Below are 114800 nucleotides of genomic sequence, written 5' to 3' on the forward strand. Positions count from 1 at the left end.
CGCCTCAAGGGTTCGCTGCGCCGGGCTCCCGCCCGCCCTTGACCCGCACAAACACCCACTCTGAATTCAAAAGAGGCGGATTTTATTTGTTGGACATTTGTTCGATGCTTCGCTCGATCGCAAAACGTCGTTCGGCAATCGGCTGCGTCGAACGTATGCGACGCCGAAGGATGAGCGGACTAATGCTCCGTGCGTAAATCTCGCAACACCAGGCCTCTTTGCACCGTATTTCTCCGCCTATCGAGAATGGCGGGAAGGTGGTTTATCGGCCATGGAAACGGCTTTGGAGAGCGGCAAGAGTACTCTTGCGATTACGATGGATATTGAGCGGTTCTATCACCGCGTATCACCGCGATTTCTTCTGCGGCCGTCGTTCTTATCCTCTATCGGCCTTACCTTGACTCGGCAAGAGCGTCAGTTTACCGAGCGACTATTGACTGCGATGGCTACTTGGTACGAGGCAACGCCGGACTTCCAAATCCGCCCCGAGGGCGCCGTTCCGGTCGGGCTGTCTGCGTCAAAGATCATTGCAAATGTGCTTTTAACTGAGTTCGACAGAGCGATCGTCGAGAAGCTTGCTCCCGTCTACTACGGCAGGTATGTCGACGACATATTTCTAGTCTTTAACGCTGATGGGGCTGATCTTGGTGCACAGCGCGTCACCGGAAGAATCGCTACAGCGCTGGCACCGATCGTCAAAGTGAAGAAGAATGACGGAGGTCCGGACTCGCTGACACTGCACCTTCCCTATGCCAAAGACTCGGAGCTCATTTTTGCCGGGTCGAAACAAAAGATCTTTGCTCTTTCGTCCGCGCACGGCGCCGACCTCGTGCATCATATTCGCGATCAGATACGACAACAATCAAGTGAGTATCGCCTGTTACCAGCGGTCCCGTCTTCCGGGATCGCGATGGCCTCGCGAGCGCTGTTGGCCACGCCGAATGCGGCCCTGCAGGCGGACGCGCTGCGTAAAGCTGATGTCGTATCAGTACGCCGGCTCGGGTTCTCGCTGCTCCTTGGTGATATCGAGACCTATGCCGCAGACCTGCGCCCCAGCTCTTGGCGGTCAATTCGCGACGAGTTCTATGGGTTAGTTACTCGGCACATCGTCACCCCGACGGGATTTTTCGAATTCTTCGGCTACATCCCAAGAGTGTTCGGCTTGATGCTTAGCTGTGGCGACATCAAAGAGGCCAAGGATCTGATCACGGAGGTTTCAGCGATCGGTGCTCTGCTCGTGGAGACCACAACGCTTGGTGAGCCAGGCAGGAAGACGGCATTCGAGCTTTGCCTGCAACAGTACGCGTCGGCCATGCTGCAAGCTGGTCTCCAGGCCGCAACCATCAGATCGGTTCGCTTGACCCCAGGTTACCTTGGCGTGTTGAGAAAACTGAAGACCCTCAGTTCAACTTTGAGGGTACCGTCGAGCGTTGAGTCACTTCAGGTCTTGGTAATGCAGGTCCTGCTTGCGGACTGGGGGCGCCGCCCTTACAAGGAGTACTGGTTTCAAGATCAGCACACCGATGAGAAGGGACCGAAGGTCCCACGAGAGATGGAGGTTCGTCGCCAGCTCAGACTTGGGGCAATACGTCGGTTCAGGCTAAATGCAACCGATCTCAAGATTCCGCACTGGCCGGGCTTGGCTTTCCCAACACGGCCACTTCGCATCGATGAGATCGGACTGGTGGCGCCAGCTGTTTTGTCCGACCACAGTCTGTTTCGCAACGTGATAGGTTTTTTGAGGGGCGCAGAGGTTGCATCCAGACAGCGACTGGGATTCGCTCCGAATGAGGATTTGCCGATCTCTTACTTCTTCGCCGGCGGCAGGCCTAGGGACCGCGTGCGTATTGCTGTCACTAGCCGGGAGACTACGCAGGAACAGTGGACTGCCGCGGCGAAGAACAAGCATGATCGCTCCGCGCGCCGCTACGTCGCATTCAATGGCCTTATCAACCGCATACTGAAGGAGCCAATGCGCCCCGACTACATCGTCATGCCGGAGTTGAGCGTTCCGTTGCGATGGGCGCTCCGAGCCGCTCGCAAGCTCGCGACCAACGGCGTATCGTTGCTCACTGGAGTTGAATACCATCGAGATAGAGCGACAAAGAAGCTTAGAAACGACTGCCTCGTGTCGCTTACGACATTCTGGCCAGGTTATGCGAGCAGCGTCGTAACCTTGCAGCCCAAGTTCGAACCGGCTCACGGCGAGCGGCTTGAATTGAAGAAGCTGCTGGGCAAATCAAACATGTTGTATAAGCCAATAGGGCTGCATGCCAAGCCTACTGTATACGGCCATCGAGGCTTCTTCTTCTCCGTGCTGATTTGCAGTGACCTAACCAACATTTCACACAGAACGGAATTGCGTGGAAAGATCGACGCCCTGTTTGCACTCGAATGGAATCCCGACACAAAAACCTTCGCCTCGCTTGTTGAATCCGCAGCCAACGACCTGCACGCCTTCGTGATACAAGCGAACAATCGCAAGTATGGCGACAGTCGTATCAGGTCGCCTGCGAGCCAAGACTATGCGCGCGACGTGGTACAAGTCAAGGGTGGCGTGAGCGACTACTACGTGCTCGGCGAGATTGACTACCATGACCTCCGCGCCGAGCAGCGACGAAGGACCAAGAAGCCTCAGTTTAAGCCGGTACCAATTGGATACGTAATGTCGAAGTACCGTAAGTAGCCGAAGACTACGCGACGGACGATTGGGATGGCAGTTCTCGCGCTTATCATCTGTGGTAGGTCTTCGAACTCGACTGGCGCCGAGGCATAGGCGCGTTGCGCATTGAGCGCGGCGATCCCGCTACACGGCGGGCGTCAGCCCCACGTTAGAGATCAGGGGCAGAAAGGGATAGGCCTTGTCCGGCTACGGTGCATCCGGTTCGGGACAGTCTAATGCAGTCGAAAGGTAGACGAGTCTTCAAGAGCAGTACCTCTTGCTGCGGCCAGCATCTTGTTAGGCCGCGCCCGTACTATGCAGCTTCGGCGTGTCCAAGACGGCCGCCTTGGCTACTGCGCTACCTGCAACTCCTCGACAAGCTGATCCTTGGTTGACTGGTTAAAAGAGTCGCGCCGGAACCTCAGTTGCTCCAGAAGGAATGTGTTGGCAAGTTCGAACGAATCAAGGAGGGTGTACCAGTTCAACACGTAGCGCTTCATCCGAGGGTCATCACTTACTAGCCCCAGTTCGCCTCGAGCAATTTGTCCACGCATGCGGCTCTCTATCTCTGTATCAGCCGCCGATATTTTCCGGCCGATCAGGATCAATTCGAAGTGCATCCTTTCACTTCCGAATTCGGGATGCTTCTTGATTATCGTCGCGTAGTCATCGAGCTGGCGCAGATGCTTGATGTTAAGCGCGATGCCCGGACGCTTGATTTCGATGATCACGCAGCGATAAACCTGCTGGCCGTTGGGAGCGATCGTAGGAATACGACGCGCGAGAAAGAGATCTGTCTGACGTTGCGCACCCGCGATGTCGGCGACCTCGTCATCGACATCCTCCGCGCCGATATTGTTGATCTGCGGGATCTTGTTGCGCAGCTCTCTGGCGATCTTTGTAAATGTATCCTCCTCGGCGCCAAGCGTCTCATAGCCGGGTCCAAACAGCCACGTATTGTTCTCGATGATCTTTTGCAGATCCGGCGTTTCCAGAACATCGCGGTAGTGATCGTTCATAAGCGCCCGAAGCTTCGACGCCGCGGCCTGCCGGCGTTGAAGAATTTCGATAGTCGCAATTATGTTCTCAAGCGTTGTCTGCTTGAGTTGATCGGCGAGCGATTTCACCGACTCTTCGTCCAGATCCAGCACGCTGTTGAGCACGTCAAAGAGCGAGTCGTTCTCGTTGGAGACGGCAAGGCGGTCCAGCAGCCGGATGATGATTTTGCGCTGCTTCTTGCTGGCAGCATTGAATACCGAAGGGTCAGCAACGTAAATGGAAGTGACCAGCTCCTTCGTATTGATTAAGCGCCACGAGCGTTCTTCCGGCGGCAACTCCGCGTACGACGGAAACAAACCCTCCTCAACGTATTTCTCTACCTCCGCCGCTGCCTGTTTGCGGAGAAACCGCTCGTACAAAAACTGCGCCAGTTCACCCACCTGACGCAGAAGCTTTCTCCACTCGGTAGAGTTCGTCGTGTGGGCATCCGGTTGAAGCAAATCCTGAGCAGGTGCAAATGCATCTGCCCAAGAGGAGCTGATATAGATGCTCGTAAAAAAGCCCGCCTTGTTGTTGAGTGCGCTGAGCTGCTTGTAGACGATTCTCCCGAAGGAATCCAGCAGATACGTGTACGACTTTTCGGAGCTAGGCTTCTCGTTCCATCGAATCACCTGTACGTCGAACGCGCAAGAACCGACTGTAAAGCTCTGTTGCGTGATTTCGTGGCTCGGAACAGGAATCGACTGCTTATTTACTTTCAGTCTCTTCGATGGGTGCAATGCAAGAAACCAGCCGAACTCAACTGCGAACTTCGCACGCAATTCAGCCGCGACTGGAAGCTGGCAGGAGAACTCTGACAGTTCTACGAACGTGCCTTTCGCTTGTAGTCGCAGCGCCGGACACTGCGTTTCTTCGGAGACAAAACTGGCCTGGTAGTCCTTGATCGTCAAGGCATCAATGGCAATTCGTGCCTGACCGGTAGCAGACTTTGTGTTCCACGTCGCGAAACGGCAGATGCGATGAAAAGAGAGACGACCACGACCATGCGCACCATGCTGCCCCGCATCCTCGCGCTTGTGCGAGTCGTTGAAGCGGCCAAAAGTCTGCTTCAGCGTTGTCGGGTCAATACCATCGCCGTCATCCAGAACGGAGACAGCGGCCAGTGCGTGGAGGCTGTTGAATCGGACGTCCACCGCCACGACCTCAGCTTTGGCATCGAATCCGTTCCAGACGAGTTCGAACAATGGCTGCCACGGATCGATGCTCTTGAAATGTTTCTTGATGCCCTCGTTGCCGATCTCTGTAGTACCGGAGATGTCAATGTTTGTGGTCATGGTGGCACCCTGCGTATTGTCCTCGCTCCGCGTGCACGAGGTTGACGCAAGCTCGTAGGCCGGGTGGAATTCCACCCGGCCTACGAATTTCTACGTCCCCGGTGTTGGGTCGAAGGTTTCTGAATCGGCTCGTTGGCTGGTTCGTATTGTAGGAGGTTTCGTTAGACAAGTCAGTCACTACGCCGATGGTGCTCCCTGCACGCCCCCCGAGCTAGAAGCCCCGTCGACAAACCCGACGATCACAAAAACGCTTCGGCACTACCTGATGCCGCCGGCCCGCTCGTACTGCCCCATCGTCAGCGCTCGTGCCTTCGCCGTCGGCTTGACTCGAAGCATCTGCCCATCGTCTTTCGCAAAGTAGCCGACCACATATCTTTCGAGGCGCGCGTACTGCACTTCGTCCCCGGGCTCAAGCGGATCAAGCGCCCATCGTCCCTCGGCACGCAATTTCTCTACGTCACCGCGGTTACGGCAATCGAACACTACCCCGCACCCACCCGTTACCCTGCTCCACCGGTCCTGCACCAGATACACCTTTCGATCGGACGCGCTGGCATTTACCCGATCAGCATCGAAGAACAGCAGGCAATGGTGGTGATTGGCGTGATGTTCGCCGCCAGTTTCTGTTTTGCAGATGTAGTCGACCAGCCCATCGAACAGATCGGCATCCTGCCCCATGCGGTTACCAAAGAAGCGCTCGCGGTCATGAATTGCCTGCGCAATATCGACGCGCGCGCGCACTTCCCATACCGGATGGTACGCATGCGGTGTTGCAGCTTGCTGCTTGCTAAACGCACCCCAGGCGTGACGTGGCATGGCGTCTTCCGCAAACGCACTTGACTCGCCGTAAAACAGATCGAGGCGCAACGGTAAAAGACGCTTGTCCGCAGCACGCAACGTTTGAAGCGATGTTGAAATCGACTCGGCCTGAACCCTCAGGTTATCGTGTCTCTCCCATAGGCGCTTTCGCAGATTGCTCAATACCGCTGCAGTCCTGAGTTGGTTCGCGAAGTCGCTAAAAAGGTACTCATCGCGTTGCATCGCCATAGGTGCCGCGCTCACTGCTGTGAGTCGAATCTCACCTAGCGGGTGACGTGCGAAGCAATCAAAGAAAAGCTGCCAGTCTGGGCTATACGCATACCCCGGCCAATACAGGTCCATCCATTGATCACACCGTCGTACAAAGCTCGTATTGGGAGGCGACTGTTCATTGCTTAGCAACCACTCCATGAACGATGTCAGTTCATGAGCAAGCTGTCGGTATTCGCCTGGTTCCCAATGTCGTTGGTTCGAAGGTGCGAGACATTGCATTGCCGTTTTCAGTTTCATGATGATTATCCTTTTGATGGTTATCCTGGACAATTTATGCATGAAGGCAATAATTTTAGATCTTCAATTTCCAAATTGAAGAAAGAGATGTCGCTATGGTGGATGGCGCTATCGCTTGAGCGCATTGTTGTTTTATCTACTAGCGCAACTTTGTAGTGGGGACTATCGCTTTGGCTATGGATAGTCGATAAGAATTCCTAAAATAGCCAATATTTACTTTTTATAGATAATAACTAATGAAAGACTATCCTAATATAGGAGAAGGTAGTGAGCAGCCACCTCACAAGGCAACAAGGCCCCGTGAATTTATCAGAATTAGTCAACAGATTCCCTTGTTTGTTAGCATATCGAAATTTAAGAGTTATCCCGACAAACGGCTCTTTTCCACCACCTTACCGGTGCACGTAGAGACGTCGTAGCCGTTCGTTCGTGTCGCAACATGCCAGATCCGCCAATCCGTATCGAATGAGAGTGGTCCAATGACCACTCCTGCGTGAATATCCCTTTCGAATGTGACGTACTTCAAAAAGCCGCTCTCAAGCTGTCGAGGTACGAAAAGCGGTTAAAGTCTTCTACGAGCGCGCTACAGAGCTCGTCCTTTCGCTCCCATTCAGAGCACGACGCGTCGAGAAAAGCACGACCGACCCGGGCTCGAAAGTTGGACTCGTCCTCGTGATCAAACCGCGTTGTTTCCTTGTATTCCTTCCGATACCCCTGCCGCAGCCAGTCCCAGTTTTCTTCCGACACCCAGGCAGGCTTGTCGTCAGGCTGCGGTGGTTTTGGTTGCTTCACCGGGCCAACTGGGCCAACTGGGCCAACTGAGCCAACTGGACCAACTGGACCGACTGATCCACGCTGCGCGCGCGCGTCGGCGAATTCTTGACTCCCGGTGGCACTCCCGCGGAAGCTCATCGCTGCGCTATCGACATACGGTGGATACTGGATGCGAGCGTCGGCATACGGAACACCCGCATCCGCCACAGGAGACAAACCGAACTGTGCGCCATGGATAAATGGCGACGATGTGCCATTCGACGCCGAGCCGTATGCTGGATAGCCCGGAAAACTTCCAGGGAACCATTGGCCAGGCTTTGTTGCCGCCGGACCGAACGGTAGCCCGCCAGTCACATTGCCTACGCCGCTCGCTCCTACCGGTGCATTACGCAGACACAGGACGCTTGGGCTGTGAGGGCCGGCACCGGTTTGCTTGCTCGACAGCACGCCGACACGCTTTCGCGCCCGCTTGAGCGTTGTGCTCGAAATGCCAGCCGCGACGGCTAGAGATTCAACTTCCGAACACAGCATCGAACCGTTCGCGAGCACGTTCAGAAGGAACTCGGCTGCCCTTCCTAACTCGCCCCCCGGCATTTCCTCAGCATCACCTGCCGCCGATTTGAGGATTTCGTCGGCCGAACCCTCCAACAGTTCAGATGACCAGCCAATGCGCGATGTCTGAATCACTTTTCCGTCGACCTGCACCTCGACCGGTTGAATAAGATATTCAAATCCTCCGTCCGTCGAAGCAATATTCGTCTTTGCCCGCACCAGAACGCCGCGTTGAAGCCCATCTTCAGTCCTACCGCTGACTCTGGCTGCGATCAGGACCATTCTCGGCACGGCGCCGTATGCGAGACCGCCCATCACGCGTTCCAGCGGTGAGCGCCGCGAAGAACCCTTGCTGACATGGGTAAGGCAAAGAACAGCGCAGCCCACAGCCTCGGCAAAACGCACCAACGACTCCAGTGCATCACGCACAACCTGGTTGTTGTTCGTATTACCTGCCACGATCGACGTAACGGGATCGATAACAACGAGTGCGTAGCCACCTTTACCAATCAGCTTTTGCTGTAGCACACCCAGATCACGCTGGCAGTCGAACCTGCGCCCGCGCCCGCTGATCTCGGTTGTATTGTCAATTACCTCAACGTTGCGTAAATCAGCGCCCATCGCAGCCAGCCGCGGTTTGATCGTGTCCGCGACGCCGTCCTCGGTGACATACATCAACACCCGACCGGGTTCAGCACGGCTGCCGTCGGGCCACGTGCCGCCTGACGAAATCGTTGCCGCGTAGTACAGGGCTATCGACGTCTTGCCGGCGCCCGGCGTGCCGGCGAGCAACGACAACTTCTTCTTTGGCAAGAAACCTGGCAGCAGCCATTCCGTATTCTCGGCAACAACCTGGTTCGTGGAAATGATATTGATGTCCGCCGCTTCGGACGGATCTCGACGTGTAAGAAACATGCTTTACCTTCGCCCCTTAGCCATGCCCATTGCCGAAACGGGCAAAATACTGGCGGTTCAGACTGCCAGCTTTCGGCTGCCCACACCGCAGGAACTTGCGTATCGTCTCCTGCTTCGGCTTGAGACGCCCTGCCACGACTGCCTCATGAATTTTTTCGAGCAGCCAATCGTCATGGGGCGTGACCGGACTGCCAGCGTTTTTCCCGGCGGATGCATCGTGACCCGGCGCGACTGAAATGTGGTCGTCGGCATGCGCTACGCGATCGCCGACCATGGCGTCGTACTCCAGCGCGGTAGCGTCATGTTCCTGCGCAACCGGCTTACGGTCGCACGCGACTGCCACGCGAACGGCTGTACGACCCGACGCGACCGATACCAGCAGCCAGCCGATGATGGCAGCGCCTTCGAGCACGACCGTACACGCAACGCCTAGAATCAGTTCGAGACGGCTTTCGGTCGTGCCCAGCCAGGACGCGACCGTCAACGCGACCGGATCAGCGCGCAGAGTCGCGCGTAACGACTCATTGCGATCAACCCGTTCATTGCGCCGGTCTTCTTCGGCTTCGCGACGCTTCGCCTCGTCTGCCTCGGTCTTCAGCGCCGCAAGCTGCGCCGCCAGCGTCATTTTGCGAACCTTAAGGGTCTGGCAGTCGACCGCGCAGCGGCGCACTTCCGCACGTGCCACTTCGGCGCTGACCTTCGCAAAGTCTGGGGCGATCTCGGCGAGCGTGCGGGCTGGCCGCAAGTCCGTGCCGGAGGGGGCGACGAGGGCCGGCGCGCTGGCGACGCGCTTGTCGCCAGCGTGCCGCTGCGACACCACGAAGAACGTAACCTGACCGTACAGCACGACCACCAGGCTGACGCCCCATACCGCGGATGCAAAAGCACGCGACGGCACGTGGAGTGCGCTCCTGCGCATGGGCAACAAATGGACGTACACGACGGCCACGGCGCCAAGTGCGACGTTCATCACTTGCTCCACGAGCGTGCCGCCACGCTGCCAGCCCGCGTACGTTGCGATACCGAGTGACGCCGTGGTGGCCAACGATGCCGCAACCATCGGGAGCATCAGCAACGTGAATGGCTTGCCGCGAGAAACATGAAGCGGCGGAATTCCGATTTCGGGCCGGGCGGCCGAAGGAGGTTGAACCTGGGCGACTGCGTTCATATCGCCCTCCTGTCACGACGCATCGCGCGATTCAGCGCGCGATGCGATCCATGTATCGACCTCGGATTCCAAAAAACCAACCGAGCGTGCCGTAAGCTTGATCTTGCGCGGAAAAGTCGGGTCGCTCGCCATGAGCACGTACAGAGTCGCTCGCGACAGATTGGTACGCTCAATCAGTTGCTTCATGCGAAGGATGCGCAGTGCCTTATCGAGCTGGCGGACTACGGGAGTGGCGTCGACCGACAAACCGCCGTAATGAGGAATGGATTGCCGCGGAACGACATCTTGCACTTGCCTGGTCATGAGTTTCTCCGTCAGTGGTTGCGACGGACGAAGCTGTCTATCCTCGTCCGTCTTGTTCCGGCTAGCGCCGTGAGTGACGGAGAATGCGGGCGGAAGCGCTGTTCCGCGCAAGTGCTTTTTTACAGTTCCTGTTTGCCCTTATCTGGCGCTGGTCTCAGGCGTCTAGGGCGGAAGTATTCCGGTTAGGCGGAACTACGACCTTTTGATCGGTTTAGGAAAAGGGCTCGGTGTCCCCCTCTGTTCGTCGATCTGATTAATGATATTTCGAACCTGCCTGCCGGTTATCCCGAAATGCCGGGACGCAAGCATATTGTAATTTTTTAAGCCGCCGTTATATTTCTTTAGACAGAAGTCATACACCGCTTCGGGGTGAGCGACTTTTCGTCTACCGATGACGCTCTCGTTGCCGCCGGACGGCAACGCAGGCGTCCCCCGTTCTTGAGATGTCACGTCGCCCTCATCTCCCTCATCGCAGCGTGTGTCCGTATCGACATATGCGAGGCCGTTTCGCTCCAAGTACGCGATCGCCTGATCGCGTGGAATCAAGCTATCGATGCAAAGCCTCGCAACTGGGACATGATTGGCGTCAACCAGCACCAATCGACCAAGAACAAGCTCCTCTTGAAGTGCATTTTGATGACGCCTCATCACCGCGGCATGCTCCAACTTGCGCCGTTCGACCGTTGCCTCACTGACCAGAACGGGTTTCCACGCGGGCCGATCGCTCATGGCGCAATAAGCTTCCATAAAAGCCGCCGCGTCGCCTTCCGAAATCGGGTAACGCAGCGGTCGCCGCAAGTCCGGTAATATGAGGCTCAGCACACTGCGGTCCTCGTCAGTCAGGTCAAATCGGAATGTCCTTTCGACGACTTGATCGGGCGCGTATCCAGCCTCGAACAATCCAAGTGTTTTGATCTGAACATCTCCGTCATGCTCTGTAATGAGTTGCTCGAGGCGGCGGCCATCCTCCGAAATCAATACGCTTTGCAAGCACACCCCGGGAGGCAAATCTCCGTTGATTGCAGGCTCGGCCAGCGCATCGTAGAAAGTCACCAGTTTGCCTACGATGCAATCGATACCTTCGAGTCCTTCTTCTCCGGTCGGGCAAACCGTCTTCGCGATTGCCCTACAAAAGTCCCGATAATCGATCAGAAAATCGGATGGAAGTTTGACGGGGACTTGCATTGATGCACCGTTAGGTTGGGTCGTTGACTCAATCCAGTATAACGGGCGCGGATTTCGCGGTCACGCTGCCCAGAACACTCGAAAATCAACTCGGCACGAGTCAGAGCGACTTCAACGAAGACAGCCGCTCAACGCGCAAACGCTTGATGGCAATGGCTTTGGGACGCATCAGCTCTCGAACTCTCGCGCTTGCCGAACGTGAATTTTTTCGTCTGTTTCCGTATATCTGCGAGAGGCTCAAACCCATCACAGTCAGACGTGAACCGCATGCCGTCCTGACACGTACACAAGATCAGCTCAAGGAAAGGCTAATTGCGTACGCTTTCTCGAACAAGGTCCCAATACTGAGTCAGGTTCCCCGCCGGCAGCGGCGACAACGGAAGCACTCCTTGATCTACTGACGACTTAGTCCAATTCAAGAAATTGTAGCGATCCGGAGCACATCAGTCCCGGTCTTTAGCTTGTCTAGGTAGTCGGCCCACTTCTGCATCATTACGACCCTATCATCGATAAACCTCGTCCGGTTGTATGCCGTCCCGAGAGCATCGGAGACCTTGTGCGCAAGCTGATGTTCAATGACTTCACTTGGGAAACGAAGCTGCTCGTGCAGGATCGTGCGCGCCATCGCTCGAAAACCATGGCCCGTAATCTCTGTTTTGGTATCGAAGCCCATCCGCCTCAGCGCCGCGTTGATTGCTGCGCCGCTCATGGGCTTCTTAACGTCCCGTCCCGGAAATACGTATTTGCGTTGCCCAGTGAGCGCTTCCAGTTCGCGCAGGATCGCGACAGCCTGAGTTGCAAGCGGCACTAGGTGCTCGGTTTTCGTCTTGGAGACCGTGTAACGCCACTGTGCCTTTTCGAGGTCGAATTGCGCCCACTCTGCCGTGCGCAATTCACCGGGCCGCACAAAAAACAAAGGGGCCAGGCGCAAAGCACACTGGACAACGAACGTCCCCTGGAAGCCGTCGAAGGCACGTAGAAGACCGGCTACCTCGCGCGGCTCTGTGACAGACGCGAAATGGGTGTGTCGAGCGGCTGGAAGCGCACCACGGAGATCAGCACTGACGTCTCGCTCTGCCCGCCCCGTAGCCACGGCATATCGGAAAACCTGGCCGCAGTTCTGATGGACGCGGTGGGCGGTGTCGAGCGCGCCGCGGGCCTCCACCCGCCGCAAGACCGCGAGCACGTCAGGAGCTTTGATTTCCGCAATCGCACGGCCACCAAGCCATGGAAAGACGTCCTTCTCCAACCGACCCATAATTTTGTCCGCATGGGTAGTTGCCCACCCCGGTGACTGCCGTGCAAACCACTCACGTGCTACTGCTTCAAAACTGTTCGCGGAACGCTCGACTGTTGCCGCTTTCTGCACTTTTCGTTCAATACTCGGATCGACACCATTCGCAAGCAGCTTTCGCGCGGCGTCCCGACGATCACGCGCTTCCTTCAAGCCCACGTCGGGATACACCCCGAGCGACAGACGCTTCTCTTTGCCCCCAAACCTGTATTTCAGACGCCACCATTTACCACCAGCAGCCGAAATCTCTAGGTACATGCCACGCTCGTCGAACAAGCGATAGAGTTTGTCCTTTGGCTTTGCGTTACGAACGCCCACATCAGTCAATGCCATTTCTCACTCCTTGACGGGCACACCACGCGTTGCGCTTAGAAAGGCGCGAAGCTCGGCGCTTTCCGATGGACTAAGGTTCATACGGCGAGCGCCGATTCGAATCGACAGCGCGCCATCACTGTCTATGGAAAAGCGCATTGGAGCATCCAGCCGGGCGGCTTCGTCCCGCAACGTGGCACGCTCCTGCTTCCTCGCTTCGCCCGGATTAGTACCCTCGGCAAGTAAAGCCCGCGCCTCATCTCGCAGCTTCCTTGCTGCTGCAAGCGTAACGGTGGGATAGCTACCGAGCGATAGGCTTTTCTCTTTACCGCCGAAGCGGTACTTGAGTCGCCAGTATTTGCCGCCGCCCGAAGAGACGAACAAATACAAACCACCAGCGTCGAATAGCTTCCTTGGCTTAGCGGCGACGGCCGTGGAATTGATGATAGATTCCGTCAGAGGCATTTGGGGAATAGTGCAGCGGCAAGGTTTGGAGTTGCCCCTGAAGTTTTCCCCGTTGGGGGCAAGATGTCAATGGAAACGCCTAGACATCGCTGGAAATAAAAAACCCCGCGAGCCTTTACGGCTGCGGGGTTTCTAGACTTCCTTGGACATCATTGGATGTATTCTTGGTGGAGAGGAGGAGGATCGAACTCCCGACCTTCGCATTGCGAACGCGACGCTCTCCCAGCTGAGCTACCCCCCCAATGAATTAAAATTCTACCACAGCAAAATCGCCGTCAGGCAAGCCTTCGGACGATTCCGCGCACCGCTCACTTCTGCGGCGACCCAGCCAGAATCCACGCGACAACCATCTTGATATCCGCATCGTTCATCTTTGGATGCGAGGGCATCGGAATCGAACCCCACACGCCCGCGCCGCCGCTCTTCACCTTCTTTTCAAGCTTCGCGCTCGCCTGCGGATCACCCTTGTACTTCTCGGCAACCTGCTGAAACGACGGCCCCACGAGCTTGCGATCGATCGCGTGGCAACCCATGCACGCATTGCTGCGCGCGATCGCCATCGCATTCGCGGATGAAACGGGCTGCTCCGCAGCGGAGACACCGAAAGACGCGGCGAAGATCACCGCGCCAATAATCGAACGTACCATGCTCATTTCACCGTCGAAGCCGGATTGGCATTGCCCGGATGCACGTCCGAATTCTTCACGGGCGCGGGCGACTGCGTGTCCAGCGGACGCGACGTCACGCCCGAATCAGGCACCGTGCCGACCGTCGCTTCGGCGGGAGCCGGTGCGCCCGACGCGGAGACCGCGCTCGCATCCGATGCCGCGGCCGCTTCCAGCGCCTTCGCCTCTTCAGGCTTGATGTACTGGAACACCTTCACGACCTGTTCAACGCCCGGCACGCGCGCGGCGACGTCCGCGCCATGCGCGCCTTCGTCCGGCGTGACGAGTCCCATCAGATACACGACGCTGCGCTCGGACACCACCTTGTAAAAGTTCGCGCGCAAGTCCTTTTCGCCGACCATCGCGGTCTTCACGCGTCCTTCGAGGTATGAGTCGTTCGCGCGCGACGAGATCGAACTCGCGCCCTGAACCGACAGTTCGTTGACGATGCTGCCGACGTTGTTGATCTCGCGCACGACCGCTTCAGCCTTCGCCTTCGACGCGTCGTCCGGCACTTCGCCGGTCAGCAACACGCGCCGATTGAACGCGGTCACGTTGACATGCGCCGTATCGGGCACGTTCTCGTTGATCCGCGACATCGCCTTCACCTGAATCTCGCGGTCTTCGGTCTGCGCACCGAGCGTGCGGCGATCCGTGGCGATCAATGTGCCGCCGGCCGCCGCGCCGACGATCGCGAGCGCGCAGCCCTGCAACGTCAATGCGGCTCCCGACAACATGCTCACCACGAGCGTGGCTTGGGCCAGCGTCGCCTTGACGCGTGTCTTGTTCATCAACTCCGTTCCCCCTTTCAGTTTCAGTCGTCTCCGAGCAGCATCAAATCGATGCCGTCGCACAAACAGTGAATGGTCAGCAGATGGACTTCCTGAATGCGCGCCGTTCGATCGGCCGGCACACAGATGTGGATATCGGTTTCGGCGAGCACCTCGGACATCGCGCCGCCACCCTTGCCCGACAGCGCGATCACGATCATCTCGCGCCCGTGCGCCTCCTGAATCGCGGCGAGCACGTTCACCGAGTTGCCCGACGTGCTGATCGCGAGAAGCACGTCGCCCGATTGGCCAAGCGCGCGGACCTGGTTCGAGAAGATCTGCTCGAACGCATAGTCATTGCCGATGGCCGTGAGTATCGACGTGTCGGCGGTCAGCGCGATCGCCGGCAAGCCCGGGCGCTCGCGCTCGAAGCGGCCGATCAGCTGCGCGGCGAAGCGTTGCGCGTCGGCCGCCGAGCCGCCGTTGCCGCAGACGAGAATCTTGTTGCCGTTGGCGAGCGCGCCAAAGAGCGTGTCGACGGCGGCCGCGATTGGAACCGCCAGCGTGTCGAGTGCTTCGAGTTTGAGTGCCGCGCTGTCGCGGAATTGCTGTTGAATACGTTCGACTGACATCGACTCTCGATCATCGGCCGCGACCGGCGGCGGTATTGGGCTTGAACGCTCAAAGCGTCGGTTGTCGCGCAGTTTACCGCATGCATCATGCGATGAACCGCGCTCAGGCTTCGTCGGCGCGAAACGCATCGGGCAGCCAATGGATGCGGCCCGCATCGAACGCGACGACATCGAAGCGGCACGCAGGCAACGCGCCGCGCCAGGTCGCCAGGAAAGACTGCGCGGCAAGCACGAGGCGCGCGCGCTTTTTCGCATCGACACTTGCGGCGGCATTGGCGTAATGCCTGCTTTTTCTCGCCCGAACCTCGACGAACACGAGCGCGCCGTGTTCATCGAGCATCACGAGATCGATCTCGCCGCCGCGACACGTCACGTTGCGCGCGACGAGGCGCATGCGCTGCCGCTGCAGAAACGCGAGCGCGTGCGTCTCGAAAACATCGCCGAGCGTTTTGGACAAGGCTTCTCCATAAAAGTTGTCGGCGGGCCAATCGAATCGCGCATGGCAAAATGACGTCCTTTCCCTGGACGCCCGCGCTCATGCTTCAGATCTCCGAACTCGCCGCTGGGCAGAACTATCCGACAGGCGCGCTCTATGTCGTCGCGACGCCGATCGGCAATGCGGCGGATATCACCGTGCGCGCGCTTTACGTGCTCGGCCTCGCGGATCGCATCGCCGCCGAAGACACGCGCAACACCTCGCAACTGCTCGCGCGCTACGGCATCTCGAAGCCGTCGATCGCCGTGCACGAGCACAACGAACGCAGCGCCGCCGAACGCGTGATCGAGCATCTCAGAAACGGCGAGCGCATCGCGTGCGTATCCGACGCCGGCACGCCCGGCATTTCCGATCCCGGCGCGCGCCTCGTCGACGCCGTGCGCGAGGCGGGGCTGCCCGTCGTTCCGCTGCCCGGCGCAAGCGCGCTCACGACCGCGTTGAGCGCGGCGGGCGCGTGGGTGAGCGGCTTCTCGTTCATCGGTTTCCTGCCGACGAAGGCGAAACAGCGCGCCACGCAATTGCGCGCGCTCGCGAATCATCCGATGGCGCTGGTGTTCTACGAGGCACCGCATCGCATCGTCGATACGACGCGCGCGCTCGGCGAAGCGTTCGGCGGCGAACGGCAACTCCTGATCGCCCGTGAACTGACGAAGTTACATGAGAGCTTGCATCGCTGCACCCTGGCCGAAGGGCCAACGTGGCTCGAAGCCGATGCGAATCGTCAGCGCGGGGAATTCGTGCTGGTGGTGGAAGGCGCGCCCGAAGCGCAAGACGCCGACGACGCCCACGATGCGCTGCTCGCGACGCTGCTGGAAGAGCTGTCGGTGAAGAGCGCGGCGCGCATCGCGGCGACGTTGACGGGCGCATCGCGCAATGCGCTGTATGAACGCGCGCTCAAGCTTGCCAAGCGCGACGTAAGCGACGCAAGTGACGTAAGCGAAGAAGAATGAAAAACGGGCCGTCGCGAGACGGCCCGTCGGGGTTCTGCAAGGCGCGAGGCGAAATCAGTTCACGCTGTCGTCGGCGAGCGCCTGAGCCTGCTCTTCGCGCGCCACACGCGCTTGCTGCTGCGTGAGACCTTCGATCTTCACCTTCTGCGTGCCCGCGCCGCGCATGCCGAGCACCGCCGCGGCTGCGTACGAGAGGTCGATCACGCGTCCGTGCACATAAGGCCCGCGATCGTTGATCTTCACGACCACAGTCTTGTTGTTGGATTCGTTCGTCACGCGCACCCACGAAGCGAGCGGCAACGTGCGGTGCGCCGCGGTCATGGCGTTCATGTTGAACTTCTCGCCGCTCGCGGTCTTGCGACCATGGAACATGCGGCCGTACCACGAAGCCTTGCCCTTCTGCTCGAAGCTGCCGGCGTTCGGGCCGGTAGTGATCGGCTCGGCGTCAGAGAGCGACTGTGCCGGTTGAGCCGGCTTCTCGGCAGGCAGGGCGGAGAGGTGCGAATCGAACGCGAGCGGCGCCGCCGGGCGGGCATTGCTCGTGCTGAGTGAATTTGTGTTCTGAGGATTGGACGCGACATCGCCCGAACCCGGCGCGGCGCATCCCGCCAGCACGCCAACTGCTAGCAGGCTCCCCACATGTCGAATAAATCGAGCGTTCATAGATATATTTCAACGAAAAAAGGAGCAGCCGCGCTGCGCCAGTCGGCGCGCGCACGCTACTCGAGGCTTTGCCGTGCAAAGCAGAACGCCGTTCGATCAAGCGAACGGTGAACTGTGCTCGGATGCGGCGCACTCGTGCCGCAAACGCCCGGTTATTGTTCACGTCTGGCGCAACCTGTCCCCGGCAGCCTGACCAGACCCCACAAGCCGCCATCGAACGTGGCATCACATTCGTGCGCTGGTGAAACCATGTCAGCGCAGGAACGGCGGCGTAGGCCCCATCCGGCGCGATGGCTGCAAAAGCCATCTGGCAGACGCGCGGCGTCTGGCCGGACAAGACGTGTGCACCTACTGGAGGTGCTTGAATTGCAATTGCGAGGCTTTTGGCCCCCAACAGCGAACTGACGACGATTGTAAAAACGCACTAGCGTTTTCGCCTTCGTCTATTGACGGCATGGTTTGATCCATGCACAAGTAGAGGCATTATACAAAAAAAAAGGGGTTCGGCTCGCCGGACCCCGCGAATCGTCATTGATTTTCGCTATGAGCGTAAGAATTGCCGGTTTTTTGAGCATTTCGAGTGTCCGTTTCGGCGCCGTCGCACAGGTTGTGGCACCGGTACAATGAACGTTTTTACAGCCCTGCGTTCACCGACGTCAGTCATATGAAAGTCATTCTCGTTCCCGTGACGCCCTTTCAGCAGAACTGTTCGATCGTGATCTGCGAAGCGACCCAACGCGCCGCCATCGTGGATCCGGGCGGCGACATCGAACGCATCATCGCGGAAGTCGAGCGACAGGGCGTGGTCGTCGACAAGATTCTTCTGACGCATGGCCATCTCGATCATTGCGGCGGCGCAAAGGCGCTCGCGGACCACTACGCCGTACAAATAGAAGGACCGCATCGGGAAGATGCCTTCTGGATCGATCAGTTGGCCGCGCAGACTCAGCGCTTCGGCTTTTCGGATGCGGAGGCGTTCACGCCGGAACGCTGGCTCGCCGACGGCGACACCGTGCAGTTCGGCAATGAATCGATGGAAGTGTATTTCTGCCCGGGCCACACGCCGGGTCACGTCATATTCTTCAGCCGAGAACACAAGCTTGCGTTCGTCGGCGACGTGCTGTTCGCGGGGTCGATCGGCCGAACCGATTTCCCGCGCGGCAATCACGCCGAACTCATTCGCTCGATCCGCGAAAAGCTCTGGCCGCTCGGCGACGATGTCACCTTCGTGCCTGGCCACGGGCCGACATCGACATTCGGCGAGGAACGGCGCAGCAATCCTTTCGTGCGTGATGACGCGACAGCGGGTACGACAGCGTGAACGCAATTCCCGAAATCTACGTCAGCACCGACGTCGAGGCCGATGGCCCGATTCCCGGACCGCATTCGATGCTGAGCTTCGCGTCCGCGGCCTATACCGCCGACAAGCAGCTCATCGGCACTTTCTCGGCGAATCTCGAAACGCTTGAGGGCGCGACGGCGCATCCGGTTCAGGCGGCCTGGTGGAAAACGCAGCCCGACGCGTGGGCCGCATGCCGCAAGGACCTGCAGAAACCCGAGATCGCGCTGCCGGCTTATGTCGAATGGGTGGAAGCGTTGCCCGGCAAACCTGTGTTCGTCGCGTATCCGGCGGGCTTCGACTTCACTCATATGTTCTGGTACATGATGCGTTTTGCCGAGCGTTGCCCGTTCTCGTGGTCGGCGCTCGACATCAAGACGCTCGCCTTCGCGATGACCGGTCTGCCGTATCGCAAGGCGATCAAGCCGCGTCTGCCCAAACACTGGTTCGACGAGTTGCCGCACACGCACGTCGCGCTCGACGACGCGATCGAGCAAGGCGCACTCTTTTGCAACATGCTCGCGGACCTTCGGATCTCGCAGGCAAAGCTGGCCCAGCTATCGAGCGAATCCGGCGACGAGAGTGAAGGTAAAACCGCGCCATGAGGCCAATGCGTTAGGGAAACTCCCTCAGTGCAGCCGCATTTGCATTGCGTTTCTTTTCCGGCGCCTCTACTATTAGAGTCAATTCGCGACCGAACGGAGGCGCAGTTGACTCTCGATACATTCTCACAAAAAATCTTGCGTCTCCTGCAGCTGGACGCACGTCGCTCCGTTCAGGAAATCTCCGACCAGGTCGGCTTGTCGAGCACGCCGTGCTGGCGTCGCATCAAGGACATGGAGCAATCGGGCGTCATTCAGCGCTATACCGCGCTGCTCGATCGCGAAAAGCTCGGCCTTCATGTCTGCGCGCTCGCGCATATCCATCTGACGCGGCACACCGAAGGCGGCGTCGAGCAGTTCGAGCGCGAGATCGCCACCTGCCCGGAAGTCACCGAGTGCTACAGCACGACCGGCGAATCCGATTACATCCTCAAGATCGTCGCGCCCGATATCAAGGCCTACGACGCGTTTCTCCACGATCGCATCTTCAAGATTCCTGCCGTCGCGCAGGTGCGGACGAGCGTCGTGCTGCGCGAAATCAAGTTCGACACGCAACTGCCGCTCTGACGGGCGCGTTGAGGGCGACGTGTCGGGGCGGTGCTTCGGCGTCGCGGGGGCGCGAATCTCACGCGCTTCGACCTTTGCGTCGGAGCGCATCGAATCGTTCGCCTTGAGTTTCGCGGTCGTGTGCGTTGCGCCTTGCGCGGGCGGCATGACATCGAGGTTCAATGTCTCGACCGAAAGATCGGGTTGCGCAAACGCGTCGCTCACGCTCGGATGCAACGGCTATCGTGTTTGGTCAGCGCGTTCGCTCGCGCCGATCTGCAATGCAATGACCTTCCGGAACCGATACGAGCCTTTCGACGCGAACATGGGCATCGACGATTGTGAGGTCGCCCATTTTTGCCCGTGCGCAGTTCATGGACTTCGCGCACGCCGGCCGCACTGACGAAAAATAGCGCGCAAATCGTCGGCAGTCGTTTGATCGAGCGCTCTATGCCTCCCGACTGAACACCCCTTTTACAATCGAAAAACGGGACAAGCGCAGGCCGCTATCTGCGCCAGAATTCCAAATCCCGCCACGCTGCCGATAATCCTGAGCGCGACAACCGACGTAGAAGCCGCATCCGATCGATGCATGCCACGCGTTTCCAACCCGCGTCGCGAAGCGCACTCCTTCCGCGCGCGGACGATATAACGAGAAAGCCCATCCTTGGAAACGCGCGCGAATATCGCGACTGCCATCGCTCCGACCTTTACCGCGAAATATTCTGAAGGTTGACTGTGCCAGTGCCCGCGCTTCACAACATCTCGGCAACGACAGCGCCCCATCACCCGCAATCCGCCGAGGAAAATAACAATACGCCTTCACAACGGCGATGGTCTTAGTTATGGTCGGCGTCAAGTGCAGCGCTTGCGTGCTTTTTCGCAATGAGCACCATGAATTCCGAACGATAGTCCCGATCGAATGAACGCCATCGGCAATGAGTCTCGGCAGATGGAGCGAAGCCGGCTGTTTAGCGCGATGCTCTCGCAGCGGATTCTGGAACTACATCCGCTTTTCCACACCGCGCCATCGAAAGCGACATGTAATTTATCTCGACCTTCATACTTCGACGTTTTATCGGCCAGCACCTCGCGGCGCATTCGAACATCAAACGTAATTCCCGCAAATCACCGACCAACGCACACGCCCTGCTCGCAAAAAAGCGACCGTGCCACCGTTCACCGGACGTCGGAAATAAAAAAGCCGCGTCGTGAAACGCGGCTCTTTGAACGCATCATTTAGCTCGGACTTACTTGCCGATCAGAAAATTATCCCGATCTTGTCCGGCAATCCACTTTGGCGGCTTCCCGCGGCCCGACCACGTGCTGCCGCTTTCCGGGTCGCGATACTTCGGCGCCACGCCAGAACGGCTACGCGCGGCTTTCGCGCCTTTTGCACCCCGGCCGCCGGCGAGCTCCTGAAGCGTGATGCCATAATCCGCCATTTTCTGCTTGATCTCATTAAGCACTTCGGCGTATTCGCGCGACTTCGCTTCTTCAATCTGACGTTCGAGAGACTCGCGTTGAGCGAGGAGTTCCTTGTATGAAGGCATGGCAATTCCCTAAGTGGTTTGCTGACTTGCGAATCAGTGCGCTCGCTTTCAGTTATCGGTATAGCCTCGGACTGGCACGCAGATTAACACAGTTCTCAATAACGCGGCATGTGCGAATTGCCACCTAATAAAACTTTAGCAATTTTCCTCGTAACATCTGCCGAAAGCTCAGAAGGTTGCGGCCTTCATCGATCCGACGGAAGCATCGGCTCAAACATCGGTTCAAGCATCGGTGATGGCATCGGATGAAAACAAGACAATCGAATCGGCAGGAAAATTTCATCGGATGACAACTTGCTACCGTTTATTTGGCTACACGCCCCGTCGCGGGCTAAATCGGGCCGCAACGATTCGGATTTATCTCGTTCAAATCCTGTCTTGCCGCTCGAAACAATCGATTAGCGCGGCCTTCAAATGCTCCTTCGTCAGTTTTGGGTAATCGAATGTAAAACGATTGCGAGTACCGGCGAGAAGGAAATCGCACCCGTGCCGGTCTATCCCCAATAATCGGAGATTCTCCGGCCGGCCCGGGTAAGCATCGAAATATTTGCACAGCGATGATTCGTCCTCCGCCGAAAGCGGCCGCAGCGAATCGAGTTCTTCGCCGGCGAGCCATCCCATCGCGCCGAATCCGCCGATATACCGCATGCGTTCCAGCGACATCACCCAGAAAGAGAAATCGCCGAGTTCCAGATAACGCGCCGCATTCGGGTGATAGCGCAAATAGCGCCGCGCGAGTTCGCCGCTCTCTTCCGGCGCGGCGGGCGCGAAACTGCCGAGCATCGTGAGGCGCTGGCCTTCCAGCACGCCGCCGTCCGCGGCATGCGCAACCAGAAAGCCGGCGCGCGCATCGGCGTGAAGATTGCGCGTGTGCTCGGCAAGATGGCTGATGAGCAACATCGGCAGATGGCGCGCGGTGGGCGCGAACGGCAGCGCCGTCGGATAGGGAAAGCCGCGCGGCTCGCGCGAATGCGTGGCGAGCGTGCCTTCCGAGACGCGATGCAGCAGATGCAGCGGCGCTTGCGACGGAATGTTCATCCTTGCCTCGTGCAGTCGTGAATGGTCGGACGATGTTAATGCAGCAGGTGCGAGCGCGTCGCCTGGCCGTTCGATAGAATCGAAAACCTTCGCGTGCGATGGCAGCATGTCCGGTTGCCCTCGCATCCCGCGCAACTTCAAAGAACGGTTTTATTCGTGTCCGATTCGACCACTGCCTCCGCCGCCTGCGCCTCCAATCCGACGCTCGCGCTGCATCGCGGCCTCCCGCACGCCACGCGCGTACACGCACGCTACGCGACGATGGCCGTCTTCTTCATCGCGGGCATGATGTACGCGTCGTGGGGCGTGCACGTGCCGACCGTGCGCGACAAGTTCGCACTCAGTCCCGGCATGCTCTCGTTCGCGCTACTCGCGGTCGCGGTCGGCTCGATCTTCGCGATGCTCACGGCCGGATCGTGGATCGCGCGCGCCGGCACGCGCGCCGCATGCATGGCGGGCGGCATCACGATGATGATCTGCGGCGCGCTGATCCTCGTCACACCTTATTTCTGGATGCTGCTCGTCGTGCTCGCGATTTTCGGTTTCGGCATGGCGACGCTCGACGTCGCGATGAACGCCGAGGCCAGTGCCGTCGAGCAAGCCCTGGGGCAGCCGATCATGTCGTCGCTGCACGGCATGTTCAGCATCGGCGGCATGGCGGGCGCGGCCGCGGGCGGCGCGCTGCTCGCGCACGGACTCGCGCCCGCCGCGCATCTGGCGCTGGCTTCCGGCGTGAGCCTCCTCGTCCTGCTCGTGTCGATGCCCGCCGTGCTGCCGCACGTTCCGCATCACGACGAGCACGCTAAGGCGTCGTCGTCGAATCGCTGGCGTTCGGGCGCGCTATGGGCGCTCGGCGGCCTCGCGCTCATCGCGCTGATCGCGGAAGGCGCGATGTACGACTGGGCCACCGTCTATATGCGCGACATCGTCGAGGCCACGCCGTCGGTATCGAGCGCCGCCTATGCCGCGTTCTCGGGCGGCATGGCGGCGGGCCGCTTCGGCGGCGACGCGGTGCGCGCGCGTTTCGGTGCGCCGCAACTGATCTTCGGTAGCGCGGGGCTCGCGTTCATCGGCATGCTGATGGCGCTCGTGTTCCCCAACACCATCGTCACGATGACCGGCTTCACGCTAATGGGCCTCGGCCTCGCGAACATGATGCCGGTGCTGTTCGCCGCGGCGGCGCGCGTGGAAGGCGTCACGCCCGCGGAAGGGCTTGCGCAGGTCGCGGGTCTCGCGTACTTCGGCCTGCTGCTCGGGCCGGTGCTGATCGGCGGCGTCGCGCAGATCAGCAATCTGCCGATCGGCCTATGCGTCGTTGCCGCGTGCTGCCTGATCATCACCGTGATCGGCCCGCGCATTCTCCGGCGCTGGAAGATATGAAAAAGCGCGCGGCCCTTTCGGAACCGCGCGCTTCTCTGGACTTCGGAGAGTCCGAAGGAAATTACATCTTCACGACGTCGAGCAGGGTCTTCTTGCCGCCCTTGTAGTTGTAGAGCGAGATCACGCCGTGCTTCAGGTCGCCCTTCGAATCGAAGGTCGTCTCGCCGATCACGCCCTTGTAGTCCGTGTTCGGCATCGCTGCGACGATCTTCGCCGGATCGGTCGAGTTGGCGCGCTTCATCGCGTCGACGATGATGTACACCGCGTCATACGTGAACGGCGCGTAGATCTGGATCGGCTGGCCGAAACGCTTCTGGAACTTGTCCGCGAACGCCTTGCCGCCGTCCATCTTCTCCAGCGCCATACCCGCTTCCGAGCACACGACGTTGTCGGTCGCATCGCCGGCCAGATCCGACAGCTTTTCAGTACAGACGCCGTCGCCCGCCAGAACCTTCGCGCGCAGGCCGAGCTGCTTGGCTTGCTTGGCGAACGGGCCGCCGGTCGCGTCCATGCCGCCGTACATCACGGCGTCGGGGTTCTCACCCTTGATCTTCGTCAGAATCGCGCGGAAGTCCACGGCCTTGTCGTTGGTCGCGTCGTGCGAGATGACCTTCATGCCGAGCGACTTGGCGGTCTTCTCGAACTCGTTCGCAAGACCCTGGCCGTAAGCGGTCGAGTCGTCCACCACGGCGACGCTCTTCACCTTCAGGTTCTTCGCGGCGTAGTTGGCGAGCGCCGGACCTTGCTGCGCATCGGTCGCGACGACGCGATACGTCGTCTTGAAACCTTGCTGCGTGTAGGTCGGGTTCGTTGCCGACGGGGAAATCTGCACGATGCCCGCGTCGCTATAAATCTTCGACGCCGGGATGGACGTGCCGGAGTTCAAGTGACCGACGACGCCAACGACCTTGTCGTCGACCAGCTTTTGCGCAACTTGCGTCGCGGTGCGCGGGTCGGCCGCGTCGTCTTGCGCGTCGAGTTCGAGCGTGACCTTCTGGCCGTTGATCGTCAGACCCTTCGCGTTGATCTCTTCGACTGCGAGCCGCGCGCCGTTTTCGTTATCCTTGCCCAGGTGAGCAATGCCGCCGGTCAGCGGAGCGACGTGACCGATCTTGACGACCTGGTCGGCTGCTGCGGACGTTGCCAACGTAGCGAAGAGCACGGCTGCGGCGCTGATCGGCAACAGTTTGTGAAGCTTGGTGTTCATGTAAGTCTCCAGTTTCGGTCCCAAAAACAACGTAATCGCCCTGTGCCCCGTCTTTCATCACGATCGCTCAGTCCCGTGGACGACCACGCCGGATGCATCGTCATGCACTTGGCAAGTCCTTCCGGCAGGCCGTTCGTGGCGGCCGCCATCCGCACTGCGCGCAAGTGTAGGGTTGTCAAATTAATTTAGGGAAGTTTTTTAAGATAGTGGTGTCACTACCAATTAGCGGCCAGTTGTGATGCGCTTCCGTTTGTGGTGGTGTTCGCGTGAAGACGCCCTGTACATGCGGGTTTGCGCGAGATCGGCGCGCAAAGGTTTGGCCATGCATCAAGTTCGGCGGGCGCGCGCCGATAATCTCTGCCCGCCGGCAATTAACCTGTTTTTTAAAGCCCGGCTTTTAGCGAATGTTTAGATCGGCGCCTCTAAAAACCCGCCGCGCGTCAAAGCGTGTGCCAGCGGTGCGCGGACCTTCAGGGCGACTGAAAGGGAAAGCTGGCAAACTCACACGCCTGCGTTCTCACCAATACAAGGAGTTTGACGTGACCGTTTCCACGACTTCCCGCTGGATCGACATTCCGGCCGATGGCGACAGCTTCCAGGGCTACCTCGCGCTGCCCAAGACGGGCGCCGGACCCGCCGTGATCATCCTGCAGGAGATCTTCGGCGTGAACGGCCACATTCGCAGCGTCGCCGATCAATACGCCGCCGATGGCTACATCGCTCTCGCGCCCGATGTCTTCTGGCGCACGCAACCGCGCGTCGAACTGGGCTACGAAGGCGCGGATCGCGAAAAGGCGATGGAACTGCTGCAAAAGACGAAGCTCGACGCCGCCGTGGCCGACGTCGGCGCAGCGGCCAAGGCGCTGCGCGCGCTGCCCGAAGTGACGGGCAAGGTTGCCGCGATCGGCTACTGCTTCGGTGGCCGGCTCGCGTATCTCGCGGCGGCTGAAGGTTCGGTGGATGCGGCGGTCGCCTATTACGGCGGCGGCATTCAGAACGCGCTCGACAAGGCCGATCAGGTCAAGGTGCCGATGCAATTCCACTACGGCGAACTCGACGCGCACATTCCCGTCGACGCGGTGGATGCCGTGCGCCAGAAGTTCGCGGGCCGCAAGGATTCAGAACTGTATGTCTACGCGCAAGCCGATCACGGTTTCAACTGCGGCGATCGCGCGTCGTATAACGCGAAGGGGTCGGCGCTCGCGCACGGACGCACGCTGACCTTCCTCGGCGCGCATCTGTAAGAGAAGTCTCTGGCGAGCGCGCCGACGAGCGCGCTTGCTATATCAGCGCGGGCAATCCTTCGACGAGCAGAAAGGCGGCAAGCACGCCCAGCAATGCGCCGAACACGCGCAGTGCGTTGTTCTTGAAGTGCGTCGCGCAGGGAATGGCCCCGAGGAACAGCGCGCCAGCCAGCGCCATCGGGATGATCAGTATGAAGTCGCCGATCGTGAAGTACGTCGTCATGGTGCGTCTCCCTTCGTCCTGCTTCTGGCTTCATGGTCGCCTGCCGAAAAGCTGCATCGACGATTCGAGTATAGGCGGCGCCACCGAAGGCGTCGGCCGAACTTCGTGCGACGCGACACCACGACGATGTACGAAACCCTTACGCGACAAGCGCTTACGCGCGCTTTCTTTTAAGCGAACGCGGAAAAACCCTTAGTTTCGTCTTATTTCAGTCGGCTTTCGATTTCTCATGCATTTCTCATGCAACACCGCGCTCGCGCCGGTCGAGATACACGGCGCCCGCCAGTCCGACGAGCAGCAGCGCGCCGATCAGCCCGGCGACGCCCTTCCATCCGAACGCGGTCCAGAAGTGTCCGCCGTACGATCCGATCAAACTCGATCCGACGTAATACGCGAGCAGATAAAGCGCGGCCGCCTGCCCTTTCGCCTGGCTTGCTAGCCGCCCGACCCAGCCGCTCGCAACCGAGTGGCCCGCGAAGAAGCCGAACGTGAGGCACGCGATTCCCGCGATGATCACCGAGAGCGTGTTCGACAAGGTCAGCGCAATGCCGAACATCATCAGGACGAGACTCGCGATCAGCACGCGGCCGCGCCCGAAGACATCGGCCATTTTGCCGGACCACGGCGACGCAACAACGCCCGTCAGATACACGGTGAAGATCGCCCCGATCTGCGTCTGATTCAGTTGAAACGGCGCGCCCAGCAGCCGATATCCGACGTAGTTATAGAGCGTGACGAAGCTGCCCATCAGCACGAAGCCGATGAGGAACAGAAACGGCAAACCGCGATGCCGCAGATGCCCGGCAAGCGAGCGCCGATGATGCGCGAACCCGACGCCGCGCCTTGGCCTGAAGCGTCGCGACGGCGGCAGCAGCGAACGGAAAGCGAGCGTGGCGAGCAAGCCCAGCAATCCGATTCCGGCAATCGCGACGCGCCAGCCGAAGAGATCCGCGAGAATCCCGCTGATCACACGCCCGGCCATGCCGCCGATGGCCGTCCCGCCGACATATAGGCCCATCGCGAGGCCGAGCCCTTCCGGATGCACTTCCTCCGCAAGATACGCCATCGCGACCGCAGGCACGCCGCCGAGCGCGAAGCCTTCGAGCGCGCGCACGACGAGCAGCGCGTGCCAGTCCGGGAGCACGGCGGCGATCACCGTGAGCACCGACGAAGCAAGCAGCGAAAGCGTCATCAGCCTGTGGCGGCTCCAGCTTTCCGAGGCGAATCCCGCGATGAAAATCGCGATCGCGAGCGCCGCCGTGCTCACCGAAACCGCGAGCGCGCTGACGGCCGGACTGACGCCGAACGCCTTCGTGAACTCGGGAAGCAACGGCTGCACGCAATACAGCAACGAAAAGGTCGCATAACCGGCGAACAGCAACGCAAGCGAAGCGCGCCAGTAAGCACGCGAGCCGCGTTCGAGATACGGCGCGGCGTCGGCGGGCTGGTTTGCACTGGCATCCACGAATGAAGTCTCCGCTGAAAAACCTTCAACGATACGCCGATAACCAGAGTTTTGCCTGATACGACAGACGCATTCCCGCGACGATCTCCAGTAATTACAGCCAGTCGTCTGCGATCGGCAACACAACGAGGCGAATCGCGTCGCGCCGACGCGTCGCGATGCGCTAAAGTAAGAGCACAATCGTTCATGAAAGCCGCGCGTGCCGCGCTTCCCGCAACAAAGACGCGGCGATTGTCTGGTGCACGGGCCGTGAAAAGCTTGGTGCTTGGTGAAACATATGACCGGCGTTTCATTCCCAGCCGGCGCTGAAACGGGGATTCATCATGCAAATCGGTTCGATTGTCCGCTCCGTCCATATTGCCGTGCCTCAGGGCGCGCGCGGCATCGTCATGCGCATTCTCGGCGACATGGCGATGGTCGCCTGGTACGAGGGCGAGCCCGGCGTGACCAAACTGCTCAACACGGAGCCGTTCTTTCTCACAGACCTGATCGATACGGGCGATGTCGTGCGCCCGTCCAACACGGTCGTGCACTGAGAAGCGACGCGCAAGCAACGCGCGTCATTGCGGCACAATGCCGGGATGAACTCAATTCATCCCGATTCCCAGGGCGCGCCCGCCGACGACGCGCCGCCCTTCTCCGGCCTCACGCCCGAGTGCGTGCTCGATGCGCTCGACAGCGTGTTGATGCCCACGGGCGCGCGCACCGACGGCCGCCTGCTGCCGCTCAACAGCTACGAAAACCGCGTCTATCAGGTGGGCGTCGAGGACGGCCCGCCGGTCGTCGCGAAGTTCTATCGGCCGAAACGCTGGTCGAATGCGGCGATCCTCGAAGAGCACGCGTTCGTCGCGAGCCTCGTCGCGTGCGAGATTCCGGCGGTGCCGGCGCGCGTGCTCGAAGGCGCGACGCTGCACGAATTCGACGGCTATCGCTTTTCCATCTTCGAGCGGCGTGGCGGACGCGCGCCCGATCTCGATCGCAGCGACACGCTCGAATGGCTCGGGCGCTTCATCGGACGGATTCACGCCGTGGGCGCGGTCGAGCCATATCGCGAACGGCCGACGCTCGACATCGAAACCTTCGGCTACGAGCCGCGCGAGTTTCTGCTGACGCACGGCTTCATTCCCGCCAACGTGCGCGAAGCGTGGGAAACCGTCGTGACGATGGCGCTCGATGGCGTCGCGCAATGCTTCGAGCGCGCGGGCGACGTGCGGCATTTGCGTCTGCATGGCGACTGCCATCCGAGCAACGTGTTGTGGACCGACGCGGGTCCGCATTTCGTCGATTTCGACGATAGCCGCATGGCCCCGGCGATTCAGGACTTGTGGCTGCTGCTGCCCGCCGGCCGCGCCGATGCATCGCGCGCGCTAACCGATCTGCTCGCCGGATACGAAGATTTCTGCGATTTCGATCCGCGCGAATTGCATCTGGTCGAAGCGCTGCGCACGCTGCGGCTGATTCACTATTCGGCGTGGCTCGCGCGCCGCTGGAACGATCCCGCGTTCCCCGCCGCCTTTCCGTGGTTCAACACGCAACGCTACTGGGAAGACCGCATCCTCGAATTACGCGAACAAGTCGGCGCGATGCAGGAAGGCCCGCTCTGGCCCGTCTGAAATTTTTTGTGACATTCCCGGGCTGTCAGGTAATCGCAAAGCGTTGAAAAGCGCTTTCGGGCGTGTAATGATAACAATTCTCATTTGCTCGCGTTTCACCGATCGCCGCGCACCTGCTCGCGTCTAGCCGATCGGGGCGCGGCTTTGCCTGCCAACGCCCCAATTCTGGAGAGACGCGTGAACGCGCCTGAAACCCTCAATACGCCGCCGTCCGCGACGAGCGGCCCGACGCATTACCGTCCGCACGGGCGCCTTATCGACGATGCCGAGCAGTTTGTCCGCAAAAATCGCTCGCGCCGCTCGACTTTTTTGAAGTGGCTGCGCAAAGTGCATGGCTGGGTCGGTTTATGGGGCGCGCTGCTGGGCTTGCTGTTCGGCACGACGGGTTTTCTGCTGAATCACCGCGCGCCGCCGCTGCGCATCTCGACCGGCGAGCCGCAGGTTTCGCAAATGCAAATGCCGCTGCCCGCCGAAGGCTTCAAAACGCCGCGCGACATGGGCGCGTGGCTGAAGAAGGAACTGAAGATCGAAGGAAATCTCGGACGCGCGCGCAAAGAGCCGGCGCATCCGGTCGGCTGGGGCGACAAGAGCGCGATGCAGCCGGAGCAATGGTCGGTGACGGTGGCATCGCCGGGCGGCAGCGTGATGGCGGAGTATTGGGTCGGCAACAACTTCGTGTCGGTGAAGCGCACCGAAAACACCTTCCTCGCGATGATGACCAACCTGCACAAGGGCGTCGGCCTGAGCGTGGGCTGGGTGCTGCTCATCGATACGTTCGCGGGCAGCATCATCCTGCTGTCGCTCACGGGCGTGCTGCTGTGGACCGAGCTGAACAAGAAGCGCACGGCGGGCGTGGTGATCGTGGCTGCGTCGCTGATTGCGGCGATCGTTTGCGGGTTGATCTGAGCGCCGGGCAATGAACGCCGGGCCGCCGGTCACGCGGCCCGCTTCGCCTTTCCCTTGCGCGGGTTATGCCGCGTCAGCCACAGATAAAGCCCGCTCCCGAGCACGACGATCGTCAGCACGTCGAACGCGGCCCAGAAAATCTTCAGCGGCATCCCTCCGAAATCGCCGAAATGCAGCGGCTGCGAGCCGAGCAGCACTTTCAGATACCACGGCAGTTCGCGTGAATCCGTGAGCGCACCCGTCGATGCATCGACGAGCACGGGCCGCATGATCCGGCTCGTGAGAATGCCGTCGCCACGCATCCACACGGCATAGTGATGCGGGCTTGCAAAGCGCGTCCCCGGAAACGCGACGAACGATGGAATCATGTCCGGCGCGACGCGTTGCGCGGTGTTCACGGCAGCGTCGATGGAAGCGCGCACGACGACCGGCGGCTTTCCCCGATACGGCGCGACCATCTGCGCGAGCTGATCGCTGCGCCACGCGTCGAGCATGAGATCGGCGAGCGTGTTGATCGAGCCCGTCACGCCGACGAGGAGCGCCCACGCGAGCGTCAACATGCCGATGGCGTTATGCCAGTCGAGCCACACGATGCGCCGCTTCTTCTTCAGACGCACACGCCCCAGCCCGACTTTGCGCCAGAACGGCAGATACACGACGACGCCCGACACGATCGCCGCGAGAAACACGACGCCCATCGCGCCGAGAAAGAGCTTGCCGAAAAGTCCGGCGAACATGTCGACGTGCAACTTCAGCAGCACGAACTTGAGCGAGCCTTTGCCCGGCGGCATGCCGAGCGGCCGCGCTGTGCGTGCATCGACGGTCGTGCTGAGCGTATCGTCGGGCGGCGTGTCCGCCTCGGGCGCGGTGACGACGATGGGCTGAAGCGGATCGTCCGGCTCCCAGATCATGTATTGCGGCACGTGGTCGGGATGCTCGTTCAGCGCCGCGCGCAGCACCGCGTCGTAGCTCGCGCGCGCATTCGCCTGCGATGCGGGCAGCGCGGGCGCTTCGATCGCGTCGCCGGTGAGGATGTCCAGCTCGTGGCCGAACACGAGCGGCAAGCCGGTCAGACACAGCAGCAACATGAACGCCGTGCACACGAGGCTCGTCCAGCGATGCACGATCGACCACGCGCGAAACGCGCGCTGGCCCTTGTGACGTTTGTTCGCGGAAGAGCGTGAATCAGGCGATGCTTCGGCGCGAGCGGCTGCGCGCCGGTCATCGCCGGTCAGAAACTTGCCAGGCATTCGATGAAAACGTTGGGCTGAAAGAGGAAAACGGCTTTGCGCCGACTAGACCGCCCGCGCAAATGAGAACGATTATTATATAGATCCGACGTCCGCGCAGACCGCGTCTCGTCAGCTTTTTGTAATAAATTCAGACGCCGCAGGCTTCGCCCTTTCCCGCCACCTCGCGCGCCGCTTTCGCGCCTTCGACCTGCAACAGTTCGGGCAGCGACACGCCGTTCTTCGCCGCCGTCACTTCGGCGAGAATCGACACCGCGATTTCCGGCGGCGTCCTGCTGCCGATATAAATGCCCACCGGCCCATGCAGCCGCGCGAGTTCGGCCTCGCTGAGATCGAACTCCTTCAAGCGCTCGCGCCGCGCCGCGTTGTTGCGCCGCGAACCCAGCGCGCCGACGTAGAACGCGGGCGTTTTCAACGCTTCCATCAGCGCGAGATCGTCGAGCTTGGGATCGTGCGTGAGGGCGATCACCGCGCAGCGCTCGTCGAGTTTCATGTCCATTACCGTGTCGTCCGGCATGGTTCGCACGATCGTCGTGCCCGGCACGTTCCACTCCTCGGTGTATTCCTCGCGCGGATCGCACACGGTCACCTGATAATCCAGCCCAACCGCGATATTGCACAGATAGCGCGACAATTGCCCCGCGCCGATCACCAGCATGCGATAGCGCGGACCGTGAATCGTCAGGAGCCGGTCGTCGTCGAAGAGGACGCCGTCGGTGGCCTGCGCCGGTTCGAGGTGCGCGCGGCCGGTCGCCATGTCGAGCGTGCGCGCGACGAGCCTGCCGCTTTCCACCGCCGCGCACAGTTCGGCGATGCCGCTCGCCATCGTCAAAGGCTCCAGCACGAGTTGAATCGTGCCGCCGCACGGCAAGCCGAAGCGATGCGCCTCTTCCGCGCTGATGCCGTACTTCACCGCTTCCGGCTTCGTCTGCTCGATGCCCCGCTGCCGCACGCGATCGATGAGATCGTCCTCGATGCAGCCGCCCGACACCGAGCCGACGACGTGCCCATCGTCACGCACGGCAAGCATCGCGCCTTCGGGTCTCGGCGACGAGCCCCACGTTTTCACGACCGTCACGAGCAGCACGCGATGTCCCTCTTCGAGCCATCGCGCGCTGTTCTTCAGGACTTCGAGATCCACGCTGTCCATGATTTCTTTCCCTTTTCCTTCGCTTCCTGTGCTTCCTGCCCTTCCCCGCCGCTTTCGTCCCCGGCGGCCACATCCTGCGATTCCTGCCCGCCTTGCAACTGCGCACCGAATCGCTTGAAGAATTCTCCCGCGATCTTACGCGCCGCGCCGTCGACGAGCCGCGAGCCGATTTGCGCGAGCTTGCCGCCCACCTGCGCGTTCGCGGTGTAGCTGAGCTTCGTCGTGTCGGCTTCGTCGCCGGGTTCGAGATTCACGGTCGCGCTGCCCTTGCTGAAGCCGGCCGCGCCGCCCTGTCCTTCGAACACGATCGTGTAAGTATGCGGGGCGTCGATATTCGTGAGTTCCATTCTGCCCTTGAAACGCGCCTTCACCGGACCGACCGCCGCCGTCATCGCGACGTTGTACGCGTTCTCGCCATCGGCGTCGATGCTGTCGCAGCCGGGGATGCAGAGCTTCAGGATCGACGTGTCGTTCAGCGCTTCCCACGCGCGCGCCTGCGGCACGGGCAACGTGTGAGTTTCGGTCAGTTCCATTTCGTGTCTCCTTTGTGCCGTGACAGCGCAGCCAGTTCGGCTCCCACAGCGCCAAGGCTGTCGAGATTATGTGCCGCGAGCATCGCATCGACGTGGGGAAGGATCGCGCGCACGCCTCGCGCGCGCGGCGTGAAATCGGCGAAGCGCAACAGCGGATTGAGCCACACGAGCCGATGCGCGAAGCGCTTGAGCCTTTGCATCTCGGCATCGAGCACATCGATGGCTTCGTGATCGAGGCCGTCGGTGACGAGCAGCACCGTTGCACGACCGGCCAGCACGCGCCGCGCCCAGCGCCGATTGAACTCAGCGAGCGTCGCGCCGATGCGCGTGCCGCCCGACCAGTCCGCCACGCTCTGTCCGAGCGCGGCGATCGCGACATCGGGATCGCGTTCGCGCAAGGCGCGCGTTGCGTTCGTCAGTCGCGTGCCGAACAAGAAAACTTGCAGACGCTCGCGCGATTGCAAAAGCGCGTGGCAGAAGTAGAGCACGGCGCGCGAATAGGCGCTCATCGATCCGGAAATATCGAGCAGCAATACCAGCGGCGGCCGGCGCTCGACCGCCGCGCGATACTTCCACACGGTCCAGTCGCCGCCCGAGCGCACCGCATGACGCGCGCTCGCTTTCAGATCGGCGTGCGTGCCGCGCGAGGCCGCCTTCAGCCTGCGCGTCGGTTCGGTGGCGAGCGGCATGCGGTGCGCGCGAATCTGATGCCGCAGCGTGCGCCATTCGTCGGCACTGAGCGTGTCGAAATCGCGATGGCTCAGGCGTTCCTGCGCGCTGAACGTGATGCGCGCGTGCGCCTCTTCCGGCTTCGATTCCGCCGCCTGCGCTTTCGACGATGCCGCCGCGCGCGTCGCCAACGCATCGGCGAGACGGTTGTTGCGTCTGGGCGGCGGCATGCCGCTCTTCACCTTCGGCAGCAACAGCGCGCGCAGTTTGCCTTCCCAGTCGGGATCGCGCCAGAAAAGATCGAACGCGGCATCGAAGATTTCGCGCTCGTCGCTTGCGTGGACGAGCAGGCACGCGAGCGTCGCGCGCACATCGTCGCGGCGATTCAGATCGACGAAGCGCAGCGCATCGAGCGCATCGACCGCGTGCGCCGGCGACATGCCAAGCCCCGCGCCGCGCAGGAGCCTCACGAAATGCACGACGTTGCGCGCGAACGGTTCCATCGTCATGGCGTGGCCGAGAGACATTGCGCGAGCGTGCCGGCGTCCATGCGCGCGAGATCGTCCTGATATTTGAGCAGCACGCCGAGCGTGTTTTGCACCGATTGCGGATCGAGTTCCGTCACCGACAACGCTGCGAGCGCGCGGCACCAATCGATCGTCTCCGCCACGCCCGGCGCCTTGAACAGATCCAGCGTGCGCAGTTCATGCACGAACGCGACGGCGCGCTGCTGCAACGCCTGCCCCGCTTCCGGCGCGCGCGCCGCGACGATCGCCAGTTCGACATCACGCGCCGGATAGCCGATCCACTGATAAAGACATCGGCGCTTCAACGCATCGTGGACTTCGCGCGTGCGGTTCGACGTCATCACGACGAGCGGCGGCCGCGCGGCGCGCACCGTGCCGTACTCCGGAATCGACACCTGAAAGTCCGACAGCAGTTCGAGCAGGAACGCTTCGAACGGCTCGTCGGCGCGATCGATTTCGTCGATCAGCAACACGCGGCGCGCGTCGGGATTCGCGGGATCGGGCAGCAACGCCTGAAGCAGCGGACGCTTCAGCAGGAACTCGCTGCGATACAGCGAATCGTTCGACGGCGTTTCACCCGACGCCTCCGCGAGGCGCAGCGCCATGATCTGCCGCGGATAGTCCCACTCGTACAGCGCGCTCGCGGTATCGAGTCCTTCGTAGCATTGCAGTCGCAACAACGTCGTGCCGCACATTCCCGCCGCCGCCTTCGCGAGTTCCGTCTTGCCCACGCCCGGCTCGCCTTCGAGAAACAGCGGCCGCTGCATTTTCAACGCGAGAAAGAGCGCCGTCGCGAGTTCGCGATTCGCGAAGTACTGATGCTCGCGCAGACGCGCGAGCGTTTCGTCGATGGATTGCGGCGCGTCGTCCGGCATCGCGAACTAGAACGACATCGCGCGCTCGATCGCGCGGCCCGCGAGCACCGGAATCAGATGCGCCCGATATTCGGCGCTCGCGTGCATGTCGGCGTTCAACTCGCCGGGCGAGATCGTCACGCCGCGCGCCGATGCCACCGAAAAGTCCTTCGACAACGCCGCTTCCAGCTCTGCCGGACGAAACACCGACGACGCCGCGCCCGTCACGCCGACGCGCACGCCGTTCGCGAACTTCGCGACGAACACGCCGACGAGCGCGAAGTGCGAGGCGGGGTTGCGAAACTTCTCGTAGCCCGCGCGCTCGGCCAGCGGAAACTCGACGGCCGTGATGAGTTCGTCGGGTTCGAGCGCGGTCGTGTACATGTCGATGAAAAAATCGTCGGCGGCGATGCGCCTTCTGTCGGTCACGACCGTCGCGTTCAGCGCGAGCGCGGCGCTGGGATAGCACGCCGCGGGATCGTCGTTGGCGAGCGAGCCGCCGATCGTGCCGCGCTCGCGCACTTGCCGGTCGCCGATGCGGCCCGCGAGATCCGCGAGACCGGGCAGCGCGCGCTTCACATCCGCGTTCGACGCGACTTGCGCATGGCACACCGCGCCGCCGATCGTGAGCTTGTCGGCATCGAGCGTGACGCTTTTCATCGACGCGATGCGCGTCACGTCGATCAGCGCCGAGGGCTGCGCGAGACGCAGGCGCATGGTCGGCAAGAGGCTCTGGCCGCCCGCGAGAAACTTGGCGTCGCCGTTCGCGGTAAGCGCCGTGACGGCCGCTTTCGCTTCATCTGCTCTTCGATAGTCGAATGAATACATGGCGCTGGTCTCCTCAAGCGTTACGCATCGCGGTCCACACGCGATGCGGCGTTGCGGGCATCTGCAAGTCCTTCACACCGAGCGGCGCGAGCGCGTCGAGAATCGCGTTGATGACGGCCGGCGGCGAACCGATCGCGCCCGCCTCGCCGCACCCCTTCACGCCGAGCGGATTGTGCGTGCACGGCGTGCCTTTCGCGGTCTCGACGGTGAAGTTCGGCAGATCGATCGCGTGCGGCAGCGCGTAATCCATGAACGAGCCGGAGAGCAACTGGCCGGTGCTGTCGTCGTACACGCAGCGTTCGAGCATCGCCTGGCCGATGCCCTGCCCCAGACCGCCGTGCACTTGCCCTTCGACGATCATCGGATTGATCACGTTGCCGAAGTCGTCGACGGCCGTGAACTTCTGGATGCGCGTTTCGCCGGTATCCTGATCGACTTCCACTTCGCACACATACGCGCCCGACGGATACGTGAAGTTGGTCGGATCGTAGAACGCGTTTTCGTTGAGGCCCGGCTCCATCGTTTCGAGCGGGAAGTTGTGCGGCACATACGCGGCGAGCGACACGTCGACGAACGTCTTCGTGCGATCCGTGCCCGCGACGCGGAACATGCCGTTCTTGAACTCGATGTCCTCCACCGCCGCTTCGAGCAGATGCGCGGCGATCTTCTTCGCCTTCGCTTCGATCTTATCGAGCGCCTTCATGATCGCCGAGCCGCCGACCGAGATCGACCGCGAGCCATACGTGCCCATGCCGAACGGAATGCGCCCGGTATCGCCGTGAATGATTTCGACGTTCTCGATCGAGACGCCGAGCCGGTCCGCGACCACTTGCGCGAACGTCGTCTCGTGGCCTTGGCCGTGACTGTGCGAGCCGGTGAAGACGGTCACGGAGCCGGTCGGATGCACGCGCACTTCGCCTGCTTCGAAGAGACCCGCGCGCGCGCCGAGCGCGCCCGCCACGTTCGACGGCGCGAGCCCGCACGCCTCGACGTAGCACGAATAGCCAATGCCGCGCAGCCTGCCTTTCTGCTTCGATTCCTCGCGGCGCTTCGGGAAACCTTCGACGTCCGCGAGTTCCAGCGCGCGATTCAGGCACGCGTCGTAATCGCCGGTGTCGTATGTGAGACCGACCGGCGTCGCATACGGAAACTCGCGGATGAAATTGCGCCGTCGCAACTCGACAGGATCGATGTTCAACTCGCGCGCCGCCGTCTCGACGAGGCGCTCGACGACATACGTCGCTTCCGGCCGGCCCGCGCCGCGATACGCATCGACAGGCACGGTGTTCGTGAAGACCGCCTTCACTTCGGCGTAGATCGCGGGCGTCGTGTACTGGCCGGCGAGTAACGTCGCGTAGAGCACGGTCGGAATCGACGATGCGAACGTCGACAGATACGCGCCCATGTTCGCCGTCGTATGCACGCGCATGCCGATGAACTTGCCGTCGCGATCGAGCGCCAGTTCGGCTTTGGTCACGTGATCGCGGCCGTGCGCGTCGGACAAAAAGGCTTCCGAGCGCTCGGCCGTCCACTTGATCGGACGCCCGACTTTCTTCGACGCCCACGTCAGCGCGACATCTTCCGGATACAGGAAAATCTTCGAGCCGAAGCCGCCGCCCACATCCGGCGCGATCACGCGCAGCTTCGACTCCGGCAGCGACAGCACGAACGCGGCCATTAACAGTCGCTCGACGTGCGGATTCTGATTCGCGACGTAGACCGTGTAGCTCTCGTCGTGCTTCGAATAGCTCGCGTTGACGGCGCGCGGTTCGATCGCGTTCGGCACGAGGCGCTGGTTGACGATATCGAGCGTCGTCACGTGCGCGGCCTGCGCGAACGCGGCGTCGGTCGCGGCCTTGTCGCCGTGGCCCCAGTTGTAGCAGACGTTGTTCGGCACGCTGTCGTGCACGAGCGGCCGGCCCGCGTCCGACGCGCTCGCCGTATCGACCGTCGCGGGCAACTCGTCGTAATCGACCTCGATGAGTTCGGCCGCGTCCTTCGCCTCCTTCACCGATTCCGCGACGACGAGCGCGACCTGATCGCCCACGTGCAACACCTTGTCGTGCGCGATGACGGGATGCGGCGGTTCGTGCATCGGCGAGCCGTCGGTGCTGTGGATGAGCCAGCCGCACGGCAGTCCGCCGACGTTCTCGCCCGCCATGTCGCGGCCGGTGAAAATGCCGATCACGCCCGGCGACTTCAGCGCCGCCGCGGTATCGATGCGCGCGATCTTCGCGTGCGCGTGCGGCGAACGCAGGAACACGCCGTAGCTTTGCTGCGGCATCACGACGTCGTCGGTGTATTGGCCCGCGCCCGTCAGGAAGCGATAGTCTTCCTTGCGCTTCACGCCAGCGCCGATCAGTTTCTGTTGCTCAGGGGCATTCATCGCGGTCTCCTAGTAAAGGCGCGATTCGTCGTTTCGAAAAAGGATCGGAGTCGGGTCAGGCGCCGGCTTTCATGTCCCGCGCGCCCTGCAAGACCGCTTTGACGATGTTGTGATAGCCCGTGCAGCGACACAGATTGCCGTCGAGCTGTTCGCGCACTTCTTCTTCGGACAGATCGGGCGATTGCGCGGCCAGCGCGCTCGCGCTCATCACCATGCCCGGCGTGCAGAAGCCGCACTGCAGGCCGTGGCATTCCTTGAAGGCCGCCTGCATCGGATGAAGCTGGCCGTCTTTCGCCATGCCTTCGATAGTCGTCACTTCCATGCCGTCCGCCTGCGCGGCGAGGATGTTGCACGACTTGATCGCGCGGCCGTCGAGATGCACGGTGCACGCGCCGCACTGCGCGGTATCGCAGCCGATATGCGTGCCGGTGAGCCTGAGTTGATCGCGGAGAAACTGGACGAGCAGAAGATGCGGTTCGACGGTGGCGGTCACGGATTTCCCATTGACCGTCAGGCTTATGCTGAGCGCCATTTTTCACTGTCTCCTGGGTGAGGACGATCCAGCTTCGCGCCACGCACCTGCCATCTGCCGCCGTGAGCGTTCAGCCGGAATGGGTGTTATGTGATTGTGACAATGAGTAAAACACAAATCGGCGGGCGTCGCTATCGGCGCGAACGTCCGTCCCATATACACGGCATCGCGGCTGCAAAAGCAAAGCGCCGCCTCTCGGGCGGCGCTTCGCGTGAAACAGAAGGCGTTCAGTGCGTCACGGTCTCACGCTTCTTTCGCGCATCGTCGGCCGATGCAACGGCGTGCGGCGCTTTGAGCGGCGCGCGTCCGAGCACCGCGTTGCGGCGCGAATACAGGAAGTAGATCGCGAGGCCGATCACGAGCCACACCACGAACGCGATCCACGTCATTGCCTGAAGATTGAGCATCAGGAACAGGCACGACGCCACCGCGAGAACCGGCACGACGGGCACGCCGGGGCAGCGGAACGCGCGCGGCAATTGCGGATGCGTGCGGCGCAGGATCAGCACGGCGATGGACACCATGGAGAACGCGGCGAGAGTGCCGATGTTGATCAGTTCGGCGAGCACGTTGAGCGGCACGAGCGCGCCGATCAGACCGAAGAAAATGCCGACGAGCCAGGTGGTGAAGAACGGCGTCGAATAACGCGGATGCACCTTCGAAAGCCGCGCGGGCAAAAGGCCGTCGCGCGACATCGCGTAGATGATGCGCGTCTGGCCGTAACTCATCACGAGAATCACGGTGAGCATGCCGAGCACCGCGCCGAGATCGATGAAGCCCGCGACCCAGTTCTGGCCGGCCACCTGCAGCGCGAACGACACCGGATGCGGATTGTTCGCGAATTGCGACGACGGCATGATGCCGGTCACGACCGCCGCGACCGCCACGTAAAGCACCGCGCACACCGCGAGCGACGAGATGATGCCGATCGGCAGATCGCGCTTCGGATTCTTCACTTCCTCCGCCGCCGACGAGACCGAATCGAAGCCGATGAACGCGAAGAACATCACCGCCGCCGCGCCGAACACGCCGGACCAGCCGTTCGGCATGAACGGATGCCAGTTTGCCGGCTTCACATGGAACACGCCCACGGCGACCACGAGCACGACGACCGTCACCTTGATCGCGACCATGATGTTGTTCACGCGCGTCGATTCCTTCACGCCGACCGAGAGCAGCCACGTGATCGCCATCATCACGAGGAACGCGGGCAGGTTGAAGAACGTGACGTGGCCGGGCAGGGCGCCGGGCGCGGCGGACAGCGCGGTCGGCAGCGCAATGCCGAAGCCCGACAACAGCGATTGCAGATAGCCCGACCAGCCGACCGACACGGCGGACGTCGCGAGCCCGTATTCGAGCATCAGATCCCAGCCGATGATCCACGCGGCAAGCTCGCCGAGCGTCGCGTACGAATACGTGTAAATGGAGCCGGCGACGGGAATCGTCGACGAAAATTCCGCGTAGGCGAGAGCGGCGAAGGCGCATGCGATCGCCGCGATGATGAACGAAACCATGAGCGCCGGGCCGGCCTGCACAGCGCCGGTGCCGGTCAGCACGAAGATGCCCGTGCCGACGATCGCGCCGATCCCGAGGAACGTCAGATCGAGGGCGCCGAGCGTCTTTTTGAGCGACGTGCTGTGCGCGCCGGCCAGCATGTCCTCGATGTTTTTCTTGCGGAACAACGACATTACGATGAGTCTCCTTCTCGGCGCGCGCGAGCGGCCCTGCCACGGGAAAAACCCGCCATTTTATCGGAGACTGAAGGATCGCCCATCAATCGGGCTCGCAGCGTAATACTGCGGCGAATTTTGACAACCGGTCGTTTTTATCTTGTACGAGATAAAACCTATCCGGCGATTGCGGGATTCATATCGACGAGACGGTTGCTCATCACGTAGAAAGTCAGCTCCGCATTGTTGGCGAGCTTCATTTTCTCCAACAACCGCGCACGATAAACGCTCACGGTTTTAACCGAGAGCGATAAGGCGTTCGCGATATCCGTCAACCGCTTTCCCGACGCCAGCATGCACAGCGTCTGATACTCCCGGTCGGAGAGTTTCTCGTGCGGCAACCGGTCCGTGTCGAGCGAAACATAAGTCGCGAGCGCTTCGGCCATTTCCGGGCTCACGTATTTGCGGCCGGCGGCGACTTGCTGAAGCGCGCCGATCATCAGCGCGGGGTCCGCCGTTTTCGACAGATAGCCCGACGCGCCCGCCTTCAGCGCTCGCACCGCGTATTGATCTTCGCGATACATCGAGAACATCAGCACCGGCAGACGCGGACTTTCGCGCTTGAGACGCTTCAACACGTCGATGCCGTTGATGTCCGGCAGCGAGATATCGAGCATCGCGACATCGGGCGAACGGCGCGCGGCGAGCGCGAGCGCCTGCATGCCGGTCTCCGCCTCCAGCACTTCGGATGCAACGCCGCGTTCCAGCAGCAATTGCGCGACGCCGCGGCGCACGATGGCGTGATCGTCGGCGAGCAGGATTCTGAGCATCGCGGCGGCCTCAGGCGTTGACCAGGCCGAGCGTGAACAGGCCGGAGCGCGCAGCGGACCACGGAAAACGCGCGCTCACGCAAGTGCCGGCGGGCTTCGCCGCAGCGACGCGCAGCGTGCCGCCAAGCGCCTCACAGCGCGCGCGCATGCCGGAGAGCCCGAAGCGCCCGCTCTTGCGACGCGCCGCCGCGCCGATGCCGACGCCATCGTCCTCCACGAGCAGGATCACGCCGTGTGCGTCGAGCGCGACAGACACGCGTGCGCGCCCGGCGTGCGCATGACGCGCGACATTGCCGAGCGCTTCCTGCATCACGCGAAAGAGCGCGAGCGACATGTCGTGCGACATGCGGTCCAGCCGCGCGTCGTCGGGGCAGGAGAACTCGACGGCGATCGCCGTGCGCGCGCCGAAGCCCGCGATCCAGTCGGCGAGCGTGGCGGCGAAGTTTGCGTCGAACGTCGGCGTCTGCAGCCCTTCGACGATCCGATGACTCGTCTCGCAGACATCCGCGAGCGCCGCGCGCGCCTGATGCAGCGCGTCGCCGAGGGCGGCGGACGCATCGGCGGGCAGCCAGTGTTCGGCACGCGCGAGTGCGATGTTGGCGACGGTGAGCGCCGCGCCGCTCGCATCGTGGAGATCCTGCGCGAGCGCCCGGCGCGCGCGCTCTTCCGTGGCGGCGAGCAGCGCGGCAAGTTCCTGAACGCGGGCGGTGAGACGCTGAATCTGATGATCGCCCTTGAGTTTGGCGTCGATCAGCGCGGAATAGGGCGAGGCAAACGGGGCGCCGGAGCATTCCGGCGCCGGTGACGGAACCGCGCGCAGCCGGGCGCGGCGAATCGGGTTCTCATCGAGCGTGATCGTGGCCGACGGGTTCATTCACTGTCCTCGCTTTGAGCGCAACTGGAGCTACGTCCTCGGGCGGTCTCACGAGCGGCGTAACCGAATTTACACTCTGTAACATCGTTGACGGACGGCGAGGTCACGTGCGCCGTCTCAACGTATGCGCATCATATCTCAAAAATATGATAAATCCGTGTCCTACAAGGCTTCGGCGGACGAAGTTCATGTCGTTTGCCAAGTCCGCTGCGCATAATGCGTAGGAAAAACACCTACTGACGGCCGCCAATTTGTAACAGCGTCGTTCGCGCCGTCATTTCGTCGGGGCGAAAAAAAACCGGAGCGCGAAGCTCCGGTTTCTTTGAACGCGACGTAACACCGGTTTAGCCGACGAACGCCTTCTCCACGACATAGTGGCCAGGATGATTGTTGCTGCCTTCCTGGAAGCCCAATGAGTCGAGCAACTCGCGCGTGTCGCGCAGCATGTGCGGGCTGCCGCAGAGCATCACGCGGTCGTTTTCGACCGAGAACGGCTCGACCGCGAGATCCGCGAACAGCTTCTTCGTCTCGATCAGATCGGTAATGCGGCCGCGGTTCGCGAACTCCTCGCGCGTCACCGTCGGGTAATACACGAGCTTCTCGGACACGATTTCGCCAATATGCTCATGCGCCGGCAAGTGCTCGGTGATGAAGTCCTTGTACGCGAGTTCGTCGACGAAACGGCACGTGTGCGTCAGCACGATCTTCTCGTAGCGGTCGTAGACGTCCGGGTCCTTGATGATCGACATGAACGGGGCCAGGCCCGTGCCGGTCGACAGCAGCCACAGCGTCTTGCCCGGCAGCAGATTGTCGGCCACGAGCGTGCCCGTCGGCTTCTTGCCGATCAGCACGGAATCGCCCACTTTCAGGTGTTGCAGGCGCGAGGTGAGCGGGCCGTCGGGAACCTTGATGCTCAGAAATTCGAGATGCTCTTCGTAGTTCGCGCTCGCGAGGCTGTAGGCGCGCAGGAGCGGCTTGCCGTCGACTTCGAGACCCACCATCGTGAACTGGCCGTTCTCGAAGCGGAACGCGCTGTCGCGGGTGCAGGTGAAACTGAAAAGCGTGTCGGTCCAGTGATGGACGCTCAGAACGGTTTGAGAATTAAGGTTGCTCATGGCTTCTTGAACTGTGCTCTAACTGTGCGAAAGCGGGTGACGCTCTGACGCTCACGGCTGATTGCCGGCCGATGCCACACCGGGGCGGCGTTGAAAACAAAGCGCGCTACAAAGGCGCGACGAGGGCGCTGCGCTGCCCGAACAGGACGATCGAATGTGAAGGTCGCCGATCGATCCGAAACCCGCGATTCGCGGACAGCGTTTTCACGCTGCGCCACGCGTGAACTTCGCGCAAAAACCAGACAGCCCGGCGCAATCGGCTATTTTAACCCGATAGTCGTTTCGCGGTCCGCACGGCGATAAGGCGGCAAAGGCGCGCACGCGCGCCTCGTGGGCGAACGTGCGTGCTGAAGAAATGCGTATTCGGCTGGCTGCACGTCCGGTGGCCGGCATCGGCGGGGCTCGCAATCGCTGCCGAAAAGCCTCCGAGCCCGCATGATAGCAACGGATGCCGCGCCTATCCCGAAATACCCTTCTGGCAAAAGGCTCGGCGCGGTGTCAGATGCGCTGATCCGTCGACGGTTTTTCCCACAAATTGATGCCGCCTTCCTGCGCGTGCTGATCGATTTCCGCGAGTTCTTCCTTCGTGAAATCGAGATTCTTCAACGCGCCGACGTTCTCCGCGACCTGTTCCGCCCGGCTCGCGCCGATCAGCACCGAGGTCACGCGGCCGCCACGCAATGCCCACGCAAGCGCCATCTGCGCGAGGCTCTGGCCGCGCTTCTGCGCGAGTTCGTTGAGTTTGCGCACGTGCGCGAGGTTCGCATCGCTCAGATGCTCCTGCTTGAGCGACCCGCCGCCCGGCTTGTTGACGCGCGCGTCCTGTGGCACGCCGTTCAGATACTTGCTCGTGAGCAGACCTTGCGCGAGCGGCGTGAACGCGATGCTGCCGGCGCCGACATCGTCGAGCGTGTCGAGCAGTTCCTCTTCGATCCAACGGTTCAGCATGTTGTACGACGGCTGATGGATCAGGAGCGGCACCTTGTGCTCGGCGAGCAGCTTAGCCATTTCGCGCGTTTTAGCCGCCGAATACGAGGAGATGCCGACATAGAGCGCCTTGCCCGAATGCACGGCCGTCGCGAGCGCGCCGGCGGTTTCTTCCAGCGGGGTGTCGGCGTCGAAGCGATGCGAATAGAAAATGTCGACGTAATCGAGCCCCATGCGTTTGAGACTCTGATCCAGGCTCGCGAGCACGTATTTGCGCGAGCCGCCGCCCTGGCCGTATGGGCCGGGCCACATGTCCCAGCCGGCTTTGGACGAGATCAGCAACTCGTCGCGATACGGCCGGAAATCGTCCTTGAAAATACGGCCGAAGTTCGCTTCGGCGCTGCCATACGGCGGGCCGTAGTTGTTCGCGAGATCGAAATGGGTAATTCCCAGGTCGAACGCGGTGCGCAGAATTTCGCGTTGCGCGGAGATCGGCGTGGTATCGCCGAAGTTGTGCCACAAACCCAGCGACAACGCAGGCAATTTCAACCCGCTCTTGCCGCAAGTGCGGTATTGCATCTGCGTGTAACGCTCGGACGCTGCTTCGTAGGCCATGACGGATTTCCTCTGCGGATTGCGAATTGAACGGACTGGAACGGACAGCACACGAGCGCGCGGCGAGCGCTTCGCGCGTGCCTGCCAAGGGCGTCAATGGTAAGCCAATCGGGGCTGAGCGCGCACGGCACGCGCCGAAGTCCCGCTATTCGGCATCGGCCGGCTGGCGAGCGAGGGAACGATCGAACGCGATCCCGGACAAAAGCAGATTCCGTTTCAAGGTTCTTTAAGGTTTTCTACCCATGGATTCGATCGACAGACTTCGCCCCGCCTACGACTCCTTCAGCGCGATCGCCGTGACTTACGGCATCGATATTCTGCTGGCGCTCCTGATTCTCGCAGTCGGCTGGTGGATTTCGAACGCCGTCGCGAACGCACTGCGCCGCACGCTCGCCCGCACGAACGTCGACGCCACACTCACGCCCGTGCTCGCGAGCCTCGCGATGTGGGCAATACGCGTCGTCGCCATCGTCGCGGCGCTCGGCAAGTTCGGCATCGCCGCCGCCAGCATCCTGACCGTGCTCGGCGCCGCCGGCCTCGCCATCGGTCTGGCGCTTCAGGGCACGCTGCAAAACATCGCGGCCGGCCTGATGCTGTTGCTGCTGCGGCCGTTTCGCGTGGGCGATTACATCGAAGGCGTCGGGACGACGGCCGGCACGGTCAACGAGATCGGACTCTTTACGACGCGCCTCACCAAGGCCGACGGCATCATCATGTACGTGCCGAACAGCCTGATCTGGGCGAACGCCATCACGAATTACAGCGCGAACGATCGCCGGCGCGTCGTCATCAACTTTCAGGCGCAGCACGGGCTGAAGGTCGAGCATGTGATCGAGGAAATGCGCAAGCTGATGAGCGACGATGCGCGCATCGTGCAGGACGGGCCGTCGGCGCCGTGGGTCGCCGTGACCGATTACACGGACACCGGCGTCAAGTACAACCTCGGCGCATGGACGAGCAGAAGCGATCACCAGTACGTGATGGCCGACCTTCTGCGCAAGATTCAGCCGTACACCCGCGAGCAGGCTCAAGCGGCGCAAGCAGCGTGAGTGGAGTGGACGTGCGCGCGCAGACCCGCTAACCTGACGCGCCTTCCAGATACGAGATCACGATATGACCCGGGCGATTTCCGTTGCGCTGCTTGTCGGCGGCGTCGTGCTGCTCTATTTCGGCGGCCAGTCGTTTCATTCGCTCTCCAACGACGTTGCGCGCTTCTTCACGGGCTCGCCCACGAACAAGACCATCTGGCTGATCGCGGGCGGCATCGTCGCGTCGCTCGCGGGGCTGATCGGCCTCGCGATTCCATCCAGACGCTGAACGTTCAGTCGAGCGGCACTTCTGGCTTCGACGCCGAGCGCGTGCCGGGCAGCGCCACGTTGCTCGCGCCGCGATACGTGAACACGAGCGAGAACTTCACCCGATCGGTGAGGTTCTTGCCCGCCGAATGCAGCGTGTTGCAGTGGAAAAACACGACATCGCCCGGTTCCAGCACGGGCGACACCGCCGTGCGGATCAGCGCGGCGTTCTCGGGCAGATCGGAGCGGAAGAATTTCGCTTCGTCGAAACGATCCGACGTGAACGGCAGTTTGTGCGAGGCCGGCACGAACCACAGCGCGCCGTTTTCCACCGTTTCGTTGCCGAGCGCGACCCACGCGGACACGAGGTCGTCGCGTTCGAACGCCCAGTAGCGCACGTCGCGGTGCCAACCGGTCAGGCTGCCGTAGGCCGGATGCTTCGTCATCATGCAGTTGTGATGCGCGCGCGAAAGATACGGCGTCTCGCCGAAATACAATTCCATCCAGCCACGCACTTCCGGCGATGTCGCGAACTCCGCGTACAGCGGATGCCGCGCATAAGCGTCGAGCAGACGGCGCACGGTGTGTCCGCCGGGCGCGTCTTTCGAATCGGGCGCGCCGGGATATTTCAGATCGGCCTCGAATTCCAGCGGTGCGGCGGCCTCGGCGAGTTGCTGGCGCGCGACCTCGCGCATCGCGTCGCAGCGTTCTTTCGAAACCAGCCCTTTCACGATCACGTAGCCCTTTTCACGCAGCTCGTGCACTTGGTCTTTTTTCGATTTCAGAAGGTTTTGATCAGACATTTCAGTTCTTGCCTCCAACGGCTTTCGATTTTATTCATGCCGTCGACGCTATATCCGGAATTGGGGCGAATACGGCGATTGTAAATCCGAGAGCGCGGGAAGGCCCGTGCGGCAACGCATCGGCCGGTTTTTATCAGCATTCGCTTCATAAACCGGCAGGGAAAACGCGGACTTACCCGGGTAATACGCGTCATGTACATTGGGTTGCATCAATTCGGTGCAACTTCGCCTGTGCGGTTGAATCGAATCGTTGAACTCCATTTTTAAGACGACTATCGTCGAGTTTGCCTCCACGCAATCGACCCTCTCCCGCTGACATGAACCACCGAATCGCTATCGGACTTACTCGCGTCGCCGCGCGAGCCGCGCGTCCCGCGCGCCGCGGCATGATCCGCGCGTTGCGCCATCACTCCACGCGCACGCAACTGCTCGCCGAGCAACTGAAGAACGTGCATCCGGTCGACGGCATCCGGTCGTGGTTCCGCGGTTTCTTCTTCAATCTGCGGGTTCGCGCGGCCTCGCGCCGCGTGTCGTTGCGCGCGCTGTTGCGCCGTCCGGTGCAGTTGCGCGCGCCCGTGCCCAAACCGAAGCCGGACGCGCCGACGAGCCGCCGTCCGCGTCGCGTATCGGCGAGCAGCGCCGGCTGGTACGCATTCGCGACCCGCTGAGCCGCTCGATCGCTCACTTACGCTCAGTCTCGTCGAGCGTCGGATAGTCGGTGTAGCCTTTTTCTCCGCCGCCGTAGAACGTCGCCTCGTCGGGCGAGTTGAGCGGCGCGTTCACCCTGAAGCGCTCGACCAGATCCGGATTCGCAAGATACGCGCGACCGAAAGCCACAGCGTCGGCTTCGCCTTCCTCGATGCGCGCGTTCGCTTCCTCCGCGGTGTACTCGCCGCAGACGATGATCGCGCCATCGTAAGCCTCGCGCAGCGTCCGTCGATAGTCTTCCGAAAGCGGCGCGCCGCCGGCCCAGTCGCCTTCCGCCAGATGCAGATACGCGATGCCGATGCGCTTCAGCTCGCGCGCCAGATGCAGCGATGACGCTTCGCCCTCGTCGTCCTGCAGATCGAATCCGGTGAAGTTCGGCGAAATGCGGATGCCCACGCGATTCGCGCCCATCACGCTCGCCACCGCCTCCAGCACGTCGACCACGAGCCGCACGCGATTCTCGATACTGCCGCCGTAGTCGTCCGTGCGGTGGTTGGTGCCCGTCGCCATGAACTGATGCAGCAGATAGCCGTTGGCCGCGTGCACCTCGATCATGTCGAAGCCGGCACGTTGCGCGCGATGCGCGGCATCGACGAACTGCAGCACGATGCCCGGCAACTCGCTGGCTTCGAGCGCGCGCGGGTCGTCGGCATCGGTCATGCCGTAGGAACCGTCGTCGTGCTTCACGAACACTTGCGTGTTGCGCGCGCGGACCGCGGAAGGCGCGACCGGCGGCGCACCGCCTTCCTGAAGCGATCGATGCGACACGCGCCCGACATGCCACAACTGCGATGCGATACGCCCGTGCCGCGCGTGAACCGCGCCCACGACGGCTTTCCATCCGGCTTCCTGCGGATCGGAATAGATGCCCGGCGTCGCGAAATAACCTTGACCTTGCCGCGAAATTTGCGTCGCCTCGGTCACGATGAGGCCCGCGCCCGCGCGCTGCGCATAGTAATGCGCGTTCATTTCGCTTGGCACGTCGCCGGGCTGAGACGCGCGGTTGCGCGTGAGCGGCGCCATCACGACGCGATTCGGCAGTTCAAGATTGCCGATGGTGACGGGGGAAAGAAGCTTGTCGTACGGCATGGCGGCTCCGTGAATGATCGGTATTACCAACCGATGCAGCCGCAAGAAACGCGCCGCGCGCGGCGAAAAAAAACCGGCAAGCGCGATGCTTGCCGGTTTTTGTCCTGCTCGTTGCGCAGGTGTGACGTTACGCCACGCTGGCGACCGGCTCCGTGCCGGCTGCTTCCGCGAGGATGAGCGCCTTGTCGGTGGATTCCCAGGAGAATTCCGGCTCTTCGCGGCCGAAGTGACCGTATGCCGCCGTCTTTTCGTAGATCGGACGCAGCAGATCGAGCATTTGGATGATGCCCTTCGGACGCAGATCGAAGTGCTCCAGAACGAGCTTGGTGATCTCGGCATCCGACACGCGGCCCGTGCCGAACGTGTTCACCATCACCGAAGTCGGACGCGCGACGCCGATCGCGTACGAAACCTGGATCAGCGCGCGCGATGCGAGACCGGCCGCGACGATGTTCTTCGCGACATAACGGCCGGCGTACGCCGCCGAGCGGTCAACCTTCGACGGGTCCTTGCCCGAAAACGCGCCGCCGCCGTGCGGAGCCGCGCCGCCGTAGGTATCGACGATGATCTTGCGGCCCGTCAGACCGCAGTCGCCCTGAGGACCGCCAATGACGAAACGGCCCGTCGGGTTCACCAGGAACTTGATGTCGCCCTTGATGAGTTCCTTCGGCAGCGTCGGCTTGATGACTTCTTCGATCACCGCTTCGCGCAGTTGCGGCAGGTCGATGTCCGGCGAGTGCTGCGTGGACAGCACGACGGTATCGATGGAGTGCGCGCGGCCGTCGACATAACGCACGGTGACTTGCGACTTCGCATCCGGACGCAGCCAGGGCAAGCGGCCGTCGCGACGCAGATTCGCCTGACGCTCGACGAGACGATGCGACAAGTGGATCGGCAGCGGCATAAGTTCGGGCGTTTCGTCGCACGCGTAGCCGAACATGAGTCCCTGGTCGCCCGCGCCTTGATCGAGATTATCGTCGTGCGCCTTGTTCACGCCTTGCGCGATATCCGGCGATTGCTTGTCGTAAGCGACGAGCACCGCGCAGCCGCGATAGTCGATACCGAAGTCGGTGTTGTCGTAACCGATGCGCTTGATGGTGTCGCGCGCAACCTGGATGTAATCGACGTTGGCGGTGGTCGTGATTTCGCCCGCGAGGACGACGAGACCGGTATTGCACAGCGTTTCCGCCGCGACCCGCGAATATTTATCCTGCGACAGAATGGCGTCGAGGATAGCGTCGGAGACTTGATCGGCGACCTTGTCCGGGTGGCCTTCGGAAACGGATTCGGAAGTAAAGAGATAGTCGTTTGACACGCTTCAGACTCCAATAAAGTACGGTTGAGATTCACGTAGCCGACTTCGTTTGGAGTCTGAAGCGGCGACGCTTTAGCGGATGTCTTTCCAGGTCGGAGTCTTCGAAAGATAAGACGACTCCGACCCGCTTCGCCCCGCAAGTTGTCCATTAACTCGGCGAAGGTTTTATTATACCGGTTTCCTTAGTTTTCACAGAATTGACGCTTTGACTTCCTTGGTTCCGTTTCACTCGTCCGCCCGCCGGAGCGAGTCATGCTAGGTCGCATCGGCGTGGCGCTCGCCATCGGCTTTCTCAAGTTCCTTGCGCTCATTCCGTACGGCGTCACCGCGCGTTTCGGCGACGCTCTCGGCTGGCTGCTCTATCAGATTCCGAGCCGCCGCAAGCGCATCGTCCATACGAACCTGAAGCTGTGCTTCCCGGAGTGGTCCGACGAAAAGCGCGAGGACATCGCACAGCAGCACTTCCGTCACGCGATCCGCAGCTATGTCGAGCGCAGCGTGCAGTGGTTCGGCTCGGCGAAAAAGCTGGAAAAGCTGATCGAACTGGATAGCGCCGTCGATCTCTCGGACCCGGATCTTCCGCCCACGCTCTTTCTCGGCCTGCATTTCGTCGGCATCGAAGCGGGCTCGATCTTCCTGAACTATTCGCTGCACCGGCAATGCGGTTCGCTGTATCAGCCATTTTCGAATCCGCAAATCGAGGAACTCGCGAAAACGCAGCGCGCCCGCTTCGGCGCCGACATGGCGAGCCGCGCCGACAGCGCGCGCGTCGTGCTGCGCTGGCTGCGCGATCGCAAGCCCGTGATGCTCGGCGCGGACATGGACTACGGCATGCGCAACTCCACGTTCGTGCCGTTCTTCGGTATCCCGACGTGCACGCTTACCGCCGTCGGCCGGCTGGCGAAGGCGGGAAAAGCGCAGGTCGTGCCGTTCATCGGCGAGGTTTTGCCGAACTACAAGGGTTATCGGCTGAAGATCTTCGAGCCGTGGGCGAACTACCCGACCGGCGATGACGAAGCCGACGCGCGCCGCATGAACGCGTTTCTGGAAGAGCAGATTCCGCACATGCCGGAGCAATATTATTGGGTGCACAAGCGCTTCAAGACGCGCCCGCCGGGTGAGCCGGGCTTCTATTGACGGTTGAACGGCGCGAAACGCGGCAGCGCGGGTCACATACAATAGCGGCCATGAAACTGAAATTCACAAAAATGCAGGGCGCGGGCAACGACTTCGTCGTGCTCGACGGCTACACGCAGGCGCTCGATTTGTCCGCCGAACAGGTGCGCGCGCTCGCGAACCGCCATTTCGGCGTGGGCGCGGATCAGTTGCTGCTCGTGGAAAAGCCGACGATCGACGGCGTCGACTTCAAATATCGCATCTTCAATTGCGACGGCGGCGAAGTCGAGCACTGCGGCAACGGCGCGCGCTGCTTCGTGAAGTTCGTGCGCGACCGGCGTTTGACGGACGCATCGACGGTACGCGTGCAGGTCCAAAACGGCGTCATCACGCTGACGATGCAGGAAAACGGCGAAGTCGTCGTCGACATGAGCATGCCGGTGTTCGATCCGCCGAAAGTGCCGTTCGACGCCCAAGGGCTCGAAGGCCGGAAGGACGGCAACGACACGCTCTGGCCGCTCGACGTGAACGGCGAAGCACGCTGGATTTCCGTCGTGTCGATGGGCAATCCGCACGCGGTGCAAATCGTCGATGACGTCGAGGCGTATCCGGTTCTGATCGAAGGTCCGCTCGTCGAACGTCACGCGCGCTTTCCGAAGCGCGTCAACGCGGGCTTCATGCAGATCGTCGATCGACATTCGGTGAAACTGCGCGTCTACGAGCGCGGCGCGGGCGAAACGCTCGCGTGCGGCACGGGCGCGTGCGCGGCGGTGGCTGCCGGAATTCGCCGCGGCCGGCTCGATTCCCCCGTTCGCGTCGAGACGCACGGCGGCACGCTCACGATCAGCTGGGACGGCGCGAAGAACGAGACCGCCGCGCTCTTCATGGCCGGACCCGCCGCAACGGTTTTCGAAGGCGAGATCGAGCTCGATCGCCTCGTCTAACGCATATACGTCACCATGAATCCACGCGAAGTAGCCGACTACCTGCTCGAAAATCCCGATTTCTTCGTCGAGCACGCGGAATTGCTCGGCACCATCCGGCTTTCGAATCCGCATGGCAAAGCGGCCGTGTCGTTGCAGGAACGCCAGATGGAAATGCTGCGCGACAAGAACAAGCAGCTTGAACGGCGTCTCGCGGAACTGCTGCGCTACGGCCACGAGAACGACGGCATCTCGACCAAGTTCAATCGCTGGACCGTGCGCGTGATCTCGCAGCGCGATCCGTACGCGTTGCCCGCGACCATCAGCAAGGGTTTGTGCGAAATCTTCGACGTGCCGCATGCCGCGTTGCGCGTGTGGGATATCGACGAAGCGTATCGGCAAGCCGATTTCGCGCGTCAGGTGGGCGAGGAAGTGCGCATTTTCACGAGTAGTCTCGCCGCGCCGTACTGCGGCGTGGATACCGGCTTCGCGGCCGCGCAGTGGCTGGGCGAGGCGAATTCGGCATCGGCGACGGTCGCGCCGAGCGACGGCCCGTCCGACATCGACCGCAAGATCGAATCCGTCTCGCTCATCGCGCTGCGCGATCCGCAAGCCGGGCCGGATGCGCCGAGCTTCGGCCTGCTCGTGATGGGCTCGCCCGATCCGCGCCGCTTCCACGAGGGCATGGCGACGGACTTCCTCACGCAGATCGGCGCGCTCGCGAGCGCCGCGCTGTCTCGCTTGCTGCCCCACTGAACATGAACGCCGCAGACGCCGCCCAGCCGGAAGGCGCGATCGCCGCCTATCTCGCGATGCTCGAACATCAGCGGCATCTCTCGGAACACACGCTGCGCGGTTACACACATGAGTTGAGCGAGTTGCGCGCGCTCGCGAAGGATCGTCCGCTCGAATCGCTGACGCCCGCCGATATTCGTGGCGCGGTCGTGCGTGCGCATGCGGGCGGTCTGTCGTCGCGATCGATTGCGCATCGGTTGTCGGCGTGGCGCGCGTTCTATCGATGGCTCGCCGAGCGCGTCGACATGCCCGCGAATCCGGTCGCGACGGTGCGCGCGCCCAAGCGTGAAAAGACGCTTCCGAAGGCGCTCTCCGTCGATGACGCCGCGAGGCTCATGGACGCGCCGCAAGCCGACACGACCGAAGCGCTGCGCGATCACGCGATCCTCGAACTGTTCTACTCCTCGGGACTGCGGCTCGCGGAACTGGTCGGGCTGGACGTTCGCCACGTCGATACGGGCGAACACAAGTCCGAAGGCTGGATCGATCTGGAAAGCGCCGAAGTCACGGTCCTCGGCAAAGGCAAGCGCATGCGCCGGGTGCCGGTCGGCAGCAAGGCGGTCGCGGCCTTGCGCGCATGGATCGCCGTGCGCGACGAATTCGTCAAGCTCGATCCGCACGCGCTGTTCCTCTCGGTGCGCGGCAACCGCATGGCGCCCGGCGTCGTGCGCGAACGCGTGAAGCGGCTCGCGCTCCTCGCGGGCATTCCGTCGAACGTGCATCCGCACGTGTTGCGGCATTCGTTCGCCACGCATGTCCTGCAATCGAGCGGCGATCTGCGCGCGGTGCAGGAACTGCTCGGCCATGCGAGCATCACGGCCACGCAGGTTTATACATCGCTCGATTTTCAGCATCTCGCCCGCGTCTACGATGCGGCGCACCCGCGCGCAAAGAAGCGCGATTGATCCCGACAGCGCCTCGCGCGCTGCACATATCTCCGCAATGAACACAATCACGCTCAAGCCGGCGAAGGACAAATCGCTCGTCCGCCGCCATCCGTGGATTTACTCGAACGCCATCGCGCGGATCGACGGCAATCCATCGCCAGGCGCGACAGTCGTCGTGCGCGCGGCCGACGGGCGCTTTCTCGCGCGCGCGTCGTACAGCCCGCATTCGCAGATTCGCGCGCGCGTCTGGACGTTCGACGAAAGCGAGCCCATCGATCACGCGTTCTTCAAGCGCCGCGTGCAGCGCGCAGTCGCGCATCGGCGCACGATGGTGAAGGACACCGGCGCGACACGCCTCATTTTCGGCGAAGCGGACGGCTTGCCGGGCCTCATCGTCGATTACTACGTCGCGGATGACGGCGCGCACGCGCAGCTCGTCTGTCAGTTCATGGCGACGGGCGTCGAGGCGTGGAAAGAGGCCATCGTGCAGGCGCTCGTCGACGCGACCGGCTGTCCGAACGTCTACGAGCGCTCGGACGTGTCGATCCGCCAGAAGGAGGGACTCGAACAGACGACGGGCGTGCTCGCCGGCGACGCGCCGCCCGAGACGCTCATCACGAACGAGTGCGGCGTGCGCTATCACGTCGACGTGCGCCACGGCCACAAGACGGGCTTCTACATCGATCAGCGCGACAACCGCGTGCTCGTCGCGCAGCACGCGCAAGGCCGCGAAGTGCTGAACTGCTTCTGCTACACGGGCGGATTTTCGCTCGCTGCCCTGAAAGGCGGCGCGACGCGCGTGGTATCGGTCGATTCGTCCGGCGAAGCGCTCGCGCTCGCGCGGGAAAACGTGCTGGCCAACGGCTTCGACGCGGAAAAGGCCGAATGGCTCGACGCCGATGCCTTCAAGACCTTGCGCCGTCTCTACGACGAAGGCCGCCGTTTCGACCTGATCGTGCTCGATCCGCCGAAGTTCGCGCCGTCGAAGGAAACCGTCGATCGCGCCGCGCGCGCGTACAAGGACATCAACCTGAGCGGCTTCAAGTTGCTGCGTCCGGGCGGGCTGCTCTTCACGTATTCGTGCTCCGGCGCGATCGATTCGGACCTCTTTCAGAAGATCGTCGCGGGCGCGGCGGCGGACGCGCGCGTCGATGCGCGCATCCTGAAACGTCTCGGCGCGGGCGTCGATCATCCGCTTTTGACGGCGTTCCCGGAAGGCGAATACCTGAAAGGGCTGCTGTTGCAAATCGCCTGATCGCCCCAATTTGCGTGCGATCCCTCGCGGCACGGAGCGCAGAAGCGTCGGCTTGACAAATATGTTTCAATAACCGACTGAGCGCGATTCACGTACACAGACAAGGACACAGGCGACACCATGATTCCCGTAACCATTCTGACCGGCTTTCTGGGCAGCGGCAAGACCACGCTGCTCAAGCGCATCCTGAACGAGAAGCACGGCATGAAGATCGCCGTGATCGAGAACGAGTTCGGCGAAGAGAACATCGACAACGAAATCCTCGTGCAGGAAACGAACGAGCAGATCATCCAGATGAGCAACGGCTGCATCTGCTGCACGATCCGCGGCGATCTGGCGCGCGCGCTCGAAGACCTCGCGAACCGCAAGAAGGCGGGCACGCTCGATTTCGACCGCGTCGTGATCGAAACCACCGGCCTCGCGAATCCGGGTCCGGTCGCGCAGACGTTCTTCATGGATAACACCATCGCCGACGAATTCCTGCTCGACGCGATCATCACGCTCGTCGACGCGAAGCACGCGAATTCGCAGCTCGATCAGCACGAAGTGGTGCAGCGTCAGGTCGGCTTCGCGGATCGCCTGTTCGTCACGAAGTCCGATCTCGTCTCCGCCGACGACCTCGAAGCGCTGAAGCATCGCCTGCTGCACATGAATCCGCGCGCGGCGATCAAGGTCGTGAATTTCGGCGACGCCGACATCAAGGAAATCTTCGACCTGCGCGGCTTCAACCTGAATTCGAAGCTTGAGATCGATCCGGACTTCCTCGCCGAAGACGATCACGCGCACGATCACGATCATGACCACGCGCACGACGACGACCACGATCATTCGACCTGCGGTCACGATCACAGCCACGATCACGAGCACGGACATCATCATCACGCGCACCACGACGACAAGATCAAGTCGTTCGTGTACCGCAGCGACAAGCCGTTCGATCCGAACCGCCTCGAAGATTTCCTCGGCGGCATTCTGCAGATCTATGGCGAGCGCCTGCTGCGCTACAAGGGCGTGCTTTTTATGAAGGGCGTCGATCGCAAGGTCGTGTTCCAGGGCGTGCATCAGATGATGGGCAGCGACCTCGCCGGCAAATGGATGCCGATCGAGAAGAAGAACAGCAAGATGGTGTTCATCGGCATCGAGCTGCCGAAAGATCTGATCACCGACGGCCTCGACGCCTGCCTCGTGAAGTAATCCGGCATGCATCTCGCTTGGATTGCGCGAATCACGCGGGGCAAAAACAGGCATTGAAGCAAAACGCCGCCGCGAATGGTTCGCGTGCGGCGTTTTTTATGTTCGACTTTCTATCCGGGTATGTAGTCGCGCCCACGCACCGTCATCGCTTTTTGCACGTCCAGGCGTTATATTTTTGAAATTCCGGCGCGAATCGACAGGGTTTTCCGTGGGTTTCGTCAGAAATTGCGGTTCAGTTACAATACAGCCCCACTGGAGAAGGGCAGTTCCGTTGAATGCGCGTCGTTCGGGCGTTCGGCCAGCGGATCTTGGGAGAAGGGATGTCCCGTCGGGACGATGCCTCGATTTGCCGGGGGAAGGCAAATCAAGTCAAAGCACCGGGGCCGGAAATCCCGGGCCATGCGAATGCGCCCGGTCGTTCGGAGCATCATCCAATATCGGTTTCCAGAGGAGTTCGGCCCCGCATCACGCGTCGCGTACCGATGCACTGCATGCGGGTAACGCAAGTGCGGGCGTTGCGAAGACATCGCCCTACATTGAAGAAGCAAGCTGATGACAACGAAACTCTTGACCGAAGCCGAAATCCTGAAGATGAGCGAGAAGGACTACATGAACGCGGAGCAACTCGCCTTCTTCAGAAACCGGCTCGAACAGCTACAAGCGGACATTCTGAAGAATGCCGGCCAGACGACCGAGAACCTGCGTGAAACGGTGATCGTGCCGGACCCGGCGGACCGCGCGACCATCGAGGAAGAGCATGCGCTGGAATTGCGCACGCGCGACCGCGAACGCAAGCTTCTGAAGAAGGTGCAGCAGTCGCTCGCGCGCATCGACTCCGGCGATTACGGCTGGTGCGAAGAAACCGGCGAACCGATCGGCATTCCGCGCCTGCTCGCGCGCCCGACGGCCACGCTGTCGCTCGAAGCACAGGAACGCCGCGAACTGCGCCAGAAGCTGTTCGGCGACTGAAATCGCTGTCGGCCAGGCGAGCGTCGCGGGACCGCCCGCCACGGGGAAGGCGCCGCCGCAAAAAGTTGTACTGAGGCAGTCGGATCAGCAGAAAGGCACCCAGCGAAAGGGTGCCTTTTTTGCTTTCCACCGCGTAAAAACGACGAGCGTCGACACCGAACGCCTTGATAAATCTGCCGACGCCCTAAAATGAACCCGACGCGCGCCGCGAAAGCTTGATCGCGGCAGGCGCGAGCGCGGCGCCGTCCGCTCTGAGGCTTATGCCCGGACGGAACCCCGCGCCGTGCACTCCATCGAATTCTCGACTGCGCGGCGGCTTTAACCCATCGACCAAGCTGCCCCGCGTCCCTCTGGTTTTCACAAGGAACGCACATGGAACAATTTCACGGCACGACCATCGTCTCCGTGCGCCGCGACGGCAAGGTCGCGCTGGGCGGCGATGGTCAGGTGACGCTCGGCAACATCGTCATGAAAGGGGGCGCGAAGAAAGTGCGCCGCATCTATGGCGGCAAGGTGCTGGTCGGCTTCGCCGGCGGCACCGCGGACGCGTTCTCGCTGCTCGACCGCTTCGAAGCAAAGCTCGAAAAGCATCAAGGCAATCTGACGCGCGCCGCCGTCGAACTGGCGAAGGACTGGCGCACCGATCGCATGCTGCGACGCCTCGAAGCCATGCTGATCACGGCCGACAAGGACAGCACGCTCATTATCACCGGCAACGGCGACGTGCTCGATCCGGAACACGGCATCGCCGCGATCGGCTCGGGCGGCGCCTACGCGCAGGCCGCGGCGCAGGCGCTCATGGAGAACACCGATCTCTCGCCGCGCGAAGTCGTCGAAAAGGCGCTGACCATCGCGGGCGACATGTGCATCTACACCAATCACAATCGCGTCATCGAGACGATCGAATAAAGGACCTTTGCGATGACCACAATGACTCCCTCCGAAATCGTCTCCGAGCTCGACAAGCACATCATCGGCCAGGGGCGCGCGAAGAAGGCGGTTGCCGTCGCGCTGCGCAACCGCTGGCGCCGTCAGCAGGTCGCCGAGCCGCTGCGTCAGGAAATCACGCCGAAGAACATTCTGATGATCGGGCCGACGGGCGTCGGCAAGACCGAAATCGCGCGGCGGCTGGCCAAGCTCGCCGATGCGCCGTTCATCAAGATCGAGGCGACCAAGTTCACCGAAGTCGGCTACGTGGGCCGCGACGTGGACAGCATCGTGCGGGATCTGATCGAGATTTCCGTGAAGCAGACGCGTGAATCCGAGATGAAGAAAGTGCGCACGAAGGCGGAAGATCGCGCGGAGGACCGTATCCTCGACATTCTTCTTCCGACCGCGCGGCCGGTCGGATTCAGCGCGTCGAACGCGCTCGAATCGAGCGGCGAAAGCGGCGACAACGCCACGCGTCAGACCTTCCGCAAGCGTCTGCGCGAAGGCGCGCTCGACGACAAGGACATCGAGCTCGATGTGGAAATGCCGCAAGTCGGCATGGACATCATGGGTCCGCCGGGCATGGAAGACATGACCGAGCAGATTCGCTCGATGTTCGCGAATATCGGCGGCGGCAAAAAGGCGCGCCGCAAGGTCAAGGTCAAGGAAGCGCTCAAGCTGCTCACCGACGAAGAAGCCGGCAAGATGCTCAACGACGAAGAGGTCAAGAGCCGCGCGGTGCAGAACGTCGAGCAGAATGGCATCGTATTTCTCGATGAGATCGACAAGATCGCGTCGCGCAGCGAGACGGGCGGCGCCGAGGTGTCGCGCGCGGGCGTGCAGCGCGATCTGCTGCCGCTCGTCGAAGGCACGACCATCAACACGAAGTACGGGATGATCAAGACCGATCACATCCTGTTCATCGCGAGCGGCGCGTTCCATCTCGCCAAGCCGAGCGATCTGATTCCCGAGCTGCAAGGGCGTTTTCCGATCCGCGTCGAGCTGGATTCGCTGTCCGTCGGGGATTTCGAATCGATCCTGAATTCGACCGATGCGAGTCTCGTCAAGCAGTACAAGGCGCTGCTCGCGACGGAAGGCGTCGAACTCGACTTCGCCGACGACGGCATCCGGCGTCTCGCGGAAATCGCGTTTTCGGTGAACGAGAAGACCGAGAACATCGGCGCGCGGCGGCTTTATACGGTGATCGAGAAGCTGCTGGAGGAAGTGTCGTTCGCGGCGGGTAATCACGCGGCTCAACCGGTGCGGATCGACGCGGCGTATGTGGAACGTGCGCTCGGCGATGTGGCGCAAGACGAGGATCTGTCGCGCTACGTGCTGTAACGGCGGCGGAATCGTCCACGAGAAACCGGGCTGCGAGGCCCGGTTTTTTTCGTCTGCCGCGTTTGGCGCGGACGAAAAAAAGCCCGCCTAGGTTGGCGGGCTGAATCCATATCAGGAGGAGACATGGAGGAGACAATTCCAATCATACACAGGCACTTGATGCGACGCAATAGAAATTTCGGTAAAAACCCCTATGGCGTCTCTCTGTGGTATCTGTGCGTCACTTTTCAGATTTGTCCTGCCGATGACAGAGCAAGAAACGGCGCGTAACCTCAGTGGGCCGGCTCTACAGTGGTCACGTACCCGAGAGCCATGAGGTCGTCATGAAAACCGTCACCGAATCCGTTTTTTCATCTGATGAAAGCCGCTGGCAGGCAGTCGTCGATCGCGACGAGCACGCCGACGGCGCATTCTTCTTCGCCGTGCGCACGACCGGCGTGTTCTGCCGGCCGTCGTGCGCGTCACGTGCGCCGCGTCGCGAGAACGTCGAATTCTTCCCGACGACTGACGCCGCCGTCGCCGCCGGATATCGCGCATGCAAGCGCTGTCAGCCGACGAGCCTGCCGCGCGAACTGGCGATCGTCGAGCGCGCGTGCAAGGTGCTCGACGCCGATCCGCAGCAACGCATGACGCTCGCGCAATTGAGCGAGGCCGTTCACGTGAGCCCGTTCCATCTGCAACGCCTGTTTTCGCGCATCGTCGGCATATCGCCGCGTCAGTATCAGGCGGCGCAGCGTGCGGGCGTGCTGCGCGACGCGTTGCAGAGCGGCCGCGACGTCACGCGCGCGACGCACGACGCCGGTTTCGGCTCGCCATCGCGCATGTACGAGGCCGTGCCCGCGGAACTCGGCATGACGCCGTCCGCGTACAAGCGTCAGGGCGCGGGGCTGACCGTGCGTTACGCGACCGCCGCGACGCCGCTCGGCACGGTGCTCGTCGCCGCGACGGACAAAGGCGTCTGCAAGATTGCCTTCGGCGACGATGCGCCTACGCTCGTCGAACAGCTCGCGGCCGATTTCGCGCAGGCCGCGCGCATCGAGGATGCCGCGAAGATGGAGCCGTTCGTCGCGCAGATTCGCGCGTATCTGCAAGGCACGCGCGAGCGTTTCGACTTGCCGCTCGACATCGGCGCGACCGCATTTCAGCGGCGCGTGTGGGACGCATTGCGGCGTATCCCATACGGTCAGACGCGCAGTTACACGGAGATCGCCGAATCGCTCGGCTCGCCGCGCGCGGTGCGGGCGGTGGCGAATGCGTGCGCGTCGAATCCGGTGGCGCTCGCGATTCCGTGCCATCGCGTGATCGGCAAGGATGGCGCGATCGCGGGCTATCGCTGGGGCACGCCGCGTAAGGAGACGCTGCTCGAAACCGAGCGCGCGCGCAACGAAACCAACAAGGTTGCATGAAGCACGGGCGCTCGCCGTCGACATGACGCGCGAGCGCTTCGATCTCCCCGCGAGCCGCTCGAACCGGCTCCGAAGCGCGCCGCCGCGCATCCCGCGAAAAGCCCGCAACCCCTTGTCCGGTCTGGCCTCAAGCACGGCTTACACTGAGATGTTAAAGTGCCCGCTACTCCAAAAATACGACCGCGCGCAAGCACTCGCGCTCCTCGCAGAAAGCTTCAATGCCAAACAAGAATTCCGCTCACCCCAAGGCCAGCGCTTTCGAGCGCAGGCTTGCCGCGCTCGCGTCCGGCCCGCATGCCGACGCGTTGCGCCAAGGCTTGCGGGGCATCGAAAAAGAAAGCCTGCGCGTGACGCCGCAAGGCAAGCTGGCGATGACGCCGCATCCGCGCGCGTTCGGCTCCGCGCTGACCAATCCGCTCATCACGACCGATTACTCCGAGGCGCTCGTCGAGCTCATCACGCCGGCCGAATCCGACGTGGCGGTCACGCTGGACCGGCTCGACGCGTTGCATCGCTTCGCCTACGCGCATATGGGCGACGAGTTGCTGTGGAACAACTCGATGCCCAATTCGCTGCCGCCCGAGGACGAGATTCCGTTCGGCTATTACGGCACGTCGAATATCGGTACGTTGAAGACCGTGTACCGGCGCGGGCTCGCGCTGCGTTATGGCCGCACGATGCAATGCATCGCGGGCATTCACTACAACTATTCGCTCGATGAAAACGTATGGCGCGCGTGGCAGGCGCTCGACGCAACGAGCACGCTATCCGCGAAAGATTTCCAGTCCGAACGCTACTTCGCGCTCGTTCGCAATTTTCGTCGCACGAACTGGCTGCTGATGTATCTGTTCGGCGCGTCGCCGGCGTTGAACGGGCGCTTTGTCGTCGGCAAGACGCATCATCTGGAAACGCTCGACGCCGACACGTTTTATCTGCCGCACGCGACCAGCCTGCGCATGAGCGATCTCGGCTATACGAACAATCCCGCGCAGGCCGCGTTGCTGCCGAGCTACGACAATCTCGACGCCTATCTCGACGTGCTCGCCAAGGCCGTGAGCGAGCCGTATGCGCCCTATGAAGCCATCGGCACGCAACGCGACGGCGAATGGGTTCAGATCAACACGAACGTGCTGCAGATCGAAAACGAGTTCTACTCGACCATCCGCCCGAAACGCGTCGCGCATTCGGGCGAGCGTCCGTTGCATGCGCTGGCGGAGCGCGGCGTGCAGTACATCGAAGTGCGCTGCCTCGACATCGATCCGTTCGCGCCGACGGGCATCTCGCTCGAAACCGCGCGCTTTCTCGACGCGTATCTGCTCTATTGCGCGCTGGAAGACAGCCCGCTGCTGCCGCCCGACGCGAGCATCGAGGCGAACGGCAATTTCAGCACGGTGGCGAAGGAAGGGCGCAAGCCGGGTCTCACGCTGCAACGCGACGGCGCAAGCGTGCCGATGCAGCAATGGGCCGAAGCGCTCTTCGATGCAATCGAACCCGTCGCGAAGACGCTCGATGCGCTCAACGGCAACGAGGATCACACACGCGCGCTCGTGGCGCTGCGTCCGCGACTCGCCGATGCGTCGCTCACGCCGTCCGCGCGCGTGCTGCAGACGATGCGCGACAAGCGGCTAAGCTTCGACGAATTCGCGCTCGAACTCAGCGCGCGTCACGCGGAAGGCTTCCGCGCGCGTCCGCTTTCCGTCGCTGAAGAGCGCGCGATGGACGAACTCGCGGCAAAATCGCTGGTGGAACAGGCCGTCGTCGAAAGCAGCGACACCGAAACGTTCGACGCGTTCGTTGCGGCGTATCAGGACTACAAGCTGAATCCCGCGAACGCGTAGTGCTCGTTCCATCGCGTTGAGCAGTTTTTTCCGCATGGGCGCCCCTTCCCTTCGGCAATGTTTGCCGGCTTATGCAACAGAGGGAAACGCGTCATCACGTCATCCGATTTGACGGGTCAAAATATGGCCGACTTTTCGACGATCGGGGGAGCAATGAAAAAGAAGTTCTTCGCCGCCGCCGCGCTGGGGGCTGTGTCGCTCGCGCTGCTGAGCGGCTGCGCGCAGGACCAGGTCAGCAGCACGACGATGGAGCAGGCCACGCAACCGCTCACGTGCATGAGCCGCACCGAATGCGACGCTTGGTGGGCGCGCGCCCAGGTCTGGGTGACGAACCATTCCGAGTACAAGTTGCAGACCGTCACCGATTCGATCATCCAGACGGCGGGCCCGTCGAGCGGCAAGCGCGCGCTCGCGTATCAGATCACCAAGACGCCGACCAACGAAGGCACCGCGACGATCGGTTTCGCCGCGCACTGCGACAACCCGCTCGGCTGCCAGCCCAATCCCTGGCAGGCGGGCGCCGACTTCAAGCAGTTCATCAAGAACGGCCCGGGACTGCGCAGGACCGAGACGCCGCAAGCCACGCAGCAGGCCGCGCCTGCGCCGGGCGGCGTGCAGGTCAGCCCGCTGGATCAACCGGTCCCGCTCAATCTGGAAAACCAGCCGGGCCAGTCGCTCACGCCGGTCACGCCTCAATAGTTCAGTGTCCCATCGAGGCTGACGCGCCCTTTCTCGGCCGCGTCAGCCAGACCATCGCGGCCAGCACGAGAAACGCATAGAACGAAATGCGGAAGAAGTCGTTGGTCGACATCATGTACGCCTGCGCCGACACCACGCGATCCAGTTGCGCCGTCAGCGCCTGGCCCGACAATCCGAGTCCCGAAAGCAGATCCGAATACGCGCTCGTGCCGGCCGAATAAGGCGTGACCGATTCGGCGAGACGCGCGTGATGCCGGATCATGTCGTTTTCCCAGAACGTCGTGCTGACCGCCGTGCCGATCGCGCCCGAAAGCGTCCGCAGAAAGTTCGACAGACCGGCCGCGCCCGCGAGCCTTTCGTCGGAAACGCTGGAGAGCGTGATCGTCGTCATTGGCACGAAGAAGCATGCGACGCCGATGCCCTGAATCAATCGCGGATAGATGATCTGATGGAACGGCGTATCGAGCGTGAAGGTCGAGTTCCAGTGCGAGACGAACGCGAACGTGATGAACGCGAAGCTCGCGACCACGCGCAAATTGAGCCGATGCATGTTCTGCCCGATGAGCGGCGAGAGCACGAGCGCGAGAATCCCAACCGGCGCGGTGGCGAGACCGGCGAGCCACGGCGTATAGCCGAGCACGGTCTGCAGCCACAACGGCAGCACCACGACCGAGCCGAAAAACGCGAGAAAGCCGAGCGACGTGATGAGCACGCCCATCGCGAAATTGCGGTCGCGAAAGAGCGAGAGATCGATCACCGGCTCCTTTTCGGTCAGTTCCCACGCGAACATGAACGCGAGCGACACCACCGACACGACTGCCAGTGTCACGATGAAATTCGAGCTGAACCAGTCGTGGTCCTTGCCGAGGTCGAGCATCATCTGCAGGCTCGCGACGCCGATCACGAGCAGCGCGAGCCCGACGCCGTCGATGCGCTGCTGCGTCGTCTTCGTCTCGTGGCCGCGCAGCAGGAAGTACGCGATGGCCGCCGAAAACACGCCGATCGGCACGTTGATATAGAAGATCCACGGCCACGTGTAGTTGTCGGTGATATAGCCGCCCATCACCGGGCCGAAAATCGGCGCGACGATCACGGTCATCGCCCAGAGGCCGAGCGCGAGGCCGCGCTTTTCGGGCGGATAACTGCGCATGAGGATGGTTTGCGACAGCGGAACCATCGGGCCGGAGACGAGGCCTTGCAGCAGCCGGAACGCGATCAGCGACTCGAAGTTGTGAGCCAGCCCGCACAGCGCCGAAGCGATCGAAAACAGCAGCACGGAGATCGTGAAGAGCTTGACCTCGCCGACGCGCCGAGCGAGCCAGCCGGTCAACGGCACCGCGATGGCCGAGGCCACCGAGTACGACGAGATGACCCACGTTCCCTCGCTCGTCGCCACGCCGAGATTGCCGGAGATGGTCGGCACCGCGACGTTGGCGATCGACGTGTCGAGCACTTCCATGAAAGTGCCGAGCGCGAGGCCCATCGTCAGCAGGGCGAGGATGCCGCCTGCGAGCGGCACGGGCGCGGGCGGCTTGGCGGGCGTGCCCGCGGCGGATGGTGACATCGTCGGTTCTCCGGCGTGCGGGCGGTCGAAACGCGCATCCCACGCAATCTATTTCTTGTCGAGGCATTCTCTGCCCAGACAGTGAAACGGGCGCAGGGAATGCGGGTTTAACCCGATAAATCAGGGTAAGTCGTCATCCAGCAGACATGGCGCGCAATCTCCCATCGGCGTATTGCCGACGATCCGCGCGAGCATCGCGATCAGCAAATCCAGCTCCGCGCGGTTGAAACCGCGCAACTGCTCGTTGAGCACGGCCGCGCCGATCATCGGCAAACGCGCCGCCGCGTCACGGCCGCGCTCGGTCAGGCTCAGGTCGACGATTCTCCGGTCCACTTCGCTGCGCGCCCGGCTGACGAATCCCTTCTTTTCGAGCCGGTCGAGCATGCGCGTCATCGAGCCGCTGTCGTACGAAAGCTCGCGCGACAGTTCGAGCGGCGTGCGCGCCCGTCCCGACGCAAGCAGCAGGATCACGCCGATTTGCGGCGACGTGAGATCGAGCGGCTTCAACGCCTGATCGGTTCGCATGACGAGCACGTTGCGCGCCTTCGCGAGGTAGTAGCCAAGACTCGTTTCGAGCTGAATCGTGGCGGGATCGTAAAGCGGTTCGCTATTCATCGACATCGATCAAACGGCTGATGCAGGGTTGCGACACGACGCCACGTCTCCATAAGACAACAGTTGCGAAAAAGCAATCAGCAGTATCTTGAAAAGTAGTTGCACAGTCAATATTATTCTATGCAACGAGTTACGCGCTTCATGCGCCGCCCGAGACCATGTTCTGACCGCCAGCCGTCGCTCGCCGACGCCCGAAGGACCTTTCCGATGACCCGCTTTGTTCGTACCGCCCGCCGACGCTTCGGCCCCATCAGCAGCCTGATCGCCAACGCCTCCCGTCACTTCGTTCCGCCGAAGTTGAGTTCGTGGAAACTCGCGTTGTACCTGATCGTGTTCCTGCTGCCGGGCGGATCGTTCGTGGTGCTGGGCATGGGATGGTTCGAGAACCGGCAGCGGCGCAAGACGGCGTCCGCGCCCGCGAAAGCGCAGACTCGGCCATTGCTCGCCGCGCCGTGCTCGCCGTGTCCCGGCGGCGGCGCCAGCGGCGCGTGAGTCTGGTGCGTGAGTCTGGCGCATGAGTCTCACCGTAACGCGTCGTAACCGATTCCTCCCGCCGCGTAACACCCGCCTTACGGCGAACCCGTTACGCTAACGTCTGCCTGACGGGCGCGTATCGCATGCGCCCGTCGCGTTCCGTTACCATTTCGGCTTGCCGCGTCCGTCATATCGAACGACGCGTCGCCGACAGGAATTTCGACAAGCAGATGCCGTATCGCCCCGCCTTTTCCGCTCCCGCCGTCGCGCGCCTGACTACGACGGCGCTCGCCGCCACGCTCGCGATGTTCATCGCCGGTTGTGTGGTCGGGCCCGATTATCAGCGCCCCACGACGACGATCCCCGCCAGTTACAAGGAAGCGCCCGAAGGCTGGAAAGTCGCTCAGCCCGCCGACCAGTCCGACCGCGGCACCTGGTGGACCATCTATCAGGACGAGCGCCTCGACGATCTCGAAGGGCGCCTGAATCAATCGAACCAGACCATCGCGCAGTACGCAGCGGCATACCGACAGGCGCGCGCGCTCGTCGGCGAGGCGCGCGCGGCGTATTTCCCGATCATCGGCGCATCGGCGTCGGGATCGCGTTCGGGAACGGGCGCGGGCAATCGGTCGACCAGCAGTTCCAGCTTCGGCCAGCAAGGTTCGGTCAATAACCAGTTGAGTCTGGCGCTCGACGCATCGTGGGAACCGGACTTGTGGGGCAGCGTGTCGCGCACGGTCGCCGCGCAGAAAGCCGGTCAGCAGGGCGCCGCCGCCGATCTCGCCAACGCGCGCCTGTCCGCGCAGGCCACGCTCGCGCAAACCTATTTCCAGTTGCGCTCGCTCGACGCGCAGCAAAGGCTCCTCGACGAAACCGTCGCGGCCTACGAGCAGTCGCTCAAGCTCACGCAGAATCAGTACGCGCAGGGCATCGTCGCGCGTTCGGACGTGATCCAGGCGCAGACGCAGTTGCAATCGGCGCAGGCGTCCGCAATCGACAACGGCGTCGCGCGGGCGCAGTTCGAGCACGCGATCGCGGTGCTCGTCGGCGAGCCGGCTTCCACGTTCTCGATTCCGCCCGTTCCGCTCGACGCGACGCCGCCCACCGTGCCCGTGCAGATGCCATCCGCGATGCTCGAACGCCGGCCGGACGTCGCGTCGGCGGAGCGCAAGGCGGCGGCGGCGAACGAGCAGATCGGCATCGAGATGGCCGCGTATTTCCCGACGCTCACGCTCTCGGCGCAGGGCGGTTTCGAAAGCTCCGTGCTGTCGCAATTGCTGCGCGCGCCGTCGCGTTTCTGGACGCTCGGACCGGACATCGCCGCGACCATCTTCGACGGCGGCCTGCGTTCCGCGCGCACCGAAGCCGCGCGCGCGACTTACGATCAAAACGTCGCCACCTATCGGCAGACGGTGCTCACCGCGTTCCAGGACGTCGAAGACAATCTCGCGTCGCTGCGCATTCTGGAAAAGGAAATCGTCGTGCAGCAGCAGGCCGTCGAATCGGCGCAGCAAGCGCTCGCGATCATCAACAATCAATACAAGGCGGGAACGGTCGCGTATATCAGCGTGCTGGCCGCGCAGACCACCGCGTTCATCGCGCAGCAGAAGCTCGCGAACATCGCGGGGCAGCGGATGGTTTCGTCGGTCGGACTCGTGAAGGCGCTCGGCGGCGGCTGGGATGTCGCGCAGATGGATCGCGAGACGGGCGCGGTGCAAGCGCCCGCCGCGGCTGCGTCCGCCGCGAGCGCCACGCAAACCGCCAATCGCTGATCCTTAGTACTTAACGGTCAGCGCATGAAGGTCAGCGCGACCGTATCCGGATCGGTATGGCGGCCGAGCAGGTTGAGCAGACCCGCGAGGTTTTCCCGCTGATCCGGCGCGGCCGTGGCGGTGCCCTGGAACGACGTCGATTCCTGCGAGATCGCGCCATTGCCGGTGAGCATCAGCGGCCCTTTGCTGGTCGAAAGATCGATCGTCGCGGACGCGCCCTGCGCCTGCATCGCGACGCGATACGAGCCGAGCGGCTTTACGCGAGAGACGCGCGAAGCCATGTCGTCGAGCGTGACGACCACTTGCCCATACGCATTGCGGTTCAGCAGGCGGAACTCCGTCCAGGAGAGCCGCACGCTGCCGTCGAAATCGAGCGTATTGAACGGCGTGCCGAGTCCCGAGAGCAGCGTCGCGGGCACGGCGATCTGGCCCGCGGTGATCGTTGCGCCGCGCGTGGTGGCGTCGACGATGACCGCATCGGGCATCGCCTCGGTCTGACGCATTGTCATGTGTACGCGGCCGGTGAAGAGCGGCAGGAAGGCCGTCGTCCATTCGATGCGCCCCGGCAGCAGCGTCGCGCCCGCGCCGTCGCTGCCCGCCGCGAGCATCAGCGTGGCCGAGCCGCTCCACAGCGATCCCGCCGGATCGACCAGGTTCACGTGGCCGCCCGTCGCCTTCGAGAACTGCGGCACGATCCACGCGGCGGGCATCATCGTGAGCAGCGTGCCGCCAATCGAAATCACGATCACGAAGAGCGCCGGCAACGCGAGCCGGAATCGTCGCGTCCAGTAACTCATTTCGCGCCGGCCGGTTGCAGCGATGCCGTCAGATCCACCTGGCCGTCCGGCTTCAGCGCCGTGACGTGCGCCTCCGATACCTGCACCTTGAACTGCTTGCGCGCGTCGTCGAGCCACGCCGTCCAGTTCGGGAACGATGCGTTCTTCAGCTGGATCTGCACGGCCGCGCCGATCACCTGCACCTGCGTCGGCTGCATGCCGTTGTCGCCGAGCGACTTCGTGAGCGCATCGCGCAGCGCGGCGCCGGTCGGCATCACGCCTTCGGCGGCGGGCGCGAGCGAGCGCGCGTCGTTGGCCTGCGCGGTCATCGTCGCGAGCTGGCGCTGCATCGTCGGCAGCGTGTCGCGCAGCCGCGCGCGGCCTTCGTAGGCGGGCGCCCACAGCACGAGATACACGAGCAGGAGCCCGAGCGCGAAGCCGCCCCACATCAGAATGGTCTTCTCGCGCGGCGTGCGCGCTTCCCAGAATTCCGACAGGGAACGTCCGATTTCCGCTTTCATTGGCCGCTCCTGATCATCCATTTGCCGGTGTTGGTGTCGATCGAACCGTTCAGGCCGTTCGCGGCGAGGCGCTTCGAAAGGTCGGGATCGACCTTCGTCTCCGGCTTGAAGGTCACTTCCAGATGACGCTCGCGATAATCGAGCCCGGCAACGCTGTTGACCGGCACGGGACCGAGCGAGCGCGCGAGGCCGTCGGCGAGCGACAGGAAATCCGATGGCGACAGCTCGCCCGACGCCACGCGCAGGCGATCGAGATTGCGCGTCATCTGATCGGGCGCATCGAGCACGACGGTCGTCTTCGGGAATGCGTTGAGCAGCAGCTCGGTTTCCTGCGCGGCGATCGCGTCGCGCTGACGCGCGAGTTGCAGCCATTGCACGTTGATGCCGATGACCGATACGACGATCGACGCCGCCACCAGCGCGATCGGCACGCGCAGACGCCGCATCGTCGCGCGGTCGAGGCGCCACGGCTGCGCCGCGAATTCGAACTGGCACAAGTCGAAGCGGCACGCGAGCGCGTTGCGCGCGAGCGCCTCGAAGGTGATCGGATGCGCGCCGGCGACGGCGGCCGCGGCATTGCGCGACCCGGACAGGCGCGGTTCGTCGCCGGGAAGATCGGCGAGCGAATAGAGCGTCGCGGGATGATCGCCCGCGAGCGCGGCGAGAGTCGGCTCGATCGAATCGGCGGGCAGCGCGAGACCTTCGCCGAGCGCCGCGCGTTCGCCACGCGCAATCGCGATCTCGACACGTTGCACGCCGGACGCGGCGGGCGCGGACACGGTCATCTCGCCGATCAGCGCGGGCGCGGTCGACATGACGTGACCGAAGAGACCCACGATGAACGGCGTCGGCGGCGCTTCGGTTGCAATGCCTTCCCCGGCTTCATCGACGGGCGCGGCAGCCGGAACCGGCAGACAGCGCATCGCGGGAACGGCCTTCACGTTGCGATGCCCCGCGCCCGAAAACGCGCCGATCACGAAGCGAAACCAGCCGCGATCGATCACGGCGACGACGCGCTTGTCGTCGGCGAGCGCGACCGGATCGACGGCGATGTGGCACGTCTGCGGATCCTGAATCAGCTGATCCTCGACGACGTTCGGCAACGCCTGCCGCAGACGCGGCCCTTTGAGCGGCGGCAACGAGGCGGCGAGCAGAAGCGTGTCGCGCGCGGCGACGATCAGCACCGTCGCACTCGCGCGCGGCAACAGCCCGAGCGCCGCGCGGCCGACGCGTTGCGGCTCGCCGCGCTTGTCGAGCAGCAGAAACGGCAGATCCGGCAGATACCACTCTTCCGAGCGCACCGCGGGATCGCGCGGCGGTAACAAAACGATCAGTGTGCTCAAAGGCCACTTCCTCTCATCAAAAACAGCGCAGCGTTTTCACAGCGCGTCGCGCGTGTAGACGATGCGCGTCGTATGCGTCGTCGGATCGCGATACACGAGCGTCGTGCGCTCCAGTTGCGCGCGTTCATGTTCGACGCGCCCGTGGATCACGAAATACTTCGTGGTGACGTCCATCTCGTTCGGATCGATCGAGACCGTCTTGACGCCCGCGCCGGTCAGCGCGAGCTGCACGTTGCCGACGTCGTGAAAGAACACCGTCTCGCGGCGCGCGACGAACGCCTGTCCCTGCGACAAATTCATGCCCGGGATCAGCGCGGCAATCACTTCGGCGGGCGCGGTGTTCATGTTCACGGCGCTCGTCGTCGGCAGCACGGTGATGAACGGCCTCAGCTTCGCGACCGCTTCCGCCGAGAAACCGGGCACGTCGAGCAGCGAATCGACGGTGATCATCTGCAAGGGCGCGACCGGCGCGTTGCTGTCCGCGTCCTTCAGGCCGGGATCGTCGGTGAAGTTGCCGCCGCCCGTGCCGCCGCTCTGCGCGATGGCCGCGAGCGTCGTCGACTCGTTGTTCTGGCCGCTCGCCATGGTCGAATTGTTGCCCGTCTGCGTCTGAAAGCGTGTCGCGGAACGCGCAAGGCCGGCGCGCATCTGCAGCGCCACCGTCTTCGCGAGCGATCCGTTGATGCCGAGCATCGTGAGCAGCCGCTGAAACGCCTGAATCTGCGCGACGTTGATGGTCAGCACGCCGGGCGTCGGCGTCGACACCAGATTGCGCAGGTTGAACTTGGCCTGCGCGTCCTCGATCGAGCCGGACAGATACGTCGATGCGCCTTGCTGCGCGCGCACTTCGCCGATCTGCCCGAGAAAATCCGACAGTTTCGTCCGCGCGATCGGCACGCCCCACACGCCGCCGAGATACGTGACCGTCGGCGAGGTATCGGCTTCCGAGCGCAGGATGAGGCGCGTCCAGTCGAGCGCGCTGCGCGAAATCCACTGCGCCTGCGCGAGCAGCCGCTGATTCTCGATGCGGCGAATCTGCACTTGCTGACGCCAGAGCATGCCCGACACGAGAATCGCCGTGAGCGACACGACCAGAAGCGCGCTGATGATCGCGACGCCGCGTTGCTGTTTCCGTTTCAGGGCGCGCATGTTCATTCTCCGACCAGAAACACGCGAGTGATCGGCGTCGCCAGCGTGCGCGCGCCGACCGCGACCTGAACGCCCGACACCGCGCGCGCCAGCGGCGCGTTGCCCAGTTGCGGCACCTTCAGGTTGTTGTCATTCTGGTTGATCTGCGAGAACACGTCGGCCATGCGCGTCGTCCAGCCCTTTTCCGGAATGTAGACGCGCGTCGCGAGCGATGCCACGCCGCCCATCAACGGAATCGAGCTCCAGCCGTCGCCCGAATCGCCCGATTGCAAAGCGCGCCGCACTTCGCCGACGTTCGACAGCGGCGGCGACGCGAAGCGGACGATGCGCCCGTTCGACAGCCGGTAGCGCACCACTTGCAGACGCGGCGCCGTGCCCGGCGCGAACACGCCGCGCACGATCTGCAGCGAGCCGTTGCCGATCTGCACGGCGGGCTGGCCGGCTTCGTCGTCGGTGGCGGCCTGGCGCGCGTCGATGCGCATCTGGTCGAACAACTGCGCGACGATGCGCTCGTCCTGCATCGCATTTTCGATGGTCGCGCGGCCGCGGATGACGGAGTCGAGCCCGCGCCACGACAACACCGCGAGCACCGCCAGAATCGCGATCGCGATCAGCATTTCCAGCAGCGTGAAGCCGCGCTGCCGGCGTGCGCGAAAAACGCCGCGCTCAGAGCGAACGGTTCGTTTCATTCGCCACCACCGTGACCATTTGCGCCAGATAACCGGAGCGTCCCGGCATCGAAACCAGCATCTCCACGCGCCGGAAGATCGGATTGGGCGTCTGACTCACGCGCTGCGTGCACGAGAGTTTCAGATTGCCCTGCGAGCAGTCGAACGTGCGGGAACCGATCTCCGGAAACTGATGCGAGAGCCTGAGTTGCGCGAGTTCGTTGTCCGCGCTCCAGCCCGCGAGCAGCCGCCGATGCAACTCTGCTTCGCCCGTCGCGAGCGAGCCGACCGCGCGCACCGAAGCGGCGAGCGCCACCGCGATGATCGCCAGTGCGACGAGCACTTCGATCATCGTGAAGCCGCGTTGATGTCGGCGACGTTGGCGCATCACCGCACCTGATAGCGGCCATTGCCGCTGCCGACGATCGTCACGCGGCCCACCGCCGAGAACAAAGTGATTTCCATGGGCGAGTCGATGGCCTCGGTGCCGAATACGAGCCGGCCCGCCGTTTTGTCCGAGTCGAGGAACTGGATGGATACGCCGGTCACGCCGCCTTCCCATTGCCGCGGACGAAGCAGTTCGTCGCGCAACGGACGCCAGCCGTCTTCCGTACGGATATCGAAGCGGAAGCCGCCGTCGATAGGCTGCCACGCGATCGGCCGCGCGCGCACCTGCGCTTCGTCGCCCGCGGATTCGAACAGCAGCGCGAGACGCTGCGCCTCTTCGTTGAGATCGGTGCGCGGGTTGCGCGTCAGTTGCAGCGACGCGAGCGACACGAGCAAGCCCGCGATCACCAGCACGACGAGCATTTCGAGCAGCGTGAAGCCCGCCTGACGCCGCGCCGATGAATGCCCGTTCACGATCTATACCGCCAGACTTACTGCCACGAGCCGACGTCGGCATCGTTGCCTTCGCCGCCGGCCTTGTTGTCCGCGCCGTAGCTGAACACGTCGACTTCGCCGTGCACGCCCGGATTCAGATATTGATACTGGCCGCCCCACGGATCGGCGGGCAGGCGTTCGAGATAGCCGCCGTCCTTCCAGTTGTTCGGCACCGGCTCGGTCGTCGGCTTTTCGGTCAGCGCGCGCAGGCCTTGCTCCTGCGTCGGATAACGGCCGTTATCCAGGCGATACAGCTTCATCGCCTGCATGATCGTGCCGATGTCCTGCTTCGCGGCGACGCGGCGCGCCTCGTCCGGGCGGCTCATGATTTTCGGCACGATCAGCGCGGCGAGAATGCCGAGAATCGCGATCACGACCATGATTTCTATCAGCGTGAAGCCGCGCTGACGGCGTCCTTGCGCCTGAGCTTGTTGAATTCGCACGCGGCGTTGGGTCCACAATTGCATGACTGCTACCTCTTGAATTGAAATATCGTTTCCGGGACCTTGCCCGGTGATTGAAAAAATCGCGCGGCTTCGTGTCTTTCCGAAGCCGCCGGTCATTCTATCGATCTGCTTTCGTCGCGTGATTCGGCTGCAAGCGAGACATCGCGTCGCGCCTCAGCGTACCCAGATCGTCGGCCCGGGCGGATTCTGCGGCAGGAAGATCTCCGATTTCACGCCGTTGCGCTCGATGATGATCGAGCGCGCGCGCACTTCCGAGAGCTTCACGCCTTGTGCGAGCGGACCGCCCAGCGACACGGCTTTCGCCGCCTCGCCGCCGTAGCTCACGATGGCCGCCGCGCCGCCCTGCAACGCGAGAATGCCGAACAGATGCACATCCGAATTGGCCTGACGTTCCAGCCGTCCGCCGAAAATGGTCGCGGCCTGCTCGACCGACGGCGCGCGCGTCGCGGCCGCGCCGGGCAGCGGCGCGGTTTGACGCGACGTCAGCGCGACGACCCAGTACGTCACCGTCACGCAAAAGAGCGCGAGCGCGGCAAGCGTCAGCAAGCGAGTTTGAAGGACGTTCATCACTGCACCAGATTATTCAGTTCGATGATCGGCAACATCACCGCGAGCACGATCACCAGCACGATGCCGCCCATCGCCAGAATGAGCAGCGGTTCGAGCAGGCTCGTCAGGAACATCGTGCGCCGTTCGAGCTCGCGCGCTTCGCCTTCGGAGGCGCGATCGAGCATCGTGGTGACGTCGCCGGTGGCCTCGCCCGAGCGGATCAGGTGGACGAGCACGGGCGGAAACGTCCTGGTGTTGCCGAGCGCGCGCGACAGCGACGAGCCTTCGCGCACGCGCACGATGGCGTCGTCGACGTTCTCGCGCATCGCCGTATTGCTGAGCGTCTCGCCCGCGGCCTGCAGCGCGCGCAGGATCGGCACGCCGGCGGCGGTCAGGATCGCGAGCGTGCTGGCGAAGCGCACCGTGTTGTAGCCGCGCACCAGCTTGCCGACGAGCGGCGCGCCGAGCAGCCAACGGTCGAACGACATGCGCGGCCCGGGCCGCGCGAGGATGGTTTTCACCAGCCACGCGAAGATCGCGACGCCGATCAGCATCGCCCACCAGTAACTTCGGACGAAGGCCGAGAGCGCCATCATCATGACCGTGAGGAACGGCAGCGTCTGCTTCGTGCTCGCGAACACGTTCACGACTTGCGGCACGACATAACTCAGCAGGAACGCGACGATGCCGAACGCGATCAGCGTGACGATGCCGGGATACGTGAACGCCAGAATGATTTTCTGCTTCAGCGCGTTACGCTGTTCGATGTAGTCCGCGAGACGCGACAGCACGAGGCCGAGCTTGCCGGTATGCTCGCCCGCCGCGACGAGCGCGCGGTAAATCTCGGGAAAGTCCTTCGGATGCTGCGCGAGCGCGTTGGCGAACGAATGGCCGCCGAGCACTTCCGCGCGGATCGCGGCCATCAGTTCGCGAATGTAATCGCGCTCGGACTGCTCGGTCAGCACCGCGAGCGTCTCGCCGAGCGGCAAGCCGGCGATCAGCAGACTCGCGAGCTGGCGCGTGAGAATCGCCTGCTCGCGCTGCGACAGACGCCGCCCGAGCGACAGGCGGTGCTGACGCTCGCCGCGCGTGCGCGTGCCCGCCGCCTCGACGATGAGCGGCGTCAGACCTTGCGTGCGCAACTGGCTGCGCGCGGCGCGGGCGCTGTCGGCATCGAGCACGCCTTTTTGCGTCTTGCCCGCGTGATCGATCGCCTCGAAACGGAATGCCGGCATCTGCTTAGTCTCCGCCCGTCACGCGCAGCACTTCTTCCAGCGACGTCACGCCGGCCGCGAGCCAGCGGTCGCCGTCCTCGCGCAGCGTGCGCATGCCTTGCTTGCGGCCCGCGTCGAGAATCTCGGCATCCGCCGCATTGCGATGGATGAGCGGACGGATCGTCTCTTCGATCAGAAGTAACTCGTAGACCCCGCGACGGCCGAGGTAGCCCGACTGGCCGCATCGCTCGCAGCCGACCGGATGGTAACGCTTCGTGCCGTCTTCCTCGACGCGCTCTTCCTTGCACACCGGGCAGAGCTGGCGCACGAGCCGCTGCGCCAGCACGCCGAGCAGCGACGACGCGAGCAGATACGGCTCCACGCCCATGTCGGTGAGACGCGTGACGGCGGAGGCGGCGTCGTTCGTGTGCAGCGTCGCGAGCACGAGGTGGCCGGTGAGCGAAGCCTGCACCGCGATCTGCGCGGTTTCGAGATCGCGAATTTCGCCGATCATGATGATGTCCGGGTCCTGCCGCAGAATCGATCGCAACGCGCGCGCGAAGGTCATGCCGATGCGCTCGTTCACCTGCGTCTGACCGATGCCCGACAAGTCGTATTCGATCGGATCTTCCACCGTCATGATGTTGGTGGTCGTCGTCTCCAGACGCGACATCGACGCGTACAGCGTGGTCGTCTTGCCGGAGCCGGTCGGCCCGGTCACGAGCACGATGCCGTGCGGGCGGCCGATCAGCTTGTCGAAATCGACGAGCGTGTCGCGCGCCATGCCGAGCGTTTCGAGATTCAGGCGCTGCGCGTCCTTTTCGAGCAGACGCAGCACCGCGCGCTCGCCGTGACCGGTCGGCAGCGTGGAAACGCGCACATCGACCGGACGGCCGCCGACGCGCAGCGTAATGCGCCCGTCCTGCGGCAAACGTTTCTCGGCGATATCGAGCTGCGCCATGATCTTGATACGCGAGATCAGCGCGCCGTGCAGCGCCTTCTTCGGGCGCACGACATCGCGCAACGTGCCATCGACGCGAAAGCGCACCACCGACGCATTCTCGAACGGCTCGATATGAATATCCGATGCCTGTTCGCGCGCCGCCTGCGTGAGAAGCGCGTTGATCATGCGGATGATCGGCGCGTCGTCCTCGGATTCGAGCAGGTCCTCGACTTCCGGAATGTCCTGCATCAGACGCGACAGATCGACTTCGCCTTCCACTTCGCCGACCACCTGCGCCGCGCTGCCGTCGTTGCGCGCGTAGGCCGAGTTGATTGCCGCGGCGAGTTCGTCGGCGGGCTTGCGCAGGATCGACAGCGCGCCGAAATTGCGCGCGACTTCGGCGAGCGCCGCGTCGGTCGTGCGTTCGCTGATCCAGACTTCGATGCTGTCCGCGTGCTGATGCGCGAGCAGAATCTGCCCGCTGCGCGCGAAGCCGTAGGGCACGAGCCGGGCCGCCAGCGGCGACGCCGCGGTGCCCGCGCTCTCGACTGCATCGTTGACCATGCTCACGGACGTACTCCCGTCGCGGCGTTGCCCGGCATGGCGTTGGTCGCGCCGTTGGCCGGAAGCGCGTTGGTTGCGCCGTTCGGGGCCGCCGGATAAGTGCTCTGCGGCGGCAGCATCGATTGCGGCGCGGTTTGCGTGGGTTGCGGCGCCGGGCCGGCGTCCGGATTCTGCGGCAGCGTCGTGCTCGGGCCGGGACCGCGCGTGGTGTCGCTCCAGTCCAGCAGATTTTGCGCCGGCGGTCCACCGCCTTCGCTCGGACCGAGCGGCTTCGGCGGCATCACCGGCACGTTCTGATCCTTGATGATGCGGTTATCGGTCGTCGAACCATATTGCTGCTGACGCAGATAGTCGTAACGCGTGTTCGCGATCTGCGTGGCCGTCGACTGATCGCGCACGATCACCGGGCGCAGGAACACCATCAGGTTGGTCTTCGTGCGCGACTTGCCCTCGCTGCGGAACAGGCTGCCGATGAACGGAATGTCGCCGAGCAGCGGAATCTTGCTGTTGTTGTTGTTGTACTGATCCTGCATCAAACCGCCGAGCACGACGATTTCCCCGTCGTCCGCGAGGATGGTCGACTGCACCGAGCGCGTGTTGATCGTCACGCCGCCCGGATCGTTCTTCGTAGTTGCATCGACGCTCGAATCTTCCTGATAGATCTGCATCTTGAGCACGCCGCCGTCCGTGATCTGCGGTTTCACGTGCAAGGTTACGCCGACGTCGCGACGGTCGAACGTATTGAACGCCGTGACAGAAGTCGCGGCGTTGGCGGTCGGCGTCGCGTAGGAACCCGTCACGACCGGCACGTTCTGGCCGACGACGATCTTCGCTTCCTCGTTGTCGAGCGTGATCAGGTTAGGCGTCGAGAGGATGTTCGCATCGGCCGAGGTCGAGAGCGCCTGCAAGAGCCCGCCCAGACCGAACAGGTTGCCGAAGCGGTGCAACAGGCCGATGTTCAGGCCTTGCGCGAGCAGCCCGCTGGCCGCTGTGAGCGCAGAAGGATTCTGCGCGATCACGTTGCCTTGCAAGGTCAGGTCGACGATGTTCGTATTGCCGGCGCCGAAGCTCGAACTGCCGTACAACGCGTTGTTGCCGCTGTTGGAAAGCAGCGCGCCCTGCCACTGAATACCGAGATTCGAGCCGCTCGTCGCGGAAAGCTCCACGATCAGCGCTTCGATGTACACCTGCGCGCGGCGCGCGTCGAGCTGATCGATCACGGATCGCAGATTGCGATAGACCGGATCGGGCGCGGTGATGATCAGCGAGTTCGTCGCCGCGTCGGCCTGGATCATGCCGCCGCCCTGCTCGTTGCCGGACTCATTGTCCTTGTTCGACGAGAAGCTCGAATCCTTGTTGCCGGTGCCGCCCGACATCGGGTTGTTGCCGCTGCCCGAACTGCTGCCGCCGAGGCCGCTCGGCAGAGGCGGCGTGCCGGACGTTCCGGTGGACATCGACGAACTGCCGAGCCCGTTGCCGCTCTGACCGAAGGCATTCGAAGTGGAGCCCGAGGTGTTGTCCGAACTTCCGCTGCCCTTGCCGAGCATGCCGCGCAGCGTCTTGGCGAGGCGCGTCGCGTCGGCGTTGCGCAGCGCCACGACGTGCATGTTGCCCGGCTGCGAGGTGGGAGCGTCGAGCTTCAGCGCCAGTTGCTTCGCCGCGGCGAGGCGCGCGCTGCTCGATGCGCGGAACATCAGCGAATTGGTGCGGGCGTCGGGCGTGACGGTGACTTTCAGCGTCGCGTCCGTGCTGCCGACCGCGCCGGGATCGAGCAGCTTGTTCATCTGTTCCGCGACGTCGAGCGCGTTGGCGTTCTTCAGCGTGACGATGTCGACGGAGCGGCCCGCCGCCGTATCGACGCCCGCGATGATGCCCGCGATGCGGCGCACGTTATCGGCGTAGTCGGTGATAACGAGCGTGTTGTTCGCCGGATACGCCGCGATCGTGTTGTTCGGCGAGATCAGCGGGCGCAGCACCGGCAGAAGATTGTTCGCCGATTCGTTATGCAACTGAAAGACCTGCGTGATCACCTGATCGCCGCGCGCGGCCGGCGCATTGCCGACATACGTGGGCACGCCCTGCAACTTGGCGTCGGCTTCGGGCACGACCTTCAGGACGCCGTGATCCTGCACGAGCGCGAAGCCCTGCATGCGCAGCGACGACTGAAGCGTCTTCAGCGCCTGTTCCTCCGGAACCGAATTCTCCGAAACCAGATTGAGTTGCCCCTTGACGCGGGGATCGACGATGATCGTTTTGCCGGTAGCGGCGCCGATCGCTTTCGCGACCTGGTCGATATCCGCATTGACGAAATTCAACGTCACTTGCGCGTGCGCGGCTTGCGCGACGATAAGTCCCGCCGCCAGCATTGCCGTCGCCAGACGACGCAGGGCCATAGGTTGTCTTCTCATGGATGTGATGTCAGCGCCGGGTCTTCTGAGCCCGGCTGAGGCAGCGCCGCTCGTCAGCCGAGAGCGCTGCCAACCGCGGTGTGGGACGGGCGAACCCGGCCCCTCGCGATCATTTTAAAAAATATGACGATAACAGCTTTATGTAACGAAATTGTTCCCAATCCGTTCCAGAAAGGTTGCCCTTTGGCTGCCATGTGCGACACAAAATCCAGCGCTCTCAAGCTTTCGAATAACTTGCCGATAGACCGTATCTGGGCGGTTCCGAGAGTCGGCCGATGCGCGCGGGAGCCGAATTGTACCCCGTCCTGAAGTCTTATTATTCATACATTTAGGACATATCTGACTGACGGGGACGAGGCCCTCGTGCGCACGCTTTCTTCTGGACATCGAAGGAGCGTATGTCTGATAGCCAACTTATGGCCGGAATCGTCAGCCGGTATGATACGGTCGGTTCCGCATTCCGGGCGGTTACAAAAAGGGTGGGTTTTCCCCATGCCACCCCGGCCGCGGGCGTTGATTTGTTGACGTTGGCGCCAAGGCGCCGCAACGGCGGCATGACGTTCCGCGTGTGTGCGGATGGAGCAGAAAGAAGATGAAGAGAACATTGCGACTGCTGGCGATATGCGGGCCGCTCTTGGCGGCCGCCTCCGCACGCGCAGACTGCTTCGACGAAGCCGCGAAGTATCAGAAGGTCAATCCGCTTATCTTGCGCGCGATCGCGTGGCAGGAATCGCACAACAAGCCCGACGCCATCAACAAGAACGCCAACGGCTCGACCGACTACGGGCTGATGCAGATCAACTCAATTCATCTCAATACACTGGCTCAGTACGGCATTTCGAGCGGCACGCTAATGGAACCGTGCAAGAGCGTATATGTGGCCGCGTGGCATCTGCGCCAGAAGATGAACAAGTATGGCAACTCGTGGCAGGCGGTCGGTGCTTACCATTCCGAAACACCTGCGCTGCGCGACAAGTACTCGGCGCAGATCATTGAAATCCTGCGTCGCTGGAAACTGCTCCAGGCCACGCGCTGATCTTCCGCCGTACGCATTCCGCAAGCGCGCCGCGCCCGGCGCGCATTTGATGCAAAATCCCCTATTCGATCGCCCGCGTCGCCCGAACGGCAGCGCGGGCTCGCGCTCGCGCGCCCCGTTCCCTGTCACGCTCCATTGCGATGAACCAAATGCCCTTGCCCATTACCGTGCTATCGGGATTCACCGGCGCGGGTAAAACCACGCTCGTCGATACCTTGCTCGCCAACGCCGAAGGTCTGAAGCTCGGCGCCGTCACGTTCGGCAAGGCCGCATCCGGCGCGGTTCGCGAAACCACCGAACTGCCCAACGGCTGCCTGCTTTTGACGCTCGGCGACCGCTCGATGGACGCGCTCGAAAGCGCGATCAACTGGATTGCGGAACAGCAGCGCTTCGATGCGATCGTCGTCGAAGCGTCGGGCATCGCCGAACCGATGACCATCGCCGAGCATCTCGCGTTCGGCGACGACGACGACGCGACGCTCGCGGGCCACGCGCATCTCGACACCTTCGTCACCGTCATCGATGCCGCGAGCTTCCCGCGCGATTACGCTTCTTCGGATTCGCTCGCCGAGCGCGGTCTTTCGCAGGAAGGCCACGCCGACGAAGAAGACCCGACGGTCGCCGAGACGCTCATCGAACAGATCGAGTTTTGCGATGTCATCGTCATCAACAAGATCGATCTCGCCAGTGCGGATGAAATCGAGAAGATCGCGCGCATGCTGCACGGTCTCAATCCGCGAGCGCATCAGATTCAGGCGCAATCGGGCAACGTGCCCTGCGGCGATGTGCTGAACACCGGCCGTTTCGATTTCGATGCAACCGCGAGCGCGCCCGGCTGGCTCGCGATTCTGAACGGCGAGCATGCGACGAGCGATGAACCCGATGCATTCGGCGTGGGCCATTTCGTGTATCGCGCGCGCCGGCCGTTTCATCCCGAGCGCCTGTGGAACCTGCTGCATCAGGAATGGCCCGGCGTCCTGCGCGCGAAGGGCTTCTTCTGGCTGGCGACACGCAGCGATGTGGGCGGCTCGCTGTCGCAAGCGGGGGGCACGGTTCGTCATGGTCCGGCGGGGATGTGGTGGGCTGCGCAGGATCGCAGCGAATGGCCGACGGACGACCCCGAGCTCGAAGCAGAAATCGTCGCGGAATGGTATGGCGATCCGGATGACAACAGCATCGGCGATCGCCGGCAGGAGCTGGTGCTGATCGGCCTGGACCTCGATCCCGCCGCATGGCAGGACAGGTTCGACGCTTGTCTGCTTACCGACGATGAATGGGCGCTCGGCCCCGACGCATTGCAACGCCTCGCCGATCCGTTCCCCGCGTGGGACGTGGAAGACCACGATCACGATCACGATCACGGCTCCGATTGCGATTGCGACGATCATCGGCATTGATGCGCCAACGAATGAGCAGCCGAAAAAAAACCCGCCAAAGGCGGGTCATGTACAACTGGCTACCTTGAGTAGCCGCACAATCGGCAACATGCTTACCGCTTGTTCACTGCATCCTTGAATGCCTTGCCAGCCGTAAACTTGACCGTCTTCGCGGCCGGAATCTTGATGGACTCGCCGGTCTTCGGATTGCGGCCGGTGCGCGCTGCGCGCTTTCCCGAGCCGAAGCTGCCGAAGCCGATCAACTGCACTGCGTCACCTTTCGAGACAGCCTTCTTGATCACTTCGAGCAACGTGTCCAGCGTTTCGCCGGTTTGAGCCTTGCTGGCGCCGGTCTGCGCGGCTACGGCGTCGATCAGTTCCTGTTTGTTCATTAAGGTTCCTTTATCAGTTTAGGTTGACACGAACAGCGCGAACGCGCCGATTATACGTGCGCAAGCCGTGCAGTCGAGTAGGGACGGCCTTCTGGCGCGCCTCCCCGACGAATCGGCGTTGTTGCGCGCCATCTCACCGGCATTGCTTCGCTTCGTCGCCTTCGCGCCGCCTCTATACGCGGCGCTTGGTATGATAGCGCAGCGCAAACCCAATCAGCATAAGGGTTTCAAAGATTTACCCTTATATTTTCGAGGCTCCCGGCCGTTTTTTTTGGCGTAGAACAACTGGGTGCGATCCATGCTACGCGAGCTGATTATCGAATACGGCCTGCCGTTGGTTTTTGCCAACGTTCTGCTGGAGTGCCTCGGCTTGCCGCTCCCAGCCTTGCCCACATTGGCTTTGACGGGCGCGATCACGGTCTCGGCGAGCTTCGCATCGGCGTCGGTTGCGGGACTTGCCTCCGGCTTCGCGTGGGGACCGCTCGTTGCTATCGTCGTCACGGCCAGCGTCGCCGCGCTCATCGGCGACACGCTCTGGTTCTGGCTCGGACGCCGCTACGGCAGCCGCGTGCTCGGCTTCATGTGCAAGCTCTCGATCTCGCGCGATACCTGCGTGAACCGCAGCCTCGACTTCTTCGGACGCTTCGGCGTGCGCATTCTCGCGGTCTCGAAGTTCATCCCCGGCTTGTCGACGCTCGCGATTCCCGTCGCGGGTGCGACCGGTATCGGCTTCGGCAGCTTCCTTCTGTATGACGCGCTCGGCGCGTTGCTGTGGTCCGGCATAGGCGTCGCGTTCGGCGCGATATTCGCGGATCTCGTCGATCGCGCGCTCGCCTGGCTCGACCTGTTCGGGCGCGGCGTAGTCGCGATCGCGGTCGTCGCGCTCGCGCTCTATCTCGCCGTGCGCTGGTGGCAGCGCGTGTCGCTGCTGCGCAGGCTACGCATGGCGCGCATCGATATCGCGATGCTGCGCGCGCTGCTCGAAGGCGAGCCGCCACCGCTCGTCATCGACGTGCGCCGCCGCGAACGTCGCGCGATGGACCCGTTTGCCATTCCCGGCGCGCTGCTGCTGCACGACGACGCCGCATCGCAACTCGCCGGCATCGCGCGCGATCGCAAGCTCGTGACCTACTGCGATTGCCCGAGCGAAGTGTCCGCGGCGCTCGCCGCCAAGGAACTGATCGCGCACGGCTTCACCGACGTCGCGCCGCTGCTCGGCGGCCTCGCGGCATGGCGCGCGGCGGGCTACGCGCTCGATCCGCTGATGATCGAAGACGCCGCCAATGGCGCGGCGCCGGCCATCGCCAAGTCGTCTTCCGCTTGATGTTTTTCTGATCTTTCGCATGACCGAATCCCTGCTTTTCGCGCCGCACGATCTTCCCTCGCGCTGGCGGCATAGACACGTTTTCACTTTTGTCGATACGACGTTCAGCGCCTTTCTTCCGCTCTGGCGACGCTGGCGCGACGACGAAGCACGTTGCGAGCGTCTGCATGTCGTTGCTATTGCGCAGCTAAATGCGCTGAACGATCCGCCTTCGACCGACGATCCATCGCCACTTGCCGCCGAACTCGCGCGCGCGTGGCCGATGCGCGTGCCGGGCGTGCATCGGCTGGAGTTCGACGAAGGGCGCGTCGTGCTGACGCTCGCCATCGGCGATGACGCGCAAACGATGCTTTCGAAGCTCTGGTTGCGCGCCGACGCGTTTCATCTCGAAGCGTCCGACGATCCGCGCAAGCTGTGCAAGACGCTCGCGCGTTTCGCCGGCGACGCCGCGACGGTTTGCGCGAATGCATCCACGGCGCTTCGTCCGGTCTTGCGGCGCGCGCTGGAATCGTCGGGTTTCGAATGCTCGCCCGACTTGGCGGACGCGCCGCTCGTCGCACGTTTCGCACCGCGCTGGCGTGTGCGTCGCCACGAACCGCCGCTGCCTTGCGACGCGAGCGCGCGCGAAGCGATCGTCATCGGCGCGGGGCTCGCGGGCTGCGCGGTGAGTTCGCGGCTCGCCGGGCGCGGCTGGCGCGTCACGCTGATCGATCGTCACGCGGTGTCCGCGCGCGATGCATCGGGCAATCCGGCGGGCGTGTTTCATCCGATCGTCTGGCGCGATGACAGCGTGGCCGCACGCCTCACGCGCGCGGCATTTTTGTACGCGTTACGCCGATGGCGCGCGCTCGAAGATGCGAGCCACGACCTGTATCGGAGCGGCGCGGGCCTGCTTCAGATCGCCGATACGCCCGAAGACGCCGATGCGCTCGCCGCCGCCATCGCGCGTTTCGCGTATCCATCGGACTACGTGCAGCCGATGACACGCGACGATGCAGCGCGCATCGCGGGCGTCGATGTCGCGCGCGGCGGCTGGTTCTTTCCGCGCGGCGGAGCGATCTCGCCCGCGTCCGTGTGCGCGGCGCAGCTCGCCGATGCTTCGGCCCGGATCGTGCCGCGCATGAATACAGACGTGGCGCGCATCGAACACGATGGCCGCATCTGGCGGACGTTCGACGCGGGCGGCGGCGAGATCGCGAGCGCGCCCGTCATCGTGCTCGCGAATGCGCACGATGCGATGCGGCTCGCCCACCTCCACGGCGAACCGACGCGCAGCGTGCGCGGCCAGCTCACCGTGCTCGACCGAGGCGCGCTCGATGCTTTGCGCGTGCCGGTGATCGGCGAAGGCTACGCGGTGCCGCTCGGCGCGAACGGCACGCTCATCGGCGCGACTTACGACATCGACGATCCCGATCGCGACATCCGCAAAGCCGGACATCGGGAGAACATTGGACGCGTCGCGGGCATGCTGCCGGATCTCGCGCTCGCGCCGACGCACGTGCGCGCGGGCCGGGTCGCGTTCCGCTGCGTGACGAGCGATCGCATGCCGATGATCGGCCAGCTCGCTGACGAAAGCGCCGCACGCCGCGCCGCGCGTGAGCTATCGGGCGCGTGGCCGCTCGACTTGCCGCGCAAGCCGGGGCTTTACGGCGCGTTCGCGTTCGGCTCGCGCGGACTCGTCTGGGCGACGCTCGCGGCGGAGTTGATCGCCTCGCAAATCGAAGGCGAACCGTGGCCCATCGAGCGCGAGCTGGCCGAAGCCATCGATCCAGCGCGCTTTTTGCTGCGGGCGCTGCGGCATGGAGAAATCGAGTCGGCATAGTTGTCCCCGGCACGCTGTGGATAAGCCGTCGAATTGCATGTGAAAGTCGTGTGTACGCGTTGTGCACGTAAACGGGACAACTTGGGCTTTCGGTTTACGCGGCCAAAGTTGTTCCAAGTTGGCCGCACGGCTCCAACATGTTTACGGCTGGCTTCTGCTTTCTCCAAATGATTGAATTGAAAGACAAAAGCGGTGTTATCCACAGAAAAGATGTTGCTTTGTTAACTACTACTACGTTTATATACAGTAAACCTGTAAACACCTGAAGGCGGGGTCATCGGGCAGCCGCACACCCAAATCTCCGAGCGCCGTGAGTCAAGCGACCGGTCAGCTTTCCATCGAGGTTCACGCTGGGCAGTCGCTTTTACTTCATAAGAATCATGAGTTTGGTCTTTCTGTCAGGGAACCCGAGGTATGGCACAATCGCGCTTCTTCCTGCGTCGCGCCATTTTCAAGATGGCGTCCGCTTCAATGGAACGATGGTTGCGCGCCAAGAATCTGATCAACGAAGCCGCGCCGTCGTTTGCTGCGTTCGGGCCGGCATCCGAGCGGGCGCCGCATGCGTCCCCCACGTCACACCGACCGGAGATCCCCGGTGCGACGTCGAGGGCCTGCGCGGCGTCTCGCAGCCAGCCGAACGCGTCGTCTAATTCGTGCACGGTTCGACCGTGACGCCGTGTTCGTTCGCATTTCGATTCGCCTGAATGAACCAACGCTCGCATAACCGGGCGGACGCGCCTCGCCCGCGAGCGCGCGCTGTCGATGCGAGTCACGCAACGAAGGAGAAGCCCATACGATGAATTCGGCATTTTCATTTCTGCCCGCCTGGCCGCTCGAACCCGATGCCATTTTCTGGGCCGGTCTCGCGCTCGTCACGGCGGGACTCGCTGGTGAGCTGCTGTGGCGCGCGTGGCGCTTGCCGCGCATTACCGGTTTCGCGGTGATCGGGCTGATCGCCGGCAACGCGGGTCTCGGCGTGATCGACGCGAGCGCGGCCGGCCTGTCGCGCCCGCTGCTCGATGTCGCGCTCGGGCTCTTGCTCTTCGAACTGGGCGGGCGGCTCGATTTGCGCTGGATCCGCCGCAATCCGTATCTGATTTTGTCGAGCATCGCCGAATCGACGCTCACGTTCGGCCTCGTGCTGATCGCGCTGACGCTCGTCAACGTGCCGTTGATGCCCTCGATCGTTATCGCGGCCATCGCGATGGCCACGTCGCCCGCGATGGTCATCCAGCTGAAGACCGAACTGCGCGCGGAAGGCCAGGTCACGCAGCGCCTCATGACGCTGACGGCGCTCAACAGCATGTACGCGGTGGTCGTCGAGAAGCTCGCGGCCGGCGTGCTGCATCAGGAAATCTACGGCAACGCGTTCGCCACGATCGTGCAGCCGCTTTATCTGCTGATTGGCTCGCTCGTGCTCGCGTTCCTGCTCGCGCGGGCGTGCAACCTGCTGGCGCGGCGCTTGCCCCCGAACGACGAGCATTCGTTCGTCGCGCTTTTCGGACTCGTGCTGCTGGCGATCGCGGTCGCGCACATCTTCAAGCTGTCGACGATTCTCGCGCTGCTCGCCGCCGGCATCATCGTGAAGAACGCCGATGAACGGCCCCAACTGTGGCCGTCGCACTTCGGCTCCGCCGGTTGGCTGCTCACCGTCATTTTGTTTGCGTTGACGATGACGTCGTTTCACTGGCGCGACATCGCGCTCGGCGGCGTTGCGGCAGTCGGGCTGATCGTTGCGCGTTTCGTCGGCAAACTGGTCGGCGTGCTGATTTTCGCGAAACCGAGCGGGCTCGACTGGAAGCAGGGCGCGGCGCTCGGCCTCGCGCTCACGCCGATGTCCGCGCTCGCCTACGTGCTCGTCGACGACATGTACGTGCTCTATCCGGACTACGATCCGACGCTGCGCGCGATCGTCATGTGCTCGATCGTCGTGTTGCAGATCGTCTCGCCTTTCGTGGTGTACCGTAGCCTGTCGGCGGTGGGCGAGCGGCGCGAATGAGCGCGCCCGTCCTGCTCAAGCATTGATCTTTCAAGAGGCGCCATGGCACTCGAACCTTTCATCAACTCCGAACCGTTCACGTTCGGCGTCGAGCTGGAGATCCAGGTCGTCAATACGCACGACTACGATCTGACCCGCGCCGCGTCGGACCTCATGCGTCTCATCAAGGACGAAAAGATTCCGGGCAACATCACGCCCGAGATCACCGAAAGCATGATCGAGCTGTCGACCGGCATCTGCACGACGCATGAGCAGGCCGTCACCGATCTTCGCAAGATCCGCGACGTGCTCGTCGCGGCGGCGGACCAGCTCAACGTCGGGCTTGCCGGCGGCGGCACGCATGCGTTCCAGCAATGGAGCGATCGCCAGATCTACGACGCGCCGCGCTTTCAGTACATCTCCGAGCTGTACGGATACCTTGCTAAACAGTTCACGGTTTTCGGCCAGCACGTTCACATCGGCTGTCCCGATCCGAACAGCGCGCTCTTCCTGCTGCATTCGATGTCGCGCTACATCCCGCATTTCATTGCGCTTTCGGCGTCGTCGCCCTACATCCAGGGCGTCGATACCGGGTTTCACTCCGCGCGTCTGAATTCGGTATTCGCTTTTCCGCTGTCGGGGCGCGCGCCCTTCGTGCTGACCTGGGATGGTTTCGAGGAATATTTCTCGAAGATGGTGAACACGGGCGTCGTCAACAGCATGAAGGACTTCTACTGGGATATCCGGCCGAAGCCCGGCTTCGGAACGATCGAAGTGCGCGTGATGGACACGCCGCTGTCCGTCGACAAGGCCGCGGCGATCGCCTGCTACATTCAGACGCTGTCGCGCTACCTGCTGCTGGACAAGCCGCTGACGCCGCGCGAGGACGATTACCTCGTCTACACGTTCAACCGTTTCGAGGCGTGCCGCTTCGGGCTGGAAGGCACGTGCATCCATCCGCAGACGGGCGAGCGGCGGACCATCGGCGAGGACATTCTCGCGACGCTCGACGTGCTCGCGCCGCATGCCGAAGCGCTCGGCTCGCAAGCCGCGCTCGCTGAGGTAGCCGCCATCGCGCGCGGCGTGAATGACGCGACGTGGCTGCGCGGCGTGGTGGAAAAGGAAAAATCGCTGCACGAGGCGGCCAGGCAGCAATGTCTGCAATGGCGCAAATAACGCGACGCTTGCGCTGACGCCAATCAGCGGATCGTGAAGAAAGGCCGCTTCGAAGCGGCCTTTCCTCTTTGGTCCGTATGAAACATGTGCATGACGAGCAACGCGAATAACGCGCTCGCCACAACGTTTGAAGAAGAACCGCTTCGATGTTACTAAGGTTTACGGCGAAGAATCCGTAAACATCCGTAATAGTAGTTAGCACGCCTCGGGCATTGATGTGGAAAACGTCAAAAAGAGGTGCAGAGTCAACGCGCTAGCGAGATGATAACCATGTGGAGCGCGTGACCGTCGCGACTGAAGTTATGTACAACGGAAGGGCGTTCGACGCGGCGGTGGTGTTATCAAGAATACGTCCACAAACAAAGAAGACGTTTTTCCACGGGTTATCCACAGTTCTGCGTGGATAATTAAGGTGTACGTTTGTTCTATGTCGCTTAGAATGGCGACTTTGCTGGCGTAGCGTTATAGTCGGCAGGAAAACAGCGCCACGAGCAGGACCATAAGAAGGCGCAAAACGTAGAGGGTTGCAATGTCCCCATTCAGGCACCGCTAAATGGCTTGGCACGCCTGAATTTTGAGACGGCGGGGACCGAGAACGAAGTGCAGTTCGCAAGGGATTAGGTGTACTTTTCTGCGAGCGGGGTTTCGGACTAGGTGTTCGCGGCGGTTTGCGCGAACGTGCCGTCAAAACACATAAGCGGAACAACAAGCGAAAGACTATGAGTGAAGGCGTTTACGGAGAGCAGGCGACGGGGCGGGTGACCCACGGCCTGCTGAGGCTAAGCACCGCGATGCGTAGCCAGGCATGGGAATGGGCGGAGGGCGCGGGGCTCACGCCGACCCAGGGTGAAATTCTCGTGCTGCTGATGCAGCGCAAGGGGGCGATGCGCCTCGGCGAGATCGCGCGTGAAACGGCGTTGACCGCCGCCACGACGAGCGATGCGGTGAGCACGCTCGAAGGCAAGGGTCTCGTCGAGAAGCGTCGCGCGCTCGACGACGGCCGCGCGCTCGCGGTTCGTCTGACCGCGCGTGGCCGCACGGCCGCGAAAAAGGCGCTGCAATGGCCGGACTTCCTCGCGAAGGCGGTCGGCACGCTGCGCGCGGACGAGCAGGTGGCGTTCTATCGCACGCTGCTGAAGACGATCCGTCAGCTCGAATCGCAGCAGCAGATTCCAGCGCACCGCATGTGTCTGTCCTGCTCGCATTTCGAAGCGAGCAAGAATCCTAAGAAAGCGCCGCATCACTGCGCGCTTTTGCAGATCGACATGGCGGACACGGATCTGCGTCTCGACTGTTCGGTATACGAAGAAGCCGACGTCGCGACGCAAAAGAAGAGCTGGAAAATCTTCGCCCAGGTCGCCTGATCGGGGCGGACGGCGTAAAAGCCGTTTGGCGTCATCCGGCGCTGTGGGGTCGCGACGAGTCGGGTTAGACTGTGCCCGTCGCGCCTCGCCGCGAGGCGCGGCTCGTCACAACTTCGTTCCGAGCCAAGCGCAGTCGACCTACGGAAAGCCGCCGATGAAACATGAAGTCCTGGCGATTCGCCACGTCTATTTCGAAGATCTGGGCAGCCTCGAACACGTGCTCGGCGATCGCGGCCATTTTGTGCGGTATCTCGACGTCGGGCGCGGCCGTATCGATGCGCCCAATCCGCTCGATCCTTCCTTGCTCGTCGTCCTCGGCGGCCCGATCGGGGCTTACGAGGACGCGGATTATCCGCATCTCGCGCCGCTGCTTTCGATGCTCGAAAAGCGCATCGCGGCAGGTTTGCCGACTATTGGCATCTGTCTCGGTTCACAACTGATCGCGCGGGCGCTCGGCGCGCGGGTGTATCCGTCGGGCAAGCTGGAACTCGGCTGGTCGCCACTCACGCTCACCGACGCGGGACGTGCTTCCGCGCTGCGGCATCTCGAAGCCGACGGCGCGCCCGTGCCCGTCTTCCATTGGCACGGCGATACCTTCGATCTCCCCGAAAACGCGACGCTGCTCGCCTCCACGGACCTGTGCGCGCATCAGGCATTCACCTGGGGCGAGCACGTGCTCGCGCTACAGTGCCACCCGGAAGTGCTCGTGGAACGCTTCGAAAGCTGGCTCGTCACGTATCCGGGCGATATCGCGAAAAGCGGCACGACGGTCGCCGCGCTGCGCGAGGAAACCGCGCTGCACGGCGCGAACCTCGAACGCGCCGCCCGCGCGATGTTCGGCGAGTGGCTCGACCGGTTCGCCGTGAACGCACGCTGAAGGTGTGATGGTATGAACCATTCGCGCGGCCGGTGTTTCTGCGCGTAACGGCTCGCGGTGCTATTCTCGATCGCTCCTTTTCCAGCGACGAGTCACCGCCATGAGCGCGTTGTTCACTCCCACGACCTTACGCAATCTCGAACTCCCGAACCGCATTTTCGTATCGCCGATGTGCCAGTACTCCGCCGAGCGCGGCGAGGCCACGGCATGGCACATGATCCATCTGGGCCAGCTCGCGTTGTCGGGCGCGGGCATGCTGTTTATCGAGGCGACCGCTGTCGAGCCGGACGGACGCATCACGCCCGGCGATCTCGGTCTTTGGGACGATGTCACCGAGGCCGCGCTGCGTCCCGTGCTCGCGGCGATCCGCCAGTATTCGAAGATCGCCGTGACGATGCAGTTGTCGCACGCGGGCCGCAAGGCATCGAGCCACAAGCCGTGGGAAGGCGGAGCGCTGATCCCCGTGGCCGATGGCGGCTGGATGACCTACGCGCCCTCCGCCATCGCGCATAAGCCGGAAGAAACGCCGCCGCTCGCGCTCGACGCCGCCGGCCTCATCCGCGTGAAGGAAGCGTTCGTCGCGTCGGCGAAGCGGGCCGCGCGGCTCGGCATCGACGGCATCGAGGTGCATTGCGCGCATGGTTATCTGCTGCATCAGTTTCTGTCGCCGATCGCCAATCAACGCACCGACGAATACGGCGGCTCGCGCGAAAACCGCATGCGTTATCCGCTCGAAATCTTCGACGCCGTGCGCGCCGCGTTCCCGGCCGACAAACCCGTCGGCGTGCGCGTCTCCGCGACCGACTGGGTCGAAGGCGGATGGGGCATCGAAGATACGATCGCGTTCGCATCGGAGTTGAAGAAGCGCGGCGTCGACTGGGTCGATGTATCGTCGGGCGGCGTCTCGTACTTGCAGAAGATTCCGTTGTCGTCGGGCTATCAGGTGCCGTTCGCGCAGGCCGTGAAGGAGGCGACGGGCGTGAACACAGTCGCAGTCGGGCTGATCACGGAGGCGAAGGAAGCGGAGGAAATCGTCGCGAGCGGCAAGGCGGATTATGTAGCGATGGCGCGCGCGATGCTCTACGATCCGCGCTGGCCGTGGCACGCGGCCGCGGAGCTGGGCGCGACGGTCACGGCGCCGCCGCAGTACTGGCGCTCGCAACCGCGCGACCAGAAGAACCTCTTTGGCGAGATCACGATCGGTCAACGCTGAACGTTGTACGCATCTCCCGGACGGTTGAGCATTCGCGCGCCGGGAGTGTAGGATACCGGTGTGTTGAACGCGAGCGTTCAACGGAGCGAACGCGGCGGCATCGAAGCCACCGCGTTTTTTTTGTCCCGATGTTCATCCCCGATCGCGCGGGAGCGAAGCGTTATTTAAGGATTCGTTCGATGAGTTCACGCAGGGTCACCGTTCGCCGCTCCGGCGTGCACGGTAAAGGCGTGTTTGCCGTGAAGCCGATCGCCGCGGGCGAGAAGGTGATGGAGTACAAGGGCGAGCGCATTTCGTGGAAGGAAGCGCTGCGCCGTCATCCGCATAATCCCGACGAGCCGAATCACACGTTCTACTTCGCACTCGACGACGGCCACGTGATCGACGGCAAGATCGACGGCAACAGTGCGAAGTACATCAACCATTCGTGCGCGCCGAACTGCGAGGCCGAGGAAGTCGAAGGGCGCGTGTTCATCCACGCGCTGCGCGACATCGAGGCGGACGAAGAGCTGAACTACGATTACGGGCTCGTCATCGACGGCCGCATCACGAAGAAGCTCAAGAAAGAATACGAATGCCGATGCGGCGCGAAGAAATGCCGCGGCACGATGCTCGCGCTGAAGAAGGAAAAAAAGAAGAAGTAAGCCGCGTATGACAATCTGAAAGAGCCACGATCGAAGCCAGGCGAACGTGGCTCTTTGTCATTGCGCCGCCGGCTTTTCTTCCTTCAGCGGCATGCGCACGATGAAGCGCGCGCCGCCTTCGGGCGCATCTTCGTAGTGCACGGTGCCGCCATGCAGCACCATGATGTCGTGAACGATCGCGAGTCCGAGACCGGCGCCGCCTTCCACGCTTTGTCCGTCGCCGCGGAAGAAGCGCTTGAAGAGATCCGGCTGCTGATCCGGCGGCACGCCCGGGCCGTTGTCCTCCACGACGACTTCGCCGAAGCGGCGGCCGTTCGCGTCGATCAATTGCGTGACCGACAGCGTGATGCGCGCGCCTTCGACGCGGAATGGCGGAATGTACTTGAGCGCGTTGTCGATCAGATTCCCGAGCACTTCGCGCGTGAGCACGAGATTGCCGCGCACGATCAGCGGATGCTCGTTCTCGGGATCGTCGAGGCGCTGGAAGCCGAGATCGACGGTCGCGGCGAGTGCGCGCGGCACCCATTCCGCGCCGGTTTCGAACGCGAGCGCGGCGAGATCGAAATCGGTGAAACGCGCCGCCTGCTCGCCCGGCTCGGCGCGCGCGAGCGAGAGCAATTGGTTCGACAGCCGCACCGCACGATCCGCCGATGCGCGCAATTCCTTCACCGCTTCGATGGCCTTCGCGGGATCGCGCGAGTTGAGCGCTTGTTCGGCGTGCAGCTTGACCGCCGTCAGCGGCGTGCGCAGTTGATGAGCGGCGTCGGCGATGAACTTGCGTTGCGCATCGAGCGCGCTTTGCAGGCGCACGAGCAGGGCGTTCATCGCGCTCGTGAGCGGGCGGATTTCGCGAGGCACGTAAGTCTCGTCGACGGGTTCGAGCGAGATGTGCGTCTGCTGGTTGAGCGCGTCCGCGAGATCGGTGAGCGGGTTCAGTTGCTGATTCACGACGCGCCACACGATGACCCATCCGGCGAGCAGCAGCAGCGCGAGCGGCATCATGATCGCGATGAGAAATTCCACCGCGATCCGGTATCGCGAACCGACGCGCTGCGCCACTTCCACGACGATCGGATTGCCCTTCGGCTGCGGCACGCGCACTTGCGCCGCGCGCACGGAGACGCCCTGAAAGTGCGTCTCGAAGACGTAGGCGTAGTGAATGCGCCGCACGTTGCTGCCGGTGAGCGGCAGATCGGGTTCCCCGGCGATTTCCTCGTCGCCGGTGCTGATGCGGTAGATGAGCTGCTCGACGGGATCGGAGAACATCGCCTGAGCGAGCGGCGGCACGGTGACGGGCGCGTCGACGCCCGCGAGCTGGATTTGCTTGGAGATGGCCGTGGCGAGATCCGCGAGCGAGCGGTCGACCACATGTTGTGTGTATTGCCACGCGAGCCAGTACGCCATGAGGCCGGACATCAGCGCGAGCAGGGACAGCGGCGCGGCGAGGCGGCGCAGCAGCGTGCGCCGCAGACTCGGGGGCACCGGCGTCTCGGCGGCTTTCGATCGCGCCAGATCGAGCCAGTCTTCGCGGGCGAAACGCTGATCGCCCGCGCGGCGAGTGGGAAATCGCAAGGCGTTTTACGGCAGGAGCATTACGCCGCTTGCCGGATCTCCTGAAGCAGATAGCCGAAGCCGCGAACCGTCACGATTTCCACGCGCGTGTTTTCGAGTTTCTTGCGCACGCGATGCACATACACTTCGATGGCCGTATCGCCGAGATCGCCGCCGAAGTGCGTCAGATGATCCTGCAACTGCGCCTTGCTCACGACGCGGCCGTGACGCAGCAGCAGCATTTCGAGCACTGCGAATTCGCGCGGCGAGAGTTCGAGCGGACGTTCGTCGTTGAAGATGCGGCGATCGACGCCCGACAGTCGCAAGCCGCCCAGCGAGACTTCGGGGCGCGGCACGTCGCCGTGCGGACCGCTGCGGCGCATCACGGCGCGGATGCGCGCTTCGAGCTCTTGCGGTTCGAAGGGCTTCAGCATGTAGTCGTCGGCGCCGCTGTTCAGGCCTTGCACGCGGTCATGCAGTTCGTCGCGCGCGGTGAGGATAATCACCGGCGTGTGGCGATTGCCCTGGCGGAAACGCGAGAGCAGCGTCATGCCGTCGATGCCCGGCAAGCCGAGATCGAGAATGACGAGTTCGTGGCGGTTCTGCGCGAGCGCCTGTTCGGCGAAGATGCCGTCGTGCACCATGTCGACCGTGAAGCCGGATTGTTCGAGGCTGCTTTGAATGCCGCGCGCGATGGGGCGGTCGTCTTCGATCAGAAGGATTCGCATGGAGTCGCTCAGTACAATGGGTTGAGCTCAAGCGGGCGGGGCGGTCGGCGACATGGTCACATGCGCGACTTTGCGGCGCGGGCTTCGAGCCGGTTGAAAACTCACATCTCATGCGGCGTGCGCGGCCCGTTTTCTGACGCCGCGAGCGGCCGTACACCGAATGTATTTCTGCCCGGACATGGCTGTCATCTCGATCGACGACTCGAAGCCGCGTTCAACTACCGGCGCGGCCGCTCCCCGACTAATGGCGACGAACTCAGCCTTTGCAGAGAAGCGAGCGCGTTGTCCAGGCCCTATGCGCTGCTGATTGTACAGCGTCAGTCCGGCCAGCCGCCCGAGCGACGGGACAACGCAGCGCGCGCCGTGAAGGAAGCTTACGGTCGATTCAAGAATGGTAGTCGAGACTGAAAGGTTGCTGACGGCGAAGCTTTCTTTTAGCTGTTCGAATGCTTGCGTTTATGTCGATTTCCCGGCATTGCGAGCGAAATGTCATCTTTCGCGATGTCATGATTGGTAACACGCACGTTACTTTGTTTGTCGCTGAAAGCAATTCGTCAAACACGCGTGAAACGGCCCCTTTGTGCGAGGGGTTTGTGAGCGCACCCACGCCAATGCGATAAAGTCGCACTCACCACGGCTCACGCGCATATCCGCCTCATGCTCGAACTCGATCATTTCGACCTCGCCCTGCTCGACGTGCTGCAACGCTTCGGGCGCGCCACGCATCAGCAACTGGGCGAGCAGGTGCCGCTCTCGCCGTCGCAGATCGGGCGGCGTTTGCAGCGGCTCGAAGCGACGGGTGTGATCGAAGGATATCGGGTGGTGCTGCGGCCGGAGAAGCTCGGCCTGGGCGTGACGGCGTTCACGAGCCTGAAGCTTAAGCATCACGGCGATTCGATCATCGAGCAGTTCCAGCAGCAGATCGAAACGCTGCCCGAAGTGCTCGAATGCCACGCGACCGTGGGCGACGCCGATTATTTATTGCGCATCGTCGCGCCGGATCTGAACGCGCTCTCGGGCTTCGTGATGAAAAAACTGATGCGCGTGCCGGGCGTCGACAGCGTGCGTTCGAACATCGTGCTGACGACGTTCAAGCGCAACGGCCCGCTGCCGCTTTCTCACTTGGCCGACGACGCCTCGGGACTGAGCAGATCGACGTAAGCGAGCGGCACGAGATCGGTCTGCGCGACGCCCAGACGCGCGAACATCGCGTGCGCTTCCTTTTCGCCGCCGGCTTCGTCGTCGTCCTGGCCGAGCACCACTTCCAGCTCGATGAAATCGCCGAGGCCGTCCACGCGATCGAGATGAATGCGCGTGCGCCCGACAAGAAATACATGCCGCTCCTTCGAGACGATGCCGCGCGTCGTCAGCGCCTGCGCGAGCAGCGCGTGCATCGCTTCGGGATTCGTCACCGGGCTGCGCGAGTAATACGAGACTTTCGGCCCACCGCGGTCGTCGCGCTGATAGAAGATCAGCTCGGACGGCGTGCCGTCATCGAACTGGCGCAGCTTGAGGCGTCCCGTGGGCACGTCGTAGAAAAAGTCTTGCTGGCGGAAAACCAGCGGCGCGTCGGGAGCGAGCGCGGCCGCGCGTTCGCGCAGTTCCTCGAATTGATGCGCGCGCGCCTTGATTTCGATGTTACGTGCCATTAAGACTCCTGGAACACGGTTGGATGGATGAGCGAAGGATCAGCCTAGCAAACAATCCGTGACGCTCGCTCGAATAGCCTTGCGCGCGGCTCGGGGTTTCCACTTAGATGTCGTTTCAAACGGCCCATTGCGCGTCGATAAGCCGCAGCGCCGCCGCGATGGCCGGTTCCTCGCGCCGCTCCGCCAGCGCGACGAACGACAACTGTGTCGGCACCGTGACGCCTTCGACGATCGTCAGCGCGTGCGCATGCGCTTGCGCGAGCGCGATCGAATCGCGTGCGAGCGACAAACCCACGCCCGATTTGACGAGATCGAGCATGGACGGCTCCTGATCCACTTCCGCGACGATCACCGGCATTGCGCCCGCCTCGCGGAAGATGCGCGACAAAAGCCGGTTGTGCGCGGACTCCGGCGGCGTCCAGATCCACGGCAGCTTGGCGAGCGCGGCCCAGTTGCGCTTGCCCTTGTTGACGCGGTGATGCCAGCCCGCCGGCGCCAGCACGCGATACAGAAAAGGCGTGAGCCTGACGACATGAAAGCGCTCGCCGTCGCGCGTGCCGTCGATGACCGGATCGCCGATGTAATAGCCGACGTCCAGTTCGCGCGCCTTCACGCGCTCCAGCACCCAGCCCGACATGCCGTGCCGCAACGACGTCTCGATGCGCGGATGCGTCTCCACCAGTTGCCGCAAAAAGCCGCCGAGCCGCAGAAATTCAGGATCGAGAATCGTGCCGATGCGCAGCATGCCGCTGACTTCGTGACGCAGCGCGGCAGCGGCGCGTTGCACGTCGGCGGCGGCGGCGAGCGCGCGTTCGGCGTGCGGCAGGAGCGCTTTGCCGTCGCGTGTCAGCAAAAGACCGTGCGATGTCCGCGAGAACAACACGACGCCCAGCATCCCCTGCAGGTTCTTGATTTGCAGGCTGACGGCGGGTTGCGTGAGATGCAGTTTCGCCGCGGCGCGCGTGAGGTTGCCTTCGCGTGCGACGGTGATGAAGGCGCGCAGGAGGGTGTAGTCCATCGGCTGATATTAAAGCTTCTTATATCCCAATTGAACATATCTCATTGGATTCGGCGGCGCATCCGGCAGTACGCTCGGGTAATTCGGCAATGAGATGCCCGTAGCGAAGTAAAACACTCAGCGACGCCGCGAAAGACGGCGCACATCGGAGACAAGAGATGAAACAAAACGCGCGCAAGCTGGAAGGCGAATTCGACTACATCGTCGTCGGCGCGGGCACGGCCGGTTGTGTGCTCGCGAATCGCCTCACCGAAGATCCGGACGTAAACGTGTTGCTGCTCGAAGCGGGCGGCAAAGACGACTATCACTGGATTCACATTCCGGTCGGCTATCTGTATTGCATCGGCAATCCGCGCACGGACTGGCTCTACAAAACGCAGGCGGAGCCGGGTCTCGAAGGGCGCGCGCTTTCTTATCCGCGCGGTCGCGTGCTCGGCGGATGCTCGTCGATCAACGGCATGATCTACATGCGCGGCCAGCGCGAGGACTATGACGACTGGGCGCATGTCAGCGGAGACCCGAACTGGTCGTGGGATTCGGTGCTGCCTGTGTTCAAGCGCAGCGAGGATCATCACGGCGGCGGCGATCAATGGCACGGCGCGGGCGGCGAATGGCGCGTCGAGAAGCAACGCCTGAAGTGGAAGATTCTCGAAACCTTCGCGCAGGCCGCGCAGCAAAGCGGCATTCCGGCTACCGATGACTTCAATCGCGGCGACAACACCGGCGTCGGTTATTTCGAAGTGAATCAGCGCGGAGGCATTCGCTGGAACGCGGCGAAAGCCTTCCTGCGCGAAGCGATGAAGCGTCCCAATCTCACGACGATCACCGGCGCGCACACGCAACGTCTCGTGTTCGAGGGCGCGCGCTGTGTCGGCGTGGAATATCGCGGCGGCGACATCGATTACGTTGCGCGCGCACGTTGCGAAGTGATTCTTAGCGCGGGCGCGGTGAATTCGCCGCAGATTCTCGAACTCTCGGGCATCGGCAATGGCGCGCGTTTGCAGCGCCTCGGCATCGATGTCGTGAAGAGTCTGCGCGGCGTCGGCGAAAATCTGCAGGACCACTTGCAATTGCGCATGGCCTACAAGGTCAACGGCGTACGCACGCTCAATACTTTGTCCGCGCATTGGTGGGGCAAGCTTTTCATCGGCATGCAATACGCGTTGTTGCGTAGCGGCCCGATGTCGATGGCGCCGTCGCAACTCGGCGCGTTCGCGAAGTCCAATCCCGACGATGCATCGATCACGCGCGCCGATGTCGAATATCACGTGCAGCCGCTGTCGCTCGAACGCTTCGGCGAGCCGTTGCATGCGTTCAATGCGTTCACCGCATCCGTGTGCAATCTGCGGCCGACATCGCGCGGCAGCGTGCATATCGAGTCGCCGGATGCGCATGCGGCTCCGTTGATCGCGCCGAATTATCTGTCGACGGATCGCGACCGGGAAGTCGCCGCGAATTCGTTGCGCCTCACGCGACGTATCGCCGGCGCGCCCGCGCTCGCGCAATATGCGCCCGAAGAGATTCTTCCGGGCATCCAGTTTCAGACGCAGGAAGGACTCGTCGAAGCCGCGGGCAAGGTCGGCACGACGATCTTTCATCCGGTCGGCACGTGCCGCATGGGAACGGACAACGACCCGGGCGCGGTCGTCGATAGCCGGTTGCGCGTGATCGGCGTGCGCGGCCTGCGTGTGGTCGATGCATCGGTGATGCCGACGATCACATCGGGCAACACGAATTCGCCGACGCTCATGATCGCCGAGCGCGCGAGCGACATGATCCGCGAAGACCGTCGCGGCATCGAAGCGCAGGAAGTGATCGCCACAGCGCTCGCGTGACGGATCGATGAATCGCGCGCCTCACATGTTGAGATGACACGTGCATGGCGCGCGCATGACACGAATACATCGATGCTTATTCGCCGCGTGAATAAGCATTCCGCATGCCCTCATTGCGTGCACGTTCCCAGACCGCAAGTAATTCGTTAGTAAGTGCAAATCCCAATGATTGCGCTGCATCATTGGCGCGACAATGGCCCCGGAATTAGTGATGCTCGGCATGCCACGTGCACACTTTGTGCGGCCGCAACAGCGGCGCGCGAAGCAAAGCAGTACCGGAATGGAGACAACGTTCGGGTGCGCGCGGAAAGAAAAAATAAGGCGCAGGCGAACGGAGTTTGCCCAGCGTCTCACTTCGCATGGAAGGGGACATGATTCTCGGCGACACCATTCTTGAAACGCGAGGACTCACGAAGGAATTCAAAGGCTTCACGGCCGTGAATGGCGTGAACCTGCGCGTTCGCCGCGGTTCGATCCATGCGCTGATCGGACCGAACGGCGCAGGCAAGACCACCTGCTTCAACCTGCTCACCAAGTTTCTCGAACCCACCGCGGGTCAGATCGTCTTCAACGGCACGGACATCACGCGCGAGCGCCCGGCGCATATCGCGCGGCGCGGCATCATTCGCTCGTTTCAGATTTCGGCCGTATTTCCGCATTTGACGGTATTGCAAAACGTGCGCATCGGTTTGCAGCGGCAATTGGGCACGTCGTTTCATTTCTGGCGCAGCGAGCGCTCGCTCGACGCGCTCAACGACCGCGCGATGGATCTGCTCACGCAAGTCGGCCTCACCGATTTCGCCGATACGAAAACCGTCGAGCTTTCCTATGGCCGCAAGCGCGCGCTGGAGATCGCGACCACGCTGTCGATGGAGCCGGAACTCATGCTCCTCGACGAACCGACGCAAGGCATGGGCCACGAGGATGTTGACCGCGTGACGGCGCTCATCAAGAAAGTATCGGCGGGCCGCACCATTCTGATGGTCGAACACAACATGAACGTGATCGCGGGCATCTCCGACACCATCACCGTGCTTCAGCGCGGCGAAGTGCTGGCCGAAGGCAGCTACGCGGAAGTGTCGAAGAATCCGCTCGTGATGGAAGCCTACATGGGCAGCGCCGATGCGGCGCTCACCGGAGCGCATGCATGAGTACGATCGTGGAGGAGCGCCGCTCGCGCGAGGCGAACGGCGCGGCGGGGAATGTGCCCGCGCTGGAAATCTCGGGCTTGCAGGCGTGGTACGGGGAATCGCACATTCTGCACGGCGTGGACCTCAAGGTGAATCGCGGCGAAGTGGTCACGCTGCTCGGGCGCAACGGCGCGGGCCGCACGACCACGCTGCGCGCCATCATGGGTTTGACCGGCCGCAGAACGGGTTCGATTCGCGTCGCGGGACACGAAACCGTCGGGCTCGCCACACACAAGATCGCGCATTACGGGGTCGGCTATTGTCCGGAGGAGCGCGGCATTTTTTCGAGTTTGTCGTGCGAGGAGAACCTGCTTTTGCCGCCGATGATCGGCCAGGCAAAGAACGCGATGTCGCTCGACGAGATCTACTCGATGTTCCCGAATCTGAAGGAGCGCCGCGCCAGCCAGGGCACGCGTCTTTCGGGCGGCGAACAGCAGATGCTGGCCGTCGCGCGCATTTTGCGCACGGGCGCGAACCTGCTTCTGCTCGATGAAATCTCGGAAGGCCTCGCGCCGGTCATCGTGCAGACACTCGCGCGCATGATCCTCATGCTGAAGTCGCGCGGCTACACGATCGTCATGGTCGAACAGAATTTTCGTTTCGCGGCGCCGCTCGCGGACCGCTTTTACGTGATGGAGCACGGGAATATCGTCGAGCATTTCGGCGCGGGGGAACTCGAAGCGAAGATGCCGGTGCTGCACGAATTGCTCGGGGTGTAATCGATCTCCGGCAGGGCACATCGGAAAGGGCAACACCAGTAACACCGCATCAAATCAAAACTCATGGAGACTGGAATGAAAAAGAAGACCCTCGCGCGCCTCTCTAATCTGTGCTTTGCGGCTGCGGCGGCGAGTGTGGCGGTGATGAGCACAAGCGCCAGCGCTGCCGACAGCAACACCGTGAAGATCGGTTTCGTCACCGACATGTCGGGCCTCTACGCGGACATCGACGGCCAGGGCGGCCTCGAAGCCATTCGCATGGCGGTCGCGGATTTCGGCGGCAAGGTGAACGGCAAGCCGATCGAAGTCGTTTATGCGGATCACCAGAACAAGGCGGACATCGCGGCATCGCGCGCGCGTGAATGGATCGACCGCGACGGCGTGAACGTGATCATCGGCGGCACGAACTCGGCGACGGCGCTTTCGAGCGCGCAGGTCGCGGCGGAGAAGAAGACGCCGTACATCAACATCGGCGCGGGCGCGGACAACCTGACCAACGAGCAATGCTCGCCATACACGGTCCATTACGCGTACGACACGATGGCGCTCGCGAAAGGCACCGGTTCCGCGGTGACGAAGCAGGGCGGCAAGACGTGGTACTTCCTGACCGCCGACTACGCGTTCGGCAAGGCGCTCGAAAAGAACACCGCGGACGTCGTGAAGGCGAACGGCGGCCAGGTGCTCGGCGAAGTGCGTCATCCGCTGTCGGCGTCGGACTTTTCATCGTTCCTGTTGCAGGCACAGGGATCGAAGGCGCAGGTGCTCGGCCTCGCGAACGCGGGCGGCGACACGATCAACGCGATCAAGGCCGCGAAGGAGTTCGGCATCACCAAGTCGATGAAGATCGCCGCGCTGCTGATCTTCATCTCCGACATCCACTCGCTCGGTCTCGAAACGACGCAAGGTCTCGTCGCCACGGATAGCTGGTACTGGAACAAGGACGACAAGACGCGCGCGTGGGCGAAGCGCTACTTCGACAAGATGAAGAAGATGCCGGGCAGCCTGCAGGCCGCGGATTACTCGGCGGTCACGACGTATCTGAACGCCGTGAAAGCGGCGGGCACGACCGACAGCGACAAGGTCATGGCGCAGCTCAAGAAGGCGAAGATCGACGACTTCTACGCGAAGGGCTACATCCGCGAGGACGGTTCCATGATCCACGACATGTACCTGATGGAAGTGAAGAAGCCGTCGGAGTCGAAGGAGCCGTGGGACTACTACAAGATCACCGCGACGATTCCCGGCGATCAGGCGTTCGGCACGAAGGCGGAGTCGCGCTGCAAGCTCTGGAAGTAAGCGCTCGGTAGTGCTTTAGCGCGTTCGCGCGGCGGCGGCCGGTTGGGTCGCTCGCCGCCGCAACCGCGTCAACACGTTTCTGACGGCAGGTTCAATGGAAATTTTCGGCATTCCACTCGCCGCGATGATGAGCCAGCTGCTGCTCGGGCTGGTGAACGGCTCGTTCTACGCGATCCTGAGCCTCGGGCTCGCGGTGATCTTCGGCTTGCTCAACGTCATCAACTTCGCGCACGGCGCGCTCTTCATGATGGGCGCGATGCTCGCATGGATGGGCTATTCCTATCTCAACGTCCCTTATTGGGTGATGCTCGTGGCGGCTCCGATCGTCGTCGGGCTGTTCGGCGTGGTCGTCGAGCGTTCGATGCTGCGCTGGCTCTACAAGCTCGATCACCTCTACGGGCTGCTGCTCACGTTCGGCCTCACGCTCGTTATCGAAGGCGTGTTTCGCTCCATTTACGGTTCGTCGGGGCAGCCTTACGACGTGCCGTCGCTGCTTACGGGCGCGACCAATCTCGGCTTCATGTTCCTGCCGAACTATCGCGCGTGGGTGGTCGTGGCGTCGCTCGCGGTGTGCTTCGCGACGTGGTTCGTGATCGAAAAGACGCGTCTCGGCGCGTATCTGCGCGCGGGCACGGAGAATCCGAAGCTCGTGGAGGCGTTTGGCATCAACGTGCCGATGATGATCACGCTGACCTACGGTTTCGGCGTCGCGCTCGCGGCGTTCGCGGGCGTGCTCGCGGCGCCGGTCATTCAGGTTTCGCCGCTGATGGGCCAGTCGATGATCATCACGGTGTTCGCGGTCGTGGTGATCGGCGGCATGGGTTCGATCATGGGCTCGATTCTCACGGGCCTGCTGCTCGGCGTGATCGAAGGCTTCACGCGCGTGTTTTATCCGGAAGCGTCCGCGACGGTCGTCTTCGTCATCATGGCGATCGTGTTGATGATTCGCCCGGCAGGACTCTTCGGCAAGGAAAAATGATGCAGAGAAAAGCGCTCTACGGCCTGTTGCTGATCGGCCTGATCGTGGCGCCGTTCGTCGGCGTGTATCCGCTGTTCATGATGAAGGTGCTGTGCTTCGCGCTCTTCGCGGCCGCGTTCAATCTGCTGATCGGCTATACGGGGCTGCTGTCGTTCGGCCACGCGATGTTCCTCGCTTCCGCGGGTTACGTGGCCGGCTACGCGATCCAGACGCTCAACTTCACGCCGGAACTCGGCGTGATCGCGGGCACGGCGGCGGCGACGCTGCTCGGCCTGGTCGCCGGTCTGATCGCGATTCGCCGCCAGGGCATCTACTTCGCGATGGTCACGCTCGCGCTCGCGCAGATGGTGTACTTCGTCTTCCTGCAGGCGCCGTTCACGCACGGCGAAGACGGTCTGCAAGGCATTCCGCGCGGCAAGCTGTTCAACGCGATCGATCTCGGCAGCGACATCACGCTTTACTACGTCGTGCTCGTCGTGATGCTGCTCGCGTTCGCGCTGATCGTGCGCGTCGTGCATTCCCCGTTCGGACAGGTGCTGACCGCGATCAAGGAAAACGAGCCGCGCGCGATCTCGCTCGGTTACGACACATCGCGCTACAAGTTGCTCGCGTTCGTGCTGTCGGCGGGACTCGCGGGCTTCGCGGGCGCGATGAAGACGCTCGTGCTCGGCTTCGAAACGCTCGGCGATGCCTACTGGACGATGTCGGGCCTCGTCGTTCTGATGACGCTCGTCGGCGGTATGAGCACGATGTTCGGCCCGCTGCTCGGCGCGGCGATCATCGTCGCGCTGGAAGACCGGCTCGGCGATATCGGCAGCGGCATTGCGCGGCTTACGGGCGTGGCGTGGTTCAACTCGCTGGGCGAATCGGTGACGATCGTGACGGGCATTATCTTCATCGCGTGCGTGCTGGCGTTCCGTCGCGGGATCGTCGGGGAGATCGTCGCGCGGGTTCGGCCGCTGCAAAGCTGAAGCGATTTAGTTGGAATTGCGAATTAATAGGGGCCGCCGGAGAAGCGCGCTGTATTGCAAGAAATACGCCCCGTTGAGGTGCTTTTATGCACCACTAGGGTAAATGCTAGGTTGCCTGGCACTGTTGCGTTCTTTAACATGCGTCCTAGTTCTGTTGCACCCAGATTTTTGAGGTGGAGAACGAGGAGACATGAGGCACAAAGTGCCCGACCGAAAAGCGCTGTTGGATGATTCCAACAGCGCTTTTTTTATTGCCCATCGATAATACGAATAAAATCTCGCGAGGCATTTTGAGGCGGGGTTTTCCCGAGGGTTTTGGGCTTTACGCGGTGACGTTGGAAACGCGTCTCAAAAACAACACCGAAGCGCGTTCCAAACCCTTCAAAACGCTTGCTGGCCGGCGCTTTCGTCCGCTAAACTGCATTTCCCGACCCGTTGGTCGGCGATTCGAGCGGGCGCGAATAACGCGCATATTCGCAGGCGGCTTTTCACGCGAAACACGATTTACGGGGCGCAAATCAATGAAGTTGGCTTTACGCGGCAAGGCGGTCGCAATGGCCGTCGCGGCATTATCGGCGGTAATCAGCAATCAGGTTTTGGCGGACGTGAAAATCGGCGTGACGGTTTCGGCAACGGGTCCGGCGGCCTCGCTCGGCATTCCGGAGAAGAACACCGTCGCATTGCTTCCCAAGGAAATCGCGGGACAGAAGGTGGAATATATCGTCCTCGACGACGCCACCGATTCCACTCAGGCCGTGAAAAACGCGCGCAAGCTGACGAGCGAAGATCACGTCGATGCGCTCGTCGGTTCGACGGTCGTCCCCAATTCGCTCGCGATGACCGACATCTCCGCTGAAACCCACACGCCGATGATCTCGATGGCCGCGGCCGCGAGCATCGTCGAACCGATGGACGCGAAAAAGGCGTGGGTCTTCAAGACGCCGCAGAACGACATCCTGATGGCCACCGCGATCGCGCAGCACATGTCGAATCACGGCGTGAAGACGGTCGCGTTCATCGGCTTCTCCGATGCCTACGGCGAGAGCTGGTTCAAGGAATTCTCGAAAGCGGCCGATCTCGCGAAGTTGAAGATAGTCGCGAACGAGCGCTTTGCACGCAACGACGCATCCGTGACGGGCCAGGTGCTCAAGATGATGTCGCAGAACGCGGACGCGGTGCTGATCGCGGGCGCGGGCACGCCGGCCGCGCTGCCGCAAAAGACGCTCAGGGAGCGCGGCTACAAGGGCAAGATCTATCAGACGCACGGCGTCGCCAATAACGACTTCCTGCGCGTGTGCGGCAAGGATTGCGAAGGCACGTTCCTGCCGGCGGGTCCGCTGCTCGTCGCGGAGCAGTTGCCCGATAGCAATCCCGTGAAGCAGGCCGCGCTCACGTACAAGAAGGCATATGAAGGCGCGTATGGCGCGGCCTCGGTGTCGACCTTCGGCGGGCATGCGTGGGACGCGGGCCTCATTCTGCAACGCGCGATTCCCGTCGCGTTAAAGAAAGGTCAGCCGGGCACGCAGGCGTTCCGCGAAGCGCTGCGCGCGGCCATCGAAGAGACGAAGAATCTGCCCGCGTCGCACGGCATCTTCAACATGAGCGCGAACGATCACTCGGGACTGGATCAGCGCGCGCGCGTGATGGTGGAGATCGTCGGCGGCAAGTGGAAGCTCTCGGGCAACTGACGGCAAGCGCATGTGAGCTGATCCGAAGAACCAAGGCGCGTCGTTTCGAACGCGCCTTTTTTCTGCGCACGATGAGAGAGCATCGAAAAAGAGAAGAGGGCGCGAAGCCCCGCGGATCGCACAGGCGCCGTCAGGGAAAACCTGCCTTGGCGCGCAGTATGGCGGTCAATAAATTGGGGCGGCTCAGGGGTCCGTTCACCTATAAAACGGCCTGCGTTGCCCCGTGAAGGGCCGATCGCAAGGCATGCGACGAAGCGAATACGCAAAGAATTCGCAAGGAGCATGACGCCGCGAGCGGAGTGGATAACAACTCGCAGCAGCGCACCGAATGGTGCAAGTCGCGTTTGGAGACAAGCAATGAAAACGAAGAAGGCATGGATCAAGACGGGCATCGCGCTCGCTATCGCGGGCGGCATGTTCGCGGGGGCGGGCGCGGCGTTCGCCCAGGTGAAGATCGGCGTGACGCTCTCGGCGACGGGACCGGCCGCATCGCTCGGGATTCCCGAGAAAAATACCGTCGCGCTGTTGCCGAAGGAAATCGGCGGGAAGTCGGTCGAGTGGATCGTGCTCGACGACGGTTCCGACACGAGCCGCGCCGTGCAGAACACGCGCAAGCTGATCGATGAAGATCACGTCGATGCGATCGTCGGTTCCACCGTGACGCCGAATTCGCTCGCGATGATCGACCCGGCCGCCGCGGGCAAGACGCCGATGATCTCGATGGCCGCGTCGGCCGCCATCATCGCGCCGATGGATGCGAAGAAAGCGTGGGTCTTCAAGACGCCGCAGAACGACGCGCTCATGGCCGATGCAATCGCGAGCTACATGGAGAAGCACGGCGTGAAGACGGTGGGCTTCATCGGCTTCGCGGATGCCTACGGCGACGGCTGGTACAACGTGTTCAACACGGCGGCCGCGGCGCACAAGCTGAAGATCGTCACGAACGAGCGCTATAACCGCACGGACACGTCCGTGACCGGCCAGGTGCTGAAGACGATGGGCGCGAATCCCGACGCGGTGCTGATCGCGGGCGCGGGCACGCCGTCCGCGCTGCCGGCGAAGGCGCTGAAAGAGCGCGGCTACAAGGGCAAGGTCTATCAGACGCACGGCGTCGCCAACAACGACTTCCTGCGCGTCTGCGGCAAGGACTGCGAGGGCGAGATTCTCCCCGCCGGTCCGGTGCTCGTGACCGAGCAACTGCCCGATAGCAATCCGGTGAAGAAGTCGTCGGCGGCCTACAAGGAAGCCTATGAGAAGGCATACGGCGCGGGCTCGCTTTCGACCTTCGGCGGCCATGCATGGGATGCCGGTCAGATGCTTCAGCGCGCGATTCCCGAAGCGCTGAAGAAGGGCCAGCCGGGCACGCCGGAATTCCGCGAGGCACTGCGCGCTGCGCTGGAGAACCTGAAGGATCTGCCGGTGGCGCACGGCATCATGAACATGACGCCGACCGATCACAACGGCTTCGACAATCGCGCGCGCGTGATGGTGCAGATCGTCGACGGCAAGTGGAAGCTGTTGAACGACTAGCGTCGTGGAACGCGTTCATCGCGCGTTCGTGTTTCTTATTTTCAAGATGAACGAGCGGCGCACCGGCAACGGCGCGCCGCTCTGACCATATTTCGGCGGCTGTCGTCGAGCCGCCTGTTTCACAGAAGCCCCGAAGAGGAAGTATGGACTTATCGATTGCGGCGATCCTCGCGCAGGACGGGATCACCACGGGCGCGATCTACGCCTTGCTCGCGCTCGCTCTGGTGCTCGTGTTCTCCGTGACACGCGTCATTTTCATTCCGCAGGGCGAGTTCGTCGCGTATGGCGCGCTCACGCTGGCCGCGCTGCAGACGCAGAAGCTGCCGGCCACTTGCTATCTGCTCATCGCGATGGGCGTAGGCTGCTTCGTCGCCGAACTTGCGGGCATCCTTCGGCATCCTTCGCGATATCAGCGAATCGGGCGCCTGCTCGCCGTACTGGCGGGCAAATATCTGCTGTTTCCCGTCGCGGTGTGGGGCGTTACTCAGGCTGCTTTCGCGCAGCCTTTGCCGATGATCGTGCAGATTGCGCTGACGCTTCTGATCGTCGTGCCGATGGGACCGTTCGTCTATCGCCTCGCGTATGAGCCGATTGCCGAGGCGAGCACGCTGTTGCTGCTTATCGTGGCCGTCGCCGTGCACTTCGCGATGGTCGGCCTCGGGCTCGTGATGTTTGGCGCGGAAGGCTCGCGCACGACGGCCTTCTCCGACGCCAACTTCAATCTCGGCAGCGTGTCGATCTCGGGGCAGAGCCTGTGGGTCGTCGGCACGGCCGTGGTGCTGATCGTCGCGCTGTACTTTTACTTCGATCGATCGATCTCCGGCAAGGCGTTGCGCGCGACGTCGGTGAATCGTCTGGGCGCGCGGCTCGTGGGCATCGGCACGACGCAGGCGGGGCGTTTGGCGTTCACGCTCGCGGCCGGCCTCGGCGCGCTCTGCGGCGTGCTCGTGGCACCGATCACGACGATTTATTACGACTCCGGCTTCCTAATCGGCCTGAAGGGTTTCGTGGGCGCGATCGTCGGCGGTCTGGTGAGCTATCCGCTCGCGGCGGCGGGATCGATCCTGGTCGGCTTGCTCGAATCGTATTCGTCGTTCTGGGCGAGCGCGTACAAGGAGGTGATCGTTTTTACGTTGATTATTCCGGTCCTGCTCTGGCGCAGCCTGGCGAGCCCGCATTCGGACGAGGACGAGGAGTAAGCCGATGAAATTCCTGCATCGATATCGATTTTTCTGGGTTTTCCTGCTGGTCGTGTTCGCGTTGCCGATCCTGCCGGGAGCGGTCGCCGTGCCCGAGTACTGGATCACGCTGCTGAACTACATCGGCCTCTATTCGATCGTCGCGATCGGGCTCGTGCTGCTGACGGGCATTGGCGGAATGACGAGCTTCGGCCAGGCCGCGTTTGTGGGCGTGGGCGCGTATGCGACCGCCTTCCTGACGACGCGCTACGGCGTCTCGCCGTGGCTCGCGCTGATTGCGGGCGTCGTGCTGACTGCCTTCATCGCGCTGCTGCTCGGGCTCATCACGATGCGCCTGTCCGGGCACTTCCTTCCGCTCGGGACGATCGCGTGGGGACTGTCGCTGTTCTATCTGTTCGGCAATATGGATCTGCTCGGCAAGTACGACGGCATCAACGGCATTCCGGTGCTCAGCGTCTTCGGCTGGCAACTCGAATCGGGACGCAGTATCTACTACCTGATTTGGGTCGTCGTGCTGCTCGCGGTGATTTCTGTTCAGAATCTGCTTAACAGCCGGCCGGGTCGCGCTATTCGCGCGCTGCGTGGCGGGGGCACGATGGCAGAGGCGATGGGAATCAATACCGCGTGGATGCGCGTGGTCATCTTCATCTACGCAGCGGTTCTGGCGGCCATTTCCGGCTTCCTGTACGCCCATTTGCAGCGGGCGGTGAATCCGACGCCGTTCGGACTGAATCACGGCATCGAGTTCCTGTTCATGGCGGTCGTCGGCGGCGTTTCGCATGTCTGGGGTGCGATTCTCGGTGCGACGATCCTCACCGTTCTTCAGGATTATCTGCAAACGCTGCTGCCGAAGTTGCTTGGCGCGAACGGTAATTTCGAGATCATCGTTTTTGGCGTGCTGATGGTGCTCTTGCTGCAGTACGCGCGGCAGGGCGTTTGGCCTTTCGTCGCGCGCATCTTTCCTCGCGGGCCGCGCGCACACGTTTCCGATCGCGGCGATTCATTGCCGCGGCGCAGCAAACCGACGGCAGGCGAGCGCTTGCTGGTTGTCGACAATGCGCGTAAACAGTTCGGCGGTCTAGTCGCAGTCAACGACGTGAGTTTCGAAGTAAAGGCGGGCGAGATCATTGGTTTGATCGGACCAAATGGTGCGGGCAAATCCACGACGTTCAATCTCGTGACGGGCGTGCTTCAGGCGACGAGCGGCGCTATCAGTTTTCACGGCGAACGCATCGAGAAGCTGACTTCACGTGAAATCGTCAAGCGGGGAATCGGGCGGACATTTCAGCACGTCAAGATGCTTCCGGGGATGACGGTTTTGGAGAACGTCGCGATCGGCGCGCATTTGCGTGGCAAGACCGGCGTTTGGCGCAGCGTCGTGCGTCTGAATGCGGCAGAAGAAGCGCGGCTTATGTCCGAGGCCGCGAAGCAAATCAAGCGCGTCGGTCTGGAGAAACATATTTATAGCGAGGCTGGCAGTCTCGCGCTCGGCCAGCAGCGGATTCTCGAAATCGCCCGCGCGTTGTGCTGCGACCCGACGCTGCTGTTGCTCGATGAACCGGCTGCCGGATTGCGGTATCAGGAAAAGCTTCAACTGGCGGACCTGCTGCGAAAGCTTCGGGCAGAAGGAATGAGCATTCTGCTGGTAGAGCACGACATGGACTTCGTGATGAATCTGACGGATCGGCTCGTGGTAATGGAATTCGGCACGAAGATCGCCGAAGGACTGCCGAAGGATGTTCAGAAAGATCCGGCGGTGCTCGAAGCATATCTAGGCGGGGTGGAATGATGGCGAACGAATCGAACGCGGTGGGCGATCCGATTTTGCAAGTGGAGGGTTTGTCGGTGCGCTACGGCAAAGTCGAAGCGTTGCACGATGGCAAGCTCACGGTCGGGGCGGGGCAAATCGTTTCGGTAATCGGACCGAACGGAGCGGGGAAGTCGACGCTGCTCAACGCAATCATGGGCGCGTTGCCGCAGACGGGACATGCCAAGGGCCTCGTGCGCTATCTCGGCGAGGACGTCTCGGCCGTGGCGATCGAGCGTCGTGTTTCACGTGGAATGTGTCTCGTGCCGGAGAAGCGCGAATTATTCGCGACGATGGCGGTCGAGGACAACCTTGTGCTCGGCGCTTATCGGCGTAAGAAGGCGGGCGAGCGAAATTATCTCGATCAACTCGATCACGTGTTCGAGCTTTTCCCGCGGCTCAAGGAGCGACGGAAACAGGCAGCAGGAACATTGTCGGGAGGAGAGAGGCAAATGCTCGCAGTGGGCCGCGCGCTCATGGGGAAACCGCAACTTCTCATGCTCGACGAGCCGAGCCTCGGACTCGCCCCGCTAATCGTGAAAGAGATCTTTCACATCATCAGCGCGCTGCGTCAGACGGGTGTTGCAACGCTGCTAATCGAGCAGAACGCCCGTGCCGCACTTCAGATCTCGGACTACGGCTATGTCCTTGAGACGGGCGAGTTCGCGCTCGAAGGGAATGCGGACGCGCTTCAGCACAATCCGCAAGTCATCGAAACCTACCTTGGTCTGACGAAAAAAGTCGCATAGCTCCTTCGATGTTTCGGTCGTTCGATGGCGTGTTTCACGTGAAACACGCCATTTTTTTCGTCCTCGACCAGTCGTTCGAATCGGGGGCGGGAAGAAGCCGTTATAATTCAAAGCTATTCTCTCTTCAGGTTCGTGTCGTTCGCACACGAGATCTCAATGCTTTATCCCACAGAATTTGATGTGATCGTCGTTGGCGGCGGTCACGCGGGCACTGAGGCGGCGCTCGCCTTGGCGCGTATGGGCTGCAAAACGCTGCTTTTGACCCATAACATCGAGACGCTTGGCCAGATGAGCTGCAATCCGTCGATTGGCGGGATCGGCAAAGGCCATCTCGTCAAAGAAGTCGACGCGTTAGGCGGTGCCATGGCAGCGGCCACGGACGAGTCGGGCATTCAGTTCCGCATCCTGAACTCGTCGAAGGGACCGGCTGTCCGGGCGACGCGCGCGCAGGCCGATCGTCTGCTTTATAAGCAGGCAATCCGTCATCGGCTCGAAAATCAGCCGAATCTGTGGCTGTTTCAGCAGGCGGTGGACGATTTGATGGTCGAAGGCGATCGCGTCGTCGGTGCTGTCACACAGGTCGGTCTACGGTTTCGCTCTCGCGCCGTGGTCTTGACGGCGGGCACTTTCCTGGACGGGAAGATTCACGTCGGCCTTAATAACTACGTCGGCGGCCGTGCGGGCGATCCGGCTGCCGTGTCTCTTTCGGCGCGTCTGAAGGAATTGAAGCTGCCGCAAGGCCGCCTCAAAACCGGCACGCCGCCGCGAATCGATGGCCGCACGATTGATTTTTCGAAGCTCGAAGAGCAACCGGGCGATCTCGATCCGATTCCAGTGTTCTCGTTTTTGGGCAGGGTGGAGCAGCATCCGCGTCAGATGCCGTGCTGGGTCACGCATACGAACGCCAGAACGCATGACATTATTCGCTCCGGGCTTGATCGCTCGCCCATGTACACGGGCGTTATTGAAGGCGTGGGGCCGCGCTATTGCCCCTCGATCGAGGACAAGATTCATCGCTTTGCGTCGAAAGATGCTCACCAGATTTTTCTGGAACCGGAAGGGCTGACCACGAACGAGTTTTATCCGAACGGCATCTCGACGAGCCTTCCGTTTGATGTCCAGCTCGATCTCGTGCGCTCGATGCATGGCTTGGAGCACGCTCATATCCTTCGCCCGGGATACGCGATCGAATACGATTACTTCGATCCGCGTGCGTTGAAGGCGTCGCTTGAAACGAAAGCGATCAATGGCTTGTTTTTCGCCGGACAGATCAACGGAACGACAGGCTACGAAGAGGCCGCCGCGCAAGGTTTGCTCGCGGGCATTAACGCCGGCCTCCAGGTGCAAGGCAAAGACGCGTGGTCGCCGCGCCGCGATCAGGCGTATTTGGGCGTTCTCGTTGATGATCTTGTGACGCGCGGTGTGTCGGAGCCGTATCGAATGTTCACGAGCCGCGCTGAATACCGTCTCTCGCTGCGCGAGGACAACGCAGACATGCGCCTGACGGAGATCGGCCGTGAGTTGGGCGTAATTGATGACGTCCGATGGGACACGTTCAGCCGCAAGCGCGACGCTGTTTCACGTGAAACACAGCGCCTCCGTTCGACGTGGGTCAATCCCAAGACATTGCCGGCGGAAGAAGCGACCGCATTCCTGGGCAAACCCATCGACCACGAGTACAGCTTGGCCGATCTCCTGTGCCGTCCGGGTATTTCCTACGACGGAATTTGTGCGTTACGCGACGGCCTATGTGCTCCGGACGCGCCCTTGGCGGACGATCCGGTCCTGGTGAGCCAGATCAAAGAGCAGATTGAGATCGGTGTGAAGTATCAAGGCTACATCGATCGTCAGGCCGATGAGATCGTGCGAAACGGCGCGCATGAAAACACGCGCTTGCCTGAAGCTCTGGACTACAACGAGGTCCGTGGCCTGTCCTTCGAGGCTCGCCAGAAGCTGATCCAGCACCGACCTGAAACCATTGGTCAGGCATCGCGTATCTCGGGCATTACGCCGGCCGCGATTTCACTTCTGATGGTGCATCTGAAGCGCGGCGCAGGTCGCCGCGGCCGCAACTCAGCCGGCGAGGATTCAGCGACCAGCAATCCGGCGGCGGTTCAATGACGGAGCGTAACCAATCTTTGCCGGCAACGCTCGAAGAGGGCGCCGCCGCGCTCGGACTCGCGCTTTCGTCGTCGCAAAGCCAAAAGCTGCTCGATTACGTCGCGCTGCTCGGTAAATGGAACTCCGTCTACAACCTGACGGCGATCCGCGACCCGCAGCAGATGATGATCCAGCACATTCTGGACTCTCTCGCGATCGTTCCCGCGGTTTCCGCGCGTAATCCGGCGACAGCGCTGGACGTGGGTTCCGGCGGCGGTTTACCCGGCATCGTCCTGGCAATCGCACTCCCGGATTTGCGTGTCACGCTGAACGACATCGTTCACAAGAAAAGCGCTTTTCAGTCGCAGGCGAAGGTGCAGTTAGGTCTGAACAATCTATCTGTCGTGACGGGGCGTGTTGAGAGTTTACGTCCGGGTATCGAAGTACCGGAAAAATTCGATGTAATCGTGTCTCGTGCTTTCGCAGAGCTCTCCGATTTCGTTACACTTGCGCGTCATCTGGTTGCGGACAAGGGGCGGATTCTGGCAATGAAAGGCGTAAAGCCCGACGCCGAAGCCGCACGAGTGCCGGCGGGCGCCACGGTGCTTGGCATCGAGCGTCTGAACGTGCCGATGCTCGACGCCGAGCGGCATCTCGTCGAGATTGCCGTGGAGCCGTTATGACGGTCCGTTGAAGAGTTTTCATCCGCCATTCCAGGCATGCTGATCTTCTGACAGCGAAGAAACGAGGACACAAAACGATGGCAAAAATCT

105 protein-coding genes, 1 tRNA gene and 1 pseudogene (1 of these 107 running past the window's edge) are annotated in these 114800 nt (G+C 62.4%); 53 read left to right on the top strand and 54 right to left on the bottom strand.

Features of this window, described 5'->3' with window-relative positions:
- Positions 1-271: 271 nt before the first annotated feature.
- A complete protein-coding gene (locus tag AWB82_RS07355; protein WP_235023210.1) occupies positions 272-2686 on the top strand; it encodes an RNA-directed DNA polymerase in 2415 nt (804 codons plus the stop codon).
- A 326-nt stretch (positions 2687-3012) separates the two neighbouring features.
- Here the strand turns inward: AWB82_RS07355 and AWB82_RS07360 are convergent, their stop codons facing one another.
- The 13 genes from AWB82_RS07360 to AWB82_RS07420 all read right to left on the bottom strand — a co-directional run bounded on the left by AWB82_RS07360 (position 3013) and on the right by AWB82_RS07420 (position 15816).
- On the bottom strand, positions 3013-4995 hold the full coding sequence (locus AWB82_RS07360) for an ATP-binding protein (RefSeq protein WP_086966503.1): 1983 nt from the start codon (positions 4993-4995) through the stop codon (positions 3013-3015).
- A 258-nt stretch (positions 4996-5253) separates the two neighbouring features.
- Positions 5254-6324, bottom strand: coding sequence for a hypothetical protein (locus AWB82_RS07365; RefSeq protein WP_143756684.1), 1071 nt, complete (start codon positions 6322-6324; stop codon positions 5254-5256).
- A 522-nt stretch (positions 6325-6846) separates the two neighbouring features.
- Entirely contained in the window at positions 6847-8565 is a 1719-nt protein-coding gene (locus tag AWB82_RS07370; protein WP_086966505.1) for an AAA family ATPase, read from the bottom strand.
- A 16-nt stretch (positions 8566-8581) separates the two neighbouring features.
- The gene (locus tag AWB82_RS07375; protein WP_086966506.1) at positions 8582-9733 is read right to left on the bottom strand and encodes a hypothetical protein; all 1152 of its coding nucleotides are present in this window, start codon (positions 9731-9733) and stop codon (positions 8582-8584) included.
- 12 nt (positions 9734-9745) lie between these two features.
- The gene (locus tag AWB82_RS07380) at positions 9746-10036 is read right to left on the bottom strand and encodes a helix-turn-helix transcriptional regulator (protein WP_086966507.1); all 291 of its coding nucleotides are present in this window, start codon (positions 10034-10036) and stop codon (positions 9746-9748) included.
- 192 nt (positions 10037-10228) lie between these two features.
- Entirely contained in the window at positions 10229-11221 is a 993-nt protein-coding gene (locus tag AWB82_RS07385; protein ID WP_086966508.1) for a hypothetical protein, read from the bottom strand.
- A 415-nt stretch (positions 11222-11636) separates the two neighbouring features.
- The gene (locus AWB82_RS07390) at positions 11637-12848 is read right to left on the bottom strand and encodes a tyrosine-type recombinase/integrase (RefSeq protein WP_086966509.1); all 1212 of its coding nucleotides are present in this window, start codon (positions 12846-12848) and stop codon (positions 11637-11639) included.
- A 3-nt stretch (positions 12849-12851) separates the two neighbouring features.
- Positions 12852-13292, bottom strand: coding sequence for an Arm DNA-binding domain-containing protein (locus tag AWB82_RS07395; RefSeq protein ID WP_086966510.1), 441 nt, complete (start codon positions 13290-13292; stop codon positions 12852-12854).
- A gap of 165 nt (positions 13293-13457) precedes the next feature.
- Positions 13458-13533: transfer RNA gene (locus AWB82_RS07400), tRNA-Ala, on the bottom strand.
- Between the two features lie 67 nt (positions 13534-13600).
- A complete protein-coding gene (locus tag AWB82_RS07405; RefSeq protein WP_086966511.1) occupies positions 13601-13945 on the bottom strand; it encodes a c-type cytochrome in 345 nt (114 codons plus the stop codon).
- A complete protein-coding gene (locus AWB82_RS07410) occupies positions 13942-14748 on the bottom strand; it encodes a BON domain-containing protein (RefSeq protein ID WP_086966512.1) in 807 nt (268 codons plus the stop codon). Before AWB82_RS07410 ends, AWB82_RS07405 begins: the two co-directional genes overlap by 4 nt.
- Positions 14749-14771: 23 nt before the next feature.
- A complete protein-coding gene (locus tag AWB82_RS07415) occupies positions 14772-15359 on the bottom strand; it encodes a phosphoheptose isomerase (protein WP_086966513.1) in 588 nt (195 codons plus the stop codon).
- Between the two features lie 103 nt (positions 15360-15462).
- Positions 15463-15816: a YraN family protein gene (locus AWB82_RS07420; RefSeq protein WP_086966514.1), complete on the bottom strand. Its 354-nt coding sequence runs from the start codon at positions 15814-15816 to the stop codon at positions 15463-15465.
- Between the two features lie 80 nt (positions 15817-15896).
- Between AWB82_RS07420 and rsmI the strand changes: the two genes are divergently transcribed.
- On the top strand, positions 15897-16805 hold the full coding sequence (gene rsmI / locus AWB82_RS07425; protein ID WP_086966636.1) for a 16S rRNA (cytidine(1402)-2'-O)-methyltransferase: 909 nt from the start codon (positions 15897-15899) through the stop codon (positions 16803-16805).
- Positions 16806-16859: 54 nt separating this feature from the next.
- On the opposite strand, the gene AWB82_RS07430 is transcribed toward rsmI, so the two are convergent.
- Entirely contained in the window at positions 16860-17468 is a 609-nt protein-coding gene (locus tag AWB82_RS07430; protein WP_086966515.1) for a septal ring lytic transglycosylase RlpA family protein, read from the bottom strand.
- A gap of 664 nt (positions 17469-18132) precedes the next feature.
- On the opposite strand from AWB82_RS07430, the gene AWB82_RS07435 reads away from it, so the two are divergent.
- The 3 genes from AWB82_RS07435 to AWB82_RS07445 all read left to right on the top strand — a co-directional run bounded on the left by AWB82_RS07435 (position 18133) and on the right by AWB82_RS07445 (position 19976).
- Positions 18133-18789 carry an MBL fold metallo-hydrolase gene (locus tag AWB82_RS07435; protein ID WP_086966637.1) on the top strand — a complete coding sequence of 219 codons (657 nt, stop codon included), beginning with the start codon at positions 18133-18135 and terminating at the stop codon, positions 18787-18789.
- Positions 18786-19412 carry a 3'-5' exonuclease family protein gene (locus AWB82_RS07440; protein ID WP_086966516.1) on the top strand — a complete coding sequence of 209 codons (627 nt, stop codon included), beginning with the start codon at positions 18786-18788 and terminating at the stop codon, positions 19410-19412. The genes AWB82_RS07435 and AWB82_RS07440 overlap by 4 nt, the downstream gene beginning before the upstream one ends.
- 105 nt (positions 19413-19517) lie before the next feature.
- Complete coding sequence (locus tag AWB82_RS07445; RefSeq protein WP_008352298.1) at positions 19518-19976, top strand: Lrp/AsnC family transcriptional regulator; 459 nt, start codon at positions 19518-19520, stop codon at positions 19974-19976.
- Between the two features lie 1229 nt (positions 19977-21205).
- Here AWB82_RS07445 and AWB82_RS07455 read toward each other — a convergent pair.
- Both AWB82_RS07455 and AWB82_RS07460 read right to left on the bottom strand, forming a co-directional pair.
- A complete protein-coding gene (locus AWB82_RS07455) occupies positions 21206-21508 on the bottom strand; it encodes an H-NS histone family protein (protein ID WP_086966518.1) in 303 nt (100 codons plus the stop codon).
- Between the two features lie 366 nt (positions 21509-21874).
- Positions 21875-22546: a HugZ family pyridoxamine 5'-phosphate oxidase gene (locus tag AWB82_RS07460; protein WP_086966519.1), complete on the bottom strand. Its 672-nt coding sequence runs from the start codon at positions 22544-22546 to the stop codon at positions 21875-21877.
- 156 nt (positions 22547-22702) lie between these two features.
- Here AWB82_RS07460 and AWB82_RS07465 point away from each other — a divergent pair, with 156 nt between their 5' ends.
- Positions 22703-23926 (top strand): MFS transporter, encoded by a 1224-nt coding sequence (locus AWB82_RS07465; RefSeq protein ID WP_096031422.1) that lies wholly within the window; start codon positions 22703-22705, stop codon positions 23924-23926.
- Between the two features lie 61 nt (positions 23927-23987).
- Here AWB82_RS07465 and AWB82_RS07470 read toward each other — a convergent pair whose 3' ends face one another.
- Complete coding sequence (locus AWB82_RS07470; RefSeq protein ID WP_086966520.1) at positions 23988-25133, bottom strand: branched-chain amino acid ABC transporter substrate-binding protein; 1146 nt, start codon at positions 25131-25133, stop codon at positions 23988-23990.
- 539 nt (positions 25134-25672) lie between these two features.
- Between AWB82_RS07470 and AWB82_RS07475 the strand changes: the two genes are divergently transcribed.
- Positions 25673-26377 (top strand): dienelactone hydrolase family protein, encoded by a 705-nt coding sequence (locus tag AWB82_RS07475; RefSeq protein ID WP_086966521.1) that lies wholly within the window; start codon positions 25673-25675, stop codon positions 26375-26377.
- 37 nt (positions 26378-26414) lie between these two features.
- Here AWB82_RS07475 and AWB82_RS07480 read toward each other — a convergent pair whose 3' ends face one another.
- Both AWB82_RS07480 and AWB82_RS07485 read right to left on the bottom strand, forming a co-directional pair.
- Complete coding sequence (locus AWB82_RS07480; RefSeq protein ID WP_062253475.1) at positions 26415-26600, bottom strand: hypothetical protein; 186 nt, start codon at positions 26598-26600, stop codon at positions 26415-26417.
- A 238-nt stretch (positions 26601-26838) separates the two neighbouring features.
- Complete coding sequence (locus tag AWB82_RS07485) at positions 26839-28065, bottom strand: MFS transporter (protein ID WP_086966522.1); 1227 nt, start codon at positions 28063-28065, stop codon at positions 26839-26841.
- Between the two features lie 323 nt (positions 28066-28388).
- Here AWB82_RS07485 and AWB82_RS07490 point away from each other — a divergent pair, with 323 nt between their 5' ends.
- The 3 genes from AWB82_RS07490 (at position 28389) to AWB82_RS07500 (ending at position 30584) form a co-directional block, all read left to right on the top strand.
- Positions 28389-28601 (top strand): hypothetical protein, encoded by a 213-nt coding sequence (locus AWB82_RS07490; protein ID WP_086966523.1) that lies wholly within the window; start codon positions 28389-28391, stop codon positions 28599-28601.
- 45 nt (positions 28602-28646) lie between these two features.
- A complete protein-coding gene (locus AWB82_RS07495; RefSeq protein WP_086966524.1) occupies positions 28647-29678 on the top strand; it encodes a serine/threonine protein kinase in 1032 nt (343 codons plus the stop codon).
- 177 nt (positions 29679-29855) lie between these two features.
- Positions 29856-30584, top strand: a complete 729-nt coding sequence (locus AWB82_RS07500; RefSeq protein WP_086966525.1) for a PepSY-associated TM helix domain-containing protein — start codon at positions 29856-29858, stop codon at positions 30582-30584.
- 29 nt (positions 30585-30613) lie between these two features.
- On the opposite strand, the gene AWB82_RS07505 is transcribed toward AWB82_RS07500, so the two are convergent.
- The 13 genes from AWB82_RS07505 to mgrA all read right to left on the bottom strand — a co-directional run bounded on the left by AWB82_RS07505 (position 30614) and on the right by mgrA (position 45344).
- Positions 30614-31834 carry a PepSY-associated TM helix domain-containing protein gene (locus tag AWB82_RS07505; protein WP_086966526.1) on the bottom strand — a complete coding sequence of 407 codons (1221 nt, stop codon included), beginning with the start codon at positions 31832-31834 and terminating at the stop codon, positions 30614-30616.
- A gap of 130 nt (positions 31835-31964) precedes the next feature.
- A complete protein-coding gene (locus tag AWB82_RS07510) occupies positions 31965-32984 on the bottom strand; it encodes an XdhC family protein (RefSeq protein WP_086966527.1) in 1020 nt (339 codons plus the stop codon).
- Positions 32957-33517 carry a CoxG family protein gene (locus AWB82_RS07515; protein ID WP_086966528.1) on the bottom strand — a complete coding sequence of 187 codons (561 nt, stop codon included), beginning with the start codon at positions 33515-33517 and terminating at the stop codon, positions 32957-32959. The genes AWB82_RS07510 and AWB82_RS07515 overlap by 28 nt, the downstream gene beginning before the upstream one ends.
- Complete coding sequence (locus tag AWB82_RS07520) at positions 33508-34713, bottom strand: vWA domain-containing protein (protein WP_086966529.1); 1206 nt, start codon at positions 34711-34713, stop codon at positions 33508-33510. The genes AWB82_RS07515 and AWB82_RS07520 overlap by 10 nt, the downstream gene beginning before the upstream one ends.
- Positions 34692-35588, bottom strand: a complete 897-nt coding sequence (locus AWB82_RS07525; RefSeq protein WP_086966530.1) for an AAA family ATPase — start codon at positions 35586-35588, stop codon at positions 34692-34694. Before AWB82_RS07525 ends, AWB82_RS07520 begins: the two co-directional genes overlap by 22 nt.
- A gap of 6 nt (positions 35589-35594) precedes the next feature.
- Positions 35595-36395, bottom strand: a complete 801-nt coding sequence (locus tag AWB82_RS07530) for an FAD binding domain-containing protein (RefSeq protein ID WP_086966531.1) — start codon at positions 36393-36395, stop codon at positions 35595-35597.
- A 13-nt stretch (positions 36396-36408) separates the two neighbouring features.
- Positions 36409-38781, bottom strand: coding sequence for a xanthine dehydrogenase family protein molybdopterin-binding subunit (locus tag AWB82_RS07535; RefSeq protein ID WP_086966532.1), 2373 nt, complete (start codon positions 38779-38781; stop codon positions 36409-36411).
- Between the two features lie 55 nt (positions 38782-38836).
- On the bottom strand, positions 38837-39313 hold the full coding sequence (locus AWB82_RS07540) for a (2Fe-2S)-binding protein (protein ID WP_086966533.1): 477 nt from the start codon (positions 39311-39313) through the stop codon (positions 38837-38839).
- 227 nt (positions 39314-39540) lie between these two features.
- A complete protein-coding gene (locus tag AWB82_RS07545; protein ID WP_086966534.1) occupies positions 39541-41001 on the bottom strand; it encodes an amino acid permease in 1461 nt (486 codons plus the stop codon).
- 158 nt (positions 41002-41159) lie between these two features.
- Entirely contained in the window at positions 41160-41813 is a 654-nt protein-coding gene (gene rqpR / locus AWB82_RS07550; protein ID WP_086966535.1) for a response regulator transcription factor RqpR, read from the bottom strand.
- Between the two features lie 10 nt (positions 41814-41823).
- The gene (locus AWB82_RS07555; RefSeq protein ID WP_086966536.1) at positions 41824-42687 is read right to left on the bottom strand and encodes a sensor histidine kinase; all 864 of its coding nucleotides are present in this window, start codon (positions 42685-42687) and stop codon (positions 41824-41826) included.
- Between the two features lie 344 nt (positions 42688-43031).
- Positions 43032-43802 carry a ferredoxin--NADP reductase gene (locus AWB82_RS07560; protein ID WP_086966537.1) on the bottom strand — a complete coding sequence of 257 codons (771 nt, stop codon included), beginning with the start codon at positions 43800-43802 and terminating at the stop codon, positions 43032-43034.
- Positions 43803-44300: 498 nt separating this feature from the next.
- Entirely contained in the window at positions 44301-45344 is a 1044-nt protein-coding gene (gene mgrA / locus AWB82_RS07565) for an L-glyceraldehyde 3-phosphate reductase (protein ID WP_086966538.1), read from the bottom strand.
- Between the two features lie 242 nt (positions 45345-45586).
- Between mgrA and AWB82_RS07570 the strand changes: the two genes are divergently transcribed.
- Together AWB82_RS07570 and AWB82_RS07575 are read left to right on the top strand one after the other, a co-directional pair.
- Positions 45587-46393 (top strand): mechanosensitive ion channel family protein, encoded by an 807-nt coding sequence (locus AWB82_RS07570; protein WP_086966539.1) that lies wholly within the window; start codon positions 45587-45589, stop codon positions 46391-46393.
- Between the two features lie 64 nt (positions 46394-46457).
- Positions 46458-46661 (top strand): DUF3185 family protein, encoded by a 204-nt coding sequence (locus AWB82_RS07575; protein WP_086966540.1) that lies wholly within the window; start codon positions 46458-46460, stop codon positions 46659-46661.
- A 4-nt stretch (positions 46662-46665) separates the two neighbouring features.
- Here the strand turns inward: AWB82_RS07575 and AWB82_RS07580 are convergent, their stop codons facing one another.
- A complete protein-coding gene (locus AWB82_RS07580) occupies positions 46666-47442 on the bottom strand; it encodes a phytanoyl-CoA dioxygenase family protein (protein ID WP_086966541.1) in 777 nt (258 codons plus the stop codon).
- 317 nt (positions 47443-47759) lie between these two features.
- On the opposite strand from AWB82_RS07580, the gene AWB82_RS07585 reads away from it, so the two are divergent.
- Positions 47760-48110, top strand: a complete 351-nt coding sequence (locus AWB82_RS07585; protein ID WP_200818062.1) for a hypothetical protein — start codon at positions 47760-47762, stop codon at positions 48108-48110.
- Between the two features lie 13 nt (positions 48111-48123).
- On the opposite strand, the gene AWB82_RS07590 is transcribed toward AWB82_RS07585, so the two are convergent.
- Together AWB82_RS07590 and metK are read right to left on the bottom strand one after the other, a co-directional pair.
- Positions 48124-49239 (bottom strand): alkene reductase, encoded by a 1116-nt coding sequence (locus AWB82_RS07590; RefSeq protein WP_086966542.1) that lies wholly within the window; start codon positions 49237-49239, stop codon positions 48124-48126.
- A 127-nt stretch (positions 49240-49366) separates the two neighbouring features.
- The gene (gene metK, locus AWB82_RS07595) at positions 49367-50554 is read right to left on the bottom strand and encodes a methionine adenosyltransferase (RefSeq protein WP_086966543.1); all 1188 of its coding nucleotides are present in this window, start codon (positions 50552-50554) and stop codon (positions 49367-49369) included.
- 252 nt (positions 50555-50806) lie between these two features.
- Here metK and AWB82_RS07600 point away from each other — a divergent pair, with 252 nt between their 5' ends.
- The 12 genes from AWB82_RS07600 (at position 50807) to AWB82_RS07655 (ending at position 63907) form a co-directional block, all read left to right on the top strand.
- Positions 50807-51691 carry a lipid A biosynthesis lauroyl acyltransferase gene (locus tag AWB82_RS07600; RefSeq protein ID WP_086966544.1) on the top strand — a complete coding sequence of 295 codons (885 nt, stop codon included), beginning with the start codon at positions 50807-50809 and terminating at the stop codon, positions 51689-51691.
- A 50-nt stretch (positions 51692-51741) separates the two neighbouring features.
- Complete coding sequence (dapF, locus tag AWB82_RS07605; protein WP_086966545.1) at positions 51742-52614, top strand: diaminopimelate epimerase; 873 nt, start codon at positions 51742-51744, stop codon at positions 52612-52614.
- 15 nt (positions 52615-52629) lie between these two features.
- The gene (locus AWB82_RS07610) at positions 52630-53349 is read left to right on the top strand and encodes a DUF484 family protein (protein WP_086966546.1); all 720 of its coding nucleotides are present in this window, start codon (positions 52630-52632) and stop codon (positions 53347-53349) included.
- Between the two features lie 2 nt (positions 53350-53351).
- Positions 53352-54293, top strand: coding sequence for a tyrosine recombinase XerC (xerC, locus tag AWB82_RS07615; protein WP_086966547.1), 942 nt, complete (start codon positions 53352-53354; stop codon positions 54291-54293).
- Between the two features lie 37 nt (positions 54294-54330).
- Positions 54331-55530 (top strand): class I SAM-dependent rRNA methyltransferase, encoded by a 1200-nt coding sequence (locus tag AWB82_RS07620; RefSeq protein ID WP_086966640.1) that lies wholly within the window; start codon positions 54331-54333, stop codon positions 55528-55530.
- A gap of 120 nt (positions 55531-55650) precedes the next feature.
- The gene (locus tag AWB82_RS07625) at positions 55651-56724 is read left to right on the top strand and encodes a CobW family GTP-binding protein (RefSeq protein WP_086966548.1); all 1074 of its coding nucleotides are present in this window, start codon (positions 55651-55653) and stop codon (positions 56722-56724) included.
- Positions 56725-57276: 552 nt separating this feature from the next.
- On the top strand, positions 57277-57693 hold the full coding sequence (gene dksA, locus AWB82_RS07630) for an RNA polymerase-binding protein DksA (RefSeq protein WP_086966549.1): 417 nt from the start codon (positions 57277-57279) through the stop codon (positions 57691-57693).
- Between the two features lie 372 nt (positions 57694-58065).
- On the top strand, positions 58066-58602 hold the full coding sequence (gene hslV, locus AWB82_RS07635; RefSeq protein WP_086966550.1) for an ATP-dependent protease subunit HslV: 537 nt from the start codon (positions 58066-58068) through the stop codon (positions 58600-58602).
- Positions 58603-58614: 12 nt separating this feature from the next.
- Positions 58615-59964 carry an ATP-dependent protease ATPase subunit HslU gene (gene hslU, locus AWB82_RS07640; RefSeq protein ID WP_086966551.1) on the top strand — a complete coding sequence of 450 codons (1350 nt, stop codon included), beginning with the start codon at positions 58615-58617 and terminating at the stop codon, positions 59962-59964.
- A gap of 323 nt (positions 59965-60287) precedes the next feature.
- The gene (ada, locus tag AWB82_RS07645) at positions 60288-61370 is read left to right on the top strand and encodes a bifunctional DNA-binding transcriptional regulator/O6-methylguanine-DNA methyltransferase Ada (RefSeq protein WP_086966552.1); all 1083 of its coding nucleotides are present in this window, start codon (positions 60288-60290) and stop codon (positions 61368-61370) included.
- A 218-nt stretch (positions 61371-61588) separates the two neighbouring features.
- On the top strand, positions 61589-63208 hold the full coding sequence (gene gshA / locus AWB82_RS07650; protein ID WP_086966553.1) for a glutamate--cysteine ligase: 1620 nt from the start codon (positions 61589-61591) through the stop codon (positions 63206-63208).
- Positions 63209-63361: 153 nt separating this feature from the next.
- Positions 63362-63907, top strand: coding sequence for a hypothetical protein (locus tag AWB82_RS07655; protein ID WP_086966641.1), 546 nt, complete (start codon positions 63362-63364; stop codon positions 63905-63907).
- Position 63908: 1 nt separating this feature from the next.
- Here AWB82_RS07655 and AWB82_RS07660 read toward each other — a convergent pair whose 3' ends face one another.
- Together AWB82_RS07660 and AWB82_RS07665 are read right to left on the bottom strand one after the other, a co-directional pair.
- Complete coding sequence (locus AWB82_RS07660) at positions 63909-65471, bottom strand: DHA2 family efflux MFS transporter permease subunit (protein ID WP_086966554.1); 1563 nt, start codon at positions 65469-65471, stop codon at positions 63909-63911.
- A 120-nt stretch (positions 65472-65591) separates the two neighbouring features.
- Entirely contained in the window at positions 65592-66086 is a 495-nt protein-coding gene (locus AWB82_RS07665; RefSeq protein WP_086966642.1) for a MarR family winged helix-turn-helix transcriptional regulator, read from the bottom strand.
- Between the two features lie 207 nt (positions 66087-66293).
- Here AWB82_RS07665 and AWB82_RS07670 point away from each other — a divergent pair, with 207 nt between their 5' ends.
- On the top strand, positions 66294-66578 hold the full coding sequence (locus AWB82_RS07670; RefSeq protein ID WP_086966555.1) for a hypothetical protein: 285 nt from the start codon (positions 66294-66296) through the stop codon (positions 66576-66578).
- Positions 66579-66790: 212 nt separating this feature from the next.
- Positions 66791-68332: an efflux transporter outer membrane subunit gene (locus AWB82_RS07675; RefSeq protein ID WP_086966643.1), complete on the top strand. Its 1542-nt coding sequence runs from the start codon at positions 66791-66793 to the stop codon at positions 68330-68332.
- A gap of 17 nt (positions 68333-68349) precedes the next feature.
- Here AWB82_RS07675 and AWB82_RS07680 read toward each other — a convergent pair whose 3' ends face one another.
- The 12 genes from AWB82_RS07680 to gspD all read right to left on the bottom strand — a co-directional run bounded on the left by AWB82_RS07680 (position 68350) and on the right by gspD (position 79801).
- Complete coding sequence (locus AWB82_RS07680) at positions 68350-69129, bottom strand: type II secretion system protein N (protein WP_086966556.1); 780 nt, start codon at positions 69127-69129, stop codon at positions 68350-68352.
- Positions 69126-69629 carry a type II secretion system protein GspM gene (gspM, locus tag AWB82_RS07685; RefSeq protein ID WP_086966557.1) on the bottom strand — a complete coding sequence of 168 codons (504 nt, stop codon included), beginning with the start codon at positions 69627-69629 and terminating at the stop codon, positions 69126-69128. Before gspM ends, AWB82_RS07680 begins: the two co-directional genes overlap by 4 nt.
- Positions 69626-70972: a type II secretion system protein GspL gene (gene gspL, locus AWB82_RS07690; protein WP_086966558.1), complete on the bottom strand. Its 1347-nt coding sequence runs from the start codon at positions 70970-70972 to the stop codon at positions 69626-69628. Before gspL ends, gspM begins: the two co-directional genes overlap by 4 nt.
- 36 nt (positions 70973-71008) lie before the next feature.
- Positions 71009-72127: a type II secretion system minor pseudopilin GspK gene (gene gspK / locus AWB82_RS07695; RefSeq protein ID WP_086966559.1), complete on the bottom strand. Its 1119-nt coding sequence runs from the start codon at positions 72125-72127 to the stop codon at positions 71009-71011.
- Positions 72124-72810, bottom strand: coding sequence for a PulJ/GspJ family protein (locus AWB82_RS07700; RefSeq protein ID WP_086966560.1), 687 nt, complete (start codon positions 72808-72810; stop codon positions 72124-72126). The genes gspK and AWB82_RS07700 overlap by 4 nt, the downstream gene beginning before the upstream one ends.
- Complete coding sequence (gene gspI, locus AWB82_RS07705; protein ID WP_086966561.1) at positions 72788-73177, bottom strand: type II secretion system minor pseudopilin GspI; 390 nt, start codon at positions 73175-73177, stop codon at positions 72788-72790. The genes AWB82_RS07700 and gspI overlap by 23 nt, the downstream gene beginning before the upstream one ends.
- The gene (locus AWB82_RS07710) at positions 73177-73650 is read right to left on the bottom strand and encodes a GspH/FimT family pseudopilin (protein ID WP_086966562.1); all 474 of its coding nucleotides are present in this window, start codon (positions 73648-73650) and stop codon (positions 73177-73179) included. Before AWB82_RS07710 ends, gspI begins: the two co-directional genes overlap by 1 nt.
- Positions 73651-73667: 17 nt before the next feature.
- Positions 73668-74138: a type II secretion system major pseudopilin GspG gene (gene gspG / locus AWB82_RS07715; RefSeq protein WP_086966644.1), complete on the bottom strand. Its 471-nt coding sequence runs from the start codon at positions 74136-74138 to the stop codon at positions 73668-73670.
- 153 nt (positions 74139-74291) lie between these two features.
- Positions 74292-74705 (bottom strand): general secretion pathway protein GspC, encoded by a 414-nt coding sequence (locus tag AWB82_RS07720; RefSeq protein ID WP_086966563.1) that lies wholly within the window; start codon positions 74703-74705, stop codon positions 74292-74294.
- A complete protein-coding gene (gene gspF, locus AWB82_RS07725; RefSeq protein WP_086966564.1) occupies positions 74705-75922 on the bottom strand; it encodes a type II secretion system inner membrane protein GspF in 1218 nt (405 codons plus the stop codon). Before gspF ends, AWB82_RS07720 begins: the two co-directional genes overlap by 1 nt.
- A gap of 4 nt (positions 75923-75926) precedes the next feature.
- The gene (gene gspE, locus AWB82_RS07730; protein ID WP_086966565.1) at positions 75927-77408 is read right to left on the bottom strand and encodes a type II secretion system ATPase GspE; all 1482 of its coding nucleotides are present in this window, start codon (positions 77406-77408) and stop codon (positions 75927-75929) included.
- 2 nt (positions 77409-77410) lie between these two features.
- Complete coding sequence (gspD, locus tag AWB82_RS07735) at positions 77411-79801, bottom strand: type II secretion system secretin GspD (protein WP_086966566.1); 2391 nt, start codon at positions 79799-79801, stop codon at positions 77411-77413.
- Between the two features lie 607 nt (positions 79802-80408).
- Here gspD and AWB82_RS07740 point away from each other — a divergent pair.
- Together AWB82_RS07740 and AWB82_RS07745 are read left to right on the top strand one after the other, a co-directional pair.
- Positions 80409-80852, top strand: a complete 444-nt coding sequence (locus tag AWB82_RS07740) for a lytic transglycosylase domain-containing protein (protein ID WP_086966567.1) — start codon at positions 80409-80411, stop codon at positions 80850-80852.
- 140 nt (positions 80853-80992) lie between these two features.
- Positions 80993-82249, top strand: coding sequence for a GTP-binding protein (locus AWB82_RS07745; protein ID WP_086966568.1), 1257 nt, complete (start codon positions 80993-80995; stop codon positions 82247-82249).
- Positions 82250-82341: 92 nt separating this feature from the next.
- Here the strand turns inward: AWB82_RS07745 and AWB82_RS07750 are convergent, their stop codons facing one another.
- Complete coding sequence (locus AWB82_RS07750) at positions 82342-82620, bottom strand: HU family DNA-binding protein (RefSeq protein WP_008352404.1); 279 nt, start codon at positions 82618-82620, stop codon at positions 82342-82344.
- 298 nt (positions 82621-82918) lie between these two features.
- Here AWB82_RS07750 and AWB82_RS07755 point away from each other — a divergent pair, with 298 nt between their 5' ends.
- From AWB82_RS07755 to AWB82_RS07795, 8 genes are all read left to right on the top strand, one after another.
- Positions 82919-83944, top strand: a complete 1026-nt coding sequence (locus AWB82_RS07755) for a VTT domain-containing protein (protein ID WP_086966569.1) — start codon at positions 82919-82921, stop codon at positions 83942-83944.
- Between the two features lie 19 nt (positions 83945-83963).
- On the top strand, positions 83964-85766 hold the full coding sequence (gene mnmC, locus AWB82_RS07760) for a bifunctional tRNA (5-methylaminomethyl-2-thiouridine)(34)-methyltransferase MnmD/FAD-dependent 5-carboxymethylaminomethyl-2-thiouridine(34) oxidoreductase MnmC (RefSeq protein WP_086966645.1): 1803 nt from the start codon (positions 83964-83966) through the stop codon (positions 85764-85766).
- A gap of 796 nt (positions 85767-86562) precedes the next feature.
- Positions 86563-87765 (top strand): cation:proton antiporter, encoded by a 1203-nt coding sequence (locus AWB82_RS07770; protein ID WP_086966571.1) that lies wholly within the window; start codon positions 86563-86565, stop codon positions 87763-87765.
- A gap of 42 nt (positions 87766-87807) precedes the next feature.
- Positions 87808-88920, top strand: a complete 1113-nt coding sequence (locus AWB82_RS07775; protein WP_086966572.1) for a YbdK family carboxylate-amine ligase — start codon at positions 87808-87810, stop codon at positions 88918-88920.
- A 719-nt stretch (positions 88921-89639) separates the two neighbouring features.
- Positions 89640-90284 carry a MarR family winged helix-turn-helix transcriptional regulator gene (locus AWB82_RS07780; RefSeq protein WP_086966573.1) on the top strand — a complete coding sequence of 215 codons (645 nt, stop codon included), beginning with the start codon at positions 89640-89642 and terminating at the stop codon, positions 90282-90284.
- A 154-nt stretch (positions 90285-90438) separates the two neighbouring features.
- On the top strand, positions 90439-91161 hold the full coding sequence (locus AWB82_RS07785; protein ID WP_086966574.1) for a glutamine amidotransferase: 723 nt from the start codon (positions 90439-90441) through the stop codon (positions 91159-91161).
- Between the two features lie 100 nt (positions 91162-91261).
- Positions 91262-92374 carry an NADH:flavin oxidoreductase/NADH oxidase gene (locus tag AWB82_RS07790; protein WP_086966575.1) on the top strand — a complete coding sequence of 371 codons (1113 nt, stop codon included), beginning with the start codon at positions 91262-91264 and terminating at the stop codon, positions 92372-92374.
- A 128-nt stretch (positions 92375-92502) separates the two neighbouring features.
- Positions 92503-93018, top strand: a complete 516-nt coding sequence (locus AWB82_RS07795; RefSeq protein ID WP_407642981.1) for an SET domain-containing protein — start codon at positions 92503-92505, stop codon at positions 93016-93018.
- 57 nt (positions 93019-93075) lie between these two features.
- Here the strand turns inward: AWB82_RS07795 and AWB82_RS07800 are convergent, their stop codons facing one another.
- Positions 93076-94530, bottom strand: coding sequence for a sensor histidine kinase (locus AWB82_RS07800; protein ID WP_086966647.1), 1455 nt, complete (start codon positions 94528-94530; stop codon positions 93076-93078).
- Between the two features lie 80 nt (positions 94531-94610).
- The gene (locus AWB82_RS07805) at positions 94611-95297 is read right to left on the bottom strand and encodes a response regulator transcription factor (protein WP_008352418.1); all 687 of its coding nucleotides are present in this window, start codon (positions 95295-95297) and stop codon (positions 94611-94613) included.
- Positions 95298-95475: 178 nt separating this feature from the next.
- Here AWB82_RS07805 and AWB82_RS07810 point away from each other — a divergent pair.
- Positions 95476-95705, top strand: a pseudogene (locus AWB82_RS07810) (DUF3717 domain-containing protein).
- 249 nt (positions 95706-95954) lie between these two features.
- Positions 95955-96458, top strand: a complete 504-nt coding sequence (locus tag AWB82_RS07815; RefSeq protein WP_086966577.1) for an Lrp/AsnC family transcriptional regulator — start codon at positions 95955-95957, stop codon at positions 96456-96458.
- Here AWB82_RS07815 and AWB82_RS07820 read toward each other — a convergent pair.
- Positions 96416-96946: a class IV adenylate cyclase gene (locus tag AWB82_RS07820; RefSeq protein WP_086966578.1), complete on the bottom strand. Its 531-nt coding sequence runs from the start codon at positions 96944-96946 to the stop codon at positions 96416-96418. The genes AWB82_RS07815 and AWB82_RS07820 overlap by 43 nt on opposite strands.
- 115 nt (positions 96947-97061) lie before the next feature.
- A complete protein-coding gene (locus tag AWB82_RS07825) occupies positions 97062-97964 on the bottom strand; it encodes a LysR family transcriptional regulator (protein ID WP_086966579.1) in 903 nt (300 codons plus the stop codon).
- A 158-nt stretch (positions 97965-98122) separates the two neighbouring features.
- Between AWB82_RS07825 and AWB82_RS07830 the strand changes: the two genes are divergently transcribed.
- The 14 genes from AWB82_RS07830 to AWB82_RS07895 form a co-directional block, all read left to right on the top strand.
- On the top strand, positions 98123-99799 hold the full coding sequence (locus AWB82_RS07830) for a GMC family oxidoreductase (protein WP_086966580.1): 1677 nt from the start codon (positions 98123-98125) through the stop codon (positions 99797-99799).
- A gap of 371 nt (positions 99800-100170) precedes the next feature.
- Positions 100171-100950, top strand: coding sequence for an ABC transporter ATP-binding protein (locus tag AWB82_RS07835; RefSeq protein WP_008352429.1), 780 nt, complete (start codon positions 100171-100173; stop codon positions 100948-100950).
- Entirely contained in the window at positions 100947-101708 is a 762-nt protein-coding gene (locus AWB82_RS07840) for an ABC transporter ATP-binding protein (protein ID WP_086966581.1), read from the top strand. Before AWB82_RS07835 ends, AWB82_RS07840 begins: the two co-directional genes overlap by 4 nt.
- Before the next feature lie 75 nt (positions 101709-101783).
- On the top strand, positions 101784-103004 hold the full coding sequence (locus AWB82_RS07845) for an ABC transporter substrate-binding protein (protein WP_086966582.1): 1221 nt from the start codon (positions 101784-101786) through the stop codon (positions 103002-103004).
- A 94-nt stretch (positions 103005-103098) separates the two neighbouring features.
- Complete coding sequence (locus tag AWB82_RS07850; RefSeq protein WP_086966583.1) at positions 103099-103983, top strand: branched-chain amino acid ABC transporter permease; 885 nt, start codon at positions 103099-103101, stop codon at positions 103981-103983.
- Complete coding sequence (locus AWB82_RS07855) at positions 103983-104954, top strand: branched-chain amino acid ABC transporter permease (RefSeq protein WP_200818065.1); 972 nt, start codon at positions 103983-103985, stop codon at positions 104952-104954. The genes AWB82_RS07850 and AWB82_RS07855 overlap by 1 nt, the downstream gene beginning before the upstream one ends.
- A gap of 521 nt (positions 104955-105475) precedes the next feature.
- Entirely contained in the window at positions 105476-106642 is a 1167-nt protein-coding gene (locus AWB82_RS07860) for an ABC transporter substrate-binding protein (protein WP_086966585.1), read from the top strand.
- 357 nt (positions 106643-106999) lie between these two features.
- Entirely contained in the window at positions 107000-108172 is a 1173-nt protein-coding gene (locus tag AWB82_RS07865; protein ID WP_086966586.1) for an ABC transporter substrate-binding protein, read from the top strand.
- A 143-nt stretch (positions 108173-108315) separates the two neighbouring features.
- Entirely contained in the window at positions 108316-109371 is a 1056-nt protein-coding gene (locus AWB82_RS07870; RefSeq protein WP_086966587.1) for a branched-chain amino acid ABC transporter permease, read from the top strand.
- Between the two features lie 4 nt (positions 109372-109375).
- On the top strand, positions 109376-111160 hold the full coding sequence (locus AWB82_RS07875; protein ID WP_086966588.1) for a branched-chain amino acid ABC transporter ATP-binding protein/permease: 1785 nt from the start codon (positions 109376-109378) through the stop codon (positions 111158-111160).
- On the top strand, positions 111160-111927 hold the full coding sequence (locus AWB82_RS07880; protein ID WP_086966589.1) for an ABC transporter ATP-binding protein: 768 nt from the start codon (positions 111160-111162) through the stop codon (positions 111925-111927). The genes AWB82_RS07875 and AWB82_RS07880 overlap by 1 nt, the downstream gene beginning before the upstream one ends.
- Before the next feature lie 156 nt (positions 111928-112083).
- On the top strand, positions 112084-114048 hold the full coding sequence (gene mnmG, locus AWB82_RS07885) for a tRNA uridine-5-carboxymethylaminomethyl(34) synthesis enzyme MnmG (RefSeq protein WP_086966590.1): 1965 nt from the start codon (positions 112084-112086) through the stop codon (positions 114046-114048).
- Complete coding sequence (gene rsmG, locus AWB82_RS07890; RefSeq protein WP_086966591.1) at positions 114045-114710, top strand: 16S rRNA (guanine(527)-N(7))-methyltransferase RsmG; 666 nt, start codon at positions 114045-114047, stop codon at positions 114708-114710. The genes mnmG and rsmG overlap by 4 nt, the downstream gene beginning before the upstream one ends.
- Positions 114711-114787: 77 nt before the next feature.
- Positions 114788-114800: the start of a ParA family protein gene (locus tag AWB82_RS07895; protein WP_086966592.1), read on the top strand. The gene runs 767 nt beyond the window's last position; the window shows 13 of its 780 coding nt (coding positions 1-13); its start codon is at positions 114788-114790; its stop codon lies off the right edge, out of view.

Source organism: Caballeronia glebae (assembly GCF_001545035.1).
Lineage (GTDB): Bacteria > Pseudomonadota > Gammaproteobacteria > Burkholderiales > Burkholderiaceae > Caballeronia > Caballeronia glebae.

Bases quoted from the DNA above. Each gene is read 5' to 3' on its own strand.
- rqpR (WP_086966535.1), bottom strand. From the start codon at position 41,813: ATGCTCAGAATCCTGCTCGCCGACGATCACGCCATCGTGCGCCGCGGC.
- AWB82_RS07470 (WP_086966520.1), bottom strand. From the start codon at position 25,133: ATGAACACCAAGCTTCACAAACTGTTGCCGATCAGCGCCGCAGCCGTG.
- AWB82_RS07845 (WP_086966582.1), top strand. From the start codon at position 101,784: ATGAAAAAGAAGACCCTCGCGCGCCTCTCTAATCTGTGCTTTGCGGCT.
- AWB82_RS07600 (WP_086966544.1), top strand. From the start codon at position 50,807: ATGCTAGGTCGCATCGGCGTGGCGCTCGCCATCGGCTTTCTCAAGTTC.
- AWB82_RS07745 (WP_086966568.1), top strand. From the start codon at position 80,993: ATGAACCAAATGCCCTTGCCCATTACCGTGCTATCGGGATTCACCGGC.
- dksA (WP_086966549.1), top strand. From the start codon at position 57,277: ATGACAACGAAACTCTTGACCGAAGCCGAAATCCTGAAGATGAGCGAG.
- gspF (WP_086966564.1), bottom strand. From the start codon at position 75,922: ATGCCGGCATTCCGTTTCGAGGCGATCGATCACGCGGGCAAGACGCAA.
- ada (WP_086966552.1), top strand. From the start codon at position 60,288: ATGAAAACCGTCACCGAATCCGTTTTTTCATCTGATGAAAGCCGCTGG.
- gspI (WP_086966561.1), bottom strand. From the start codon at position 73,177: ATGCGCCAACGTCGCCGACATCAACGCGGCTTCACGATGATCGAAGTG.
- AWB82_RS07375 (WP_086966506.1), bottom strand. From the start codon at position 9,733: ATGAACGCAGTCGCCCAGGTTCAACCTCCTTCGGCCGCCCGGCCCGAA.
- AWB82_RS07880 (WP_086966589.1), top strand. From the start codon at position 111,160: ATGGCGAACGAATCGAACGCGGTGGGCGATCCGATTTTGCAAGTGGAG.
- AWB82_RS07395 (WP_086966510.1), bottom strand. From the start codon at position 13,292: ATGCCTCTGACGGAATCTATCATCAATTCCACGGCCGTCGCCGCTAAG.
- AWB82_RS07680 (WP_086966556.1), bottom strand. From the start codon at position 69,129: ATGAGTTACTGGACGCGACGATTCCGGCTCGCGTTGCCGGCGCTCTTC.
- AWB82_RS07495 (WP_086966524.1), top strand. From the start codon at position 28,647: ATGAACTCAATTCATCCCGATTCCCAGGGCGCGCCCGCCGACGACGCG.
- AWB82_RS07355 (WP_235023210.1), top strand. From the start codon at position 272: ATGGAAACGGCTTTGGAGAGCGGCAAGAGTACTCTTGCGATTACGATG.
- AWB82_RS07580 (WP_086966541.1), bottom strand. From the start codon at position 47,442: ATGTCTGATCAAAACCTTCTGAAATCGAAAAAAGACCAAGTGCACGAG.
- AWB82_RS07850 (WP_086966583.1), top strand. From the start codon at position 103,099: ATGGAAATTTTCGGCATTCCACTCGCCGCGATGATGAGCCAGCTGCTG.
- AWB82_RS07405 (WP_086966511.1), bottom strand. From the start codon at position 13,945: ATGAGCATGGTACGTTCGATTATTGGCGCGGTGATCTTCGCCGCGTCT.
- AWB82_RS07840 (WP_086966581.1), top strand. From the start codon at position 100,947: ATGAGTACGATCGTGGAGGAGCGCCGCTCGCGCGAGGCGAACGGCGCG.
- gspM (WP_086966557.1), bottom strand. From the start codon at position 69,629: ATGAAAGCGGAAATCGGACGTTCCCTGTCGGAATTCTGGGAAGCGCGC.
- mnmG (WP_086966590.1), top strand. From the start codon at position 112,084: ATGCTTTATCCCACAGAATTTGATGTGATCGTCGTTGGCGGCGGTCAC.
- AWB82_RS07700 (WP_086966560.1), bottom strand. From the start codon at position 72,810: ATGAAACGAACCGTTCGCTCTGAGCGCGGCGTTTTTCGCGCACGCCGG.
- AWB82_RS07770 (WP_086966571.1), top strand. From the start codon at position 86,563: ATGAATTCGGCATTTTCATTTCTGCCCGCCTGGCCGCTCGAACCCGAT.
- AWB82_RS07530 (WP_086966531.1), bottom strand. From the start codon at position 36,395: ATGTATTCATTCGACTATCGAAGAGCAGATGAAGCGAAAGCGGCCGTC.
- AWB82_RS07590 (WP_086966542.1), bottom strand. From the start codon at position 49,239: ATGCCGTACGACAAGCTTCTTTCCCCCGTCACCATCGGCAATCTTGAA.
- AWB82_RS07805 (WP_008352418.1), bottom strand. From the start codon at position 95,297: ATGCGAATCCTTCTGATCGAAGACGACCGCCCCATCGCGCGCGGCATT.
- AWB82_RS07360 (WP_086966503.1), bottom strand. From the start codon at position 4,995: ATGACCACAAACATTGACATCTCCGGTACTACAGAGATCGGCAACGAG.
- AWB82_RS07660 (WP_086966554.1), bottom strand. From the start codon at position 65,471: ATGTCACCATCCGCCGCGGGCACGCCCGCCAAGCCGCCCGCGCCCGTG.
- AWB82_RS07750 (WP_008352404.1), bottom strand. From the start codon at position 82,620: ATGAACAAACAGGAACTGATCGACGCCGTAGCCGCGCAGACCGGCGCC.
- AWB82_RS07545 (WP_086966534.1), bottom strand. From the start codon at position 41,001: ATGTCGTTGTTCCGCAAGAAAAACATCGAGGACATGCTGGCCGGCGCG.
- AWB82_RS07620 (WP_086966640.1), top strand. From the start codon at position 54,331: ATGAACACAATCACGCTCAAGCCGGCGAAGGACAAATCGCTCGTCCGC.
- AWB82_RS07455 (WP_086966518.1), bottom strand. From the start codon at position 21,508: ATGCCTTCATACAAGGAACTCCTCGCTCAACGCGAGTCTCTCGAACGT.
- AWB82_RS07855 (WP_200818065.1), top strand. From the start codon at position 103,983: ATGCAGAGAAAAGCGCTCTACGGCCTGTTGCTGATCGGCCTGATCGTG.
- AWB82_RS07575 (WP_086966540.1), top strand. From the start codon at position 46,458: ATGACCCGGGCGATTTCCGTTGCGCTGCTTGTCGGCGGCGTCGTGCTG.
- AWB82_RS07755 (WP_086966569.1), top strand. From the start codon at position 82,919: ATGCTACGCGAGCTGATTATCGAATACGGCCTGCCGTTGGTTTTTGCC.
- gspK (WP_086966559.1), bottom strand. From the start codon at position 72,127: ATGAACATGCGCGCCCTGAAACGGAAACAGCAACGCGGCGTCGCGATC.
- AWB82_RS07385 (WP_086966508.1), bottom strand. From the start codon at position 11,221: ATGCAAGTCCCCGTCAAACTTCCATCCGATTTTCTGATCGATTATCGG.
- AWB82_RS07430 (WP_086966515.1), bottom strand. From the start codon at position 17,468: ATGAACGCTCGATTTATTCGACATGTGGGGAGCCTGCTAGCAGTTGGC.
- AWB82_RS07675 (WP_086966643.1), top strand. From the start codon at position 66,791: ATGCCGTATCGCCCCGCCTTTTCCGCTCCCGCCGTCGCGCGCCTGACT.
- AWB82_RS07780 (WP_086966573.1), top strand. From the start codon at position 89,640: ATGAGTGAAGGCGTTTACGGAGAGCAGGCGACGGGGCGGGTGACCCAC.
- AWB82_RS07570 (WP_086966539.1), top strand. From the start codon at position 45,587: ATGGATTCGATCGACAGACTTCGCCCCGCCTACGACTCCTTCAGCGCG.
- gshA (WP_086966553.1), top strand. From the start codon at position 61,589: ATGCCAAACAAGAATTCCGCTCACCCCAAGGCCAGCGCTTTCGAGCGC.
- mgrA (WP_086966538.1), bottom strand. From the start codon at position 45,344: ATGGCCTACGAAGCAGCGTCCGAGCGTTACACGCAGATGCAATACCGC.
- AWB82_RS07820 (WP_086966578.1), bottom strand. From the start codon at position 96,946: ATGGCACGTAACATCGAAATCAAGGCGCGCGCGCATCAATTCGAGGAA.
- rsmI (WP_086966636.1), top strand. From the start codon at position 15,897: ATGCTTCAGATCTCCGAACTCGCCGCTGGGCAGAACTATCCGACAGGC.
- AWB82_RS07365 (WP_143756684.1), bottom strand. From the start codon at position 6,324: ATGAAACTGAAAACGGCAATGCAATGTCTCGCACCTTCGAACCAACGA.
- AWB82_RS07795 (WP_407642981.1), top strand. From the start codon at position 92,503: ATGTTCATCCCCGATCGCGCGGGAGCGAAGCGTTATTTAAGGATTCGT.
- AWB82_RS07655 (WP_086966641.1), top strand. From the start codon at position 63,362: ATGAAAAAGAAGTTCTTCGCCGCCGCCGCGCTGGGGGCTGTGTCGCTC.
- AWB82_RS07825 (WP_086966579.1), bottom strand. From the start codon at position 97,964: ATGGACTACACCCTCCTGCGCGCCTTCATCACCGTCGCACGCGAAGGC.
- AWB82_RS07870 (WP_086966587.1), top strand. From the start codon at position 108,316: ATGGACTTATCGATTGCGGCGATCCTCGCGCAGGACGGGATCACCACG.
- AWB82_RS07790 (WP_086966575.1), top strand. From the start codon at position 91,262: ATGAGCGCGTTGTTCACTCCCACGACCTTACGCAATCTCGAACTCCCG.
- AWB82_RS07670 (WP_086966555.1), top strand. From the start codon at position 66,294: ATGACCCGCTTTGTTCGTACCGCCCGCCGACGCTTCGGCCCCATCAGC.
- dapF (WP_086966545.1), top strand. From the start codon at position 51,742: ATGAAACTGAAATTCACAAAAATGCAGGGCGCGGGCAACGACTTCGTC.
- xerC (WP_086966547.1), top strand. From the start codon at position 53,352: ATGAACGCCGCAGACGCCGCCCAGCCGGAAGGCGCGATCGCCGCCTAT.
- AWB82_RS07535 (WP_086966532.1), bottom strand. From the start codon at position 38,781: ATGAATGCCCCTGAGCAACAGAAACTGATCGGCGCTGGCGTGAAGCGC.
- AWB82_RS07740 (WP_086966567.1), top strand. From the start codon at position 80,409: ATGAAGAGAACATTGCGACTGCTGGCGATATGCGGGCCGCTCTTGGCG.
- rsmG (WP_086966591.1), top strand. From the start codon at position 114,045: ATGACGGAGCGTAACCAATCTTTGCCGGCAACGCTCGAAGAGGGCGCC.
- AWB82_RS07540 (WP_086966533.1), bottom strand. From the start codon at position 39,313: ATGGCGCTCAGCATAAGCCTGACGGTCAATGGGAAATCCGTGACCGCC.
- AWB82_RS07525 (WP_086966530.1), bottom strand. From the start codon at position 35,588: ATGCCGGACGACGCGCCGCAATCCATCGACGAAACGCTCGCGCGTCTG.
- AWB82_RS07460 (WP_086966519.1), bottom strand. From the start codon at position 22,546: ATGAACATTCCGTCGCAAGCGCCGCTGCATCTGCTGCATCGCGTCTCG.
- AWB82_RS07830 (WP_086966580.1), top strand. From the start codon at position 98,123: ATGAAACAAAACGCGCGCAAGCTGGAAGGCGAATTCGACTACATCGTC.
- AWB82_RS07415 (WP_086966513.1), bottom strand. From the start codon at position 15,359: ATGTCAGTCGAACGTATTCAACAGCAATTCCGCGACAGCGCGGCACTC.
- AWB82_RS07720 (WP_086966563.1), bottom strand. From the start codon at position 74,705: ATGAACGTCCTTCAAACTCGCTTGCTGACGCTTGCCGCGCTCGCGCTC.
- AWB82_RS07370 (WP_086966505.1), bottom strand. From the start codon at position 8,565: ATGTTTCTTACACGTCGAGATCCGTCCGAAGCGGCGGACATCAATATC.
- AWB82_RS07610 (WP_086966546.1), top strand. From the start codon at position 52,630: ATGAATCCACGCGAAGTAGCCGACTACCTGCTCGAAAATCCCGATTTC.
- gspG (WP_086966644.1), bottom strand. From the start codon at position 74,138: ATGCAATTGTGGACCCAACGCCGCGTGCGAATTCAACAAGCTCAGGCG.
- AWB82_RS07515 (WP_086966528.1), bottom strand. From the start codon at position 33,517: ATGGAACTGACCGAAACTCACACGTTGCCCGTGCCGCAGGCGCGCGCG.
- AWB82_RS07435 (WP_086966637.1), top strand. From the start codon at position 18,133: ATGAAAGTCATTCTCGTTCCCGTGACGCCCTTTCAGCAGAACTGTTCG.
- AWB82_RS07865 (WP_086966586.1), top strand. From the start codon at position 107,000: ATGAAAACGAAGAAGGCATGGATCAAGACGGGCATCGCGCTCGCTATC.
- AWB82_RS07665 (WP_086966642.1), bottom strand. From the start codon at position 66,086: ATGAATAGCGAACCGCTTTACGATCCCGCCACGATTCAGCTCGAAACG.
- AWB82_RS07875 (WP_086966588.1), top strand. From the start codon at position 109,376: ATGAAATTCCTGCATCGATATCGATTTTTCTGGGTTTTCCTGCTGGTC.
- gspD (WP_086966566.1), bottom strand. From the start codon at position 79,801: ATGGCCCTGCGTCGTCTGGCGACGGCAATGCTGGCGGCGGGACTTATC.
- AWB82_RS07380 (WP_086966507.1), bottom strand. From the start codon at position 10,036: ATGACCAGGCAAGTGCAAGATGTCGTTCCGCGGCAATCCATTCCTCAT.
- AWB82_RS07785 (WP_086966574.1), top strand. From the start codon at position 90,439: ATGAAACATGAAGTCCTGGCGATTCGCCACGTCTATTTCGAAGATCTG.
- AWB82_RS07390 (WP_086966509.1), bottom strand. From the start codon at position 12,848: ATGGCATTGACTGATGTGGGCGTTCGTAACGCAAAGCCAAAGGACAAA.
- AWB82_RS07520 (WP_086966529.1), bottom strand. From the start codon at position 34,713: ATGTCTCTCGGCCACGCCATGACGATGGAACCGTTCGCGCGCAACGTC.
- AWB82_RS07860 (WP_086966585.1), top strand. From the start codon at position 105,476: ATGAAGTTGGCTTTACGCGGCAAGGCGGTCGCAATGGCCGTCGCGGCA.
- gspE (WP_086966565.1), bottom strand. From the start codon at position 77,408: ATGGTCAACGATGCAGTCGAGAGCGCGGGCACCGCGGCGTCGCCGCTG.
- AWB82_RS07585 (WP_200818062.1), top strand. From the start codon at position 47,760: ATGAACCACCGAATCGCTATCGGACTTACTCGCGTCGCCGCGCGAGCC.
- hslU (WP_086966551.1), top strand. From the start codon at position 58,615: ATGACCACAATGACTCCCTCCGAAATCGTCTCCGAGCTCGACAAGCAC.
- hslV (WP_086966550.1), top strand. From the start codon at position 58,066: ATGGAACAATTTCACGGCACGACCATCGTCTCCGTGCGCCGCGACGGC.
- AWB82_RS07410 (WP_086966512.1), bottom strand. From the start codon at position 14,748: ATGAACAAGACACGCGTCAAGGCGACGCTGGCCCAAGCCACGCTCGTG.
- AWB82_RS07815 (WP_086966577.1), top strand. From the start codon at position 95,955: ATGCTCGAACTCGATCATTTCGACCTCGCCCTGCTCGACGTGCTGCAA.
- AWB82_RS07625 (WP_086966548.1), top strand. From the start codon at position 55,651: ATGATTCCCGTAACCATTCTGACCGGCTTTCTGGGCAGCGGCAAGACC.
- AWB82_RS07775 (WP_086966572.1), top strand. From the start codon at position 87,808: ATGGCACTCGAACCTTTCATCAACTCCGAACCGTTCACGTTCGGCGTC.
- AWB82_RS07555 (WP_086966536.1), bottom strand. From the start codon at position 42,687: ATGAACCCGTCGGCCACGATCACGCTCGATGAGAACCCGATTCGCCGC.
- AWB82_RS07480 (WP_062253475.1), bottom strand. From the start codon at position 26,600: ATGACGACGTACTTCACGATCGGCGACTTCATACTGATCATCCCGATG.
- AWB82_RS07490 (WP_086966523.1), top strand. From the start codon at position 28,389: ATGCAAATCGGTTCGATTGTCCGCTCCGTCCATATTGCCGTGCCTCAG.
- AWB82_RS07510 (WP_086966527.1), bottom strand. From the start codon at position 32,984: ATGGACAGCGTGGATCTCGAAGTCCTGAAGAACAGCGCGCGATGGCTC.
- AWB82_RS07835 (WP_008352429.1), top strand. From the start codon at position 100,171: ATGATTCTCGGCGACACCATTCTTGAAACGCGAGGACTCACGAAGGAA.
- mnmC (WP_086966645.1), top strand. From the start codon at position 83,964: ATGACCGAATCCCTGCTTTTCGCGCCGCACGATCTTCCCTCGCGCTGG.
- AWB82_RS07505 (WP_086966526.1), bottom strand. From the start codon at position 31,834: ATGCCTGGCAAGTTTCTGACCGGCGATGACCGGCGCGCAGCCGCTCGC.
- AWB82_RS07560 (WP_086966537.1), bottom strand. From the start codon at position 43,802: ATGAGCAACCTTAATTCTCAAACCGTTCTGAGCGTCCATCACTGGACC.